Source organism: Actibacterium lipolyticum, assembly GCF_900184935.1.
Taxonomy (GTDB): Bacteria; Pseudomonadota; Alphaproteobacteria; order Rhodobacterales; family Rhodobacteraceae; genus Actibacterium_A; species Actibacterium_A lipolyticum.
On record NZ_FXYE01000001.1, the window covers coordinates 1584055 to 1697590 of the forward strand.

Sequence of the window (113536 nt, forward strand, 5' to 3'; positions counted from 1 at the left end):
CATGATTAAAATCAGCGATGTCACAAAGGAGCAGTAAATTGACGACCAATGAGACAGAGTTGATGCTAAAAGGGTACGGCCTGACCACCGCCGAATTCTTCTATCACATGCCGGATTTCAAGCATGTGCTGAACACCTTCATCTGGCAGGAATACGATCTGGCGCCCGATCACCCACGGCTTTTTAAGTTTATCGAATTCTGGCAGGACCAGATCGAAGGCCCACTTCATTCTGTGCGGTTCACTCATCGAAAGATGATGTCATCGGGCGAATGGCGAAACGTCGTTGGTGAATTTACGCTTCACTAGTCGCGCGAGGAAACAGCGGCGGCCAGCCAAATAAGCGCCAGAATTGCCGACAGAACGGCATTCCAGCTGGCCATGGATAGGTTTAGGACCGGATCAGCCCAAGCCACGACATCACACATCACAACGGTGGGTGCTGCGTCAAAGTTCAACAAATCCGCGCCTGAGAGGCCAGATAGGGCATTGCCGCTGCCTGAGCAGGAGGTGGGGCCTTCCCACCATTTACGCTCTACGCCGGTGTGGTAGATGCCGATGCCGCTGGTCGTTGCGGCGGCAAGAAGCCCCGCGATGGGGAACCAGATTGTACGGGTAAACCACGCCAGAGGGCCCAGCAATATTGCCGCCAAATGGGGCCACCGCTGCCAAAGGCACATTTTGCACGGGGCGACACCGCCGATAAACTGAAAGGCAAAGGCACCCAGCAAAAGGGCAAGCGACCCACCCGAAGCAAGAACCACCAGCTGTTTGCGTGTCATAGATATTTCACCATCACGAATCCTCCGACCAGCAACACCATGAAGACGGTGAAGAGCAAGCCAAGACGCTTGTCGATGAAATCACGAATTGGTGCGCCGAACTTCCAAAGCAATGCGGCGACAATGAAAAACCGTGCGGCCCGCGCGATGATCGAGGCGATGATAAACACCCCAAGGTTCAAGCCCGTGGACCCCGAAAGGATCGTGATCACCTTGAACGGGAAGGGCGTAATACCTGCGATCAGAACGGCCCACGCGCCCCATTCGTTGTAACGCGTGCGGAATTCTTCAAAATAGGCATCCTTGCCATAGAACTCCAAAACCGGGCGGCCAACGCTGTCGAACAGGCCGTAACCGATATAATAGCCCACCAACGCGCCCAATACAGAACCAAGCAACGCAACGCCCGCGATCAACCATGCGCGGCGTGGGCTGGCGATAATCATCGGGATCATCAGCACATCTGGCGGGATCGGAAAGACAGAGCTTTCGACGAAGGCCACAAAACCCAAAATCCACAGCGCATTTTTACTTTCGGCTTGGGAAAGCGTCCATTCATAAAGTCTTCTGATCATGGGCCGGCCTTTTACTAAACACCCGCCACATGCAACACGGGGTGGGCGCGGGGTCAAGTCATGCAAGCCATTGCGCGAAGCTGTTGAGGCGGTAAATTAGCCTCTGAACCGAAGGCAGGAGTTGTTATGAAGTGGCAAGGTAGGCGCGGTAGCCGGAATATTGAAGACAGACGATCACGCGGTGGCACGGGCGCGGGTGCTGTTGGCGGCGTGGGCCTTTTGGCGGTTTTGGCCATCGGCTATTTCTTGGGGATCGATGTGTCACCCTTGTTGGAACAAGGCGCGGTCAACCAAGGTGGTGAGGTGGAACTGACCGAAGCCGATGAACGCGCAGGTAAGTTCGTGTCTGTGACACTTGCCGACACCGAAGAAATTTGGGCGGATTTGTTCCGCCAACAAGTTGGCCAAGCTTATAACGCACCCACTCTTGTTCTGTTCAAAGGGTCCACCAGTTCGCCTTGCGGCGGCGCAAGTGGGGCGACTGGGCCGTTCTATTGCCCGGCCGACAAAAAGGCGTATCTGGACACTGGGTTCTTCACCACAATGGAACGTCAGCTTGGTGCCAAGGGCGATTTTGCTGCGGCCTATGTTGTGGCGCATGAAATCGCGCATCACGTTCAGAACGAACTTGGCGTCCTAGGCAAGGCAAACGCGCTGCGTCGGCAGGTTTCAGAGAAGCAATCTAATGAGATTTCGGTACGTATTGAACTTCAGGCCGACTGCCTTTCAGGCATTTGGGCGGTTCACGCGCAGCGGCAATTCGGAAGCCTTGAACGCGGCGATCTGGCCGAGGCGATGAATGCCGCCAAACAGATCGGCGATGACACATTGCAACGCAACGCGGGGCGGGTTCCGATGCCACACACGTTTACCCATGGCACATCCGAACAACGTCAACGATGGTTCGCGAAAGGTTACGAAAGTGGGCGCATCGCAGATTGTGATACGTTTGGCGCGAGTCGACTTTAGCGGGTGGTGGTTTCCATATGAGCAACAATGGCTAGTGCGAAGGCGCATTGTTTTCTGAACTGTGCCCGCATTGTGTCAAGTATATGATTTATCAACCAAAAGCGGAGAGAGTTCTTGCGATACTGGGCCGCAAATGTGATTGAATAGCATTGGGGGCCAACTGAAGGGCTTAATGGTGAAATTCGGTTCAATTTGTGTTGCCTTTTTATGTGCACTTAACTTTCCGACCGTTCTAAGCGCCGCAACCTTGGCGCAGCCCGGCTTCACGGAAGTTGAGGTCGTGAACGTGAACGATCGTCGCGGCAACTTCGGCAACATCACGTTTGATGATGCCGGAAATGCGTATGTCGTGGGTGCAAACCGTCGCGACAACGGACAGGTCTATCGTATCGAAGACGATGGTTCGCTGACCCTGATCGGGGATGCGACATCAGGCAACCAAACCGCGACCGGCATTACCTTCAAAGACGGAAGCCTCTTTGTTACGTCGTCCCATGGGCGGCTGTATGAAATGGACGCCGTCACGGGCCAAACCACGGTTCTGACCAAGCTTAAGACCAAGGACCCAACGGACGTTCAGATCATCGATGGTCTTTACGGCGCCGAATTCACAATTCTGGTTGTGGCTGAAGACGGCGGCGCGACGTGGGTGGATGGCACAACTGGCGAAGTCCAGCTGACGACATCGGGCCTGCCATCGATGAACGCGATTGAGGTGGGCGCAGACGGAACGTTGTTTGCGCTTAGTGATGAAAGCCCAAGCGGGCTCTTTTCGTTCGATGAAAACGGCCTGATCGAAACTGTCGTCGAAGCGCCGGGTGGCGTTAGCTTTGAAAATTTGGCGATTCATCAGGGAACCGGCGAAATCTTCGCAAGCACATCAGCTGGTGAGATTTACGTGTTCGACCCGCTTACGCTTAACGCGACTTTGTTTGCCTCTGATCTGGCACAAGGCGGCGCGTTGAGCTTTTCGGCTGATGGCACGCAGCTTTATTTCGGCGAACAAGAAGGACGGGGCGGGTACACGATCAGCTATTTCGATGGCTTTGATCAATATGAACTGTCCGCTGTCCCACTTCCTGCGACGCTTCCGTTACTGGGCGCGGCGGTAGGAATAATGGCATACGCACGGCGACGCAAAAAAACGAAAAGCTGAACGTCGAAAACCACTTGCACCGGCTGTCTGATCTGATACCACCCGTTGCGCAAGCCCGAGTGGCGGAATGGTAGACGCAGGGGATTCAAAATCCCCCGCCGCAAGGCGTGAGAGTTCGAATCTCTCCTCGGGCACCATCCCCAAGTTTAAAGACGATCACAGCACCTGTGCTGTGCTTTGATTCGTATGGTGTTACCGGCTGTGTGTCACAAACGGATGACAGCGTTGTGTGATGGCGTGACACAAACGTGAAAAACACTGTTTCTAATCGGGTGCGATAGCCGACTGGCGCAATTTCGGGTTCATAAACAATCAACGATCGAAACCTGTCTATTCAGCTAAGAAAAAGCCTGAATTTTGAAGTTGGCATTCAAACAGCACGCCTGATTGCTTTCCACAGGGAAACAATAGGTGGTGTATGGCGAAAGTTTTATTACAAGATTTGCACGCATGCGGTGAAAAGGTCGCCACATTCTCGCCATTTTTGCTTTGAGTTCCTGCAGAGTTATCGTTAAATGAAGTCGGTCCGTGGGGGACTTACTTTGAGTATATTACGATTATGCATCTGTTATGATGCGGGTGGACGGTGCGGATTGCTTAGCTTGGGCAAAAGACGCACAAATTCGACTTTGAAATGTGGGCCGTTCAGGATTGTTCGGCTTGATGGCTTGCAAGGCTGGGCACCGCCCAACTAATACCGTTTGCGCCGTGGCGTGAACGACACGAAATCTTACCCCTACGGAACTGTTAATAAACGCAAACCTGAGTTTTGGTTTGCCACTTCAGTTAGGGGTTTGGGTATGTCCGACGATCGCCGTGATTTGATTAACGCAGGTACGAACAGCGACAGCATTGATCTCAAATCAGCAGATAGTGAACGGGTGTCCGAAACCATCTCTGAACAACCTCGTCTGAAGCCCGGCTCGCAAGTTGTGCCTTGTTTCACGCCGGGGACAATGATCGCCACGATCAAAGGCGAACGACCAGCCGAAGATCTGCGTGAGGGCGATAAAGTCATCACGCGCGACAATGGTATTCAGGAAATTCGTTGGGCGGGTAAAAAGACGCTGAACGGGAAAGAACTGACCCTAGATCATCATCTAAAGCCGGTTCTGATCCGCGAAGGTGCGTTGGGCCAAGGCCTGCCAGAGCGTGATATGCTTGTTAGCCCAGATCACCGCCTGTTGGTGGCCAATGACAAAACCGCGCTTCATTTCGACGAGCGTGAGGTGTTGGTGGCGGCCAAGCATCTGGTGAACAACCGTGGAATTGAGGTGAAGAACGCCCATTCCGCAACCTATATCCACTTTCTGTTCGATCGCCATGAGGTCGTCTTGTCGAACGGCGCATGGAGCGAAAGCTTCCAGCCGGGCACGCAATCCCTTGCCGGAATGGGGAAAGAGCATCAGGACGAGATTCTGGACCTGTTCCCCGACTTGGACACAACCAAGGGGCGTGAACGGCATTCCGTCGTCCGAAAATCCCTTAAGAAGATCGAAGCGCTGCTTTTGAAGCAGTAGGTCGCCGGATTTAGCCGCGCATCCGTTTCCCATCGGCGTCGAACAGCGGGCTGGTGATTAGTCGGGCAGGGCGCTTGTTGCCAAGTATCTCGATCTCTACGGCCAGACCGTCCTTGGCAAGATCGCTTGGTACGAACCCTTGCGCGATGGATTTCTTCGCCCAATGTGAATGCCCACCCGACGTGCAAAAGCCCTGAACCGCGCCGTCAATCCAGATTGGTTCATAGGCGATGACATCTGCGTCAGCTGCGTCAACTTCGAACGCGCACAGTTTGCGCGCGGCGCCGTTTGCGCGTTCAGCCTCGGCTGGTTTACGGCCAATGAAATCGGTGCTTTTGTTGAATGCGATAAATCGATCCAAACCAGTTTCCGCCGCTGTGTAGTCGGGTGAAAACTCGCGAAGCCATGCGCCAAAGAACTTGTCCAATCGCAGGCTCATCATCGCGCGCATACCAAACGGGCGCAGGCCAAGATCCTGTCCTGCGGTCCAAAGGGCGTTCCAAAGGGCGCGCTGGCTTATCGGGTCGGTGTAAATCTCAAACCCAAGATCGCCGGTGTAGCTTAGCCGTTGAACGATACAGTCGGCCATGCCCACGGTCATCGGCCTCACATCCATAAAGCGCATCGTGCCGACATCTGACCGGGTACAGCGTTGCAGCAACTCTCCAGCGCGTGGCCCGGCAATCTGAAAGCCGTTCCGCGTGTCAGAGATGTTTTTGACCTGAACATCGCCCTCAAGGTTCTGAAGGAACCAGCGCAGGTGAAACTCCTGCGATCCGTAGGACGCAGTCAGCTGATACTCTTCTTCGTGCAGGCAAGAGACCGTGAAATCCCCGATCAGCTTACCCTTTGGTGATAGCATCGGGGTAAGAGAAACCCGGCCAACATTAGGAATGCGGCCCGCCATGATCCGATCAAGCCACGCGCGCGCATCGCTGCCAGTGACCAGAAACTTGCTAAAGTTGTGAACCTCGTTGATGCCAACAGCTTCGCGCACGGCTTTGACTTCGCGCGCTGTCGCATCCCATGCGTTTGAACGGCGGAAGCTTGGTGTTTCGTACCGCGGTTCTGCGCCTTCGGCGAAATAGTTCACGACCTCCAGCCCGAATTGCTGGCCCCAAACTGCGCCCATGCCATCAAAAATGTCGAACATTGGGGTCGTTTTGAAGGGGCGTGCAGCGGGGAGTTCTTCGTTCGGGTAGGTGACGGAGAACCGGTTTTGGTAATTCTCGATGACTTTCGGGCGCGTATAGCCGGGGGTGATCCAGTTGCCGAACCGTGCGCAATCCAGCGCGAAAGAGTTTTGCGCCGGTTCACCATCAATCATCCATTGCGCCAAGGTCAGCCCAACACCGCCCCCTTGGCTGAAACCAGCCATCACCGCGCAGGCCGACCAGTAATTGCGCACGCCCGGCACCGGACCAACCAGCGGATTTCCATCGGGCGCAAAGGTGAACGGCCCGTTGATCACGGTCTTGACGCCGGCGCGTTCCAGAACCGGGAAGCGGCGATAGGCGAATTCGATGCTGTCTTCGACTTTTTCAAGCTTGTCGTTCAGCAGCTCATGCCCGAAATCCCATGGCGTGCCGTCCACGGCCCAAGGTTCACATTTCTTTTCATAAAACCCGATGCACAGCCCGCGCCCTTCTTGACGCAGATAGCTTTCGCCGCCGGGATCAATAACGTGAGGGAACTCTGAATCACGCTCGTAAATTTCGGGGATGTCATCGGTGACAAGGTACTGATGCTCCATCGGGTGGAGCGGAAAATAAATGCCCGCCATCGCGCCCACTTCGCGCGCCCAAAGCCCGCCTGCGTTCACGATATGCTCGGCGATGATGGTGCCTTTTTCGGTAACGACCTGCCAGCTGCCATCGGGTTGTTGATTGGTTTCCAGCACTCGGTTGTGAAGAACGATTTCGGCGCCACCCATCCGCGCGGCCTTGGCATAGGCATGGGTCGTTCCGGATGGATCAAGATGCCCATCAAGCGGATCGTACAAACCACCAACAATCCCGTCGATATTCACCAGTTCGGCACGTTCCTTAATTTCGGACGGGCCAAGAATTTCAGTGTGCAGCCCCATATAGCGATGCTTGGCACGCTCTGCCTTTAGCATATCAAGCCGTTCGGGGGTGTCGGCCAATGTAATGCCGCCCACATGGTGCAGGCCGCAGGACATTCCGGTAATCTCCTCCAGCTCTTTATAGAGTCCGATGGTATAGCCCTGAAGGGCCGCCATGTTGGTATCGCCGTTCAAGGTGTGAAAACCACCGGCTGCATGCCACGTAGACCCCGACGTCAGTTCGGAGCGTTCAATCAGCATGACGTCCGACCAGCCAAGTTTGGTCAGGTGGTAAAGAACCGAACATCCGACAACGCCGCCGCCGATCACACAGACTTGGGTATGGGTTTTCATGGCTTCCTCATGTCTTGGACATAAGGTCAGCGTGGCCGCGTCAGCAGGCCTCAGCAATGCAAAAGGCGACACTTATTGTCGCTAATGGGATGTGAGGTTGCCCCTTCGGCGCAATTCAATACGCCGAAGGGGCAGGTTTTTTAACGTTCGGGGATAAGCCCACGTGGGCTGAACCGCAGAACAACAAGCAGGATGATACCCATGGTCAGCAGGCGCATATGCGCGACACTGTCCAACAGGTGGGCCTTAAGCGCAGAGCCGTCGGCCATCCAAAAGGTGAGGCCTTGCATCAGAAGCGCTCCAAGCGGTTCGACCTGAACCCAAAAGAACCAGATCACGAAGCCGCCCAAGACAGCACCCCAATTGTTGCCCGAACCGCCGACGATCACCATGACCCACACAAGGAAGGTAAAGCGCAGCGGCTGATAGGTACCCGGCGTCAGCTGGCCATCAAGCGTTGTCATCATAGCCCCGGCGATGCCGCAGACGGCAGAGCCAAGAATGAAGATTTGCAGATGGCGCGCCTTAACGTCTTTGCCCATCGCCTCGGCCGCGGTTTCGTTGTCACGAATGGCGCGCATCATCCGGCCCCAAGGCGAATTCAGCGCCTTTTCTGACAGCCAGATCAGGCAAAGCAGAACGATGGTAAACAGAACCGCATAGCAAAGCTTCACAAAGATGGAGGAGGCCGTCATCGGATCCGCACCAAAAGCAGCCGCGCGTTCAACAAAACTTGCGCTGTTTTGCAAGTCAATTTCGTATGGAACGGGGCGGGGCAGGCCGATCACGTTTTTCACGCCTCGGGCAAGCCAGTCCTCGTTCTTTAGAACCGCAATGACGATTTCTGCGATGCCAAGCGTAGCAATCGCAAGATAGTCAGAGCGCAGACCAAGCGCCGTTTTCCCGATAAGCCAAGCAGCACCTGCCGCCAACAACCCGCCAACCGGCCAGCTAAGCAATACAGGAAGGCCAAGCCCGCCAAGAAAACCAGTCGAAGCAGGGTTCACGGCTTCGATCGCCTGAACGGCAGGGTCAAAGACCGCGCGGAAGACGAAGAAACCAACGACCAGCGTCGCCAGCACTGACAGGTTGCGCACGCGGCCCTTGGGCAGGCGGTTCCAAAACCGCACAGCGCCGAAGATAACGCCTACGCCGATGGCCAGGCCCAGGATGACCCGCAAACCACCAGCAGCCCAAGCTTCGCCAACAGGCGGTGCTGATGTAACAACAACACCAAGGCCGCCAAGGGCAACAAAGCCCATGATCCCAACGTTAAACAGCCCGGCATAACCCCACTGCATATTCACGCCCAAAGCCATGATGGCCGAGATCAGACCCATGTTAATAATCGTCAGTGCCGTGTTCCAACTTTGGATGAAACCGGTTGCGACGATCATCGCAGCAACGATTGCGAACAGAATAGCATCACGTTTGGTCATACTGATTTCCCCCGGAACAGTCCGGTTGGCCGGAACAGAAGCACGATGATCAAGATTACGAAGGACACCGCGAACTTATAGTCAGTCGAAAGCAACTGAACGAGGCTGTTAGGTTCCAACCCCTCAGGAGCAAGATAGGTCAGCACCTTTTTCCAAGCGTAGGTTACCGTCACTTCGGAAAAGGCAATGACGAAGCCGCCGACGATTGCGCCCAACGGGTTCCCAAGCCCGCCAACGATTGCCGAAGCAAAGATTGGCAGCAGAAGCTGGAAATAGGTGAACGGCTTAAAGCTTTTGTCCAAGCCATAGAGAACGCCAGCGATCGTGGCCAAGGCCGCAACGATGATCCAAGTGATCGCCACAACGCGGTCTGGGTTGATGCCAGACAGCAGTGCCAGATCTTCGTTATCGGAAAAGGCGCGCATCGATTTGCCGGTCCGGCTGTGGTTCAGGAACCAAAACAAAAGCGCCACAACGACAACGGCAGTCACAATCGTGATCCCTTGGGTCGTCCGAAGGGCCAAGCCTTCGCTAAGGCCGGTCATTGTCTTGAATTCGCGCGCGGTGATGATGAAACGTTCGCCGTCGGCAAAGCGCTGATCGTCTGGCCCGATGATGAAACGGACAAGGCCGTTCATGATGAACATCACACCAATCGAAACGATCACAAGGATCACCGGCGCCGCTTTTTGTTTGCGATAGAACTGATAGACCAGCTTATCGGTTCCCAGGACCAACAGTGCAGTCGCAGCAATGCCAAAGGGCAGGGCAAGCAGTGCTGTGGGAAGAACGCCCAGCGAAATACCGGCGTTTTGGAAGGCCCAAGTCACCAAAACGGTGACCATGGTACCAAACGCCATCGTGTCGCCATGGGCGAAGTTGGAAAACCGCAGGATGCCATAGATCAACGTCACGCCCAACGCCCCAAGCGCAAGCTGCGCGCCGTAAGCGGTGGCCGGGATCAGAACGAAGTTGGAAAGCGCGACAAGCGCATTAAGGAATTCCATCAGTCTGCTCCCTCGCAGGTGCCATGATAGCTGACGTTAACGGGTTCCCCATACCAGCTGTTAGTGGCGTAAAAGGCACTGCCGTCTTCAAATACGCTTAGCAGATGAAGTGTGTCAGCGGTGACGGGGGAAACGAAGGCACGCAATGCAACACTGTCGCCTGCGACAGCGGACATCGATGTGTCGCCTGCCACGCTGCTCAGCGTCCAGCCTGCGCCGTCATCTGCCATTTCAAGATGGAAGGCCGTTTCTTGACAGGCGTCGGTGGCAAAACATTCGGATGTGAACGCGCAGTTCAGCGTTTCGGCAAAGCTGGGCAAGGCCGTGGCCGATAGCAGCACGCCGGTAAGACAAAGGATACGAGTCATGATCAGCCTCCCAAGAACGTGCGGCGGACTTCGGGGTTCGCCAAAAGCGCAGGCCCGGTATCGGTGTATGCGTTGGCCCCCTGAACAAGAACATAGCCAGTGTCCGCGATCTCCAGCGCTTGGCGGGCGTTTTGTTCCACCATCAGGATCGAAATCCCGGTGCGCGCTACTTCGATGATGCGGTCAAACAGTTCGTCCATCACGATGGGCGAAACGCCGGCTGTCGGTTCATCCAGCATCAAAAGCTTGGGCTGGGTCATCAGCGCGCGGCCAACGGCGACCTGCTGGCGTTGCCCGCCAGAAAGTTCGCCTGCGGGCTGACGGCGTTTGTCGCGCAGGATTGGGAACAGATCATAAATCTGTTCCATCGTGTCGCGGATGTCGTCGTTTCGCAGAAAGGCACCCATTTCAAGGTTTTCTTCGACGGTCATCGACGTGAAGATGTTGTTCACCTGCGGCACAAAACCCATACCCTTGGCCACGCGGGCCTGTGGGGACAGGGCGGTGATGTCTTCGCCATCCAACCGAACAGATCCGGTGTGAATGTTAAGCATCCCGAACACGGCCTTCATCGCAGTGGATTTACCTGCGCCGTTCGGGCCGACGATTACCGCGATCTTTCCGCGCTCCACGGCGATCGTACAGCCATGCAGAATATCTGCACCGCCATAGCCGCCGGTCATGTTTTCACCAATCAGGAAGGGTTCAGACATTGGTCTCCTCCTCCTTCTTCTTATTTTTCAAGCCAGTACCGAGGTAAGCTTCAATCACGGCTTCGTTTTCCATGATGTGATCGGCGGACCCTTTGGCCAGCACTTTACCTTCGGCCATAACGATGACTGGATCACAAAGCCGGGCGATGAAATCCATATCGTGTTCGATAAGACAGAACGTATAGCCACGCTCTTTGTTCAGGCGCACGATGGCATCGCCGATTGTGTTCAGCAGGGTGCGGTTCACACCTGCGCCGACCTCATCCAGAAACACGATCTTGGCGTCGACCATCATGGTGCGGCCCAGTTCCAGCAGCTTTTTCTGGCCGCCTGACATGTTCCCGGCTTTTTCATCCGCCAGATGATCGATTGTCAGAAACTCTAACACCTCATCGGCTTTTTTCGCCAGTTCACGCTCTTCTTGGGCGACAGCACCGCGATTGAACCAAGCGCTCATCAGGCCTTCGCCGGATTGATTGCCCGGAACCATCATCAGATTTTCGCGTACGGTCATCGAAGAAAATTCGTGCGCAATCTGGAACGTTCGCAGCAGGCCTTTGTGAAACAGCTCGTGTGGGGGAAGGCCAGTGATGTCCTCTCCCGCCATTGTAACGCGACCCGACGTTGGCTTAAGAACCCCAGCGATCACATTGAAAAGAGTTGATTTTCCGGCGCCGTTAGGGCCGATTAGTCCGGTGATGGACCCTTCGGCAATCTCTATCGAGGCGCCATCGACGGCCCGAAAGCCCCCGAAGTGTTTGTGTATATCCTGGGCGACGATCATACCCTGATACCCCTTTTTGGGTCTTTGAACCCTTGTTGTTTTACGAAACAGCCCGGACGTTTCGCCCGGGCTGCCTGTAGTGTCAAAATGTGAAACTTAGCGGTAACGCGCGGTTTCCATCTTACCGTCTTTGAACTCAATCTCACGATAGCTGCCAGCGGATTCGCCGGGGCCAATTAGTTCAACTGCGGTTGCGCCGACATAGTCGATGTCGCCACCTTCAGCCAAAATCTTGAGCGCTTTTTCAAGCTCACCAGGGAAGATTTCTTCGCCAGGTGCGTTGGCAACATCCATGACTTTGCTCTGATAGTCAGCAGGTTCTGCCGAACCAGCCGCTTGCATCGCCAGCATGATCAGTGCCGCAGCATCATAGCTTTCGCCAACATAGGGGGAGTCGCCTGTGAAGCCAGCCGCTGCAGCCATATCCAGCATCATCGTCGCGCCGTTGCTGTCGGTGCCGGGAACGGTACCGAAGGAGCCATCGATGTCAGAGCCAAAGTTTTCTTCCAGCGCCGCGCCGATCATCCCATCAGGGAAGACAAACGTGTCAAACGCACCGCTATCAAGCGACGCGCGCACAACGCCTGCACCGCCTTGGTCAACATAACCAGCAACAACAAGGGCTTCGCCACCGGCGGATGCCAATGCGCCAACTTCAGCAGAATAGTCAGCTTTGCCGTCTTCGTGCGCAGTGCTTAGGGTAACCGAACCACCAGCAGCTTCGAATGCAGACTGAAAGCTGTCTGCAAGGCCTTTGCCGTAGTCGTTGTTGGTATAGGTCAGAGCAACTTCTTTTACGCCGCGATCCATCAGAACCTGAGTCAGCACTGCACCCTGACGTGCGTCAGAAGGCGATGTGCGGAAGAACAGGCCGTTGTCTTCAGCTGCCGAAAGAGCAGGCGAAGTTGCGGATGGTGAAATCATAACGATGCCGTTTGGCACCGCGACGTTTGCAAGAACTGCACCGGTTACGCCCGAACAGTCAGAGCCCATGATGCCTTTAACGCCGTCAGATGTGATCAGACGCTCAGCGGCGGCGGTAGCCGCAGCAGCGTCAACACATGTGCCATCTGCACGAACTGGCATCACAGTTGAGCCACCCAGAAATGCGCCAGAATCGGACACTTCTTTCATTGCCAATTCGGCACCGCTTGCCATCGACGGCGTCAGCGATTCAATTGGGCCAGTGAAGCCCAACAGAATGCCCAGCTTCACCTCACCAGCGTGAGATGCGGCCATAGCGCCGGATGCAGCAACGGCCGACATTGCAGTGGCCATCAGAAACTTTTTCATTTTTTAACTCCCGTGTTGGAACGTTATTCCACGCTGAAGCGTAGATCGGTGTTTTGGAAAAGGGAAGACCACACAAGCGACCAATGTTGGCGCTTTTGCGACCTTAGTCGTATCAGATGGATAGCCGCGCAGATTGGTTTCCGCGTTCACGATAAGGGGTTGTATTGTAGTGGGCGCGGTAGCATTTCGAGAAATGCGACGGCGATGCGAAACCGCAAGCTAACGCAACGTTAATCACGCTCATATCCGTTTGCATCAGCAGGTTACGCGCTTTTTGAAGCCGCAGTTCCATATAGTATCGCTTGGGCGAACGGTTCAGATATCGCCGGAACAATCGCTCCAACTGGCGCGTGCTCATGCCCACATCACTGGCAAGAACCGACGGCGAAATCGGTTCTTCAAGATTCTGCTCCATCATCTGGATGACTTGGCTAAGTTTCGGATGACGCACACCGATTCTTGTGGGAATCGAAAGCCGCTGACTGTCCTGATCCGTACGGATCGAGGAATAGATCAACTGATCCGCGACGGCATTGGCCAGCTCTTCGCCGTGATCCTCGGCAATCATTTTCAGAATCAAGTCGATGGAAGAGGTCCCGCCAGCTGTCGAAAGTCGGTTTCCATCCATCACGAAGACCGACTTAGTCAGTTCCACATCGTCAAAGGCTTCGGTGAAGCTATCCTGATTCTCCCAGTGAATCGTCGCGCGCTTGCCATCCAGAAGCCCGGCTTTTGCCAGTGAATAAGACGCCGTGCACAGCCCGCCGATGATCAAACCGCGCCGTGCTTCGCGGCGAAGCCAGTTCAAAAGGCGTTTGGTCGTCGCCGCCTGAACGTCCACACCACCACAGACCAACATCACGTCGTCGCGTTTAAGCTCATCCAGATCGATGTCTAACTTGAAGGATGTTCCGTTGGAACTTTCGATGAATTCACCGCCTTCACCGGCAAGCGTCCACCGATAAAGCTCTTTGCCTGACATCCGGTTCGCAATCCGCAACGGCTCAATCGCGCATGCAAAACAGAGCATGGTGAACTGATCCAGCAACACGAAGACAAAGGTCCGGGTGCGGGCCTCTGGATTGTCTATTTCGACCAGGAATTCTGGATTAAGGTGTTCGTCCACGCTGCTCTCCTTGCGGTGTGACATGTTAGCGAAAGCAGGTTTATTCACCGCAATCAAGAGAGGCGGCGTAATTCATTCATAGTCAACAGGTCGCAATTGCCGATTTTACGGTAGCGCCAACAGCCAGCTTTCCCTATAACGACCAGCGCAAAACGCATATTTTTCTGGAGCAAAGACGATGACCAAGTGGCAAAAATCTGACTGGCGCAACAAGCCCCGGGTTCAGATGCCCGAGTATACGGACAAGGAAACGCTGGAGGCCGTGGAGGCTCAGCTCTCCAAGTATCCGCCGCTCGTCTTTGCTGGCGAAGCACGGAACCTGAAGAACAAGCTGGCCGCCGCGTCGCGTGGCGAAGCCTTCCTGTTGCAAGGTGGCGATTGCGCAGAAAGCTTTTCCGAGTTTTCGGCAGATACCATCCGCGACACGTTCAAGGTGTTGCTGCAGATGGCAATCGTGCTGACCTATGGCGCGAAAGTGCCCGTGGTGAAGGTTGGCCGGATGGCGGGGCAGTTCGCAAAACCGCGTTCCGCCGCCACCGAAACGATCAACGGCGTAGAGCTTCCTTCGTACCGTGGTGACATCATCAACGGGTTCGAATTCAACGAAGAATCGCGCGTGCCGGATGCAAACCGGATGCTGCAGGCTTACACCCAAGCGGCGGCTTCGCTGAACCTTCTTCGCGCGTTCTCTAAGGGTGGGTACGCCGATATTCACCACGTTCACAGCTGGACACTTGGCTTCACGGAACGCGAAGAGGCTGAAAAGTACCGCGAAATGGCCAGCCGCATCTCTGACACGCTTGATTTCATGTCGGCGGCAGGGGTGAATGCTGACACCAATTCCAAAATGGCGACGGTCGATTTTTTCACCTCGCACGAGGCGCTTCTTCTGGAATACGAAGAAGCACTGTGCCGGGTTGATAGTACATCGGGTCTGCCGGTGGCTGGCTCTGGCCACATGATCTGGATCGGCGATCGCACGCGTCAGCCTGACGGCGCGCATGTTGAATTTGCACGTGGCGTGCAAAACCCGGTTGGTCTGAAATGCGGCCCATCCATCAGCACGGACGACCTGAAAGTTCTGATCGAAAAGCTGAACCCGTCAAACGAAGCGGGTCGTCTGACCCTGATCGCGCGATTTGGTGCGGGGAATGTCGGTGATCATCTGCCGCGACTCGTTCGTGCGGTAGAAGAGATGGGCGCGAATGTGCTTTGGACGTGCGACCCGATGCACGGCAACACGATCAAATCGGCGACGGGTTACAAAACACGTCCGTTTGATAGCGTCCTGCGCGAAGTTCAGGAATTCTTCTCGGTTCACAAGGCTGAAGGTACTGTCCCGGGTGGCGTACATTTCGAAATGACCGGCAAGGATGTCACCGAATGCACCGGCGGCGTTCGTGCGGTTAGCGAGGAGGATCTTTCCTCGCGCTATCACACAGCTTGTGATCCACGTTTGAACGCCAGCCAAGCGCTGGAGCTTGCGTTCCTCGTTTCCGAGGAACTGAGCGGCATGCGTGCTGAAAAGCGGCGCGCAGTTCTTTAATCGTTTGAACTGACCAATCGAAGGGCCGGGCGTTTTGCGTCTGGCCCTTTTTCATTGCTGCCTTTGGCGTCGAACGAGGCCGCAGTTTCAGCAAACCCTGCGGCGGCCTGGACCGGGGCGCTGACACGGTGCACCTCAATGGGTTTGCTTTGAACGTTGTCGATGACGAACCGACGCGGTGCATTGCCAATCTGCCCCTCGCTGATCAGGCAGCCTAGGGCGCGGTTCACCTCTCCGACTTCGTTGTGTAGCGGCAAAAGAAGCATTCCAGCATCAAGCGCGGGTTTCCCAAGGCCACCTTCGCCAGACAGTGTCAGGCGAATGGTCTGAGGGGTATCGAAAAGGTTTTCGATCTGGTCGCCCAATAGCTCGCGCCCAGAAGGGGCGAACAAAGCCGACAATGGCATGCCGCGCACATCCATCCCCATCAATGCGGTCAGGTGCTGACCAGCAAGACGGAACCGCGCAACGTTGGGGGCGACGCGTTCCAAGACAAATGCAAATTCAAGCGCACGTTCAAGGCCGCGTGGATCAACATCCGACCGCGCTGGCATAGAGCGGCCCGAACGCAACCCTTCCCAGTATGCTTCGACTTCGTTGAGTATCGGAAAACGCATTTTGTCCTGATAGTTAGAAAGAGGCACAACTTTGGCCCCACCTGAAAACATACGCATCATGATAACCCCTTGCCGAACGCGTTGACCCCGGTGCCGTTGTCGCAACGCTTAACAGTATGCTAACGCTATGCAGACACGGTTACCTAAACGTTAATATGGCATGAATGCCGAAGGCTGAGGGGCAAAATAAGTTAAATGGTTAATTCAATGACCGGGTTTGCCGTGGCAACAGGCAGCCAGAAAGCATACCGCTGGACGTGGGAAATACGCAGTGTAAACGCCAAGGGGCTGGATCTTCGGCTTCGGGTTCCCGATTGGATCGGTGGGTTGGAACAGGCCATCCGTGGCGAGCTTCCGAAAACGATCAAGCGCGGCAATGTAAGTATGACACTTCGCGTGATGCGAGAGGCTGGCGCCGAACCGCTAAAGCTGGACCCGCATGTCTTGGACAACACGCTGGCGGCGTTGAAGCGGATCGAAACCGCCGCGTTGGAACACAACCTGCGCATCGCGCCGCCCACATCGGCAGATATTCTGGCGATGAAGGGGGTCCAGTTTGTGGGTTCTAACGACGAAGATACCTCACCGCTTTTGGCGGGGCTGATGGAAGACCTGCCCAATCTGATCGACGCGTTCAACGACATGCGCGCGGGCGAGGGGGCCTCGCTTGGCGCTGTATTGCACGATCAGTTGGGCACGATTGAAACCCTTATCGGTCAGGCGATGGACGAAGCCTTGCACCGGCAGGATCAGATGGCCGACACGCTGCGCTCTAACCTGGCGCGAGTGATGGACCATAGCGAAGGCGCCGATGATGCCCGCGTGGCCCAAGAATTGGCGTTGATCGCGGTAAAAGCCGACATTCGCGAAGAACTGGACCGGCTAGAAGCGCATGTATTGGCCGCGCGCCAGTTGCTTGCCGCAGATGAACCCGTGGGGCGAAAGCTTGATTTCCTGATGCAGGAATTTAACCGCGAGGCGAATACCTTATGCTCCAAATCTCAGTCCACCGCGTTGACCCGGATCGGCCTTGACCTAAAGGCCACGATCGATCAGATGCGCGAGCAAGTTCAAAACGTGGAGTAAAGAATGGCAGATCGGCGCGGGCTTCTTATCATCCTGTCTTCACCGTCTGGCGCAGGGAAGTCGACCTTGGCCAAACGGTTGCGTGAATGGGACCCGTCCATTCGGTTTTCGGTGTCGGCCACAACCCGGACGCCACGCCCCGGCGAGGTCGACGGAAAAGACTATTACTTCATCAGTGAAACCGAATTCAAACGGCAGGTGGCCGAAGGCGAGATGCTGGAACACGCGCATGTTTTCGGTAACTTCTACGGTTCTCCTAAGGGTGCGGTGCAAGAAGCGATTGATGCAGGGCAGGACGTTCTGTTCGACATTGACTGGCAGGGCGCACAGCAAATCCGAAACTCTTCGTTGGGGCAGCACACTCTTTCAATCTTTTTGCTTCCACCGTCGATCACCGAACTTCGCCGTCGCCTGGAAAGCCGGGGGCAAGACAACGAAGACGTCATAACGCGCCGGATGCAGAAAAGCTGGGATGAGATCAGCCACTGGGATGGTTACGACTTCGTTCTGGTGAACGATGATCTTGACCAGACAGAGGTTGATCTGAAAACTGTGATCACGGCGATCCGTCTGCGGCGCTCGCAACAGCCGGACCTTTTGGATCATGTTCGCAAATTGCATGCAGAGTTTGAGGAAAACCAATGACCCTTTACGCGCTGGATGGTATTTCGCCGACCTTGCCCACAGACGGGGATTACTGGATCGCCCCGGATGCGAACCTCATCGGGAAGATCGCCGTCGGAAGCGCGGTTTCGGTCTGGTTTGGATGCACCCTGCGCGGAGATAATGAGCTGATCAGCTTGGGTGACGGCACGAACGTTCAGGAAAACGTTGTGTGTCACACTGACATGGGGTTTCCATTAACCATTGGTAAGAATTGCACAATCGGGCACAAGGCGATGTTGCACGGCTGTACGATTGGCGACGAAACCCTCATTGGGATGGGCGCGACCGTTCTGAATGGTGCCAAAATCGGCAAGAACTGTCTGATTGGCGCTGGCGCATTGATAACCGAGGGCAAGGAAATTCCGGACGGTTCGCTGGTGATGGGCGCGCCGGGTAAGGTGGTTCGCCAGCTAGATCAAGCCGCGATTGCCGGTCTGCGCGCCTCGGCGCTGCACTACCAAGAAAACATGCGCCGTTTTCGACAAGGGTTGGTTCCCCACGCCTAGGCCGAACGATCCTTTATGGCACAACACGCTTGCGCCAATTGGGGGCAAATCTGAAAGTGTTAGATTGGTGTTCGCGTGGCGTCCACGCGGATCAAAGATCAGTGCGTGGCCGGGCTGGCAATGTGCACTTTTACATTCGGGCAGATAGACGCCAGTTCGCGCTTGATCATTTCAGGGCGCGGAAGGCGCGGTGTCACAATCATCAGACGCCCACGATAACCAGCGCGATCTAGTTCGTGTGCCAAGTCCAGCGCGTCAAACTGATCGCTGACCAAGGGGGCTACGATGGTTTCCACCATGGGAACGCGGGTAAGGGCCGCATGTATCAATGCATATGGAAGATATTCAAGCTTTGCGCCTTCGAGAGAGCCGCGATCGTGTGGCACGTCGTCCACCGGCATCCCAACGACCAGCGACAACCGGTCGGTGTTGGATGCAACGCGCAGATGGGGGCGGCACTGGATTTGTTCCATTCTGGACCTCTTCCGAATCAACTTGTTATTGATGGTGCCCTGAAATATTCGATCTTTCCAACCGCTAGATTACGCAACGTCACACCCCTGCGATCAAAAAATGGGCAAAAACACCTTAGAATTAAAGCCTATCTATCGATTGTACCTTTTATGGCAACAAACTGGTTCCTGGCCCACAACCCTTTGAAAGTGCTCAAATGTTACGCAAAATCGGCTCGATCAGGATGAAAAACTTATGAAATCTGAGTTGCTTACGTCCGTTCTGGCGGCGATTCCCCACCCGATGATTTTGATTTCCAAAGACGGTCGGGTCGATGCGATGAACGAAAAAGCGCAGGCCATGTTCGGCCCCGGAGGCATCGGAAGGCACTATGTAACAGTTTTGCGTCAACCTGTCCTTTTAGACTGTGTTGAGGAGACATTGCGCCTGAACCAGCAACGCCGCAGCCGGTTTCTGACGACAGAAATGACCCGCGAAGCGACCTATGACGTGACCACCAGCCCGGTACAGGGCGAAACGGGGCGGGGTCTTTTGGTTTTTTTCGAAGATGTCACGGATCGCGAACAGGCCGAACAAATCCGCCGAGACTTCGTCGCCAACGTCAGCCACGAATTGAAGACTCCGCTTACCGCGCTTCTTGGCTTTATTGAAACGCTGCGCGGCCCGGCACGTAATGACGCCAGCGCGCGTGAACGCTTTTTATCCATCATGGAGCGCGAGGCAGAGCGTATGAACAGGTTGGTCCGGGATCTACTGTCGCTTAGCCGTGTCGAAAGCGAAGAGCGGATGCGGCCAGAAGAACGTGTTGATATTGTTGCTTTGGTCAATTCCTGCGCTTTGACGCTGCGCCCGATGGCGCGTGACAACGGCGTTACAATTAATGTGACAGGCCATACCGCATCAGTTTTTGTTCAAGGCGACTCAGATCAATTGGTTCAGGTGTTTACCAACTTGATCGAAAACGCGGTCAAATACGGTGGGTCCGGTGGAGTTGTCACCGTTGATATCTCCGTCGCGGATCGTGAGCTGGCGTTTCGTGGGCCCGGCGTGAATGTTGCTGTGATCGATCAGGGGGAAGGGCTTGATCCTGTTCATATTCCGCGTCTGACAGAACGCTTTTATCGGGTCGATGGACATCGGTCGCGCGAAATGGGTGGGACGGGTTTGGGACTTGCGATTGTTAAGCACATCGTGAATCGCCATCGCGGTCGGTTTCGGATTGAAAGTGCACCGAGCGAGGGGAGCCGGTTTTCGGTCATGTTGCCTGTCGTCTGAAGTGGTCTTACGCACCGTCAATGACCGCTTGGCGGCATTTGTTTATTACAAATTCCACCACTGTCATAAAACTGTTACGAATGTGTCACAAAAGGATAGCGCGGTGTGACTACCACCCGGCGTGAGGTCGCTCATCCGCGGTGACCACATGCAAGACATCAGGAGCTTTTTATGTCCTTTGTAAAACTGACCGCCTCTACTCTGGCGATCGCCGCCGTATCTGCCACTGCTGCGGCTGCACGTGACAACGTCCAGGTTGCTGGCTCATCGACTGTGCTTCCTTACGCGTCGATCGTTGCCGAAGCCTTTGGCGAAAACTTCGATTTCCCAACACCAGTTGTTGAATCCGGCGGTTCGTCCGCAGGCCTTAAACGCTTCTGTGAAGGTGTCGGCGAAAACACAATCGACGTTGCAAACGCATCGCGCAAAATCAAAGACACCGAAATCGCTGCTTGTGCCGAAGCTGGTGTCACCGACATCGTTGAAGTTCGCATCGGTTATGACGGGATCGTATTTGCATCCGACATCAACGGTAACGGTTTCGAATTCACACCGACACATTGGTACAAAGCCCTGTCCGACAAGATTGTCGTAGATGGTGCCGTTGTTGAAAACACAGCAACCATGTGGAACGAGATTGACCCTGCGCTTCCTGCTCAGGAAATTCAGGCATTCGTACCTGGCACCAAGCACGGTACGCGCGAAGTGTTCGAAGACAAAGTTATCCTGGCTGGCTGTGAAGAAACCGGCGACTTCGAAGTCTTTAAAGCTTCGATGGGTGACGACAAGAAAGCCGCTGAAAAGGCATGTATCGCACTGCGCACAGATGGTCGTTCCGTTGACATCGACGGTGACTACACTGAAACGCTGGCACGTATCGAAGCCAACCGTGACGGCATCGGCGTGTTCGGTCTGGCTTTCTATGAAAACAACACAGACAAGCTGCAAGTTGCGACAATGTCGGGCGTCGTTCCATCGACCGAAAGCATCGCAACCGGTGAATATCCTGTGTCTCGTCCGCTGTACTTCTACATCAAGAAGGCACATATCGGCGTTATCCCGGGCCTGAAAGAATATGCTGAATTCTTCGTCGCTGACGAAATCGCCGGCCCAGACGGCCCGCTGGCAGCATACGGTCTGGTTTCCGATCCAGAACTGGCTGACACACAAGCTGCGGTTGCGGCTGAAAGCACAATGAACTAAGGCAGTATTTCGCCTGAGAGAGCGGCATCATCGCGTGCCGCTCTCACTACCTTTTAGGACCTTTTCACCCTAAAATAACGAGGGGCTAATGCCTGTCCTGTGGATAATCTTGACCATGATCGCCCTAGGGGTGGTTGGCTTCCTAGTTGGGCGCAAACGCGCCATGTCTTCCGTTGATGGCGACCCACGTCATCTTCACTCTTTGCCGAACTATTATGGCGTCAATGTTGCGATGATGACGATGGTCCCATCGCTTCTGCTGCTTCTGCTGTGGATGCTCGTGCAGCCCATGGTCATCGAACGGCAGATTTCGGGCATGATCTCGGACAGTGCGGTAGAGCAGGGGGCCAACCTTAGCCTTGTGATGACCGACGTGCGCCGTGTCGCCAACGGTCTGGACGAAGTTGTTGCGCAAGGTGTCATGACACGTCCAGAGGCGCGCGAAATCAACGCCGAAGCGACGAATGTCCGTGAATTGCTGGGGTCGGTCGGCGTCGCGCTTGGGTCGGATGTTCGTCCCGAAGTTCTGCAGGCCGCTCAGCGGTATCGCGGATTGAAGGGCAAGCTGTCGGTAATGATGGCCGTGGCTGTGATCGGCTTGGGTCTGGTTGGCTTCGCGTATGCGACATACCGCACGACGAAAGATTTCCGGGCACGGAACATCGTCGAAGCAGGCATGAAGGCGCTGCTGATCCTTGCCTCGACAATTGCGATCCTGACGACGCTTGGCATTGTCTTTTCGATGCTTTTCGAAACCCGGAACTTCTTTTCACAATACAGCTGGACAGAATTCTTTTTCGGATTTGTCTGGTCTCCGAACTTCCGCGGCGGGTCAGAGCTGGGCATTCTGCCCTTGCTTTGGGGCACGCTCTATATCTCGTTTATTGCGCTGTTGTTCGCGGTGCCAATCGGGTTGTTCGCGGCGATCTATATGTCCGAATACGCAGGGCCGAAAATGCGGGCGATCGCCAAGCCGTTGATCGAAATCTTGGCCGGCATCCCGACCATCGTTTATGGCCTGTTCGCGCTGATCACCGTCGGCCCGATGTTGCGGGACTATTTCGCGCAACCGCTTGGACTGGGCGAAAGTTCTGCCTCGGTTGCGACTGCAGGGATCGTTATGGGGATCATGCTGATCCCGTTCGTGTCGTCCCTGTCAGACGATATCATCAACGCCGTGCCGCAGACGATGCGCGACGGCTCGCTTGGTTTGGGCGCCACAAAATCGGAAACCATCCGTCAGGTTGTTATCCCCGCCGCTTTGCCGGGTATCGTGGGCGCGATCCTGTTGGCCGCATCGCGTGCCATTGGTGAAACGATGATTGTGGTTTTGGGGGCAGGGGCCGCCGCAAGGATGAGCCTGAACCCCTTTGAGGCCATGACCACCGTCACGGTTAAGATCGTGTCCCAGCTGACGGGCGATACCGATTTTGCCAGCCCTGAAACACTTGTTGCCTTCGCCCTTGGCCTGACCCTGTTCGTGATCACCTTGGGCTTGAACGTCTTCGCGCTTTTCATCGTGCGTAAATACCGGGAGCAGTATGAATGACAGACGCTACGGCTAACCCTACGCCCCCATCGGCGCACAGCGGGTCTTTACTTGTTCAAGACAAGCTAACCAAGAAACGCAACGCGGCAGAAGCCCGGTTTAAGCTATATGGCCTGACGGCTGTCAGCCTTGGCATCCTTGCCTTGGTTCTGTTGCTGGCATCGATCTTGTCAAACGGCCTAAGTTCGTTCCAGCAGACCTTCGTTTCACTGGACGTAGAGCTGGTGGAAGCCAAACTCGACAAAAACGGTAACCGGAACATCGATGACATCAAAAAGGTTTCGACCTTTGGCTATGCACCGTTGATTAAGGCCGCGGTTGAAAAAGCAATCGCCGATGGCGGCATCGAAATCGAAGGCCTGACCGCCAAAGACGCCGCCGGGATCGTTTCCAAAGATGCGCCCGCGCAGTTGCGGAATTACGTTATCGCCAATCCAGAAAAAATCGGGACCACGATCAACTTTAACCTGCTGGCAAACGGCCGGATCGATGGCTACCAAAAGGGCCGCGTTACGAAAGAATCCGCCGAACTGGACAGCAACGTTAGCCCGGAACAGTTGATGCTGGCCGATGCGCTGAAGGAAAATGGCACGCTGGTCAAACGCTTCAACTGGGGCTTTATTACGCGCCCGGATGCGTCTGAAAACAGACCCGAGGCTGCGGGTTTGGGCGTCGCCATTCTTGGGTCGCTTTACATGATGATGGTGGTGCTGGTTCTGGCGCTACCGATCGGCGTGGCCGCGTCTATCTATCTGGAAGAGTTCGCGCCCAAGAACCGCTGGACGGATTTGATTGAGGTTAACATCTCGAACCTCGCGGCGGTTCCGTCCATCGTGTTCGGTATTTTGGGCCTTGCGATCTTTATCAACTTTGCCGGTCTTCCACAGTCTGCGCCAATCGTTGGCGGGCTTGTGCTGACCCTGATGACGCTGCCAACGATCATCATCGCGACCCGCGCCTCGTTGAAATCGGTTCCGCCGTCCATTCGTGACGCAGCATTGGGGGTAGGGGCATCGAAAATGCAATCGGTGCTCCATCACGTGCTGCCACTGGCTGCACCGGGCATTCTGACCGGAACGATCATTGGTCTTGCTCAGGCTCTTGGAGAGACCGCGCCGCTGTTGTTGATCGGAATGGTGGCTTTCGTTCGCGAATACCCATCCGCGCCACCAGAAGGCTTTTTCGACCCTGCTTCGGCTTTGCCGGTACAGGTTTATAACTGGACACAGCGCGCAGACCCTGCCTTTGTGGAACGCGCGTCCGGGGCGATCATCGTCCTGCTAATCTTCCTCGTGTTTATGAACGCCGTCGCCATCATGCTGCGCCGCCGCTTTGAACGCCGCTGGTAAGGGAACGCACAAAAATGAACGACATGCGAATGGTGGAGAGAGAAGTGGACACCAAAGAGGTTAAAATCTCGGCACGGGACTGCCAAGTTTACTACGGCGATAACCACGCGATCAAAGACGTAAATGTCGACATCGAAGACAAGACCGTGACCGCCTTTATCGGCCCATCTGGTTGTGGCAAATCCACCTTCCTGCGGTGCCTGAACCGGATGAATGACACGATCGATATCTGCCGCGTCGAAGGTCAGATTAAGCTGGACGGCGAAGACATCTATGACCCCGCCGTTGACCCGGTGCAGCTGCGCGCGAAGGTCGGCATGGTTTTCCAAAAGCCAAACCCCTTCCCAAAGTCGATCTATGACAACATTGCCTATGGGCCTCGCATCCACGGCCTGGCCAAGAACAAGGCCGACCTAGACGTTATCGTCGAAAAATCGCTCCGTCGTGGTGCGATCTGGGACGAGGTGAAGGATCGTCTTGATAAGCCCGGCACAGGCCTGTCCGGCGGTCAGCAGCAGCGGCTGTGCATCGCGCGGGCGGTTGCGACCGAACCAGAAGTGTTGCTGATGGATGAGCCATGTTCCGCGCTTGACCCAATCGCCACGGCCCAGGTCGAAGAGCTGATCGACGAATTGCGCGGGCGCTATTCGGTCGTGATCGTGACCCATTCGATGCAGCAAGCGGCCCGGGTCAGCCAAAAGACCGCGTTCTTCCACCTTGGTAATTTGGTCGAATTTGGCGAAACCGGCCAAATCTTTACCAACCCCCAAGACCCGCGCACTGAAAGTTATATTACCGGCCGGATCGGCTGAGGAGGACGAGTTTCATGCCAGATCGTGAACATATTGTAACGTCATACGACCGTGACCTTGAAACCATTCAGGCCATGATCATGAAGATGGGTGGCTTGGTTGAAGCAGCCATCCTAGACTCCGCCAATTCACTGGAGCGTCGGGACGAAGAACTCGCCGAGCGTGTCCGCCTAGGCGACAAAGCGATCGACGAACTGGAAGAACGCGTGAACGAAGAATGCGCGAGGCTTTTGGCTCTGCGTCAACCAATTGCGTCTGACCTTCGTACGGTTCTGACTGTGATGAAGATCTCGGCCAACCTTGAACGGGTAGGGGACTATGCCAAGAACTTGGCAAAGCGGACCTCTGTTCTGGTTCAGATGAACCCGATTGAAGGTGCCTCTAGCGCGATCAGACGTATGGCGAAAACCGTCGAAGGTATGATGAAGGACGCACTGGACGCTTATATCCAACGTGACCCGGAATTGGCCCAAGACGTGCGTATGCGCGACCACGAAGTCGATCAGATGTACAACGCGTTGTTCCGTCAATTCCTGACATACATGATGGAAGATCCACGTAATATCACGGCGTGTATGCATCTGCATTTCATCGCAAAAAACATTGAACGCATGGGCGATCACGTAACGTCAATTGCCGAACAGGTCATCTATCTGTCGACCGGTGAAATGCCGGAAGATAACCGGCCCAAAGGCGATTCAACACCATATGAGACGGTTGAGTTAGACTGATGTCCAGTGTTGAGCAGCCGACTGTTCTTGTTGTCGAAGATGAGCCTGCGCAACGTGAAGTGCTGGCCTACAACTTAGAAGCCGAAGGCTTTGCGGTTGCCAAAGCCGAAAACGGCGAAGAAGCTTTGCTTCTGGTCGACGAAGACGCGCCAGACATCATCGTGCTGGATTGGATGTTGCCCAACGTTTCCGGGATCGAAGTTTGCCGGCGTCTGAAAACACGTGCGGAAACTCGGAACGTCCCAATCATCATGCTTTCCGCGCGGTCAGAGGAAGTTGATCGCGTTCGGGGGCTTGAGACTGGTGCCGACGACTATGTCGTAAAGCCGTACTCTGTGGTGGAGCTGATGGCGCGTGTTCGTGCTCAGCTCCGTCGGACACGTCCAGCGACAGTCGGCGAACAGCTGGAGTTTGAGGATATCTTACTGGACGCCGAAACTCACAAGGTGTTCCGCGCTGAAAAGCTTTTGAAGCTTGGCCCGACAGAGTTCCGTCTTCTTTCGACCTTCATGGAAAAGCCCGGACGCGTCTGGAGCCGTGAACAATTGCTGGACCGTGTCTGGGGGCGCGACATCTATGTCGATACGCGCACCGTGGATGTCCATATTGGACGATTGCGCAAAGCACTGTGTCAGTTCGGCGGGGATGACCCAGTACGTACGGTTCGCGGTGCCGGATACGCTCTGGGCTAATTCGCATAATCAGTATTATGTAAAATAAATGAGTTTGCAGACCGTTGAATAGTTCCGTCCCGGCGATTGTACGCTGTCTTTATTCCTTCCAGATCAAGCCTATCGGGCGGCGCTCACGTTCCTTTCGTTCGATTACTGTTAACCATCCGCTTGCCAATTAACGATTGGCGCTCGAAACTTTACGTTGGGGAAATTCAGGTTTCTTTTCCCCGTAAAGAGTTTGCGACCACTCTCGACATGGTAAGGTATTCCTGACTTAATAAGCATTTCTGGGGAATTGCAGCGATATTAAATAAATGGTTGATTCGGTTCGATCCGTGGCCGATTTGTTGAATTGGACGACGGCATGCCGGACGTCATTGGTTTGGTATCAAAGCAATTTAGATAACGAGAAAGCGCGCAGGCCATTTTGTTTCGCTGGCCTTTCGCGCTCATCAAGACGGGTATTGAGGGAATTTGTTGAGTTATGAATCCTAATGATCTGGAAAACCTGATCAATGCACAAACTGTAGAAGAAGTTTGGGCGCATCTGTGTTGCCATATGGAGAAGTTCGGTTTTGATCGGCTTTTGTATGGATTTACGCGTTTTCGGACAGCCAATTCATTTGGGGATCCTCAAGATCTTCTGATCCTGTGCAACCACGACGAAAAATACATCAATGGTTTCATTGAAAAAGGCCACTATTTCCATGCGCCGATGGTCCGCTGGGCCGCGGAAAACGTGGGCGCCTGTTCATGGAGCTGGATCGCAGATCATGCCAAAAACGGCAGCTTCACCGAAGCAGAACAACGTGTCGTAGATTTCAACAGGCTCCACGGTGTTAACGCCGGATATTCGGTAAGCTTCAAGGATTCATCGGTTCGTTCCAAAGGTGCGCTAGGGCTTATTGGTCGTGACGGGATGAGTCAGGGCGACGTGGACGAAATCTGGAGCAAACATGGCGATGAAATTCAGGTTGTCGCGAATGTAGCGCATCTAAAGATTATCTGCCTCCCCTACTCCGGCACGCGCCGCCCGCTGACGCCCCGTCAGCGCGAAGCGTTGGAATGGGTTGGTGATGGCAAGACGACGCAAGACATCGCGACGATCATGGGGCTAACGCCCGCGACCATCGAAAAACATCTTCGGTTGGCACGCGAAGCGTTGAACGTTGAAACGACGGCACAAGCAGTGCTTAAGGCCTCGTTTCAAAACCAAATTTTCCTGCTCGAAGCTTGATGGAAATTGCACGGTAGGGAATCCCCTACTTTGCTTACGCAGCGTAAATAGGCAATCTGACCTTGTTCCGTGAGTGGTGGCATTAGCCTAGGAACATTGGGAGGGAACGCCATGAGATTACGTGAAACGACCCTCCCTTTCCAGGAGACTGGAAAGTCTGGCTAAGGTGTATTTTCGCCAACTGGTCTGACGTTGATTTCGCGCTTCGTCCTTCATCCCCAATGTTGCGGCGCGAAACAAAAAAGGGCGGTGCAGTCATATGCTGCACCGCCTCTTCTTTTGGGTAAAAGCCCCGACAGAAGCCGGGGCTCTAATCCTTAGCCTTTAGCGACTTTTGCCACTTCAGCTGCGAAGTCTTCGACTTCTTTTTCGATGCCTTCGCCAACTTCGACGCGAGCAAAGCCAGTGATTTCAACACCAGCTTCTTCAGCAGCCTGCGCCACAGTCAGATCTGGGTTCACAACGAAAGCCTGACCCAGAAGCGTAACTTCGGACAGGTACTTTTTCATACGACCTTCGATCATCTTTTCGATGACCTGCTCGGGCTTACCGCTTTCACGGGCTTGCTCGGTCAGAACGGCTTTTTCGCGTGCAACCAGTTCTGGGTTCAGATCGTCAGCACCCAAGGAAGCAGGGTTAACAGCAGCAACGTGCATCGCAACCTGACGGCCGAATGCTTCGTTGTCGCCTTTCAGCGCAACCAGTACGCCGATTTTGCCCATGCCTTCGGCAGCAGCGTTATGGACGTAAGACACAACAGTGTCGCCTTCCAACGCAACCATACGACGCAGCGCCATGTTTTCGCCGATCGTAGCGATTTTCGACGTCAGCGTTTCTTCGACGGTTTTGCCGCCAAGGTCAGTCGCTTTCAGCGCGTCCAGGTCAGCTGCGTTAACAGCGGCACCGGCAAACTGGCGAACCATTTCTTGGAATTCGGCGTTTTTACCAACGAAGTCAGTTTCAGAGTTCACTTCAACTGCAACACCGCGGCCTTCGCCAAGGCTAACGGCAACAAGGCCCTCAGCGGCGGTACGGCCGGATTTCTTAGCAGCTTTTGCAAGACCCTTGGTGCGCAGCCAATCAACCGCGGCGTCCATGTCGCCGTCAGTTTCGGTCAGCGCTTTTTTCGCGTCCATCATGCCTGCGCCGGTTGTGTCGCGCAGCTCTTTCACCAATGCAGCGGTGATTGCCATGTCGGCTCTCCTAGATAGAATATCGGTGCCCGAACGCGGCATAACCCGCGTCCGGTATCAGTTCTGTGACAAGCTTAAAATTAAGCTTCTGCAGGTGTTTCAGCAGCAGCTTCTTCAGCCAGTGCTTCTTCAACTGGGTTTTCTTCCAGCGCACCAATGTCAACGCCAGCTGCGTCCATCTGAGCGGTCATGCCGTCCAGCGCCGCGCGGGATACCAGATCACAGTAAAGCGCGATCGCACGAGCCGCGTCATCGTTGCCAGGAACGATATAGTCGATGCCATCTGGCGAGCAGTTGGTGTCGACGATAGCAACAACAGGAATACCCAGCTTTTTCGCTTCTGCGATGGCCAGATCTTCTTTCTTAACGTCGATGACGAAAAGAAGGTCTGGAACGCCGCCCATTTCGCGGATGCCGCCGAGGGAAGCTTGCAGTTTTGTCTGCTCGCGTTCCATGCCCAGACGCTCTTTCTTGGTCAGGCCTTCGGTGCCGGTTTCCATCTGCTCGTCGATAGCTTTCAGACGCTGGATCGACTGGGAAACAGTTTTCCAGTTGGTCAGCGTGCCGCCCAACCAACGGTGGTTCATGTAGTACTGCGCACATTTTTCAGCGGCTTCAGCAACAGGGCGCTGTGCCTGACGCTTGGTGCCTACGAACAGAATGCGGCCGCCGCGTGCTGCGGTTTCACGAACGACGTTCAGCGCCGCGTCCAGCATTGGAACGGTCTGCGTCAGGTCGAGAATGTGGATGCCGTTACGGTCGCCATAGATGAACTCGCCCATGCGGGGGTTCCAGCGTTGTGTTTGGTGACCATAGTGAACGCCAGCTTCAAGAAGCTGACGCATAGAGAAATCGGGAAGCGCCATGTCCATTTCCTTTTCCGGTTTGCGCCTGAGCAGGGTCATAGGGCATTCGCCCAACCGGCGGACCTTTGCGGGATTTCTCCCCGCGTGGCCCAAACCCCGCCTGTGAAGTAAGCGCGCGTTTAAGGTAGCGCGTATATCTTGGCAAGGCCCCTACCCTGAAAAATGCGATTTTTCTGGGGGTAATGTGCTAGTTTTAGCCATTCAAAGGAGAGACCAATGAATTTTCCAGATTTCATGATGTCATTACCAGCATTGGACCTGCCTTTCGACACAGAAACGGTCGAAGCGCGCGTAATCCGTTCTGATCATGGTCTAGCGGCGTTTTTCATATTCTATAAAGACATGGACCTGCCCCCGCATTCGCATAAGGGCCAATGGGGCACCGTGCTTGAGGGGCAGATCGAATTGACCATTGGCGATGCCACGAAAACCTTTCGCCCCGGTGACAGCTATAACATCCCATCGGGTGTCGTGCATTCGGGCCGTGTTCCGGCGGGCACCAAGGTGATCGACGTTTTTGAAGAACCGGATCGATATCCCATCAAAGCCTGATCTTGCGCACGGCTGGGAAAGGTCGCACAAGACTGCATATGACAGCTACGCATAATATCATCTGCATCGGCTCCGTCCTGTGGGACGTGATTGGCCGTGCGCCGAACCATTTGTCTGTTGGCTCTGACGTGCCGGGGCGCATCACGCGGCTTCCGGGTGGCGTTGCGATGAATATCGCGATGACCCTGCGCCGGTTTGGCCTTGTGCCGGCCCTATTAAGTGCCATCGGCGAAGACGAAGAAGGCCGCGAACTTGTGGCGACCTGTACGCGTATGGGTATGGTGACCGATTACATCTATCGTTCGGCCGATCTGCCCACCGACCGCTATATGGCTGTTGAGGGCGGCAACGGCCTGATCGCCGCAATCGCCGATGCGCATTCCCTAGAGGCTGCTGGCGCCAAGATTTTGACAGCCCTAGAAGACGGGCGGCTGGGCAGCGCGAAGGCCCCCTATGCCGGGCCAATCGCGATTGATGGCAACTTGACCGAAGAGTTGCTTCAGGAAATCGCCAAAAGTCCGCTGTTCGCGAATGCGGATTTGCGGATCGCACCCGCCTCTCCTGGCAAAGCGGAACGTTTGCAGCCCCTGCTGGGCCATCAGAACGGCACGCTGTACGTCAATCTGGAAGAGGCCGGGTTGATGTGCCTGTCGACCTTCGAAACATCCCGTCAAGCCGCAGAAGCTCTGATGGCACGCGGTGCCCATCGTGTGCTTGTGACCAACGGCGGCGAAGATGCCACCATGGCGACACCCGGCACGATCTGCTGCCAAACGCCGCCCCCTGTAATGGTGACGCGCGTAACAGGCGCCGGTGATACCTTTATGGCCGCCCATATCGCCGCAGAACTTCGCGGCGATAGCCCCGATGATGCCCTAAGTGCGGCCCTGAAAGCCGCCGCCGTTTACGTTTCCGGAGAGACTCCTTTATGACCGCCCCGCTGACCTTTTCCGCCGAAGTTGCAAACGCAAAGGCCAACGGCCTGCCGATTGTTGCGTTGGAAAGCACGATTATCACCCACGGCATGCCCTTCCCGCAGAACCTTGAAACCGCGCGGTTGGTTGAAAAAAACGTGCGCGATGCGGGTGCGGTTCCGGCAACAATCGCGCTGATGGATGGGCAGATCCACATTGGGTTAGAGGGTGACGCGCTGGAACGTCTGGCCCAAACCAAAGACGCGAAAAAGATCAGCCGGGCCGATATTGCCGCCTGCCTTTCCATGGGCTGGACGGGCGCAACAACCGTGGCGGCGACTATGATATGCGCGCAGTTGGCGGGCATCCACGTGTTTGCCACCGGCGGCATTGGCGGCGTCCATCGCGGCGCAGAGCTTGATTTCGACATCTCCGCCGACCTTCAGGAATTGGCGCAAACGGCGGTTACTGTCGTCGGCGCTGGGGCCAAGGCCATTCTGGACCTGCCCAAAACGTTAGAGGTTCTTGAAACCCTTGGTGTGCCCGTCATTGGATACGGCACTGATGACCTGCCCGCGTTTTGGTCGCGCAGCGCGGGGCTTCCCGCACCTCTTCGGATGGATACGGCGGCGGAAATTGCCGCAGCGCACGTCATGCGTGGAAAATTGGGGCTGTCCGGCGGTCAGCTTGTTGCCAACCCCATCCCGGTCGCGGATGAAATTCCATCGGATCAGATTAACCCAATCATCGAAGCCGCGCTTGCTGATGCAAAAGGTATTTCCGCAAAAGAAGTTACGCCCTTCCTGTTACGCCGGATCTTTGACCTGACCGAGGGACGCTCGTTGACCGCAAACATCTCTCTTGTGCTTAACAATGCGCGGCTTGCTGCTGCAATCGCCCGCGAAATTGGCGCAAACTGAATGAATTACAGTCCGTATCAGCGCACCGTGTTGTAGTGCCGTCGCCAAGTACATAGATTGCGGCACAACAAGGAAGCGCGCATAGCATGTTTGAACAAGAAGAAAATAACGAGCAACAAAACCGCAAACGGCGCGCCCCCCTCGGTGGGGTACGCGGCTCGTTCCTGACGGGCTTGGTCGTGATTGCACCAATCGGCCTGACAGTGTGGCTGGTCTGGACAGTCATCGGCTGGGTCGACGGGTTCGTCCTACCGTTCGTGCCGGCAAAATATCATCCGCAAAACTTCATCGGGATCGATATTCACGGCGTCGGCGTGATCTTCTTCCTGCTTTTTACACTGGTCATTGGGTGGATCGCAAAAGGGCTGATTGGGCGGTCGTTTCTGTCATGGGCCGAAGGGCTTGTTGATCGGATGCCCGTTGTAAGGTCCGTCTATAACGGATTGAAACAACTTGCAGAAACTGTTTTGGCGCAATCGGAATCGTCCTTCGAACAAGCCTGCCTTATCGAATATCCGCGTAAAGGTATCTGGGCTGTGGCATTCGTTTCAACCACCACAAAGGGCGAAGTTGACCGGCGCATCCCCCGCGAAGAGCCATTGATCAGCGTTTTCCTTCCCACCACCCCAAACCCAACGTCGGGCTTTTTGCTTTTCGTTCCGCGCGAAGAGGTTATCCTGCTGGATATGAGCGTTGAGGATGCGGCCAAATTGGTGATCTCTGCCGGGTTGGTCTACCCGAACGACAAGGTTCAATCTGGCACGCCTCGGGTCGAGAAACAGCCAGAGCTTCTGGATCACTAACCCCAGATGTTCGCCGCTGCTATCACCGGATATCTGACCGCGTTTTCGCTTATCCTTGCGATTGGCGCACAGAATGCATTTGTGTTGCGTCAGGGCCTGTTGCGCGCGCACGTCTTTTGGCTGTGCCTGCTTTGCGCGCTATCCGACGCGATCTTGATCACGGCGGGCGTTGCAGGCTTTAGCGCGGTTGTTCACCTTTACCCGACGCTGCCAAAGCTAATGGCGCTAGCCGGTGCTGCCTTCCTGTTTGTCTATGGTGCCATGCGGTTTTACGCGGCGTGGAAAGGCAATTACGAATTGGTCCTTTCCGGACAATCCGCGCCTCTGTGGCCAACCCTTGCCACAGCCGCCGCTTTTACGTGGCTTAACCCCCACGTCTACCTTGATACGCTGGGGCTGATCGGCGCGGTATCCACGCAGTTTGAACCGACACCGCAAAAGATTGCCTTTGCTGTTGCTGCCACGGCTGCCTCTTTCAGCTTTTTCTTTGGCCTTGGATATGGCGCGCGCATGTTGGCACCGATCATGCAGAGCGTGCGTGCTTGGCGCATTTTCGACATCGGCGTGGGCGCCGTCATGTGGATGATCGCGCTGGCGCTGCTGACGGGCGAATTCTAGTTAAACATCGCCGCCAGATCGACGGTCGAGTCGTTGTTGATTGCGCCACGATGCGTTTCAAGGAACCCATCAGCCGCAGCGCGCCCAGCCTGAAACAGATCATCCAACAGCAACGGATTTGGCACCAGCTTGGTGACGACGTTAAGCTTTTGCATCAACGTATCGTCCGAAACCATGTGAATTAAAACGTTTTTCATGGTCCCCTCTTCGATCCGACCCTCTGCGATCAGGCGTTTCACAAACGCGATGGAGCGAAGCTCGCGCAGAAGCGATGAATTGAAGCTGACCTCGTTAATTCGGTTTTGGATGTCTTGCGGGGTCACCGGAACGCTGTCGCGGACCAATGGGTTGATGTTCACCACCACGATATCATCAGGCAGTTTCAGATCATAAAGTGGGAAAAGCGCAGGGTTGCCGGTATACCCGCCATCCCAATAGGCCTCTGTCTTGCCGGTTGTTGGGTCATCAATCTCGATCGCTTTAAACACGGTCGGCAAACACGCCGAGGCCAAGATCGCATCGGTTGAGATTTCATCCTTCGTGAAGATCCGCGCCTTCCCCGTTCGCACGTTCGTTGCGCAGACATAGAACCGCGGCCCTTCAGCCGTACACACCCGGCCAAAATCGAACTGATCAACCACGCGCTGCAACGGGTTTTGATAAAACGGCCCATAGAAATAAGGGCTCATCATACGCGATGCGGTATCGACCAACGAATTGGACAGGGACAGCTCGATGGTGCGTGACAGTGCGGCGGTGCCGGGTGCAAACCCCGCCATCCAGCTGTTCATGCGCATGTCACCGACAGCACCGATTTGCCCCCAAAGCCAGGCAAGGTTCTCGCGTGCGCCCTCGCGCCCACCTGACAATAGACCGGCCTTTAACGCGGCCCCATTCAGCGCCCCGGCCGACGTGCCCGAGATGGCGGCGATTTCGATGCCCTCATCCTCAAGGATACGGTCAAGCACGCCCCATGTGAACGCGCCGTGCGCGCCGCCGCCTTGAAGGGCCAAGTTTATCCGTTTGACGGCCAAACCGGCCCTCCAGTTCTGGTCAGGGCGTCAAAGGGCGGTCCAGCCGCCATCGACGCTGATTGTGGTGCCGGTGATCTGCGCCGCGGCATCAGAACATAGGAACACAGCGGTACCGCCGATTTGTTCAACCGTTGCGAAGGCCTTGGACGGCTGGCGCGCAAGCAGCACGTCGCGGACAACCGTATCACGGTCCATGTTGTATTCTTTCATCGTATCCGGAATCTGAGACTCCACCAGCGGCGTCAACACATAGCCGGGGCAGATTGCGTTCGCGGTGATCGGCTCTTCCGCGGTTTCCAAGGCGATCACTTTGGTCATGCCGACGACGCCGTGCTTGGCGGCGACATAAGCGGATTTGAATGGCGACGCGGTAAGCCCATGTGCCGAGGCGATGTTAACCACCCTGCCCCAACCAGCCTTACGCATCATCGGCAACGCCGCAGCGGCCGTATGAAACGAAGAATTCATGTTGATCGCGATGATCGCATCCCACTTTTCCGCCGGGAATTCATCAACCGGGGCGACGTGCTGAATACCGGCATTGTTCACCAAAATATCGCAGACACCCGCCTGTTCGATCAGCGCGCGGCACTCATCCCCTTTGGACATGTCGGCCTTGATATAGCGTGCGGTCACGCCATGCTCTTTTCCAAGGGCTTCGGCCAGTTTGTGATCTTCGTCACGGTCGGTAAAGGAGTTCAGAACCACATTGGCACCAGCCTTGGCCAGTTCATGGGCAACGCCCAGACCGATACCCGAGTTTGAGCCGGTGATAACGGCGGTCTTTCCCTTAAGCGACATTGCGGTTCCTCCTGCATTGGTTGGATGCAGCGCGAATTGCTGCATATGCGAAACATGGATCATCGCCACAGATATTGCGAGGGGGAAACCACGCAGATAACGCCCCGACCCTATTTCAACGCACGATTTGGTGGAAAAGTTTCTGCAGCGCAAAAAAAAACGCCCGCGCGAAGCGGGCGTTAAGTTATTGAGGCAGGTTTCATACAGGCAAGAAACCTATCGAGCAGTGCCCTCTTTATACGCAAACTCTGGCCACCGTCCAAGCTAAAAGTTTGAAATGGTTGGGAAGCGGGCTTAGGGTTGCAGTCAAAGAATACAGGGATCTTGAGGATTGTTGCAGAAATGAAACCATTATTTTATCGCCGAACACGACTCGTCGCCGCAGCATGCGCCGCGATTCTATCAGCGGGATTCGTGGCAGCCGAACCAAAGCATGGCATAGCTATGTATGGCGAACCGGCCTTGCCACCTGATTTTGTGTCGTTGCCCTTTGTGAACGCCGATGCCCCCAAGGGCGGGAAAATCGTCACGGGCGAAGTTGGCACGTTCGATTCCCTTAATCCGCACATCCTTAAGGGGCGCGTTCCTTGGCAGCTTAGGTTTCTGGCCTACGAAAGCCTGATGGGCCGCAGCTATGATGAGCCTTTCACCCTTTACGGCCTTCTGGCCGAATCGATAGAGACAGGCCCGAACCGCGAATGGGTTGAATTTACCCTGCGCCCAGAGGCGAAGTTTTCCGACGGCACCCCTGTTACGGTCGAAGATGTTTTGTGGTCATACGAAACGCTCGGCACTGTGGGGCACCCGCGCTATCACAGCAGCTGGAAGAAGGTCACCAGCGCCGAGATTACTGGCGAACGTAAGATCAAGTTCACCTTTGATACGGACGACCGTGAACTTGCGCTGATCTTCGGGATGCGCCCGATCTTGAAAAAGGCGCAGTGGGAAGGAAAAGACTTCTCGGAAAGCGGCTTGGACGAAGTCCCAATTTCCAGCGCGCCATACGTGATCGACGATTTCGCGCCGGGCCGGTTTGTGTCCTTGAAACGCAATCCCGATTACTGGGGGAACGACATCCCATTCCGTAAGGGGACGAACAATCTGGATGAAGTCCGGTTCGAATTCTTCGGCGACTTCAATGCCATGTTCGAAGCGTTCAAAGCGGGTGAAATCAACACCAACCGTGAAACCAGCGCCGCACGTTGGGAAACGAACTATGACTTCCCGGCGATCCGCGATGGGCAGATGGTAAAATCCGTCATTCCACATAAACGCCCCACGGGGATCAGGGGGTTGGTTTTCAATACTCGAAACCCGATCTTCGCCGACTGGCGCGTGCGCGAAGCACTTATCGATGCGTTCAACTTTGAATTCATCAACCAGACATTGAACGGCGGCAGCGAACAACGCATCACGTCGTATTTTTCCAACTCGGTCCTTGGCATGTCGCATGATGCGGCCCAAGGGAAAGTGAAAGAGTTTCTGGAACCGTTCGCCAGCGAACTGCCCCCCGGCACCATCGAAGGATACAGCCTGCCCGTTTCGGACGGCAAAGAATCCAACCGCAAAAACATCAGAAAAGCGATCAAGCTGCTTGAAGAAGCGGGTTGGAAGGTTGGTGATGACGGCGTCATGAAAAACGCTGCGGGCGAGCCTTTCACCTTTGAAATCGTGCTAGAGCAGGACGAAACGAATGCGCAGCAGATCGTCGACATCTATATCGAAGCCCTGAAACGTCTGGGTATCTTCCCACAGGTAACGATGATCGACGACGCGCAATATAAGGTGCGCACCACGGATTATGATTTCGACATGGCATATTATGCCCGTGGTATGTCCCTTAGCCCCGGCAACGAACAGACGCTTTACTGGGGCTCGGAAGGCGTAACCGAACCCGGCACGTGGAACTGGATGGGTATGAACTCTCCGGCCGCCGAAGCGATGATCGACAAGTTGCTCAATTCGGCATCCCACGACGATTTCCTTGCCGCAACCAAAGCGCTTGATCGGGTTCTGACGGCTGGACGTTATGTCATCCCTGTCTGGCATGCCCCCGTCGCGCGTATTGCCCACGCGAAAGAGCTGCGCTATCCCGAAACCATCCCGATGTATGGGGATTGGATCGGGTTTCAGCCCGATATCTGGTGGTATTCGGAGGACTGAATGAAACGAACTCTATTGATCGTCGGGCTGCTGCTTGCAGTGGCCGGATGCTCCACCGTCGAAGGTATGGGCGAAGACATCTCTTCCGGCGCACGCGCGGTTCGCAACGCGCTTTAACGGCGCACTTGGCAAGGTTGGCGATTGATGGGCAGTTTTGAGCGGTATTTATCCGTCTGGGTTGGTGCGAGCATTCTTGCGGGTGTGGTTCTGGGGAACCTGATCCCGCAGGTGTTTGTCGCCATTGCCGGTCTTGAAATTGCCCATGTAAACCTTGTCGTTGCGGTTCTGATCTGGGTCATGATCTATCCGATGATGGTCCAGATCGACTTTTCGTCTCTGAAAGACGTCGGAGAGTCGCCCCGCGGGCTGGTGATGACGGTCATCATCAATTGGTTGGTCAAGCCGTTCACCATGGCCGCGCTTGGCTGGCTGTTCTTCCGGGTTTTCTTTGCCGGGATCGTGGACCCAGAAACGGCCAATGAATACATCGCAGGCATGATCCTGCTTGGGGTCGCCCCCTGCACCGCAATGGTGTTCGTCTGGAGCCAAATGACCAAGGGCGATCCGAATTACACGCTTGTCCAAGTGTCGGTGAACGACATCATCATGATCTTTGCCTTTGCGCCGATTGCTGCGTTTTTGCTGGGTGTGTCAGATGTGTCCGTCCCTTGGGAAACACTGCTGATATCTGTGGTGCTTTACGTTGTGCTGCCGCTGGTCGCCGGGGCGCTGACACGGCGTGTGCTTGAGGCGCGCAATTCAGGTTCCATCGACAACTTTCTGACGACGCTGAAGCCCTGGTCTGCAATCGGGTTGCTGGGCACCGTTACCCTACTGTTCGGGTTTCAGGCGGAAACGATTATCGCAAAGCCGGGCACGATTGGGTTGATCGCTATTCCCCTGATCATCCAAAGCTATGGGATTTTCGCCATCGCCTATGGCGTCGCGCGCAGTCTAGCCCTGCCCCATAACATCGCGGCACCGGCATGCATGATCGGCACCTCAAACTTCTTTGAGCTGGCCGTTGCCGTGGCCATTTCGCTGTTCGGGCTGAATTCCGGTGCTGCGCTGGCCACCGTCGTGGGCGTCCTGGTCGAGGTGCCGGTGATGCTGTCGCTGGTTTGGTTTGCCAATCGCACGCGCCACTGGTTCCCGGAAAACGCCAAGCGCTAGCTTAAGGATGTCACCCACAGAATGGTGGCGTCTTCTTGGCTGACGGAAACCACATTGTGCCCCATGGCGGCATCGTAATAGGCACTATCACCACGGCGCATTTCCACGGGTTCGTAGAACTCTGTGAACAGGGTAATCACGCCTGTCAGCACGTACAGGAATTCTTCGCCGTCATGGCGCACCCAGCCATCGAATTCGTCGAATGACCGGGCACGCACCTGCGCGCGATACGGCAGCATTTGCTTTTTGGTAAGTGCACCGGCCAACAGTTCGTGTTCATAGGTCGTCGTGGCGTGCGCTGCCCCTTCGCCGGATTTGGTCACGGTCATACGCCCGTTGACCTGCCCTTTCTTTGGCGGTGTGAAAAGCTGCGGCACAGAAATGGTCAAACCTTCGGCAAGCTTCTTCAGCGCCTCATAGGTCGGGGACATCTGCCCGTTTTCGATTTTCGAAAGGGTCGATCGCGCCAAGCCCGCGTGGTTCGCCGCCTGCTCTAGGGTCCAACCCTTGGCATTGCGCAGTTCGCGCACACGTTCGCCCAGATTAAGCGGTTCAACGCGGCCCCGCTCACCAGAGGCGCGAGCCAGACGGATAAGACTGGGTTGTTCTTGATCGCTCATGACTTGTGCATTTAACCACATGGTCGTGCGCTTGCAACTGCACCGGCTGAGGGATAGCAGAGTCTTATGCAAGCGCTTTTCGATGATAACCCACCGTCGCCCTGCCCATCGCCGTTCAACCTTGCGGGATACGTTCTGGCGCAGGCCGCCCAGCAGCCTGAAAAGACTGCCCTTTCCATTGTCACGCCTGACCATGCCGACACGTGGACATATCAGCGGCTTGAACGCGCCGTGCGCGGCGTTGCCAGCGGTCTTGCAGCACACGGGCTTTCCCCCGGCGACAGGGTCTTGCTGCGCCTTGGGAACACAGTGGATTTCCCGATCGCGTTTTTGGGGGCGATTGCGGCAGGTTTCGTTCCTGTCCCGACCTCGGCCCAGCTGACCGCGCCTGAAATCACCAAGCTTGCGCATGAGATTGAACCGGCAATGGTTATCGCCGGCCCCGGTGTTCCGCTGCCCACAACCGACACGCCGGTGATTACCAGTGCCGGGCTGGAAGCGATGTTCTCCCTTGATCCGACTGACTACGCCATGGGTGACCCGAACCGGCCCGCCTATATGATCTATACTTCGGGCACTGGTGGCAGTCCGCGTGGCGTTGTCCACGCCCATCGCGCGGTCTGGGCTCGCCGTCTGATGTGGAGCGGGTGGTACGACCTTAACCTTGATGACCGGCTGCTTCACGCCGGTGCGTTTAACTGGACTTATACATTGGGCACCGGGCTGCTTGACCCATGGGCCGCTGGCGCGACGGCGCTTATCCCCGGCGAAGGGGTCAGCGCCGATCAGCTACCCCAATTGCTGGAACAATATGACGCCACCATCTTTGCCGCAGCGCCGGGTGTTTACCGCCAAATCCTAAAGACGCCCCTGACGATCGAAATGCCCAGCCTTCGGCATGGCTTGTCAGCGGGTGAGAAACTGCCCGAAGCCACCCGGCAAGCCTGGACCAACGCCACCGGCACGAACGTGTACGAGGCGCTGGGGATGTCGGAATGTTCCACTTTCATATCCGGCTCGCCTTTGCGTCCGGCGACCGCGCCCGCGTCGGGGTATCCGCAGCCGGGCCGCCGTATTGCGGTGTTGGACGAGGCATTCGACCCCGTCGAACGCGGCCATCCGGGGCAATTGGCCGTGTCGTCCCGCGATGCTGGCCTGATGCTTGGATATTGGAAAGCCGAAGAAGAAACCAAAGCCAAGTTTCACGGCGAATGGTTCCTGACCGGCGATATGGTCCAAATGGGCGAAGACGGCGCGATCGCCTATCTGGGCCGTACCGATGACATGATGAACGCCGGTGGCTTTCGCGTTTCCCCGGTTGAGGTTGAGGCCGCCCTTACCCAACACCCCGACATCACCGAAGTCGCCGCAACCGAGGTGCAGGTGAAAGCCGACACAACCGTGATTGCCGCCTTTTATACCGGGGCGAAAACGGCCGATGAAAATCTGCAAAGCTTTTCGGCCGAACGGTTGGCCCGCTATAAGCAACCTCGACTTTTCATTCACATGGATGCCTTGCCCAAAGGTGGCAACGGCAAACTCAACCGTCGCGCCCTGCGTGCCAGCTGGGAGGCTGCACATGATTAAACTTGATATCCTGTCCGATCCGATTTGCCCGTGGTGCTATATCGGCAAAAGCTATCTTGATCGGGCGTTGGCAAACCACCCTGATCATCCGTTCACAATTGAATGGCACCCGTTCCAACTGAACCCCGATATGCCGGCGGGCGGTATGGATCGCCGCGAATACCTAGAGACGAAATTCAACGGCAAGGAAAACGCGGTTAAGGTCTATTCCCAGATCGCCGAAGCCGCCGAAGCGGCGGGTTTGATGATCAACTTCGCCGGGATCGAACGCACACCCAACACGCTGAACGCCCATCGCCTGATCCATTGGGCCGGGATCGAAGGCCGCCAAACGCCGGTCGTTTCCTTCCTGTTCGAATCCTATTTCGAAAAGGGCCAAGATATCGGTTCAACGGATGTGCTGGTCGAGATCGCCGAACGCGCTGAGATGGACGGCGACATGATCCGCCGCCTTATTGCTGGTGACGCCGACGCCGACATGATCCGCCAGCGCGATGCCCACGCCCGCGAGCGTGGCGTTACAGGCGTTCCGACATTCATTTTGGCCAACCAACACGTGCTTGTCGGCGCGCAGCAACCCGAGGTTTGGGAACAAGTTGTGGCAGAGCTGGCCGAACAAAAACCAACCGAGGAGCCCCTGCACTAACGTAGGGACGGCTATGTGGCATTTGCACTGGTTAAGGGGCGGCATTGGCGCGAACCTCAACCTCCCATCATGACCAAGAAAGAGATATCGAATGTCTTCCCCGCAAAAACGCCTTGGTCAATTTGAATTCATTGCGATGACCGCAATGATGTTCGCAACGATTGCCTTTTCGATTGATGCGATGTTGCCCGCCCTGCCCCAAATCAGCGCGGAATTGACACCAGACGACGTAAACCGTGCGCAATTGATCATCACCAGCTTCGTGTTGGGAATGGGGATTGGCACCTTTGTTTCCGGCCCTCTGTCCGACACGTTCGGTCGTCGCCCCATCATCATGTTGGGTGGCGCATTCTATATCCTTGGCGCTGGCTTGGCTTGGGCCGCGAATTCATTAGAGCTTCTGCTGGCTGCGCGCGTCCTTCAGGGGCTTGGCGCGGCCGGTCCACGCGTTGTTGCGCTTGCTGTGGTGCGCGATCTTTACAGCGGTCGTGAAATGGCCCGGCTGGTGTCCTTCGTCATGATGATCTTCACCCTTTTGCCGGCTATTGCCCCGTCACTGGGCGCAGTCATCATCGCCTTTACCGGGTGGCGCGGCATCTTCGTTGCGTTCGTTCTGTTTTCGTTGATGTCCATCGGTTGGTTCATGGTGCGCCAACCTGAAACACTGCCACTTGAACGCCGTCGGAAACTGACCCTGCGAACCTTGTATGACGGCGCGCGCGAGGTGTTTAGCCATCGCTTGGTCGTTCTGGCGATCTTGGTTCAAACACTGATCTTCGGCACGTTGTTCATGGTCATCTCGTCTATCCAGCCGATCTTTGACATCTCGTTCGGAAAGACTGACTCTTTTCCGCTTTGGTTCGGCTTTATCGCCATCATTTCGGGCTCGGCCAGCTTTTTGAATGCCAAGCTTGTTGGGCGTCTTGGAATGCGCTTTTTGATCAAAACGACCCTGACAGTTGAGGTGATCGTTGCCGCAGCGATGCTTGTCTTGATCACAACCGGCTTGATGCCGACATGGGCTGCTTTTCCCGCGTTTATCCTGTGGGCGATCACGCTGTTTGGCATGATGGGCCTGACCGTCGGTAACCTGAACGCTTTGGCGATGGAACCTTTGGGTCACATCGCCGGTATGGCCGCGTCCGTCATTGGTGCGGTTGCGACCGTGCTGTCAGTCATCATCGCGGCACCAGTTGGTTTGGCGTTCAACGGCACCGCACTTCCGCTTGCGGTTGGCGTTTTCGTCGCCGTCGCATTGGCCCGTGGATTGATGGAGTTCATCCCAGAGAATTAACCGGCCTTCGTCTTGGCCCGCTTTTTCTCGGCCACAACCTTTTCGGCAAGATCTTTGGCAATCGCAAACGCGCCTTTGATCTTGTCGCTATCCTTGGCCCATTCACGGCGCAGCACGATCTTGTTGTCCTTCACCTTCGCCAGACCACGCTGGGCTTCGATGAATTCAACCAGCCCTCGGGGCGACGCAAACTTGTCATTATGGAACTGAATGGTCGCGCCCTTTGGCCCGCCATCAAGCTTGGCAATGCCTGCGCGTTTACACATCGCTTTGATCCGCACGATCAACATCAATGTGTTTACCTCTTTGGGCAGTTTGCCAAACCGGTCGATCAGTTCAGCGGCAAAACCCTCAAGTTCAACCTTCGTCGTCAGCATCGACAAGCGGCGATATAGGCCCAGCCGCACATCAAGGTCAGGAACATAGTCTTCTGGGATCAACACAGGCACACCAAGGTTGATTTGCGGTGCCCATTGATCGTCGGCTTCGGTCAGGCCTTCCATCTCGCCGGATTTGATCTTGGCAATCGCTTCTTCCAGCATGGATTGGTACAGCTCAAAACCCACCTCACGGACGTGGCCGGACTGTTCCTCCCCGACAAGGTTGCCTGCACCGCGGATGTCCAGATCTTGTGACGCAAGCGTAAAGCCCGCGCCAAGAGTATCAAGGCTGCCCAACACACGCAGGCGTTTTTCTGCATTTGGTGTCAAAGGCTTGCGCGGCTTCGTCGTAAGGTACGCATAGGCGCGCGTCTTAGATCGGCCCACACGGCCCCTGATCTGATAAAGCTGCGACAGCCCGAACATGTCGGCGCGGTGAACGACCATCGTGTTGGCGGTCGGAATATCCAGCCCGGATTCCACGATCGTGGTCGCAAGCAGCACATCATATTTGCCGTCGTAAAACGCGTTCATCCGATCATCCAGCTCGCCCGCGGCAAGCTGGCCATGCGCCGTGATGAATGAAACCTCTGGCACCTGCTCTCGTAGGAACTCTTCGATCTCAGGCAAATCGGTGATCCGGGGAACCACGTAAAAGCTTTGCCCGCCACGGTAATGTTCACGCAGCAGCGCCTCGCGGATGACCACCGCATCAAATTCAGAAACATAGGTCCGGATCGACAGCCGGTCGACCGGCGGCGTGCCAATGATCGAAAGATCGCGCACACCCGTCAGCGACATCTGCAATGTGCGCGGAATTGGCGTGGCCGTCAGCGTCAACACATGAATGTCCGAGCGCATTTGTTTCAGCCGCTCTTTATGGGTCACGCCGAAATGCTGTTCTTCGTCGATGATCAGCAGACCAAGGTTTTTGAACCGGATGTTTTTTGCCAAAAGCGCGTGCGTGCCAATACAGATATCAACCGTTCCGTCGGCCAGACCAGCGCGGGTATTTGCCGCCTCTTTCGTGCCAACAAATCGCGACAACTGTCTGACGTTAATGGGAAAACCACGGAAACGTTCTTTGAAACTTTTGGCGTGCTGGCGCGCCAAAAGCGTTGTCGGTGCGATCACCGCAACCTGAACTCCGGAAAGCGCGGCAACAAAGGCCGCGCGCATGGCAACTTCGGTCTTGCCGAAGCCAACGTCGCCGCAGACCAAACGGTCCATAGGCGATCCGGCTGCCAAATCCCCGATCACATCCTCAATCGCGCTTAGCTGATCATCGGTTTCCTGATACGGAAAACGGGCGCTGAAGGCCTCCCACATGTGGTGGCTGGGTTCTAGGATTGGGGCGCTGCGCAGGGCGCGTTCGGCGGCGATGCGGATCAATTTATCCGCGATCAGGCGTATGCGTTCCTTAAGCATCGCCTTCTTGGCCTGCCACGCGCCGCCACCAAGACGGTCCAGCATCCCTTCCTCATGCCCATACCGGCTGAGGAGTTCGATGTTTTCGACCGGCAGGAACAGCCGATCGCCGCCCGCATATTCCAGAGCGATACATTCATGCGGCGCGCCCATGGCCGTAATGGTTTCCAACCCGTTGTAGCGGCCCACGCCATGTTCCACATGGACGATCAGATCGCCGGGCGACAAGGATTGCGCCTCGGTCAGGAAATTGTCGGCGCGTTTGCGTTTCTTGGGCGCGCGGATCAGGCGATCCCCAAGAACGTCTTGTTCGGAAACGACGGTAAGGTCGGGCCCTTCGAACCCATGTTCCAAGGCCCAAACGACAAGGAACAGCCCGCGCCCCTGTGGAACATCGCGCATATCAGTGACAAGCGTGGCATCTTTTACGTCTTCGTCTTCCAACAGCCCGCGAAGACGTTCGCGCGCCCCTTCGGAATACGATGCGATGACCACTGGGCCTTCATTGCGCCGAACTTTAATATGGTCAGCTAAGGCGCTGAAAAGGCTTACCTGTTCAAGCTGCCGTTCGGGGGAAAAGTTCCGCCCGATCCGCCCGCCGGCATCAATGACACCGGGGCCAGAGGCCTGCGGCAGCGGGCTCATCTGAAGGACGCGGTGATCGCCAATCGCGGCTTCCCACGCGGCGTCGTTCAGATAAAGCAGCTCTGGCGGGCAAGGCTTGTAGACCGTGCCGATCCGGCTTTTCTGCGTCATCGCCTCGCGCCGGGTATCGTATTGATCTGCAATACTTTCCCAACGGCTTAGGCGCGAGGGCGTGGTTTGGTCATCCAGAAATAGCGACGCATCTGGAAGATAGTCGAACAGCGTTTCCAGCTTTTCGTGGAAGAACGGCAACCAATGTTCAACGCCCTGATGTTTGCGCCCGGCGCTGACAGCCTCATAAAGGGGGTCATCACTTCCGGCTGCGCCAAATTCGATGCGGTAATTCTGTCGAAAGCGCGTGATCGCGGCTTCGTCCATGATGATTTCTGACACCGGGGCCAGCTCTATCGCATCCAGCTTTTCTGTGGTGCGCTGCGTGGCCGGATCAAAGCGGCGCAGACCATCCAGAACGTCGCCGAACAGATCAAGCCGTACTGGGCCGTTATCGCCCGGCGGAAAGATATCGATAATACCGCCGCGAATGGCGAAATCACCGGGTTCCATAACCGTTGGCGATTGGGAAAAACCCATACGAACCAGAAAGCTACGCAGGGATGCTTCGTCGATACGTTGACCAACCCGCGCGCTGAACGAGGCTTCTTTCAGGATTTCCCGCGCGGGCACACGCTGCGTCGCCGACGATAGCGTCGTAAGGATGATAAACGGCCCCGGCACGCCATGCGCCAAGGCGGCAAGCGTCGCCATCCGCGCCGCCGAAACCTCAGCGTTGGGAGAGACACGATCGAACGGCAGGCAATCCCATCCCGGAAACGTCATCACAACAGCATTCGGCGCAAAGAACGCCAACGCGGCGCGCATTTCGGCCAAGCGTTTGTCATCCCGCGCGATATGAACGACCGGTTTCCCAGTCTTTTCAAGTTCGCGGGCCAAGATACGGGCGTCAAACCCTTCGGGGGCGCCCCCGACGGTGATGTGGTTCGGATGGGACATGGGGTCGTCAGTTAAACGCGTAGGCCGCGCTGTCAACCACCCAAAACGCCGATGGTCAGGTTCTGATACATTCCCCAGAACCCTGTGACGAAGATTGCCACGATCCCAATCAGCTGAACAAAAACGCGGTGAAGCCGCAGCTTACGGATCAAAGCTTCGCCCTGAAGGCCGTTTTTTCTGATACGGCGCGCGGTATCGAGGCTTAGAAGTCCGACAAAGCTAAGCGGTAACCCCAACAGAAACATCGCTTGGCAGAATTCGACTTTGAAATAAAAGCCAAGGATCGCGATGGATGTCAGCGCAAAGCAGGTGAACCCCAAGATCCACATGCCGGAAACGCCTGAAATATATAGGATTCTGTTGGTGTTGATCCGAACAATATCGTGCAAATCCTGTTCGGCCTGACCGCCATGACGCGATGCGCGCTGAACCAAATCGAACGGTACGCCTAAAATCCAATGAGATGTGGTGGACCAGACAACCGAAAGCGCAAGCCAGAACCACAGATTTGAGAAGGAGCGCATGTCGATTAGGTCGAAAACACTCTCATGCCATTCCAAATTCAAATCCTTTTTTTAAGTGACGGACTAAGATTAGCCGTGCGAAGAACAGATTCCCACCCTTGAGGTAGTCGCAAAACCATGTCACCCAAGGAAAAACAAGCCCAAGGATGCTGATCATGCGCCCGACTGTTGCCCCCTTTCCCGCTACGCGTCTGCGCCGGCCCCGGAAATCTGCCGCCATGCGTGGCTTGGTTCGGGAAAACACGTTGACCGTAAATGACCTGATCTGGCCAATTTTCGTACGCGAAGGCGAAAATGTAGAGGAGCCTATCGCCTCCATGCCTGGGGTGAACAGGTTAAGCATTGATCGCGCAGTCGTGGCCGCTGAACAGGCAGCCGCCTTGGGTATCCCGGCGATCTGCATCTTCCCCTACACAGACCCGTCGCTGAAAACAGAACTGTGCGAAGAAGCATGGAACCCTGACAACATTTCCAACCGCACGATCCGCGCGATCAAGGCCGCGGTGCCCGAAATCGCGGTGATGACGGATATTGCACTGGACCCTTATAACGCCAATGGCCACGACGGGATCGTGCGCGACGGCGTTATCGTGAACGACGAAACCGTTGCCGCCTTGGTGAAAATGGCCTTGGCGCAGGCCGATGCTGGCGCTGACATCCTTGGCCCCTCGGACATGATGGACGGACGCATCGGTGCCATGCGCGCTGCGTTGGAAAAGGCCGATCATACGGATGTGGCCATACTTAGCTATTCTGCGAAATACTCTTCGGCGTTCTATGGCCCGTTCCGGGATGCGGTTGGCGCAAGTGGCGCGTTAAAGGGTGACAAGAACACCTATCAGATGGACCCGGCCAATTCAGACGAGGCGATGCGCCTGATCGAACGTGACCTGATGGAAGGCGCGGATATGGTCATGGTCAAACCGGGCATGCCCTATTTGGACATTTGTCGCCGCGTGAAAGACGAATTTGGCGTGCCCACCTATGCCTATCAGGTGTCTGGCGAATACGCGATGTTGCAGGCCGCCGCGCAAAACGGTTGGTTGGACGGTGAAAAGGTCATGCTGGAAAGCCTGTTGGCCTTTAAACGTGCTGGCTGTGATGGAATTTTGACCTATTTCGCGCCAACCGTTGCGAAGCTGTTGAAATCTGCGTGAATTGGCCTGCGGGAAACCGCTTTGCGCCACAACCAGTGATGACAAGAACGCCAAAACACACTATAGATTGTGCATAACGGCCAGATAAGGCCGACGAGCAGAGGCATATTTGAGGGCAGTCACATGACCAAGATTTCACGCCGTTCTTTTCTGGCGGCAGCAGGTGCATCCACCGCGCTGACCGCTGGTTGTGGCAATGGCATCGGTTCAACAGGCGCAACCACAATCGATGCGCGCGTCGATACCACCCAGAACTACCTATTCAACCGCTACCCCGGTACGGCTGAACTTGCCGCCAAGGCGCATGGCATTTTGTGGATGCCGCTGATCACCAAAGCTGGCTTTATGGTTGGCGGCGGTTATGGCGAAGGCGCGCTTCGGATCAACGATGTCACCGTTGACTATTATTCAGCGACACAGGCGACGTTTGGGCTTCAGATCGGTGCTCAGCAATACGCCCACGCGCTGTTCTTCATGACGCAAGAGGCGCTGACGGAATTCCGAAGCTCCGCAGGTTGGTCGGCTGGCGCTGATCTGGAATATGCCCTGAACGACCAAGGTGGAAACGTCAGTGCGGAGACATTGACGGCACTTGACCCGATCATCGCGGTCATCTTCGGTCAAGCAGGGTTGGTCCTTGGCGCAACGCTTGAAGGCTCCAAATACACGCGCATCATTCCGTAAGGTGTGCGCCGATTTTAGAAGGGTTGGCTGATAGGCCAGCCCTTAGCTTTTCGTCGGTAGTTTTTTATTGTCTGAAGCAAACGCCACTTTCATTGAGTCCGCAACCGTGAACTTGGGAAGTATCGGTTTTTTGCGTACGAGGTTCATAAGCTCCCGGTACTTGGCGCGCGCTAATTCGTTCTTGATCTTTTCGGGCACATCGAATGTGTACCTTGGGATTTCGCCAACCGTGCCCGGAGAGCGTTGGTACGCGCGCTCAAATTCTGTTCGCAAATAGTCGTAGATCGCCCAACGCAACCTGTTAAGGAACTCGGAAATCTGACTCGCTTGGTAAAGAAAGGAATTTACATGAAACCAGTCTTGGAATTCTGGAAGCGCAATAAAACAATCGTCAATGTCTCGGTCCTGTCCATTCCTCTCAAATGCACGCTGAAGGGATTTAGCCCGCGCAGATAGCCGAGTGAAATTATGCTTGCAGATATCACCTGTCATTTTGAGGGCTTCGACGCGCTCAATCTTCATGTCGATCTTTAGATTCAGTGACCGGAACCATGCATCCTTGATTACCGTATCGCCGGATAGCCATCCCCCAAATTCATCGACCACGTGATCCAAGTCGATGTTGTGAGGTGCAAGCTGTGGATCCTCCAATATTTTCTTCAAAAGAAACAAGTAGGTTCTTTCGGATTTTGGAACATCTTGTTGGGGAAGGTCCAAATCAAAAGGAAACTCTTTGTAATGTTTTTGGGGGAGTGAAAGAAAATCAACTAACAGGACGTTAAATAGCCTTGCATGAGTAGAAGACTTAAACTGAATATTTGACCAACTGACCGACCAATCTTCGGCATACATATCGAAGTTAACCATTTCATCTATCAGACCCCAAATCGCATTAAGAACAATAACTTCTTGTTCAATTTTACTATATTCCGGCATCGGACTGCCCTCTTTTCTCGAAATCGACCAGTGGGACGTTATCTGTCTAAACTATCTGATCAATCCCATAATCCTGCTCGCCAACGTGCTTCGAACACAAAAAAACGCGGGCATTGCTGCACCGCGTTTCAGTCAAAGCCATTATCGCTGCGTCAACTGGCGTCCATCGCTCGCAACCGACGGATCAGGCTAGAGGTGTCCCAACGCGCGCCGCCAAGTTTTTGGACGTCTTTATAGAACTGATCGACCAACGCCGTGACCGGCAGGCTGGCGCCGTTCTCATCAGCGGTATCAAGGCAGATGCCCAAGTCTTTGCGCATTAGGTCAACCGCAAAGCCGAAATCGAAGTTATCGTCGATCATCGTTTCATAACGGTTTGCCATCTGCCAGCTTCCCGCCGCGCCTTGGCTGATCACCTCGACCACGGCGCGCCCGTCCAGACCCGCCTTTTCGGCAAAGTGCAGCCCTTCGGAAAGGCCCTGAACCAAACCGGCGATGCAGATCTGGTTGACCATTTTACAAAGCTGGCCCGCTCCACTGTCGCCAATGCGGCGGCAAATACGCGCATAGGCGTCCATCACCGGCTCTGCCCGATCATAGGCGCCCTGCTCTCCGCCGCACATGATTGAAAGAACGCCACCTTCGGCCCCAGCTTGACCACCCGACACCGGCGCATCGACGAACGAGATTTTTGCAGCGTCGGCTGCAGCGAACAATTCACGCGTGACCTTGGCCGAAACGGTGGTGTGATCCACGAACAACGTACCCGCCGCCATCGCCTGAAATGCGCCATCCGCGCCCGTACAAACGGCGCGCAGGTCGTCATCGTTGCCAACGCAGGCCATCACGAAATCTGCACCGGCCGCAGCTTCACGCGGGGTGAGGGCCATCGCGCCGCCATGTTCTTTGACCCAGGCCTCTGCCTTGCTGGCGGTTCGGTTATAGACGGTTACATCGTGCCCTTTGGCGACAAGATGCCCAGCCATCGGAAACCCCATGACCCCAAGACCCAGAAAACTTACTTTCGCCATGACTTCCCCCTGTGACATTGCATCTTTTGATATGCTTCTCTAACTAACGGTTGCATCCGAGCCGTCAACAACGGGAACTTCATGTCGAACCTTTTCCGCTGGCTCTTGCGCCTGTTTGCCGCCCTCCTCACGCTTGTGGGGATTGCGATGCTTGGTGTCTATTACCTCGCGTCTCGATCGCTTCCTGACTATGACGCCGATTACACAATTTCCGGCATTTCAGGACCTGTCGAAATCGTGCGTGACAACGCGAATATTCCACATATTTCGGGCGAAACCGACGAAGACATCTTTTTCGGCCTTGGCTTTGCACACGCCCAAGACCGGCTGTGGCAAATGACGATGTTGCGGCGCACGGCCCAAGGCCGCCTGTCAGAGCTGTTCGGCCAAAAGACCGTGAAAACCGATGAACTGCTACGCCGGTACGATCTTTACACACTCGCCGTGAAATCCGTCGCCGCGCAGGATGAAAAAACAACAGCCGCGCTTGATGCATATGCGCGCGGCGTGAACGCTTGGATCGGCGAGGTGAACCGGGGCGCGCGTGGTCGCGGCGCGCCAGAGTTCTTTATGTTCTCGAACGAGATCGCATTTTGGCAACCCGCCGATTCAATTGCGATCGGCAAATTGCTGAGCCTGCAGTTGTCGGGCGGTTTGGCGCAGGAAGTGTTGCGCGCGCGCGTTTCGCTTGCCTTGCCGGATGAGCGGGTGAAGGACATCTTGCCAGACGTACCGGGGCCGGGCATCGCCGCCCTGCCCGATTACGCGGCACTTGTGCCCGGCACTCAGCGCAGCTTGGCGGCCTTGGATTGGTCACAGCCAGCACTGTCGCCGTTCACCACGCCAGAGCTTGCCGGGGCTTCCAACATTTGGGCGGCCGCGCCATCGCGTTCTGCGGCTGGCGGCACGCTTCTGGCGAATGATCCCCATCTGGGCCTTGGTGCCCCTGTCATCTGGTTTCTGGCCAGCCTAGAGCTTTCGACTGGCGGCGTCATCGGTGCCACCCTGCCTGGCACCCCTGCGGTGTTGTTGGGCCGGTCTGGCAAGCTGGGTTGGGGGGTGACGTCATCCTATCTGGATGACCTTGACGTCTATATCGAAAAGCAAAACCCCGAAAACCCAGAACAATACCTGACCCCCGACGGCTACAAAGACTTTGAGACTCGTCGATCCATCATCCGGGTGAAAGACAGCGCGCCGATTACCATCACCCTGCGTTGGACAGATAACGGCCCGGTCCTTCCCGGCGGCCATTATGACCTACGGTCGATCACGCCGGTTGGGCATGTTGCCTCTGTTGCGTGGACCGCGCTTAGCGATGCGGACACCACGACAACGGCGGCGATGCGGCTGATGGCTTCGCAATCCGTGGACGAAGGGCTGGACGCCGGCGAGCTTTGGATTGCGCCATCTCAGAACCTTGCCTTGATTGATGACAGCAATATCGCGCTGCAAACCATTGGCGCGATGCCGCGTCGCGATATCAACCACCAGACCCAAGGCCGCATTCCAAGCCCCGGCTGGCGGGCCGAAAACCTGTGGAACGGTACGTTTGCCTATACTGCGAACCCGCGGTTCCTGAACCCCGAAGGCGGCATTCTGGGCAACACCAACAACAAGATCGTAGAGCGGCCTTTCCCATCGCACCTCAGCTTTGACTGGGGCGACACACAGCGTATCCAGCGGTGGCGCAAACTGATGGAAAGCCGCGAGGTACACACCCGCGAAAGCTTTATCGAAGCACAGCTTGATACGGTCAGCTTCACCGCTCGCGCCCTTCTGCCACTGATTGCGCGCGACCTTTGGTTCACCGGCGAAGCCGCACCCGAAGGCACACCAGAACGCCAACGCCAACACGCGCTGGAACTGCTTGCCGACTGGAATGGCGAAATGAACGAACATATGCCAGAGCCGCTGATCTACGCCACATGGCTGCGCCACCTGCAACAACGCCTGATCCGCGATGACCTTGGCCCGCTGGGCGATAGTATCACCCATGTGAACCCGCTGTTCATCGAACGGGTCTATCGCGACCTCGACGGGGCATCCGCGTGGTGCGATGTTGTGCAATCCACAGCCCAAGAAAGCTGTTCCGACCTGTCGCGTATCGCATTGGACGAGGCGCTGATCTGGATCGCGGAACACCACGGTTCAAACCTTGAAAGCCTGCGCTGGGGGGATGCACACGTTGCGCGCCACGATCATCAGGTTCTGGGCGAAGTGCCCTTGCTAAGATGGTTGGTGAATATTCACCAATCGACGTCGGGCGGTGACAACACGTTGCTGCGCGGCCGCACCAGCGGCAAAGACCCGCGCCCGTTCACCAATGTCCACGGCGCGGTGTTTCGCGGGGTTTACGACTTTGCGGATCCTGACAGCTCTGTCTTCATCACCTCAACCGGGCAATCAGGCCACCCCTTGTCGCGTCACTATGATGATCTGGGGGAACTGTGGCGCCGCGGTGAATATGTTCCTATGTCGCTGGACCCTGATCTGGCACGCGCCGGCGCTGTTGGTGTGACTGTGCTAACGCCTGAAAGCCCCTAGCGGCGCGTCAGGCGCAGCCATATCCCATCTTTTGCCCTGACGGTCAGATGGGCCACCGGGACGGGTTCGCGCCCTTCGACAACGTCGAACTTCCAGTCTTTCAGCAACAGTGCCAGCAACAGCGGCCCTTCGACCATGGCAAACCCGGCGCCGGTGCATACGCGCGGTCCAGCGGAAAACGGGATATACGCGTTGCGCGCGCAGGTCTTTCCGTTTTCGGTTGCGTATCGGTCTGGGTCAAAGTCATCGGGGCGATCCCACAGCAACTGGTGCCGATGCAGGTGCCATGGGCTTAGCACAATCTGGCTTCCGGGCTTCACGTCACGGTCGCGGAATTTTTCAGGCTTTGTCGCTTCGCGCACCATCATCGGCACAGGCGGATACAGGCGCAGCGTTTCGCGGAACACATCACGCGTGAACCGCAGCTTGGACATATCCGAGAACTCCGGACTGTTGCCAAAGGCCGCCGCCTCTTGCGCAACACGCGCCTGCGCCTCTGGATAAAGCGCCAAAAGATACAGCGCCCACGCCAAAGCAGAGGCAGAGGTTTCGTGCCCTGCCAAAAAGAAGATCGCGACCTGATCCACCATCTCTTCGGTGCTGAACCGCTCGTCGGTCTGGGGGTCGGTGGTGGTCATAATCTTGGTGGCAAGATCGTCGGGCGCAGTGCCGTCCTTGATCGCCGCCATACGTTGTTCTGTCAGCCCGGTGATCAATGCTCGGATGGACCGCGCGGTCCGTTTCGTGCGCCCTTTGTGGAACCGCGGCATCCAAGACGGGATCGGCAAAAACGCCGCAAGGTTCAGGATGGGCTGCGTGCGCTGATAATCACGAAACTGGGTGAAGACCTGCGATGCGATCTTATGTTCGATCGGAATGGAAAACAGCGTGCGAAAGATCACATCGGCGGCGGCGTGGCTGGTTTGGGTTTCAACCTCTTGCACACCTTCGCTCAACCGATCCGATGCCGCCTGCCCCGCCGCGACCATGCCGGGAAATGCGTCGCGCAACCGGCCCCCTTCGAACGCAGGGTCGATGATCCGGCGCTGGCGCTGCCAATCTGTTCCGTTGGTCAGAAAGACAGAGTTCCCCAACAAGGGGCGCAGCCCTTCGCCGATGCGATCAGATTTTGGAAAATCCATCGGGCGCTCTTTCAGCACCACGTCAATCAGATCGGGCTGGTTAAGCAGATACGACCGAAAGAAGGGCGTGCGAAACTCAGCCATCTTGGCGCGATAAAGCTTGGCTGGCTGCGCCGACAGAATGTCCTGCCGGAACAGCCTAACATAGCGCCACAGCGAAACGCGTTCGGCGCGCGGTTCTGGTTTGGGCGGGCGTGTCATGCAACCATCGACCTGTGGCCCGACAACGCAGTTTCAATCCTGCTTTTGGATGGTGCGCGCCCGTCGTAACGGTTGCCAAGGGTCACAGGCCCAGCCGTGATTTGAAAATAGTCATAGTCGCCGGGCCGATCGAACGCACAGAGATATTGAAAATGCAGCCGAAAGAACCGCCAGCGCAGTTGTTTCCAGCGTTCGGGGCTGAGGGTCTGTGTGAACGCCGCCGAGAAAACCAACGGCCAGCGTTTGTCCCTTGGCGCGACGCCTGTCACGGCAACCGGGTCGCACAGTGCAAAGGAACACCCATCGCCGGGTGCTGTTACATCCACCCAAGTCAGTTCATCCCGTGCGGAAAGATAATGAAGGTCTGCGCGCAAACGATCAGCTTTGGGCAGGAACGAAACCATCGGCACCACCTGCCCCAACGATAGGAACGACAGCGCGGGGCCGTCTTTGGGAACGCGCCCATCCTTGATCAAATCCGCCAAAATCGAAACAGCCAGATGCGCACCAGAGGAATGACCGACCACCAACACCTCATCCACATCATCTTGCAGGGCGTCCGCGATGTTGTCGCCGAAGATCGCCATCCGCTCTTCCAACGCAGGCGGGTTCGCACCTTTGGCGCGCGCGGAAAACGCGTAGTCGTGCATCAGGTAATAAGCAAACAACCGACCATCGAGGTTCTTGAACCACCAAAGCGTGAACCACGTGACCAACAGGCCAAGCCAGCTGATGTTAGGAATGCCGCTGAGTGATAGGATAGCACCCGCCAAACGCCCATTCAGCACGGCCAGCATCAACTGCCCCAGCAGCATCATAATCGGGTAAAGCGCGGCAATGATCGGCCCCTTGCGCATGCGCATCAATCGAAACAACGCGCCGCTTGAGATATAGATCCAAGCGGTGCGGATCAGTTGATAATAGGTCCCGACAATTCCCTGATCCATCGACCCGCGCACGATGTCTGACCAGACCAGCACATCAATATCGGTTTCAACATGCGTTTCGTCGATGTCCGCCTGCACGTGCCAGCCGTAAGGCCCGTCGTCCGCCTTGGGCTTAAGACCAATTTCATAGCCGGAAATCGCCCCCTGCGCGGCGCTTTCTTTGCGGTAAAGTTCACGGTAGCGGCGCGGCGGGATGGGGTCGTAGCCGGGAATATAAAACACGCGCCTGCGCGTTACTTTCTGGTTTCCCGAACTGCTCATCCCCGCCCCGATCTTTTGTTATTTCCTGCGAGACTAGCCTCGCTTGTTGGAAAAAGTAAGGCGATCAACCAAGGGTTGCAAGTGCTGGAAATGTCTCTAACAACCAGTATGAAAAGCTGGAAAAACCACCGGTAAGCATCAACAGCCCGATCGTCCAAAGCAACAGCCCCATGACACGCTCAATCTGTTCCATGTGGCGCTTCATCCAGCCCATCACGCCGGTAAGCCGTGGAAAGAACGCCGCCACCAGCAGGAACGGAATGCCCAGCCCGGCCGCGTATACGGCCAGCAACAGCGTTCCGCGCACCAAGTCAGCCTCGGACGCTGCCATCGACAGGATCGCGCCAAGCTGTGGACCGATACAAGGTGTCCAACCAAACGCAAACGCAAGCCCCAGAAGATAGGCACCAAAGGCCGACCCGCCTTTATCGCCGGCATCAATCCGCGCCTCGCGCTCCATGAACGGAATGCGAAACACGCCGACGAAATGAGCGCCGAAAATCATCACAATGACGCCCGCGAACACATTGAAATAAGACTGATTTTGCAAAAAGAAAGCACCGAAAGCGGACGCTGTGAATCCAAGGAATAGAAAGACCGTGGAAAGGCCAAGCACAAAGAAAAGCGCGGTTAGCAGTGCACGGCCGCGAGCGCCCTTATCTTCGGTCATTTCGCCCATGGTGATGCCGCTCATGTACGCAAGATAAGGCGGTACGATTGGCAGAACGCAGGGCGACAGAAAGCTAAGCAACCCCGCCACCAACGCCACGACCATCGCAGGTATCAGCCCTGCATCGATAATCTCTATTCCGAACATTCCATTCCCCTTTCACAAGTGCATAGCGAATGAAATGAACAAGGTCACCTAGCCGGATGCTCACAATGGCGTGGACATCCTGTCACATCTTGTAATCGGATGGAGTGGCACCGATCCTGCACACTGCTGTTCAGGCCAAACGGTCCCCCGTTCGCCGAGACGTTTAGGTCGGGCCGAAGATTTCCGCTATCACCGCTGCCAGCAGTTCGAATTGACCAATCATTGGCCATGAAAAGAAAACGCCGGGCGATTGGCCCGGCGTTTTTGTTTTAGCTTTTCAGCGACCACCAGCCGCGGCGCTTCGGCTTTTTCTCAGCCTCGGGCGCTTCGGCGGTAAGGGCCGGTTCCGGCTCTGCCACGACCTCTGGTTCAGGCTCTGGCGTCGGTTCCGGTTCAGCAGCCGTTTCCGGCTCTGCGATGGGTTCGGGTTCCGAAACCACCTCTGGTTCTGCCGCGACTTCTTCCTGAGCGGGTTCAGGCGTTGGTTCAGGCTGCTCGGCCGGAGCTTCGGCAGGTGCGTCTGTAGGCGCTGCTTCCTCAGCCTTGGGCGCCTCTGTCTCTGCCGCGTCCTCAGGCTTGGCCTTTGGCTTGCGCGAACGGCTGCGGCGGGTGCGCTTGGGCTTTTCTTCCTTCGGCGCGTCCTCAGCCTCTGCCGCTTCGGCAGGCTTTTCTTCAGCCACAGCGTCGCTGGCTTCGGTGTTTTGGCCAGCCTCTGCCTCTGGGTTGGCTTGCGCCTCTTCACCCTGCTGCTGGTCGCCATTGCCGTTCTTCTTACGACGACGACGACGACGGCGCTTTTTGGGCCGCTCTTCGGTGCCTTCGGGGTTTTCCGAAGTTACCTCTGCCTCTTGTTCTTCTTCTTCCACAAGCTCTGGCATGTCAGACGTATCGATCGAAATCACCGGAGCCATCACATCAGGCACCTGACGCGTGGCGGTCTTGAACCGTTCAATAGAGAAGTCCGGGCTGACCAAGAACGGATCGGCCTCTACCCGTACCGAAATGCCATAGCGGGATTCGATTTGGGCCACATGTTCGCGCTTTTGGTTCATCATGAAGTTCACGATGCCAACGGGCGCTTTCAGCAGAATTTCTTTCGAACGGCCGCGCACGCCCTCTTCTTCCAGCTGACGCAGGATGTTCAGAGCAAGGTTGTCGTCCGAACGGATCAGACCCGTGCCGTGACACGCCGGGCAAGGCTGCGTTGTTGCCTCAAGCATACCAGGGCGCAGGCGCTGGCGGCTCATCTCCAACAGGCCAAAGCCCGAGATGCGACCCACCTGAATACGCGCGCGGTCTGTTTTCAGCTTGTCCTTCAGGCGCTTTTCAACAGCGGTGTTGTTGCGGCGCTCTTCCATGTCGATGAAATCGATCACGATCAGACCCGCAAGGTCACGCAGACGCAGCTGACGCGCAGCTTCTTCCGCAGCCTCAAGGTTAGTCTTCAGCGCAGTTTCTTCGATCGAACCTTCTTTGGTCGCGCGGCCCGAGTTCACGTCGATCGCAACCAACGCTTCGGTCACGCCGATCACGATGTAACCGCCCGATTTCAACTGAACCGTCGGGTTGAACATCGACGAAAGATAGCTTTCGACCTGATAACGCGCGAACAGCGGCATTGGATCGCTGTAATGTTTCACGTTCTTTGCGTGGGACGGCATGATCATTTTCATGAAGTCCTTGGCCACGCGATAGCCGGCCTCGCCTTCAACCAGAACCTCGTCAATCTCACGATTGTAAAGGTCACGGATCGTCCGTTTGATCAGGTTGCCTTCTTCATAGATCGGCGCGGGCGCGATGGATTTCAGCGTCAGTTCGCGGATCTGTTCCCACAGGCGTTGCAGGTATTCATAGTCGCGTTTGATTTCGGACTTGGTGCGCTTGGCACCTGCGGTCCGAATGATAAGGCCAGCGCCTTCCGGCACTTCAATCTCGCCCGCGATTTCCTTCAGTTTCTTCCGGTCGGCTGCATTGGTGATCTTGCGCGAAATGCCACCGCCACGTGCGGTGTTCGGCATCAGAACGCAGTAACGGCCTGCAAGGCTAAGGTATGTGGTCAGCGCAGCGCCTTTGTTGCCACGCTCTTCCTTAACGACCTGCACCAGAAGGATCTGGCGCACTTTGATGACTTCTTGAATCTTGTACCGTTTGGGGCGCGGTTTGCGCGGCTGACGGATTTCTTCGCGAACATCTTCGTCAGCGACGGATTCGATTTCAGAGTCGCGCTCGGAGGCGTCGGTAACTGCTTCGTCGTCAGAATTTTCTTCTTCAGACGGATCAGCAGTTTCTTCGGTTTCCGCAGCAGGCGTTTCTTCAGCAGCTGTTGGGGCGGCGTCTTCGACCGCCTCGGCCGGTGCTTCTTCGGTCTTGGCCTCTTCAACCACAGCTTCGGCAGCAGGCTCTTGGCTTGCTTCCTCAACAACGGGTTGATCCTTGTCACCGTTTTCGATCAGGCCATCAGTTGCCTGTTCGTCTTCACCCAAATCAACCACATCCATGCTGGAAATGGTTTCAGTCACTTCGCGGGTTTCTACGGCATCTGTTGTCTTGGCCTCTTCAGCCTTGGCCTTACTGCGCGAACGTGAACGACTGCGCGAACGGGATTTAGGACGTTCGTTCTTTTCGTCATCCTCGGCCAATGATTTGGCATAGGCGCGTTCTTCAGCCAACAACGCTTCGCGGTCGGCCACAGGAATTTGGTAATAATCTGGGTGAATTTCCGAAAACGCCAAGAAACCATGCCGGTTCCCGCCGTAATCAACAAATGCCGCTTGAAGCGAAGGTTCAACGCGGGTGACTTTCGCCAGATATATGTTGCCAGCTAGCTGGCGCTTATTGACGCTTTCGAAGTCGAATTCGTCAACCTTAGTTCCGTCAACCACCACAACGCGGCATTCTTCCGCGTGGGTGGCGTCGATGAGCATTTTCTTAGCCATTGTGTCTCTTTGCACCGCGGCAAACACCCGTCGCCCGGTGGGCGCGGATGTTGCGGGTGGTGTCTTGTTTGGGCGTGGGGGTGTGCAGCGACGGCATCAGGGGCGGCGGAACGCCTGCCTCCTCTTTGCCTGTTCGTGCTCACGCGTTCCATCGCGGTTTGTCTCCGATGCCTGTGTGGCACCCGTTGGTTAAATCCCAACCCCTTGGGGTGGGAAATCTTGTGCCCAGTTGGGCAAATCGGTCTGCGGAGCGATCGGGCCGACGATCTTGCCGGGGCGATCCGAAACGCAGCGAAACTTAACGAACGGCGATCGAACGTTGTGCGACCAGCCGTCCTGTGACCTTAGCGGCAGTTGATGGACAATGACAATGGTGTTTTTCAAAACGCAGCCCCCTGATCCAACGCAACAGCCCGGATCAGAGGGAATTCAACGTGTGTTTGGGGATTTCACCCTAGGGTTACAAATAGTCCGAACGACTCAACCCATATTTCGCCATCTTCTCGTTCAGGGTCCGGCGTGGCAGGCACAGCTCTTCCATGACATTGACGATAGAGCCTTTGTGACGGCGCATGGTGTTATCGATCAGCATGCGTTCAAACGCTTCGACGTATTCTTTCAGCGGCTTGCCTTCGGTCGTCATCACCGGCTGGGCCTCTTCGTCATCTGACATCAAAAGCGAGGCGATGGTGCCCGACCCACGACGGTTTTGCAGGACCGCACGCTCTGCCACGTTGATCAGCTGACGCACGTTGCCCGGCCACGGTGCTTGCAGCAATTGCGCGGCTTCTTGTGCGCTGACCTCTGGCGTGTCGCATCCGTATTCTTCGGCGAATTGTTCGCTTAGGCGTGTGAACAGCGTCAGGATATCTTCGCCACGCGCCCGCAACGGCGGCAGCGTGATCTTCATGGCCGCAAGGCGATAGAAAAGATCAGGGCGCAGCATATCTTCGCAGGTTTTGCCCTGCTCTTGCAGGTTCGACACCGCGATGATGCGCGTTTCGGCCGGGTTGCCCTGTTCGTTGATAAAGGTCAGTAACCGCGCCTGAAGCGCCTGCGGCAGTGCCTCAATATCTTCAAGGCACAGGGTGCCGCCGCGGGCTTCTTCGACCAGCGGAAGGTCCCCGCCCTCGCCCATTGGACCGAAGAACTTCGTTGCAAGCTCCTCCTCGCCAAAGGCCGCACAGGAAACCTGAACGAACTTGCGCCCTGCCCGTGGACCAACCGCATGCAGCGCATGAGCCACCAGCGATTTGCCCGTCCCGGTTTCGCCGTCGATCAAGACGTGACCGTCAGCCTGACCCAGATCAAGAATGTCTTCGCGCAACCGCTCCATCACGGGGGAAGACCCGATAAGCTTTTTCATCAGCACCGTGCCATCCGACAACTCGCGCCGCAGCGCGCGGTTGTCCAGCGTCAGGCGGCGGGTTTGCGCCGCGCGCTTGGCCAGCTCTGTCATCCGGTCGGGGTTGAACGGTTTTTCCAGGAAGTCATAGGCCCCGATCCGCATCGCCTCGACAGCCATGGGAACGTCGCCGTGGCCGGTGATGATGATGACCGGCAGGTTGCTATCAAGGCTCATCAGGCGTTTTAGAAAGGCCATGCCATCCATTCCCGGCATGCGAATGTCAGAAACGATCACGCCGGGGTAATCTGCCCCGATGGATTTCAGCGCCTCTTCGGCGGAAGCGAACGTATCTGTGTCAAACCCCGACAGTGCCAACCACTGGCTAATGGATTGGCGCATGTCCTGTTCGTCGTCGACGATTGCAATCTTGATGCCGCGGCCCATGGGACCCCCTCATTATTGAATTTCTATTCCGCCGCCTCGACGTCTTCGCCAAGGATAGGAAGTTGTACCTCAAACACTGCGCCACCCGCGCGTCCGTTGCGTGCGGTCAGCCGCCCCCCAAGGTCGTTCACGATGCCCGAGGAAATGGCAAGCCCCAGCCCAACACCGTCTCCCGGGGCTTTGGTGGTGTAAAATGGTTCAAACAGCGCATCCAAATCGGTGATCCCCGACCCATTATCGCGTACCGTAAGCGTGGCGGTTTCGCCCGCCGACAGGATCAAATCCACCTGCGCGTCGTCTGTCATCTTCGTCGCGTCCAGCGCGTTGCGCAGCAGGTTGATGATGACCTGTTCCAGACGCACCTGATCGGCCATCACGATGACCGGTGCTGGCGGCAGCGTGCGGGTGATCGTCACCTTGCGCCGCTTCAACTGAGGTTCCATCATCGACAGGGCGGAAGACACCGAAGTCCTGAAATCCAAGGGTTCAAACGCATCGCCGCCCTTGCGCGCATAGCTTTTCAACTGACGTGTGATCGACCCCATCCGTTCGATCAGATCGTCGATCCGCAGGAAGGACGAAAGCGCCTCTTCGGGGCGTTTGCGTTGCAGCAACAATCTTGCCCCGGCCAGATAGGTTTTCATCGCCGCAAGCGGTTGATTAAGCTCGTGACTGACGGCCGCCGACATTTCCCCCAGCGCCGCCAGCTTGGAGCTTTGCGCAAGGGTTTGTTCGGCCACTTCAAGGTTCTTTTCGGCCTTCTCGCGCTCGGCAATTTCTCGCTGTAGCCTGATATTAAGTGCGCGAAGTTCTGCCGATTCCTGTTGGAAAAACACCGAACGCGACTGCGCCTTGCGCGACAGCACATAGAAGGCAAAAGACAGCAACAGCGCGAATGCCATGATCTCTAGCGCTAAGACGCCATTCACCCGTTCGCGCACTGATGTGTAGGATGTGAACGAAACCAACCGCCAACCTTGGAACGGAATGCGGGCTTCGTTGCGCATCACGGCCTCGCCCAGCAGATAGGCATCCGGGGGCAATGCCGCCCAGTCAGCCGTTGCCTGAATGGCCCGCTGGATAGAGGACGGCGCAGATTGAACCGCCAGCGCCTCGTCTATGGTCAGCCCGCGCCAGCGCGGCTCGGTCGATAGGATGATCCGCCCTTCGCTGTCCGTCACGATGACCGCATCGGATATGCCTGCCCAGCTTTCCTGATATTTGGCCAAATCTACGGCAACGATGATGACGCCGATGTTACGCCGTTCGCTTGTGATGCGACGGGAATATGTGAAGTCGATGCCGCCGTGTTCATTCTCGGCAGAGATGAAAACGGTGTCATTCGCGCGTTTTGCTTCCACGAAATATGGGGCCTGACGCATGTTCGAACCAATTGTCGAACGGTCCGTCGCCGCAACAACGCGACCCTCGTTATCCAACAGCATCAGCGAGGCAGCGCCGATCTCTTCAAGATAGGAAATCAGACGTTGAGAGCTTTGGCGAAAATCCGAAGAATTCAGTGCGCCAATCAGCGTGGGATCGCGGGACAACAGCAGCGGAACAACCGATGCCCGCTGCAATTCTGAAACGACGTTCCCGGAATACAGCGCCAGGCGCACCTCTGCCCGGTTGCGCGTCGCGTTGGTAAAACGCTCTGTCAAAAGGATGTTGGTGACCCAGACCACCCCGACCGCGATCACAAGGAACACGATCAAGATACCACGCACGCGCCAGCCGACGCTGCCCTGCGGATCGGTCACAATAGAGTCTGAGGCGCTTTTCGACATAGGCGGGAATTTAATCCCCGCCGCATCGCATCACAAGCGTCAGTCATCACGCCAGCGCCATTGCCTCGCTCAATGCGCGGAAAAGCACCGCCCCATCGGCATTTCCGTGCGCGTCTTCAGACGCCCGTTCAGGGTGTGGCATCATGCCAAGCACCCGGCGGTTTTCGCTTAGCACACCAGCGATGTCAGCCATCGAACCGTTCGGGTTGTCGGTATAGGTGAACGCGATGCGATCGTCGCCCTTCAGGCGGGCCAGCGTGTCAGCGTCGGTGTTATAGTTACCGTCGTGATGCGCCACTGGAAGCGTGATCGTCTGACCCTTGTCGTACCCGTTGGTAAAGGCTGTGTCCGTCGTTTCAACCTTAAGCCCGACCGGCTTGCAGATGTACTTTAGCCCAGCGTTGCGCATCAGCGCACCCGGCAAAAGCCCCGTTTCGGTCAGCACCTGAAACCCGTTGCAAACACCAAGGACATAGCCGCCCTTGTTGGCAAAGTCGACAATCGCCTTGGCAATCGGCGAACGGGCCGCGATGGCACCGCAGCGCAGGTAATCACCGAACGAAAAGCCACCGGGAATGGCAACCACATCCAACCCATCGGGAAGGCTGGTTTCCTTGTGCCACACGATCTGCGTAGCCTCGTTTCCGGCAACTTGGTTCAGGGCAACCGCCATGTCGCGGTCGCAGTTAGAACCAGGAAACTGAATGACAGCTGCGCGCATCAGGCGATCTCCACCGAGTAGCTTTCGATCACCGTGTTGGCGAGCAGCTTTTCACACATTTCGGTCACGGTTGCCTTGGCTTTGGCAGCGTCTGTTTCGGCCAGGTCCAGTTCGATGACTTTACCCTGACGAACACCGTCAACACCCTCAAAGCCCAAAGAGCCAAGAGCATGGCGAACCGCCTCCCCCTGCGGATCCAGAACACCGTTTTTCAGCATGACATGTACGCGGGCTTTCATCGGGTTCGTTCCTTAGTTGATCAGGGTCGGTTTAGTAGCGTGGGTCACATTGCTGGGCATAACGCCAAGCCGTTTGGCCACTTCGGTATAGGCATCCGTAAGGTTGCCCAAGTCGCGGCGGAATACGTCTTTGTCCAGCTTCTGGCCGGTTTTGACATCCCACAGGCGACAGCTATCGGGGCTGATTTCATCCGCAACGACAAGGCGCATAAAGTCGCCTTCGTAAACGCGGCCGATTTCGATTTTGAAATCGATCAGTTTAATGCCGACGCCATACATGACGCCCGCCAAGAAATCGTTCACACGAAGTGCCAGCGCGATCATGTCGTCCAGATCCTGCTGCGAGGCCCAGCCGAACGCGATGATATATTCCTCGGTCACCAGCGGATCACCAAGGCTGTCTTCTTTATACGAAAACTCGACGATCGGGCGCGGCAGTGCGGCACCCTCTTCCAGACCAAGGCGTTTGGCGATGGATCCGGCGGCGAAGTTGCGCACGATCACTTCCAGCGGAATGATTTCCACTTGGCGGATCAACTGTTCACGCATGTTCAGGCGCTTCAAGAAATGCGTCGGCACACCGATGGTGTTCAGACCCGTCATGAAGAATTCGCTTAGACGGTTGTTCAACACGCCCTTGCCTTCGATGACAGCTTTCTTTTCAGCGTTGAACGCTGTGGCATCATCTTTGAAATACTGCACATAGGTCCCCGGCTCGGGGCCTTCGTACAAAATCTTTGCCTTGCCTTCGTAGATCTTTTTGCGACGTGCCATGGAAACTCCGCTTCTAGGGCGATTATGGCTGCAATGCCCCGCCCAGTGTTGCGCATCTCTTATGCGAACGCAGTGACAAGGGCAAGCCGCAGCACCAATGCGACATTTCAGATCATAAATCCGCATATGATAGCGCGCACTGCCTCTAGGCATCGGCGCTTCAATCCCTTAAAACCACCACGACTAGATTCTGGAGGACAAAGTCCCATGACCACCTTCGACGACCGCGAAAGCGCATTTGAAAATAAATATGCCCACGATGAAGAGATGAAGTTCAAAGCGCAGGCGCGTGCGAACAAACTTCTGGGGCTTTGGGCCGCTGGCCTTCTTGGCAAATCCGGCGAAGACGCCGAGAACTATGCCAAAGAAGTCATCAAGTCTGACTTCGAAGAAGCAGGCCACGAAGACGTGTACCGCAAAGTTGCGGCCGATCTGGGCGACAAGGCTGACGAAACCACCATCCGCACCAAGATGGTAGAGGTTCTGGCCGAAGCCAAAGCACAGCTGATGGCTAACGACTAAGGGCTTACCCCTAATAAGTTAGGAAACGCGCCCGCGATGACCGGGCGCGTTTTTTGTTTTCCGCCATGTGAACGCCGTGAAGTTGCGCGATGTTCAACATGATTATGATTAATAAGAGTTTGCGTGATGATGCCTTACATGGCACCTGTCGCGCAAATTGGCGGCCTTGGCTGCCTATTGCTCGTTTCCGAAAGGACGCATGATATGACCGATGCCCTCTCTCGCTTGCTTGAAACCCGTGACTGGCTGCTTGCCGACGGCGCGACCGGCACGAACCTTTTCAACATGGGCCTCAGCTCGGGCGATGCGCCGGAACTTTGGAACGTGGACGAACCTGAAAAGATTCGCACACTATATCGCGGTGCTGTTGAGGCTGGGTCGGACATCTTCTTGACTAATACGTTCGGCGGCAACGCCTCGCGTCTGAAACTTCACGCCGCCGAAGGGCGCGTGCGAGAGTTGAACCGTGTCGCGGCAGAGCTTGGCCGCGAAGTCGCTGACAAGGCCGATCATCCGGTCGTGGTTGCAGGCTCCGTTGGCCCAACCGGTGAGATCATGGAGCCGATGGGTTCCCTTACCTACGCTGGCGCGGTTGAGATGTTTCACGAACAGGCCGAGGGTCTGAAAGAAGGCGGCGCTGACGTTCTGTGGGTTGAAACCATTTCTGCCCCTGAAGAATACAAAGCTGCCGGCGAAGCTGCGAAACTGGCTGGCATGCCATGGTGCGGCACGATGAGCTTTGACACAGCCGGGCGCACGATGATGGGTGTCACCTCTGCCAATATGGCCGAGATGGTTGAAAAGCTGCCCTACCCTCCGCTGGCGTTTGGGGCCAACTGTGGTGTCGGCGCATCCGATCTGCTGCGCACGGTTCTTGGCTTTTCGGCGGCTGGCGTCGAACGGCCAATCATCGCCAAAGGCAACGCCGGTATTCCTAAATACGTCGATGGCCACATCCACTATGACGGCACGCCCGAACTAATGGCCGATTATGCCGTTCTGGCCCGTGACTGCGGCGCGACGATTATCGGCGGCTGCTGCGGCACCACCCCCGAGCATCTGCGCGCCATGCGCGAAGCACTGGAAACGCGCCCACGCGGCCCGCGCCCATCACTGGATCAGATCACTGAAAGCCTTGGTGGATTTTCGTCAGCCTCGGACGGGACCGGCGATGAAGAGCCGCCCGCGCGCACCCGTCGCCGTCGTCGTGGCTAAGGCAACGCACATATCAAAACAGCGACAGCTGGTCGCCGGGGCGTGGAGGAACGCGGAACAGATCCGTCCGAAGGGGCGGCAGTTCCGCATCCAGCCCCAGCGATTTAGCGCAGCGGTTGAACCGCGCGCCAATCAGTTTGGCATAATGCCCATCACCGCGCATGCGCTTGCCCCATTCCGGGTCATAGTCGCGCCCGCCATGCATTTCGCGCAAACGCGTCATCACGCGGTTCGCGCGGTCAGGGAAATGTTCGCCCAACCATTCCTGAAACAAGGGCGACACCTCCAACGGCAAACGCAGCATGATCCAGCTGGCCGCAATCGCGCCCGCCTCTTTCGCGCGTGTCAAGATCGCCTCCAACTCGTGATCCGTCAGTGCCGGAACAATGGGCGAGGTCATGACGCGTACCTCAACGCCGGCCTCCGTCAGCTTGCGGATTGTCGCAAGGCGCCGTTCAGGCGTGGGCGCGCGCGGCTCCATCTTGCGCGACAGGTTCCGGTCAAGCGAGGTGATGGAAATACCAACCCGCACCAGCCGCTGTTCGGCAAGCTGCGCCAAGATATCAACGTCGCGTTCAATCAACGTACCTTTGGTCACGATGCCAACGGGGTGTTTGAAATCCAGCAACACCTGCATCAGCCGCCGCATGATGCGCTGATCTATTTCGATCGGTTGGTACGGGTCGGTGTTGGTGCCGATGGCAATGGTGCGCGGACGATATCGTTTGGCCGACAATTCCCGCGCCAAAACGTCGGGCGCACTGGGACGTGCAATAAGCCGCGTTTCGAAATCCAGCCCCGGCGACAGGCCCAAATAAGCATGTGTGGGTCGCGCGAAACAGTAGATACAGCCGTGTTCGCAACCGCGATACGGGTTGATGGAACGATCAAACGGCAGGTCTGGCGACTTGTTTCGGGTGATGACGGTGCGCGGCTCCTCGATGCTCAGTTCCGTGCGCAGGACGGGCGCGGCCTCTTCCATCGGCCAGCCGTCATCGACGCTGACCCGTGCATAGGGTTCGAACCGCCCCGTCTGGTTCGTGACGGCCGCGCGGGCCTTTCGCCGCTCTGCGGGAATGTCTTTGCGTTCATGCATCATGCAGGAACGAATATAGAACATCGATCAACGCGCAACCAGCCCTGCCCCGACACGGCGCAGGAAAAAACGGTGCGCAGCCTACGAATTGCACCGGCGCAGGTCGGTTGCGGAAGAGCCAATGTCGTAATCGGCCAAGTCTGACTGCGACAAAACGACAATAGAATTGTAAGACCGGGCCAACACCACAGCCCCCTCTGAGGATCAAACCGATGGCAGACGAAGAAGACGATATCATCCTCTCGGAACTTCCCGACGACGAACTGACGTTGCAGATGCACGATGATCTGTACGACGGTCTGAAGGAAGAAATCGAAGAAGCCGTCGGCATCCTTTTGGAACGCGGCTGGACACCTTATGACATCCTGACCAAAGCATTGGTCGCGGGCATGACCGTTGTCGGCAACGACTTCCGTGATGGTATCCTGTTCGTGCCAGAGGTTTTGCTGGCTGCCAACGCGATGAAAGGTGGCATGGCCATCCTGAAGCCGCTTTTGGTTGAAACCGGCGCCCCGCGGATGGGTAAGATGGTGATCGGCACCGTTAAGGGTGACATTCACGACATCGGCAAGAACCTTGTTTCCATGATGATGGAAGGCGCTGGTTTCGAAGTTCTGGACCTTGGGATCAACAACTCGGTCGATGCGTATCTGGAAGCGCTGGAAAGCGAACAGCCAGACATTCTTGGCATGTCCGCTCTGCTGACAACGACGATGCCCTATATGAAGGTCGTGATCGACACGTTGATCGAACAAGGCAAACGGGACGATTACATCGTTCTTGTTGGCGGTGCGCCCTTGAACGAAGAGTTCGGCAAGGCCATCGGTGCGGATGCCTATTGTCGCGATGCGGCGGTTGCTGTCGAAACGGCGAAAGAATTCGTTGCGCGCAAACACAACCAAATGGCGACCGGTTAAGTCTGGCATTCCCTTGAAGCTGGCAGTCCACGCAAGTACCCTTAACGTGTCCTTGCGTGGGACATGTATCACTTTAGGGTAACGAATGAGCCAGTCTACTGAACGACACGCGCAAAAAGCGCGAACGCGCGAGGCCATATTGCATGGTGCACGCGCCCTTATCGAACGCGGCGAGACCGTAACGGTCACCCGCGCTGCCGCGTTAAACGGAATCTCAAAAGCGACGGCTTATCGGTATTATTCCGATGCGCAGACCCTTTCGATTGAGGCCGCCCTTTCTGTCCAGACCCGCGCCTTTTCCGATGTCGTCGCGGGCGCGGAAACCACACGTGAAAAAGTATGCGCTGTCAGCGCGTATATCGTTGATCTGGCGTTGGAAAATGAACCAGCGCATCGTCAATATTTAGCGCGTGTGTTGGATGCATCTGTCGCCGACAAAGGCGCTGCGGTTTCGCTGCGCCGCGGGCAGCGGATCACAATGTTTGAAGAGGCGCTGAAAGACGCGCATGACACGCTGCTACCGGATGAGTTTATCGAGGTGGTCTATGCCCTTAGCGCCGCCACCGGCATCGAGGCGGTCATCGCCCTGCGTGATATCGTGGGCGTGAACACCGACACAACGCGCGAAACCGTGCTTATCATCGCCAACGCGATCCTCGATCGCTATCTAGGGCCGGAAAAACCGAATGGCAGAACGCGTTAAGCTGAACGACAGCACCCTGACCACTGACGGGCTGACCCTGCCCTCTGTTGATGCGCGCGTGCTGCTTTTGGCCTGCGGGGCGTTGGCGCATGAGATTTTGGCGCTGATCCGGGTCAACGGGTGGTCCCACCTAAGCCTGACCTGCCTTCCCGCCATCCTTCACAACCATCCCGACCGTATTCCCGACGCTGTAGAGGCTGCGGTCCTGAAACACCGTGCAGACTATGACGCGGTGTTTGTCGTTTACGCCGACTGTGGAACTGGCGGGCAGCTAAAAACAGTGTGTGATCGGCTGGGCGTTGGCATGGTTGAAGGGCCGCACTGTTATTCGTTTTTCGAAGGGAATGACGCCTTCGCAGAACGCGGCGAAGTTACGTCGTTCTTTCTAACTGATTTTCTGGTTAAACAGTTCGACGCGTTCGTGTGGAAACCCCTGGGGTTGGATCGCCACCCCGATCTGCGCGACATGTATTTCGGAAACTACGAAACGCTTGTGTATCAGGCGCAAACCGACGACCCGGCACTAACCGCAAAAGCGCAGGATTGCGCGGCGCGTCTGGGCCTGAAGTTCGAGCGGCGTTTTACGGGGTATGGTGATCTGGAAACCACGCTGCGCGCCGTCGCGAAAGACTAAATCTCGCGAAAGCGCTTTTCCTGACGGGCGGTCCAACGCACCTGAATCACATAGCCATCTTCGCCCTGCGTTTCGCCGGTAACGACACCCTGATCAAACAGCCACGCGCGTTTCTTGCCTTCGGAATATGGCAGCACGAGTTCCCGCTCTGTCCGTTCTTCGTCCAGCGCGTTTGTCACGGCGTCCAGCAACGCATCGACCCCGGCGCCGGTAACGGCTGACATGGTAAAGATGTTGGGCTCGCGATCTGCCTTCACCTGCAACGCTTCGCGCTGATCGTCGGTAAGAAGATCGGTTTTATTCCAAACCTCGATTTGCGGGGTGTCTTCAGACACACCAAGTTCGGCCATGATGGCGCGCACGTCGGTGGCCTGTTCCTGACTATCGGCATGGGCAATGTCGCGCACGTGCAGGATCAGGTTGGCCTCTAACACTTCTTCCAAGGTCGCGCGGAATGCGGCAACCAGTTGCGTGGGCAAGTCAGAGATGAAGCCAACCGTGTCAGACAGAATAACCTTGCGCCCCGATGGCAAGGTGATGCCGCGCATGGTCGGGTCAAGCGTGGCGAACAGCATGTCTTCGGCCATCACATCTGCACCGGTCAGGCGGTTAAACAGCGTTGACTTGCCAGCGTTGGTATAGCCCACCAAAGCGACAACCGGGAACGGCACCTTTTTACGCGCAGCGCGGTGCAGATCACGGGTTTTGGCAACCTTGGCCAGCTGACGGCGCAGACGTGTGATCGCTTCGTCAATGGCGCGACGGTCAGCCTCGATCTGGGTTTCACCGGGACCACCAACAAAGCCAAGCCCGCCCCGCTGACGTTCAAGGTGCGTCCACGCGCGGACAAGCCGTGTACGTTGGTAAGACAGGGCCGCCAGTTCGACCTGCAGCACCCCTTCGCGGGTCCGCGCACGATCGGCAAAAATTTCAAGGATCAACCCGGTCCGGTCAAGAAGCTTTACCTTCCATTCCTTTTCCAGGTTCCGCTGCTGTACCGGTGTGACTGGGCCGTCGACCAGAACCAGATCAACCTCAGCCTCTTTCAGGGCTTTGCCGATCTCTTCGATCTTGCCAGAGCCGAACAGATACCCGGCGCGCACCTTTGGCAACGGCACAACATTAGAACCGACCACCTCCAGCTCAGGAAGTGCGGCAGCTAGTGAAACAGCCTCTTCCAGCGCAGGGCCGGATTTCCGGCGCAGGCGGTCAGAGGTGATATCGGGGTGAAGCACCCATGCCCGGGTGGGCTTGGGGCTATGATCTTCAAAGCCGGAAATTATTCCTCACCGTCGTAAAGATTGATCGGTTGGGACGGCATGATGGTTGAAATTGCGTGTTTATAGACCAACTGCGACTGTCCGTCGCGGCGCAACAGCACGCAAAAATTATCAAACCAAGTGATCACACCTTGCAGCTTAACACCATTGATCAGGAAAATAGTTACGGGAACCTTTGTTTTGCGGACATGGTTCAAAAACGCGTCCTGCAGGTTCTGTTTATCGGCAGCCATTGTTTTTCTTGCCTTTTTCTTAATTGACCCCGTCGCGGGGGCGTCCTTTCGCGCTCACGAAATTCAGTATGTAGTGGCCTTTCAGGAGATTCCACCCCAAATAGCCACTCTGCGTGAATGTTTTCGCGCCTGCGGCATTAGTGCCGCCAAAATTCTGGGTTAAACAACGCGATAATTGCCAGAGTTTCAAGCCGCCCCAAAACCATCGCAGCCGAAAGAATGAGTTTTCCCGCTGCCCCCAATTCAGAATAGCTGATCGGGACTTCGCCGGCGACCTGTGCCAATGGTCCAGTCGTGGAAAGTGCAGAGACGGAAAGAATGGTGACCTCTTCGAAGGTCAAACCGGTCAGCGACAGCGCCGACATCACCACCGCGATGTTAAGCGCGAACAGCATGAAAAAGACCCACGCCACTGCCGCACCTTGGCGCCGAATATGACGGGCATAGGCCCCTGACCCGCCAACCGAATGCGGATGAACCAGCTTCTCCATCTCACGCACGCCATGTTTGTAAAGCGCATAGACCCGCAAAAGCTTAACCCCGCCCGCGGTTGTCGCAACACCGCCGCCGGTCAAGGCAAGGCCCAGCAAGATCAAACCGGGCGTCTGCAAACCAGACCATTCCCGCGCCTGCGCCCAATCGGATGAAATGAAGCCAGTCGTCGTTAAGAATGACAGAACCGAAAAGACACTTCCCCAAAGCGAGGCGAACGCGCGGCCTAGGTTCTGTTGATCGTCAACGTCATAGGCGCCCAGCCAATGCCGCAAGAACAGAAACAGCGGCACAACGATAACGCAAATCACGGCCATGGTCACCTCGGCATCCTGGCCGGGGCGCCACCATACTTTGCTTCCCAGATCGGGGTTAAAGCTTTGGCGGGTCACGGCGAAGATGAAAAACGCGAAGATGAACAGCTCGCCCGACATAAACGCGTTGGACCCATCCAGCCCCCCGACGGGTGAAATACCGCTGGTCGCCAGCGTCGACATCGCGTGGCACACAGCCACAAACGGGTCTTCGCCAGACAGGATAAGCATCAGCCAAAGGATGGATGTCAGCCCGGTATAGATCGGGGCAAGTTGCAAGCCGAAGCGCATCAAACGCTCTCGCGGGTCAGTTCTGCGAACACTGTCTTCTACGGGGCGCGCGCCACGCCCTGCCCGTTCGGGCGAAATAACCTCAAAACCGCCAAGGTTCATCGGCGATAGGATCGCGATGGCCGTCACCCAGATGAACAACCCACCCAGCCAACCAACCAGCACCCGCCACAGGTGCACGGACGGTGCCAAACGCTCGGGGTTGTCGAACAAGGTTGCGCCTGTTGTCGTAAGACTGGACACCATTTCGAAATAGGCGTTCAGGAACGTGGTGTTACGAACCGCCTCCTGAAAAGGCACAGCCAGCATCAGCGGAAGCGCAACAAACGTAACCGGCAGCGCCAAAAGGTGGCTGCGCGCGATGTTGCGGTCGCGCGTGTTGTAGGTCGCAAACCCGATAAGCGTCGTTAAGAAGCTAAACACCATGCCCGAATAGAAAAAGCTGCGGGCAGTCAGCCAATCCCGCACGATAAACGCATGGATGAACGGCAGAAACATCGCCAATGCGCCGATCCCCATCAGGATCACCAGAAACGGAAGGTTCAGCGCGCGGTTCATCGGATCAGAAGAAATCGATGGAGACCTGAAGCAACCGTTCCACCTCTGGCACGTCAGCGGTTAGGCAGAACAGCGCAATCACATCACCTTCATCAACGCGGGTCGTCCCCGTCGGGCGAATAACCTTATCGCCTTTTTGCAGCGCGCCAACCAACACGCCTTCGGGGAAGTCGATATCACGGATCAATCGGCCGGAAATCGGCGAGGTTGAAAGGACCTGCGCCTCGATCACTTCGGCCTCGGCATCACCGATCGAATAAACGCCGCGTACCCGACCATGCCGGATATGACGCAGGATCGAACTTACGGTCGTGGCACGGGGGTTGATATAGGCATCGATCCCAAGCGGGCTCATCAATGGAACAAGTGAGGGGTCGTTGACCAAACAAATTGCCATCGGGCAGCCCGCGGCCTTGGCACGCACCGCCGCCAGAAGGTTGGTTTTGTCATCGTCTGTTACGGCTAGAACCGCATCGGCACGGTCAATGTTGGCTTCTTGCAGCAACGTGATGTCCATCCCGTCGCCGTTCAACACGATGGTACGTTCCAGCGCGTCCGCGGCCCGTTCGGCCTGCGCACGGTTCTTTTCAATAACCTTGGCGCGGATCCGGTTCACCCGGCCTTCAAGTTCGCGCGCAACCGCAAGGCCAACGTTACCGCCGCCGATAATCACAACACGTTCTTGTTTCTTAACGGTTTTACCGAAAATTTCGAGCGTCCGATCAACGTCGTCATTATGCGAAAAGACATAGATCTGGTCGTTTGCGAACAGCTGATCGTTGGGTTCTGGGGCAAACAATGTGCCGGCCCGGCGTACGCCAACAACGATGGCACGAAGCGTGGAAAACAGGTCCGTCAGTTGGCGCAGAGGCGTGTTCACAACCGGGCAATCCGCACCCAGCTGAATACCTAAAAGCTGCGCCTGCCCTTCAAGGAAGCTTTCTGTATCAAACGCGGCTGGTGTCGAAAGACGCTGAAGCGCGGCTTCCGAAACTTCACGTTCCGGGCTGATGACCACGTCGATCGGCATGTGGTCGCGGCGATAAAGGTCGGAATAGATCGCCGTCAGATAACTTTGCGCGCGCAGCCGCGCGATTTTCCGCGGAATGGCAAAGACCGAATGCGCGACCTGACAGGTGACCATGTTCACCTCGTCCGAATAGGTCGCGGCGATGATCATATCTGCATCCCGCGCCCCTGCCCGATCAAGAATGTCCGGGTAAGACGCGAATCCAGCCACGCCCTGAACATCAAGCGTATCCGTGGCACGGCGCACCAAATCAGCGTTGTTATCAACAACGGTGACATCGTTTTTTTCATTGGCAAGATGGCGCGCGATTTGCCAGCCAACTTGGCCCGCACCACAAATGATAACCTTCATGTTCGCGTCCTGGCTGCGAGTGTGGCCTCATCCATTGCAGATGATCCGAAGGTGGTCAATCACACCTCGCCTTCGGCTTCAACATGCGCAACACGTGTGCCCGCCTTGTTAGAGGTGACCACGCCAAGCGATTTCAGCTTTCGGTGAAGGGCGGATCGCTCCATGCCAACGAACGTTGCTGTTCGGCTGATGTTGCCGCCAAACCGATTGATTTGCGTCAGCAGGTATTCACGTTCAAACAATTCCCGCGCTTCGCGCAGCGGTAGCGTCGCCAAGGCGCCGGACAACACGACGCGCCCATCGTCTTCGGGCTGATCGGTTGGCATTGGAAGTTCGCGCGCTTCGATCGCGCCCGCCCCGTCGCCCAAAATCAAAACACGTTCGATCACGTTTTTCAGCTGGCGCACGTTGCCCGGCCAGATCATCGTCTGCAGCAATGCCTGCGCTTCTTCGCCCATCTCGCGCAGAGGCAAGCCTTGGACGCGGTTGAATTCAGCGATGAAATGGCCCGAAAGCTCTGGGATATCTTCGCGGCGTTCATCCAGCGACGGAACCGAAATTGGCACCACGTTCAGGCGGTGGAACAGTTCTTCGCGGAAATTTCCGCCGTCAATCTCTTCCTGCAAGTCTCTGTTTGTGCTTGATATTACGCGCATATCAACCCGGACTTGTGCCGATCCGCCAACCCGCGAAAACTGCTGATCGACAAGCACACGCAAGATTTTCGATTGGGTCCCTGCGGGCATATCCGCAACTTCGTCAAAGAACAGGATGCCGCCGTGGGCTTGCTCTAACAGCCCCGGTTCGATCCCACGCTCTGAACTTTCGCGGCCGAACAGGACCTCTTCCATGCGTTCGGGTTCGATTGAGGCCGAATTCACCGAAACAAAGGGCCCCGACGCACGATTAGAGTTTGCGTGGATGTAACGCGCAGCGACTTCTTTGCCGGAACCCGCCGGGCCAGTCAGCATGACGCGACCGTTCGATTTCGTGACCTTATCAAGGTTTGATTTCAAGGCCTTAAAGGCAGCACTTGAACCAATCATCTCGGCCGAGGTCACATCGCGACGCTTCAGCTCTATGTTTTCGCGACGCAGGCGCGAGGTTTCCATCGCACGACGGATAACCACCATCAACTGGTCGATATTGAACGGCTTTTCGATAAAGTCATAGGCACCCTGCTTAATAGCAGCGACGGCGATCTCAATATTCCCGTGGCCCGAGATAATCACGATCGGAATATCTGGATTGTCACGCTTGACGTTGGTCAGGATATCGATGCCGTCCATCCGGCTGTCTTTCAGCCAGATATCCAGGATCATCAGTGCCGGCGGCTCTGCGTTGATTTCGGCCATACATTCGTCCGAGTTCGCGGCAAGCCGTGTGGTAAACCCTTCGTCGCGCAGAATATCCGAAACCAACTCTCGGATGTCGCGTTCGTCATCAATAATTAGAATATCGCCCATATTAATCCGTCCTCTTCTTATTCTACTCTGCCACAGCGACGTCGGCATTTTGCAAAGCAGCAGATGCCAACGGCAGGCAGATAACTGCTTCTGCGCCGTGATGATGGTTACCTTCAAAAACCGGGGCATCGTTCAACGTAAGTGTGCCTCCGTGTTCCTCGATTATCTTTTTCACGATGGGAAGACCCAGACCGGTCCCCTTGTCGCGGGTCGTTACGTAAGGCTCGAACAAGCGGCTGCGATCCTCTGGCAGGCCGATCCCATTGTCCGCAATCCGAATGAACGCCTGTTCGCCTTCGATATGCAAAGCAACGCGAACCTCGGGCACCAGTGTGTCGGGTGCGCCCTTTTCTTTGTAGCTTTCAATCGCTTCACCGGCGTTCTTGATCAGGTTGGTTAAAGCCTGAGAAATCATCGTGCCGTCAATCTCTGCCAAGATTGCATTAGACGGGATATCACTGACAAAGCGGACATCCGGCTGCCCGCTTTCCTGAAGAAGAACAGCGTCACGGGTCAACGCGCCCAGATCGCCCAAACGGCGATCAGGTTCTGGCATGCGCGCGAATTTAGAAAACTCATCCACGATGCGCCGCAAGTCATTGGTTTGGCGTACAATTACGTCTGTGTATTGATCCAGCGTTTCTTTCTGATCACCAACAATGGGGCCGAATTTCCGCTTCAACCGCTCGGCGGACAGTTGGATCGGGGTCAGTGGGTTTTTGATCTCATGCGCGATCCGTCGGGCGACATCGCCCCACGCTGCCATACGTTGGGCGGCCACCAGATCGGTGACATCATCGAAGACCACAACATACCCTTCCAAATTGCCGTCACTGTTGCGACGCGTCGCCATACGAACCAGCAGGTTTTCAAGCGCGCCCTTGCGTGAAAGCTTGATTTCCTCTTGTGCTGCTTCGCCACCTTTTTCGCGTAGTTTATTGAAAAGGTTTCCAAATTCAGGAACGGCGGCAGGAAGCGGCAGATCTCCGTCACGTTCTTCGTCAAAATCCAACAGGCGCAGCGCAGACCGGTTTATCAGTTCCAGTTTGCCGTTTTCATCCAGCCCGATGACCCCAGCGGTTACGGAAGACAGCACCGAGTCAAACAACAAGCGGCGGTGTTCAATCTGTCGGTTATTGTCCAGCAGCGTATCGCGCTGCCCCTTCAACTGACGGGTCATCTGGTTGAAGATACGGCCCAACATGGCGATTTCATCGTCGCCCTCTTCTTCAACGACGCGCACATCCAAGTCACCCGCGCCAACGCGTTGCGCGGCACCAGCCAACCGCCCAACCGGGCGCGACAGGCGTTCTGCAAACCACAGGCCCAACCATACCGCAGCCAGAATAAGGATCACCGCAAAGCCAAGATAGATCAAAGCGAACTCTGCCAGCAGCCGACCCCGCTCGTTCTCAAGCTGGTTATAGAACACGGCTGTTTCTTGGGTTTCATCCAGCAGGTTAAGGATATCACCATCGACGCTGCGCGAGATGAACAGGTAACGGTCAACATAGGCAGACAGCTTGATCAAGGCGCGGAATTCATCATTGTCCCAGTCGTCTATCGTCACGATCTGGCCAGCCTCGGCGCTGATAATCTGAGCATTGGTTGGGCGTTCGTAATCAAACAGGTAGGAACGTTCGCCACGGGACCGGATCGAGCCATCTGCGTCGATCACATAAGCCTCTTTCAGGCCCCGCTGAACCTGTCCTTGGGCTTGGGTCAGAAGCTGGCGCACATCACCGTCTGACAGGAAGAAGGTCGATTGGCGCGCGATGTTCAGGAATGCCGCCACAGCCTCTGCATCTTCGATCAGATCGCTGCGATGTTGTTCTTCATAGGCTTGCGCCGCAGACAACGACGACCCAACCACCTGACGTACCCTGTCTGAAAACCAGCCCTCTAGGCCCGTATTCACGGTCAGCCCCGCAAACACCGCCACCAAAACCGTTGGCAACAGCGCGACCAAGGCAAACACCCCGGTAAGTCGCAGGTGAAGCTGGGATCCGGCAGAGCGACGGCGCCGCGCCGCGACCATCTGAACGACGCGCTGCATGACAAGGGCCGCGACGACCAGAACATAGACCAGATCGCACAACAAGATTATGCGCAGGCCAACGGAGTTTACCCCGTGGTCCAACGGGCCGAGCATCAACAATGTAACGATCGCCAAGAGCGGGCCCAGAATAACCAGACCAAGTGTTGCCGCGTTTTGCACGCGACGTTGGCGGCGCAATCGCACCAGCCGCTCCCAGGTTGCGCTCCGCGCAGGGCTTCGCACCGCCAGCCTCTTCATGTTGCGCCGCTTATTGCGGCTTTCCGCTATATGTCGTGACCCCATCGCGGCCTGACACCGCCGGGTCACGCCCGTGTTGCGGTTTTACATCAACTTACGGCGACGTGTCACGCGTATATCAAGGTCAGTGATCTTCTTGCGCAAAGTATTTCGGTTAATACCCAGCAAGTCGGCACATTTTGCCTGATTCCCGCCCGTTGCATCCAGTGCAATCTCGATCAGGGGCATTTCAACTTCGCGAAGGATTCGCCCGTAAAGACCGGGTGGTGGCAGCACGCCGCCATGCAAATCGAAGTATCGTCGAAGATGTTTGGCAACACTTGCCGACAGCTTTTCGCCTTCGCCACCGCCGACCAGCGGTTCAATTTCGGGCTGAGAGCCAAGCACCATTTCGACTTCGGCGCGGGAAATGACTTCTTCAGATGACGTGACAATCAGACGACGAATGGTGTTTTCCAATTGCCGCACGTTGCCCGGCCAGCTGTACGCACGGATCAGTTCCATCGCGTCATCTGCAAAGCGACGCAGGGAAAGGCCGTCACGCTCTGCCCGTCCAAGGAAGTGTTCGGCCAACAGCGGAATGTCGTCCACCCGTTCGCGCAGGCTGGGCACGTTCACGGTTACACCGCCAAGCCGATAGAACAGGTCTTGCCGGAAATCGCCCGCTTCCATCCTGCTCATCAGATCACTTTGACTGGTCGCCATCACGCGGGGCGAGGTTTCGCTGAACCCGTCAAGCATCCGAACGATGCGCGCCTGAGCTTCGGCATCAAGATCCGAAACCTCGTCAAACAAGATCGACCCGCCCTTGGCCCGCGCCAACAGCGCCGATGGCCCATCCATCCCCGCAAGGTCCGAGGCAGAGGCCGTCACAAACGGAAGCGTCCGGCGATCGGAAAAGTCATGAATCGCCCGCGCGATCAGCGATTTCCCGGTGCCGCTTTCCCCGGTGATCAACACCGCAAGGTCTGTGTTCATCACACGCGCAACAAGCCGATACAAAGCCTGCATTTGCGGCGTACGACCAACCAGCGGCAGATCGTCCGACGGTTCGGCGCGCACTTCGCTTCGTGGTGCGGGGGCGCGGCGTTTGGTTTCCAACGCCCGCGCAGCGCGCTTCATCAAATCAGGAAGGTCGAACGGCTTGGGCAAATAGTCATATGCCTCGGCCTCGGCCGCTTGGATGGCCGTCATGATCGTATTTTGCGCAGAGATTACGATGACCGGCAAACCGGGGCGTTCTTCTGAAATGCGCGGCAGGGCGTCCAACCCGTTTCCGTCGGGCATAACCACGTCGGAAATAACCAGATCTCCTTTGCCCTCTTCGACCCAACGCATCAGCGTCATCAAAGAAGACGTCGCATGAACCTTACACCCGGCGCGCGTCAGCGCCTGTGTCAGAACCGTGCGGATCGTGCGGTCGTCATCCGCGACCAGAACCGTGCCATCCATCAGAAATTCTCCGGATTTTTAGGTGATTTAAGTGCTCGAACTAGTAAGTGTCGGGTCATTTCGGCGCTCCTTTTGGGGCAACCGGCAACGAAATTCTAAAAACAGTGCGCCCCGGTGCGCTATCCACGGCCAGCAGCCCGTCGTGATCAGAGATAATCTTGGACACCAAAGCCAGCCCAAGGCCCGTACCGTTTTCGCGCCCCGATACAAAGGGATCGAAAATATCTCCGGCAATCTCGGGCGGCAGGCCGGGGCCGTCGTCGATGACTTCTATCTGAAGCGGAACCCGCAAACCGGACCCATCATCACGGCGCCGCCGCAAGGATTGATCGTAGAAGGTGCGGATCCTAATCGTATCGCCAACCCCTGCCCCGCGCATCGCTTCCGAGGCGTTCTTCAACAGGTTCAGGAACACCTGCAACAGTTGATCACCGTCCGCCCATGTCGGGGGCAACGACGGGTCGTATTCTTCGATAATCCGCAAATCGGTGGCAAAACCAACCATTGCGGATTTGCGGGCGCGGTCCAATAGATCGTGGATGTTGACTTGCTTGCACTGCGGTGGGCGCAAGTTTCCGAATTGTTCGACCTGCTCCAAAAGCTTCACGATACGGCGGCTTTCTTCAACGATCAGGTCCGTCAGTTCCAAATCGCCGTCGCTTAGGTTCATCGAAAGCAATTGCGCCGCGCCGGTAATCCCCGCCAGCGGGTTCTTAATCTCATGCGCCAGCATTTCAGCCATACCGATGGCCGATTTCACCGCTGATTTGGACGTTTGCGCGCGGCCCAACCTGTCTGCAATCTCGCGTGGCGAGATAAGCAACAACAACGTCCCCTCATCCTCGCGCAGCGGAGCAATCTGAATGTTGCACTGTACCGGCGAGCGGCCCGGTGCGGTCACATCTACGTCGTTGATAACCAATTCCGAGTGATGTTCACGTACGCGCCCATATGCTTCGTCCAAAAACGCGGCGACGGTCAGCCGTTCCCACACCTGCGCGCCCTTAAGCGAGCGGATGGATTTGTTCATAAATTCTTCTGCTGCCGGGTTAATCTCGGCAATTCGGTTGTCACGGTCCAGAATAAACGCGGGCAGCGGCAGGGCCGACCAAATAATATCACGCTCGTTACTCATGCTGCCTTCCTTTCCCCACTGCACATCGCTTGGGGAAGAAGTTTCAAAACGGTTTCAGGGGATTTCTCGGTCAATACGGCGCGGCGCAATTCCGGGTCGGTTTGGGCCTCGTCCATGTACCAGCCAAGATGCTTTCGGGACACGCGGGCGCCAAGCGTGGTGCCATAAAACCCAAGCATCGCTTCGTAGTGGCCCGCGACCATATCGCTTAGCGCGCTGCCTTCCGGCACTTCGGGCATTGGCGTGCCGAACAAAGTCGCGGCTATTTGCGCCAATATCCACGGGCGCCCCTGGGCCCCGCGCCCAACCATCACCCCGTCGGCACCGGACTTTTCCAACGCTTCGGCAGCATCGTCAGCATCCAGAATGTCACCATTTGCGATAACGGGAATCGAAACAGCATCTTTCACCGCGCGAATAGCGGCCCAATCGGCGCGGCCCTTATAGAACTGGCATCGCGTGCGCCCGTGAATCGTCATCATCTGAATACCCGCGGCTTCGGCACGCGCCGCAAGTTCCGGGGCATTCAACAGATCATCATCCCACCCCAGACGTGTTTTCAGCGTCACAGGGATTGAGACCGCCTCGACCACCGCTTCGATCAGGCCAAGCGCGTGATCCAGATCGCGCAACAACGCGGAACCGGAATACCCGTTCACCACCTTTTTGGCAGGACAGCCCATGTTGATGTCGATGATCCGCGCGCCGTTGCCTTGAACCACACGCGCGGCTTCGGCCATCCAGTGTGCTTCGCGGCCCGCCAGCTGGACAGAGGTATTTTCAAGCCCGAAACCAAGTTCGGCCCGTTCGCGCACGCCGGGCTTGGCTTGGACCATTTCCTGACTGGCAACCATTTCACTTACAACCAGCCCAGCCCCGAAGGACGAGACTAAATCCCGAAACGGAAGGTCCGTTATCCCGGCCAACGGCGCTAGGAAAACAGGCGGTTCTAGGGTGATACCTGCCAAATGAATGGCCAAATGCTTAATCCTTGGGCAATTTCTACTTTTGGGTAATGCGCGTTGAGCCAAAAGGCAATCTCGTGCGGCTGCTAACGACCGCTGAAACAAGCTTTGCACAATTTTTAATCGCCTTGGCAGGTCAATCTGCACCATTGCCCCGCCTGAAAGCAGCGAATACACGAATAGAGGACATAGATGAGGACGATGATGCAAACCGCAGCCATCATAGTAGCCGCAGGTCGCGGCGTTCGCGCCGGGGGCGACATTCCGAAGCAATTTCAGTTGCTTATTGGCAAACCCGTGCTGGCGCATACGCTTGAAAAATTCGCGTCCCACCCCGGGGTTGGGCAGATAATTCTGGTCCTCAGTCCGCAGGATGACGCGGTTTTCAGCGCGACCATGGGGGACTGGGCCGACAAGCTGACGATCGTAGCGGGCGGCGAGACGCGGGTTTCATCGGTTCAGGCTGGCTTAGCTGCCGCAAACGAAGGGACAGACGCTGTCCTGATCCACGATGGCGCGCGCCCGCTTGTGCAGCACAACCTGATTGATCGGGTACTGGCGGAACTGGAAACCCACCCCGGTGCCGCCCCGGCGATGCCTGTGACAGATGCGCTGTGGCGCGGCGATGGCGGCAAGGTCAGCGCGATCCAATCCAGAACCGGACTGTTTCGGGCGCAAACCCCACAAGGTTTCCATCTGGATGCGATCCGCGAAGCAAACGCGACCGCTCCCCAAGATGCCAAAGACGACGTTGAAATCGCGATTGGCGCTGGCCTTGACGTTGCCATCGTCGAAGGCGATGAAACCAACATAAAGATCACCCATCCGGGCGATTTCCTCCGCGCTGCGCGGATATTGCAGGAGTCTGTTATGGATATTCGCACCGGCAACGGGTTTGACGTTCATCGCTTCGGAGACGGCGATGCCGTTACCCTTTGCGGCGTCACCATCCCTTACCCACGCGGGCTTCAGGGCCACTCGGACGCCGATGTTGGCATGCACGCTGTCACCGATGCGATCTATGGCGCATTGGCCATGGGCGACATCGGCCAGCATTTCCCGCCATCCGACCCCCAGTGGAAAGGTGCCGCAAGCCATATTTTCCTGACACATGCGGCTGAACTGGCCAAGGAAAACGGTTTCACCCTGACCCATGCCGATGTCACCCTGATTTGCGAACAACCAAAGATCGGCCCCCACGCCCAAGCGATGCGTGTTGAGATGGCGCGCATTATGGGCATCGATATCGACCGGGTCAGCGTCAAGGCCACCACATCCGAACGGCTTGGCTTTACCGGTCGTGAAGAAGGCATCGCCGCATCGGCAACCGCAACATTGGTGAAAGCATGACACGTATTATCGCGACCTTCTTTGGTTCGGGCCTGCTGAAACCTGCGCCCGGCACGTGGGGGTCTTTGGCCGCCCTGCCCGCCCTGTACCTACTTCACCAAATTGGAAGCTTTCCGCTGGTCGCCGTCGCGACCGTCGCGGTGTTTTTCGTCGGTTGGTGGGCAACCATCCGCGAGACCGCCGGGAAAGAGGATCAAGACCCTTCTGAAATCGTGATCGACGAAGTTGCGGGCATGTGGCTGGCGCTTTGGCCGGTGTCGTTCGGCGCATCGTATGTCGGGGCCGACATCCTGTCGCTTTACCCCGGTTGGATCGTTGCCTTCCTTGGGTTTCGTCTTTTTGACATCACCAAACCCGGCCCGGTTGGTTGGGCAGATCGCAAACACACCCCATTGGGCGTAATGTTGGACGACGTGATTGCCGGACTGCTGGCCGCAATTGTGGTGATCGTGTTCGGAGTAATCTTTCACGTCTTCCTAATGTGAGGATCACATGACCCTAGGCCCCGCCAAAACGCTAATCGAACGCGCCCGCACACAGGGTGCGGTGGTCGCAACGGCGGAATCTTGCACGGGCGGCATGATCGCAGCGGCGATTACGGATGTCGCCGGGTCCTCGGCCGTTTTTGATCGCGGATTCGTCACCTACTCCAACGAAGCGAAGTTTCAGATGCTGGGGGTCCTTGAAAGCACCCTAGACGGCCATGGCGCGGTGTCCGAAGAGGTGGCCCGCGAAATGGCCAACGGCGCCCTTGCCCGTTCTGACGCGACGATTGCGATTTCAGTCACCGGCATAGCAGGCCCCGGCGGCACCGCGACCAAACCCGAAGGGCGCGTGTGTTTCGGCCTTGCCCAAACCGGGAAAGAGACCTTTTCGGAAACTGTAGAATTCGGCGCAGTGGGCCGCGAAAACGTCAGACGCGCGACCGTCGAACATGCGTTGGGGCTTATTTTGGCGGCACTCAAAGCCGATTCATAAGGTGCATATTAATTAAGCATTAGGCGCAACTGTGCGCCCGCATATTGATCATTATTCAAAACGCACACTACTTAACCACCAAAACTAACGAATGCCTCTTTTCCCGCCGAAGTTTACCCGCTTTGTGCGCCCAAACTGAAAAAAATCGGGAAGGGAAAATCTATGAATGGCGCAGATACCGCCTGGATTATCGTCGCGACAGCACTTGTGCTGTTCATGACGTTACCAGGGCTGGCACTTTTTTATGGTGGCCTAGTCAAAGCTCGTAACGTGCTCAGCGTTTTCATGCACTGCTATGCGATCGCCTGTTTAATGAGCATTCTGTGGTTCCTCTTTGGCTACACCATCGCGTTTGGCGACGGGAATGCGTATTGGGGCGGCATGGGCAAAATGCTGCTGTCCGGCGTCACCGCAGACAGCCTGTCTGGCACGTTGCCAGAGGTGTTGTTCTTTGCCTTCCAAATGACTTTCGCCATCATCACCCCTGCGCTGATCGTTGGCGCCTATGTTGAACGTATCGGCTTTGGCTTTGTTCTTCTGTTTTCGGGTCTGTGGATGCTGCTGTGCTATGCGCCAGTTGTTCACTGGATCTGGGGCGGCGGTTTTCTGGCTGATGGCGGCATCTTTGGTGAAACCGGCGTACGGGATTTCGCTGGCGGGATCGTGGTTCACGAAACAGCCGGTATCGCTGCGCTGTTGATCGCTGTGTTCCTCGGCCCACGTCGCGACAGCTCCACTCCCCCGCATTCGCCCGGCTATGTCATGATCGGTGCTGCAATGCTTTGGGTCGGTTGGTTCGGCTTCAACGGCGGGTCGCAACTTGCCGCTGATGGCGGTGCTGCCATGGCGCTGACTGTCACGCATATCTCTGCCGCGACTGCGTCGCTGACTTGGGCGCTGTGGGAAAAGATCAAATACGGCAAAGCATCGCTTGTTGGTCTGGTGACCGGTACGATTGCTGGTCTTGCATCGATCACACCTGCCAGTGGTTTTGTTGGCCCGATCGAAGCGCTGATCATTGGCGCAATCGCCGGTATCCTGTGTCAGGAAGCTGTGAACCTGATCCGCAACACGCTTAAAATCGACGACACGCTTGATGTGTTCGCGGTCCACGGCGTTGGCGGCATCTTTGGTACGATCATGATTGCAGTGTTCGGTGCTGGCACATGGGCCGCGCAGCTGGGCGGTTTGGCAGTCGTTGGCGTCTACACAGTGGTCGTTACGATTGTGCTGATCAAACTCGTCGGCTTGGTTACGCCGCTGCGTGTTGATCAAGATACAGAGGTCTCTGGCCTTGACCTGACCGTACATGGTGAGCGCGCTTACGACATCAGATCGTAACGGCCCACCTTCGTATCCACGACCAAACGCGGGCCTTCGGGTCCGCGTTTTTTATTGGCCCTGAACCAGTGCGCAAAGCGCCGCCAGATCGGGCCCTGTGGTATTTGAAACCGCGCCCCACAATCTGCCTTCCCTATCCGCCCCCAGCAGACTTATCGCTTTGGCCCGCAACTTGCCGCGCCGGACGTCAAGTGCGATCGGCGTATCCAAATCAAAGCGCGCGCTTACGGATGTACCGTCGCCCCTTTCAACCACGACACGCGTGGCGGTTTCCGCAAGCGTTTCGTCTGTTAGAACCACAACCTTGTCGCGCAACGCTGTAAGCTTGGGATCCACGCACAACGCATCGCTAAAGGACGACAACGCGCCGGTGTCGTAACCCGACAAAGCCATTGCCGCCGTCAGCCGATAACTGAACTTCGCCTCTAGGCCGGTCTGCGGCGCAGAGAGGTTGCAAACGGTAAGCCATCTGGGATGCGTGGTGACCGTCACACGGGCGATATTGTCGGGGTCTGTCTGATCCAGCGCGCCAATCGCCTCTAGCATTGCGTGCGTGCCATGACAGCAGGCGTGGAATTTGTGGCTGATACCTTCGAACAACCATTCCGCCCCCAGCCCATCAAGCGCGGCTTCGACCGCTTCGCCGCAATGGGTTGGGCCGAAGCCCTGCGCACCTTCAAGCCCAACGGGGTTAGCGATGAACCCGCGTGCCGCCAACAGCGCCGCCTCGACACCGTTCGATGCTGCGATGCCGGCGTTATACGGCTTTCCCATCGTCCCGAATTGCGACTTCAACCCCGAAGCGCGCGTTGCCGTCAGACCCACAGCATGGGCCGTTTGGGCGGCGTCGCACCCAAGTAACCGACAGGCCGCAACGGTCGCGCCAAAGGCCCCTGCTGTCGCCGTCTGATGAAACCCGGCCTGATAATGCGCCCGGCCCAGCCAAGTGCCAACACGAACAGAGACTTCCACCCCAACCAGCACGGCATCAAGAAATGCATCGCCTTTTGCACCGGTTCCTTCGGCCACCGCCAGTGCCGCCGGGATCACCGCAACCGACGGGTGGCCGATATGGGCGAAATGCGTGTCGTCATAGTCAAGCGCGTGGGACGTCGCCCCGTTGATCAACGCAGCCGCGCGCGCCGGAAGCCGCGTGGCGGTGCCAAAAACGCTCGCCTCGCCGGTTCCGCCATCCTCCAGACCCAGCGCGCGGGTTAAACGGGCCACGGGCTCTTGCTGACCGGCGATGCCACAGGCGGCCCAATCCAAAAGGGAAAGACGCATCATTGCCCGCGCAGAGTCGGCAGGTGTTGCGTTAATGGCGAATGAGCTTATCGCCTCGGTAATTCCGTTTTGCCCCACCAGCGCCTCTCCTCTTTATGCTTTGTGAAAATAACCCCGCCGGAGGTACAAAAGTCATCCCCCATCGAAAACTATTTCACAGAGCAAAGAAGGCGCCTATGCGGATGGCTGACCGTAAAGATCTTCAGCCCGCTTTTCGAACGCACGCACGACGCGCTGCATCGCCTCGTTAAAGACGACGCCGATCACGCCCTGAAGCACGCGGTTCTTGAACTCAAAATCAACAAAGAAATCGACTTCGCACTTGCCCTCGGGCAAGTCACGAAACTCCCACGTGGATTTCATGTATTTGAACGGCCCGTCCAGGTATTCGGTGTCGATCTTCATAATCTCGGGAAACAGGGTCACGCTGCTGCCGAACCGTTCGCGGAACACTTTGAACGAGATGACCAAATCCGCTTCGACCACTTCGCCGCCTTCAATTGGCGTGCGCGAACGTATCCGTGCAGCCGCCGTCCAGGGCAGGAATTTCGGATAGGACGCGATATCGGCCACAAGGTGATACATCTGTGCGGCAGAATACGGCAGGGTTCTGGTCTCGGAATGGGTCGGCATTGGCGATCTTAGCTGTTATCAGTGGGACGTCATTTCGACCATGTAGGCGCGGAATTCAAGGGACTGCCATGACTCAAAGACCATATGTCATAGATGAAATGATCTCGGCCAAGACAATTGCGGCGCGGGTCGAGGCGCTGGCCGGCGAAATCACTGCGCATTTCAGGGGCACCGACAAACTGATCGTCGTGGGGCTGTTGCGCGGATCATTTGTGTTCATCGCCGATCTGGTGCGTGAACTGGATCTGCCGGTCGAGGTGGATTTTCTAGAAGCCTCTTCCTATGGCAACGAAATGGAAACTTCGCGCGAGGTTCGGATTTTCAAAGACCTGCGCAGCGAGATTTCAGGCCGGGATGTGCTTGTCGTCGAAGATATCGTCGATACGGGTTTCACGCTGTCCCATGTGATGCACATCCTAAAGGGGCGCGGCCCCGCGCGGATCGAAACGATTGCCTTGTTGGACAAACCGGCACGGCGCGAAGTGTCGGTAAAAGCCACCTGGACCGGGTTTGAAATTCCGGACGAATTCGTCGTTGGCTATGGCATTGACTATGCTCAGCGAAACCGAAACCTACCGTTTATTGGCAAAGTAAGGTTTACGGCATGAATTACCGCTGGCTTCTGCGTATGGCCAAATGGGGCCGCAACCCACCCGGCGAGAAGCAGGTAAAACTGGTGCTTGGGGCGATCCTTATCTGCTTGGTTTTATTCGCGATCGAACGCCTGTTTGGCTGGCCCGAATGGCTGACCCCGCAAAACACCCCGCGCGGTCGTTTCAACAATTAGTACACGCAGATGTGTGCTGAAGAGCCCCATATTACGGTTTTGAAGGATAGTTTTTCGCACCTTCCCCGCTAAACTTGGCCCACATTTGGTTCATTTTTAGAGGGAGACTCCCATGCGCATGCCAAACCGTATTTTAGCCGCTGCATTAGGTTTATCGCTGATTGCAGGTTCCGCGATTGGTGCCAGCCACGAAAATAAAGCCAACGAAGCCGCCATCAAAGCACGCAAAGCCCACATGCAGCTTTACGCCTTTAATCTTGGCGTGCTGGGCGCGATGGCCAAGGGTGAAATGGAATATAATGCCGAAGCTGCACAAGGCGCCGCTGGCAATATCTCTGCCCTGACCAAGATGAACCAAGGCGCGTTTTGGCCGCAAGACTCTGACAGCTTGTCTGCTGAAAACACCCGCGCCCTGCCCGATATTTGGGAAAACTTTCCTGACGTCATGGAAAAGAGCAACGCATTGGTACAAGCCGCAACCGCAATGGATGCAGCCGCCGGCACCGACCTTGCCAGCCTTCAGGGGGCGATTGGGCCACTTGGCCAAGCCTGTGGCGCATGCCATAAAAAATACCGCCAACCTGAATAACATTTCAAAGGGTGGCACGGTTTTGCCGCGCCACCCACTGACTAGAAAGACATTACATGCGTCGTGTTTTGCCGTCCCTCGCTTCGGCGGGCATTGTGGGCTTGGGGGTGTTTTGGTGGGTAACAGCGCCAGATCGCCTGCCTGACGATGCCGTCGCCGGATTGTCCGCGGATGTTGCCCATGGCGAGCAGGTCTTTTGGGCGTCGGGCTGTTCGTCCTGCCACGCGGCGCCCGATGCCACCGGCGATGAAAAGCTGCTGCTGGCTGGGGGGCAAAAATTCCCAAGCGATTTTGGAACATTTATCGCGCCCAACATCTCGCCCGATCCAGAAAATGGCATTGGCGGGTGGTCAACGCTTGATCTGGCGAATGCCATGACCCGCGGTGTGTCGCCTGAGGGTGCGCATTACTATCCGGCGTTTCCATACACGTCCTACGCCAATGCAGACCTGCAGGATATTGTCGATCTAAAGGCCTTCCTTGATACGCTGCCTGCCGTCCCGACCCCAAGCCAAGCGCACGAGGTGGGGTTCCCGTTTAACATTCGCCGCTCTCTCGGGGGGTGGAAATTCCTTTTTGCCGACAAAGGCTGGGTGATCACTGACGGGCTGACCCCAGAAACCGAACGCGGTCGTTATTTGGTCGAAGCGCTGGGCCATTGTGGAGAGTGCCACACGCCCCGTAACGGACTTGGCGGCATGGAACGCGCCGCGTGGCTTTCAGGCGCGCCAAATCCTGATGGCAAAGGCACCATTCCCAACATCACCCCCGGTGAGCTGGACTGGTCAGCGGCAGACATCGCCTATTACTTCGAAACTGGGTTCACGCCCGATTTCGACAGTGTGGGCGGCCATATGGCGTCAGTTGTCGATAACCTAAGCAAGCTGAGTGCCGAGGATCGCGCCGCAATTGCCGCCTATCTGAAAATTGTGCCTGCGGTGAAGTAAGGCGGGTTAAACCCGCCCCAACTTTTTCAAACGCGCGTCGCGCAGACGCGCGAAGTCATCCCCCGCGTGGTAGGAAGACCGCGTAAGCGGCGTGGCCGAAACCATCAGGAAACCTTTGCCATAGGCCGCAGTTTCATATGACTGAAACTCCTCGGGCGTCACGAAGCGGTCAACCCGGTGATGCTTGGGCGTGGGCTGCAGATACTGACCGATGGTAAGGAAATCGATGTCTGCCGCGCGCATGTCTTCCATCACCTGCAGAACACTTTGACGATCTTCGCCAAGGCCAACCATGATCCCCGACTTGGTGAACATGGATGGATCAATTTCTTTCACCCGCTGAAGCAACCGCAGCGAATGGAAATAGCGCGCGCCGGGGCGCACCTCTGGGTACAGGCCGGGGACGGTTTCAAGGTTGTGGTTGAACACGTCCGGCTTGGCAGCCACCACAACCTCCAGCGCCTCGGGGGCGCAACGAATGAAGTCGGGTGTCAGAATTTCAATGGTGGTGCCGGGGGATTGGCGGCGAATGGCGCGGATGGTTTGGGCAAAATGCTCTGCCCCGCCATCTTCGACATCGTCACGATCAACCGAGGTGACAACAACATGGTTCAGCCCCAGCTTTTTCACCGCATCGGCCACACGGCCGGGTTCAAACACATCCAGCGCCTCTGGCGGTTTACCGGTGGCGATGTTGCAGAACGTACAGGCGCGGGTGCACACCTCGCCCATGATCATCATGGTGGCGTGGCCTTGGCTCCAACATTCACCGACGTTCGGGCAACCCGCCTCTTCACAGACGGTGACAAGCTTATGCTCGCGCATAATGTCGCGCGTGTCGCGATACCCCTTAGAGGTCGGGGCCTTAACCCTGATCCAATCCGGCTTTCGCGGTTGTTCATTGTCTGGGCGCTTTGCCTTTTCAGGGTGGCGTTGAGCCGGGATTTTGAGGTCGCGCATTTATTATTCCCCTTATTACAGCGGAACATATGAGGTTTTATCGTCTAAACCAATGGCCTTTTCCATTTGCAACGCGGGTATGCGGTGCACGTCTGGCCGGGAGGGGATCCCGGCGCAGTCTGTATGTCGAATTGCGCTTTGGTTCAGAGGTTTTTCATACCGAAAAAACCTCGAGCAGAGAAGACACAGACGTGTGTCTTCTTGGTTGCTGCCCCGCAGCAACGAGCGTGGTTTGCCGGTGAGGCCACGCGAAGCCCACCACTCCGGAAACTGTTGAGGGCTGCCGAATTGGTGGCCCTCAACAACCTTGGGCACTGAATTATCAATGATTTCAAAACCTTTGATCCAAACGCAAGAAATCGCGTTGAACCCCCTTCGCAAATCGAAATAAACCGTCGCCAACCGCACGCTGCAATGCAGCATGCGATTCATCACACGACACAAGGATATACCGATGAAAGCTGGCTGCGCCCTGCCCCAAGTGACATTCCACACTCGCGTTCGCGACGACAGCATCGAAGGGTCCAACCCTTTCCGCTGGGAAGATAAAACAACGCAGGACTATTTCGCAGGCAAACGTGTTGTGCTGTTCGCATTGCCCGGCGCCTTTACGCCGACATGTTCCACATTCCAGCTGCCCGGCTTTGATGACGGCTTCGGCGACTTTGCGGCTGTGGGAATCGATGACATCTATTGCCTGTCGGTCAACGACAGCTTTGTGATGAACAAATGGGCCGAGATGCAGGGCATCAAAAACGTCAAAACCATCCCCGACGGCGCAGGTGAATTTACCCGTCGCATGGGCATGTTGGTCCGCAAAGACAACCTTGGTTTTGGACTGCGGTCTTGGCGTTATGCGGCTGTCGTGAACGACGGTCTCATCGAAGCTTGGTTCGAAGAGCCCGGTCTGGCAGACAACCACGGTGATGACCCATATGGCGTGTCGTCGCCCGAAAACGTCCTGTCTTGGCTGCAAGAAGCGACGCGCGAACAGGCCGCTTAAACCGAATACCCGTGTTGCCGGGTGATCGCGCCCGGCAACACAATGACCGAAAGGCCGCAGGCCTGAACACGCTTCTATGCTTGTTCGCCAACTCTCTTTCGTTATCGTGCTGCCACGACATCAGGAGAGCCCAATGACCAACGCAGCGTCCGAAAACCCGCTTGGCCGCACGCAGGAATTTCTGAAACAAATCGTCTATGGCGGCAATGACGGCATCGTCACCACCTTTGCGATTGTCGCAGGTTTTGCAGGTGCAAGCGCTGACGGTGTGGCGCAAATCGGCGGGCTTGCCGTTCTTGTTTTCGGCTTTGCCAACCTTTTCGCTGACGCCGTGTCGATGGGGCTTGGGGAATTCCTGTCCGCGCGTTCGGAAAGGCAGCTCTATCAAGGCAGGCTTAGTTGGCTGCTTGGTCGGTTGCGGGACGACCCGGAAACCGAAACCGCGACCTTGGCCAAGTTGCTGCAAGAACGAGGGTTGAAAGAACCCGATGCCAAGGCTGCAAGCGTCATCATCGCGCGCGAACCATCGCTGATGGCAGAACTGATCATGCGTTACGATTCAGGCCTAACAAACCCGGACGGCGACAATCCTGCATTGAATGGCTTCGTGACATTCCTTTCATTCGTGGTCTTTGGCGTCATTCCCTTGGTGCCGTATTTCTTGTTCGAAGCAACGGAAAGCACGCTGCAACTTTCGGTTATGGCCACCCTATCGGCATTGGTCGCGCTGGGCGTTTTGCGATGGAACGCAACGGGCGAAAAACCCGCGCGATCCATCGGTGAAACCGTCGTTGTAGGAAGCGTTTGTGCGGTCGTTGCATTCCTTGTCGGTATGATCGTAGGCGGATAGACCGCCTAGCCGATCATGTTGGCGCCCGGCCCGGATTGCTCTTCGTAGTGGCGGTGAAGGCGCTGTAACGCGATCCGCAACACAATCTTGCCCGAACGGGCCGACCAGCCCATTCGCTTTTCTGCGACTTCCATCCCCTCCAGATAGCAACAACAGCGCAGGACGACATCGCCCAGCCCCGGGCCAAGATCACGCAATGCTGCCCCCACACGATCCCGTGCAGCGCGCGGGCCATCACATTGACCACCGCCGCCAAAGCCGTTTCGATCGCCACCAGATAGAAACCGATCCCAGTTCTGAGTCACGCGCGGCCCCATTTGGGCCAGTTCGAAATCTTCGCGCAACCTTTCACCTGCGCCAACCAACTCGTTGGAAAGAAACGGTTTACCGTCTTTTCCCTTGCGACGAGCCAAAAGCGCCAGCGGGGATTCCGCCAAGTTATAACGAATGCGCTGCGGGGTATCTTCGCCGGGCTCTTTCACCTCTCGCTCTGCCCACTCGCAGTGTTGTTCAGTGAACGGTGTCATTGCTTCTGCAAAGCCGGTCGCGCCGCGCGCTTCTTCCGCCAGTATCCGTTTCAACGCCGCCCGACCTGCAGACGTGATTTGATACGACGCAACGCGGCCGGGTTTGTGACACACGATCCAATCTTTCAGCACAAAGGCTTCGACGATCGAACGGGACACCACACCGATACGCGTCGTTTCTGTGCCGTTCTCTTTAAGAACCGCTGCTTTTTCTAGGTCTGGCGCAATCGCCAAAAAGGCACCCGTTTCGCAAAGACGGCGCAGAATCCGCTTTGCCTCGCGTGTGATGGTTGCTTCGTCGGTGAATGAAATTCCCTGTCGAATTGGGGCTGTCATCAGGTCGCTATCCTCAGAATTGCTGTAGGAAAAAAGTACCCGCCCAAGCGTATGAAGGGCGGAATCGACCAGAGGATCGTCACGGCGCTGTTCAAAACGGCGAACCTGACGCGAAATCGTGGATGCATGGCACCCCGCTTCGCGCGCCAAGCCGCGGATTGAACATGCACCAACTGTGTGTGCGATATACCAATAGGCGGGATCAGGTATCCAAGCCGGACGAGGAAACCCCCCGTTTCCGTGTTGTTTGACGTCCCCAATCACACTCATCCCCTTGGTCGTGCTCAGCAGCTCCCGCCCGTCAAATATTTATGACTGATGAACACGTTAAGGTTGTCTTTCTTACCAAGACGTTAACGCAGGAGCCGTTGATTAGAATTGTCTTAAAAGGATAAATGTTATTGAAGCATCCGAACGGTGGATCGGCCCAAAACGCAACACCCGCTAGGGTTGTGTATCTCTTGTCAAATCAGACATTCAGGAGATTTCAGCATGACCGATCCAATCAGCATTCTGCACGCCATGCGCCGCCCCCGCCTTTTGATCCGGGCAGCGCGCTTTGGCATCGCAGATTACCGCCGAGAACGGGATCTTTCACGGCTGGTTAAACTCGCCCGCACACCAAGCCCAACCCATGCGCTGGGCGCGCTGTTAGAACAAGAGGAGCGGATGGAGGCAACGCGCCAAGCGGGCGATGCAAGCTATTCCATCGCCCGCCACGTTGAACTTCTTATCGCGATGATGGCCGAGGCCCGGCTTTTGCCGCGCCCCAAGCCAATGTCGCACTCTTAGATGAAAGAGTCCGCTGTCGAGGCCTTCTTTTCATCGATATAGGCGCGCAAAGCGCCAGCGATTTCGGGATCAAGGGCTGGCTGTTGGTAATCTGCCAACAGCTTGGCCACCCGCGCCGACGCAAGCGCCTGCGTGTCGCGCCCGCCGTCTTCGTCCCATGTTTCGAAGGGGCGATAATCAAACAAATTCGTCCGCCAGAACGCATCCTTAAAATGCGCCTGCGTGTGGGCGCATCCAAGGAAGTGCCCGCCGGGCCCAACTTCGCGGATTGCATCCATCGCCTGCGCCGGTTCGTCATATGCAACGCCAGCGGCAAGCTTATGCAGCGCGCCCAATTGATCGGCGTCCATCACGAATTTCTCGTAAGATGCGACAAGCCCACCTTCCAGCCAACCACAAGCGTGCAGCATGAAGTTAACGCCGCCCATCAAGGCTGCGTTCAAGGTGTTGGCAGATTCATACGCCGCCTGCGCATCCGGCAGCTTAGAGCCGCACAAGCCACCACCCGACCGGAACGGCAGGCCAAGACGGCGGGCAAGCTGCCCTGCCCCATACAGAATCTGGCTGGCTTCGGGGGTACCAAAGGTCGGCGCACCCGAGTTCATGTCGATGGAGGTTACAAACGCACCAAAGATCACCGGCGCACCGGGGTTCAACAGCTGTGAATAGGCAACCCCGGCCAGAACCTCTGCCAACACCTGTGTCAGGGTGCCCGCAACCGAAACCGGCGCCATCGCGCCACCCACGATGAACGGAGAGATAATGCAGGCCTGATTAGCTTCGGCATAAACCTTCAACGCGCCCATCATTGTCGCGTCGAACGTCAGTGGCGAGTTAATGTTGATCAGCGACGTCATCACCGTGCGGCCGTCAAGACCGCCAAACAGAATCTCGCACATTTCAACAGAATCTTGCGCGCGCGATGGTTCCGTGACCGACCCCATAAACGGCTTATCACTAAGCGTCATGTGGGCGTGCAGCATATCAAGGTGGCGCTTGTTCACGGGCACGTCGGTTGGTTCACACACGGTACCGCCCGAATGGTGCAGCCATTTGGACATATAGCCGAGTTTCACGAAATTACGGAAATCGTCCATCGTTGCATAACGACGACCACCATTGGCATCCCGCACGAATGGAGGGCCATAAACCGGGGCCAAAACCAACGATTTGCCACCGATTTCGACATTCCGTTCAGGGTTGCGCGCATGTTGGGTAAAACGGCTCGGGGCCGTTGCACAAAGTTTCCGCGCAAGGCCGCGTGGGATGTGAACGCGTTCACCGCGCACGTCGGCACCGGCGTCTTTCCACAGCTTCAACGCCTCGGGATTTTCAACGAAGGCGACGCCAATCTCTTCCAGAACGGTTTCGGCGTTGGCCTCGATCACCTCAATCGCTTCTGGGGTCAGAATTTCGAAATTAGGGATGTTCCGCTCGATGTACTTGGCGGCATCGATCTTTACCGCAGTCCTTTCGGCGCGACGGGCGGCACCGCCACCCCCTCTGCCCCGGCGACCCGTACGTGCAACTTCTACTTCGGCCATTCGAAACGCTCCTGAACTCTCAGTCGGGCGGCCCTTCGCAAACACCCGTTCTGCCAAGTTTCTATTCAGTTTCTCAAACGGGCAAAGGAATTTTTACGCCGCAATACCAGCCAAGTGCGACATCTATTAAGAAGGTTGACTCCACACATCCGAATATGTCGATCTGTAAGTGGGAGAAAAACACGCTGGCGAAAATCAGTCAGCCGGACGGGAGATGACAGAAAGCGGGCGCAAAAAGCAGCCCGCACAAGGGAGGAAAATCAATGACAAACGATAAATCGCGGGCGGCCGTAATGGTGCGCACCGCTGGGATAGCTGTTGCCTGGGCTTTGCTGGCCGCACCCGCCCAAGCGACAAACGGTTATATCGCAAACGGATACGGCGGTGGCTCCAAGGGGCTAGCTGGTGCAGGTGTCGCGGTTCCGACCGGGGTATTGGGATTGGCGCAAAACCCAGCGATGGGCCTGAAGGTTGGCAATCAGGCTGGGTTTTGCTTAACGACCTTTGCGCCCGAACGTGGGTTTGAAACATCGGGTGCCGGACCGCTGAGTAATGATGACTACAAAAGCGAAAATCCGATCTTTTTCATCCCATGTGGCGGTGCAAACTTTCAGCTTAACGAACGCAGTACACTTGGCTTATTCGTGTTCGGCAATGGCGGAATGAATACCGAATATAAGAGCAATGTCTTTTCCGCGTTTGGTGGAACCCCTCCCTTAGGCGTTAACCTTGAACAGCTCTTCATTTCTGCCAACTACAGCTATCAGGTCAATGACAGGCTGACCTTCGGAATTGCGCCCGTTGTTGCGATTCAAAGGTTCAGCGCGACTGGACTTGAACCCTTTGATAACGCGTTCTTTTCATCCGACCCCGGCAAGGTCACAAACAACGGCGATGATTGGTCAACCGGCGGCGGTTTTAACTTTGGCCTGCTTTATGAACCGACCTCGGAATGGGACATCGGACTCGCCTATCGCTCGCGTATGTATATGGAGCCATTCAACAAATACTCTGGCCTATTTGCAGAACAAGGTGACTTCGACATTCCCGCCGTTGCGACACTCGGCGCGGCCTATACCCCGGCAAAAGACGACCGGTTGACCATCACCGCAGAATACCAGCGCATCTTCTATAGCGATGTCGCGGCCATCGCCAATTCCAACGCAACCGCAGATGCCCTGTTCGCGGGGCTTGGCAATGATGACGGTGCCGGCTTTGGCTGGGGCGATATGGATGTCGTGCGCGTTGGGGCCATCTATCGGCCAGATGATAAATGGACCCTGCGTGGCGGCCTTAGCTATGCAAGCCAGTTCACCGACAAAGAAGAGGCGTTGTTAAACGTCTTAGCCCCGGCAACGCCCCAGTGGCACGCCTCTGTCGGGGCAAGCTATAAGGTGAATGATCGCTGGGGGATTACTGGGTCGTTCACCCACGCGTTCAGTAACACTGTTACGGGCACGAACGACGTTCTGGCACCAAATCAGGCGATCGACCTTAAGATGGTTCAGAACGAATTTGCCCTTGGGGCGACGTATCGCTGGTAAAGATTGCACCGCGCTGCCGTAAATGTGGCGCGGTGCCCCTTGCACGAATCCGGTCTCGGGCATATCAGCCGGTACATGACATCCACATCACACGACCGCCTTCTTATCATCGACTTCGGCAGCCAGGTTACGCAGCTTATCGCGCGCCGCCTGCGCGAGTTGAATGTCTATTGTGAAATTCACCCGTTTCAGAACGTCACCGACGCCTTCCTGAAAGAGTTCGCGCCCAAAGCCGTGATCTTTTCCGGTGGCCCGGCCAGCGTGATCGACGAAAACTCGCCCCGCCCGCCGGAAAGCGTGTTCGATCTAGGCGTTCCGATCCTTGGCATCTGCTATGGCCAACAGGTCATGATGCATATGCTGGGCGGCAAAGTTGAACGTGGCCATGGCACCGCCGAATTTGGTCGCGCCTATGTTACGCCCGCCGATGCACGGATTGACCTGCTGACCGGCTGGTTCCTTGAAGAAAAAGAACAGGTCTGGATGAGCCATGGCGACCACGTGTCCGCCATCGCACCGGGGTTTGAGGTTTACGGAACCTCCCCCAATGCGCCGTTCGCCATTACCGCCGATCTGAACCGCAACTTCTTTGCCGTTCAGTTCCACCCCGAGGTGCACCACACCCCGAACGGCAAGACGCTGTATGAAAACTTCGTCAAACTTGCCGGTTTCGAAGGTGACTGGACGATGGGTGCCTATCGCGAAGAAGCCATTCGCAAGATCCGCGAACAGGTTGGCGATAAGAAAGTCATCTGTGCGCTATCCGGTGGTGTCGATTCCTCGGTTGCGGCCGTATTGCTTCACGAAGCCATTGGCGACCAGCTGACCTGTGTGTTTGTCGATCACGGCCTTCTGCGCCAGAACGAGGCCGAAGAAGTCGTCGGCATGTTCCGCGAACACTATAACCTGCCGCTGATCCACGCTGATGAAAGCGAACTGTTCCTTGGCGAACTTGACGGCGTTTCTGACCCAGAAACCAAGCGTAAGATCATCGGCAAGCTGTTCATCGACGTCTTCCAGAAATACGCGAACACGATTGAGGGCGCTGAATTCCTGGCCCAAGGCACGCTGTACCCTGACGTGATCGAATCCGTCAGCTTTTCTGGCGGGCCATCGGTGACCATCAAATCGCACCACAACGTTGGCGGTTTGCCTGAAAAGATGGGCCTGAAGCTGGTCGAACCTCTGCGCGAGCTGTTCAAGGATGAAGTGCGCGCGCTGGGCCATGAACTGGGCCTTCCGGCCAGCTTTATCGGCCGCCACCCCTTCCCCGGCCCCGGCCTTGCCATCCGCTGCCCGGGTGAAATTACCCGCGAAAAACTAGAGATTTTGCGCAAAGCCGACGCTGTTTACATCGATCAGATCCGCAAGCACGGGCTGTATGATGAAATCTGGCAGGCCTTCGTTGCGATCCTTCCGGTTCGTACCGTTGGCGTGATGGGCGATGGGCGGACGTATGACTTTGCCTGCGCGCTGCGCGCGGTAACCTCGGTCGATGGGATGACGGCGGATTATTATCCGTTCAGCCACGAATTCCTTGGTGAAACCGCCACGCGGATCATCAACGAGGTGAAGGGGATCAACCGCGTCACTTATGACGTGACCTCCAAACCGCCCGGCACGATCGAGTGGGAATAAATCCCCCCCAAACATAGTGTGAGCAGGTTTTAGCCATTCATCCAAAACCTGCTCACATCGTTAACAAACCTTTAAAAATTGATGCCACAAAGGCCCCAAGCATATTGCTGCAGACGTCGGGGCGCTCTTCTCTGGTTCTTCTTTTGTGTTTCTGTTCCCGCTCACCGGCTTACCAACGGATACCTCAGGAGTCCCTGAATGTTGCGCATCTTCGGATGTCGAGATTGTGGTCATAAGATGCGACTGGCTGGCAGTCGCTGTGGCTATTGTCGTGCGCCCAAGGAAATCACCCAACGCGTCTTTCCTTATGCAGTCTCTTTAACCGTTTTTCTGTTGGGCGTGGCCCTGTTGTTGGCGGGTTAGCCCCTTCCCTTGTCCTCAGCATTTGCCTAGCCTCGGCACCAACGGCTGAAAGGGGCGCTGAATTGCAAAACACCGATACGGCGCCTTCGACTGCCCAGCCAATGCTGTTTCGCGCCGCGTTATGGATGGTCGGCGCGATCCTTGCCTTTTCATCCATGGCAATTGCGGGCCGGGTTGTTCGCACAGGGTTAGACACGTTTGAGCTGATGCTCTATCGATCCTTGATTGGCATTGTTCTGGTGCTGATCTTTGCAGGTTCCGCTGGCACGCTGCGCCAAATCAGCCACCGCCGCCTTGGGCTGCACCTTGTTCGCAACATCAGCCACTTCGCGGGCCAAAACCTTTGGTTCTTTGCGCTTCCGCTTATTCCGCTGGCTCAGCTATTTGCGTTGGAATTCACCGCGCCGCTGTGGGTGGCCCTACTTGCCCCGATCATCATCGCCGAGCGTCTGACGCGTACGCGCGCGCTTGCCGCGATCCTTGGGTTCGTGGGCATCCTGATCATCGTTCGCCCCGACACGGCCAGTTTGAATGCGGGCACGATCGCCGCCGCCAGTTGCGCCATATGTTTTGCGGGATCCGCGCTGTTTACGAAGCGTCTGACGCAGACCGAAACGATCACCTGCATTCTGTTTTGGCTAACCTTCATGCAGGCGATCTTGGGTCTGGGATGTTCCTTCATTGATGGCGAACTGACCCTTCCACAAATGGCGCATGTGCCGTGGCTGGCGCTTATCGGTGCTGCCGGCTTGGCTGCGCATTTTTGCCTGACGCGCGCCCTTTCAATTGCCCCGGCAAGTGTGGTCATGCCAATCGACTTTGCGCGCCTTCCGGTCATTGCTATCGTCGGAATGTTGTTTTACGACGAAGTCCTTCAACCAGAGGTATTCGTGGGGGCGGCCGTGATCTTCTATGCAAATTCACTGAATTTACGGCCCAAAGCGACGCCTCGAAGCAACTAACTGATAAAGATTCAACTGTTACCGTAGCGTTACGTTTCATCAGCGATTGACTGATAAATTTTTCGCGATGTAGCGTTGGAAACCACTCACACAACACTATGGGAAGAAGAAAATGCACAGACTACTGGGAGGAGCAGCGCTGTCCGCGCTGTGTGCAGGATCCGCTCTTGCTGGTGGCGTTGAACGCTCCAGCCAATCGACCGCGATCCTATTCGAGCAAGGAACACATGCAGAGCTGACGTTCGGCGTTGTAGCGCCAGACGTAAGCGGCAAACAGGTTGGCGACATCGGCTTTCTTGGCGTGCAAGACGGTTCGTCCACCGGCAACGTTGCTGGCAGCTATCTAAGCGCATCCGCAGGTTTCAAAACCTCGCTCAGCGACGAAATCGACGTTGCTCTGATCATCGACTCGCCCATCGGCGCTGACGTCGATTATTCCGAACCGCTTTACCTTTATGGCGTTGGCGCCGGTTCTCAAGCGTCGATCGACTCGACAGCTTTGACTGCGCTTGTACGTTACAAACTGCCTTCCAACTTCAGCGTATTCGGTGGTCTGCGTAACCAGACAACATCTGGCGAAGTGTCGCTTTTCACCGGCTACACGATGGAAACAACAACCGAGTCTGATCTTGGGTATGTTGTCGGTGCAGCTTGGGAAAAGCCCGAAATCGCTGCGCGCGTCGCACTGACCTACAACTCTTCGATCACGCATGAATTCACTGCGACCGAAGGTGCAAGTACCACCACGTTCTCGACCGAGAACCCGCAGTCGGTGAACCTTGAGTTCCAGACAGGCGTTGCGGCTGACACGTTGCTGTTCGGTTCCGTCCGTTGGGTTGACTGGACAAACTTCGACATCAGCCCAGATGGCTATGCAGCTTTGACAGGCGGCGACTCTCTCGTTTCCTACAGCGAAGATTCGATCACCTACAATTTGGGTCTGGGCCGTCGTTTCAACGAAACATGGTCTGGCGCGCTTACTCTGGGCTACGAAGAAGCACAGGGCGGGTTCGCAGCGAACCTTGGTCCAACTGATGGCTACACCAGCATTGGCATGGCCGTGTCCTACACAGAGGGCAACATGACCATCACTGGCGGCGCGCGCTATATCTGGATCGGCGATGCCGAAACAGAATCGCCGCTGATTCCGGGCGCAACACAGGGCGATTTCACCGACAACAACGGTGTCGCAGTTGGCGTCAAGATGGCCTACAAATTCTGATCTCTGATCAGAGCGACGACAAAGAAGGCCCCGCAGCATCGCGGGGCCTTTTTCATTGCGCAACTTTCGGGTCGCCTGCGCCCGTTTGGGTCAGTAGCATTTCCAGATGAATGGGCAAAAATCACTCTCTTCGCGCGCATGGGCCGAACTGCTTTTATTGTCCGTCATTTGGGGCGGATCTTTCCTGTCTATTCGGGTGGCGCTGAACGAACTTGGGGTCTTCACCTCGGTTGCGCATCGCGTCGGTTGGGCCGCACTGGTGCTGTGGGTCGTCGTTGTGGCAAGGCGCTTACCCCTGCCCCGATCACCGCGCGTCTGGTTGGCATTTCTTGTCATGGGGCTGCTTAACAACGTTATTCCCTTTACGCTGATGGCGTGGGGACAGCTTCATATTGAAACCGGCTTAACGTCGATCCTGAATGCCACAACCGCAATTTTCGGCGTCATCTTGGCCGCGATCGCATTCAGTGACGAACAACTGACACCACGCAAGGCCGTGGGCGTCGGGCTGGGCTTTCTTGGCGTCGCCACGGCCATTGGCTTGGGAAACCTGACGCGGCTTGACCCACGTTCCTTGGCCCAGCTTGCGGTGGTCGGCGGCACGTTTTCATACGCTTGTGCAAGTGTGTGGGCGCGAAAGACGCTTTCTGGCATGCCCCCTCAGATGGCTGCAGCGGGCATGTTGACCGCGTCGGCCTTGGTGATGCTTCCGCTGGCGTGGCACCTTGAGGGGCCCTTCACCATGTCGCTAAACTTGGCCACCTGGGTTGCCGTCGGGTATTACGCAATCATCGCCACAGCCTTTGCCTATCTTCTGTATTACCGCGTGCTTGCCATGGCGGGCAGCGGCAACCTGATGCTGTGCACCCTTATCATCCCACCTGTCGCGATCACCCTTGGCGCGATCGTCCTTGACGAAGCCCTTTCGGCCCGTGCCTACGCCGGTTTTGCGATTTTGGCGCTTGGCCTCGTCATCCTTGATGGGCGCATCATTCGCGCGCTTCGGCGCAATACCATTTGACCACCCCGGCACCGCTGGCTACCAAACACCGCAGGCTAAGGGGAACGGCGGATGATCTATCAATCGGCAAAAGACTGGATGGCGGCTGAAAAGAAGCGTGTGCTGCTGTTCGGCATGTCTGGGCTGGGCAAAACGCATTTGTCCAACATGCTTCGCGGCTCTGGCAAGTGGTTTCACTATTCCATCGATTACCGCATCGGCACGCGCTATATGGGCGAACATATCGCTGACAACTTCAAACGCGAGGCAATGCGCGTTCCGTTGCTGCGCGAACTGTTGATGACCGACAGCGTGTTCATCCAATCCAACATCACCTTCAACAACCTTGCGCCCCTGTCGACCTATCTGGGCAAACCGGGAAACCCACAGCTGGGCGGCCTGCCTTTCGCTGAATACCTGAAACGTCAGCAACAACACCGCGATGCCGAAATCTCGGCCCTGTTGGATACCCCTCATTTCGTGTCCCGCGCGAACGAGCTGTATGGCTATGACAACTTCGTCTGCGATTCAGGTGGGTCAATTTGCGAAGTCGTTTCACCCGAAGATCCCGATGACGCGGTCCTGAAAACCCTGTCTGATAACGTGCTGATGGTCTGGATTGAGGGCAGCGAGGCCCACACCGAAGAGCTTATCCGCCGCTTCGATAAAGCGCCTAAGCCGATGTATTATCAACCGGCGTTTCTGCAGGATGCGTGGGATGAATACCTTAGTAAAAACAAAGTGTCAGAAGACGACGTTAACCCTGACGACTTCGTTCGCTGGACATATTCACGGGCGCTGGCACATCGCCAGCCACGCTATGCGGCTATGGCGAAAAACTGGGGCGTAAAGGTCAGTGCACATGATGTGGCAAAGGTCACATCCCCGGCCCAGTTCGAAACCCTCATCGCCCAAGCCCTTGAGGAAAGATAGAAAACGAACTATCTGACGTCTCCCTCTAACAGGATAAATCCAATGCCGATCAAACTTCCCTCCGACCTACCCGCCTTTGACGTGCTGACGCGCGAGGGTGTGATGGTTATGGGCGAAGGGCGCGCGGCACTTCAGGATATCCGGCCTTTGCGCATCGGGTTGCTGAACCTGATGCCCAAAAAGATTCAGACGGAAACTCAATTCGCCCGGCTGGTCGGCGCGACGCCGTTGCAGATTGAATTCAGCCTTATCCGGATGAGCGAACATCAGACCAAGAACACCACTGCTGAACATATGGAGGCGTTCTATCGCACGTTTTCCGAGGTCCGCGCCTCTGGTGAAAAATTCGACGGTCTGATCATCACGGGCGCCCCCATCGAACATCTGCCATTCGAAGAGGTAACTTACTGGGATGAGCTGAAGGACGTCTTTGAATGGACCCAAAGCCACGTGCACTCCACATTTGCGGTGTGCTGGGGCGGCATGGCCATGATCAATTACTTCCACGGCGTGAAAAAGCACATGCTGGACCACAAGGCATTTGGCTGTTTCCGCCACCGCAACCTTGCGCCAGCGTCGCCATACCTGCGCGGGTTCTCTGACGATTGCGTCATTCCTGTCAGCCGCTGGACCGAAGTGCTTCAGGCTGAGATTGACGCCGTGCCTGGCCTGAACACCTTGCTGGGCAGCGACGAAGTCGGCCCCTGTCTGGTCGAAGATCCGGGCCACCGGGCGCTCTATATCTTCAACCACATTGAATACGACAGTGACACGCTGAAGCAGGAATATGATCGGGATGTCGACAACGGTACCGAAATCAATGTTCCACAAAACTATTACCCGGATGATGACCCGTCGATGCCGCCGCAAAACCGCTGGCGAAGCCACGCGCATCTGCTCTATGGCAACTGGATAAACGAGATTTACCAGACAACCAGCTATGACATGACCAAAATCGGCACTTAGCGGCCCTGCCTCATGCCGGATTGCGCTGGCCCTTGCAATCGCCATACTGGTCCGACGACGACAAGGAGACGACCATGAGCCTGCCATTCGACGGGGCGATCAGCGCATTTTTCAACGATGACGCGCCCAAAAACATTCGCACGACCATCAAAGATGCCGGGAAAAAGGATATCCTGTCATCGTCGTTTCCTTACGACGAACGGATGGATCGTGAGGATTACGAAGAACAGCTTGAGGCGCTGCAAATCGAACTGGTCAAGCTTCAGGCCCATGTGAAGGAAAGCGGTCAGCGGATCGCCATCGTTTTCGAAGGGCGCGACGCGGCCGGAAAAGGCGGCACTATCAAACGCTTCCGCGAAAACCTTAATCCGCGTGTCGCGCGGGTGGTTGCCCTGTCAAAGCCATCGGACAAAGAAGCAAGCCAATGGTATTTCCAGCGCTACATCGAAGAACTGCCATCGGGCGGTGAAATCGTACTGTTCGATCGCAGCTGGTACAACCGGGGCGTTGTTGAACATGTGTTTGAGTTCTGCACACCAGACCAGCGCCAACACTTTTTCCGCCAAGTCCCAGACTTTGAAAAGATGTTGGTGGATGAAGGGATTCACCTTGTCAAACTGTGGCTAAACGTTGGACGTGCAGAACAGCTTCGCCGGTTCTTGCAACGCGAACAAGACCCGCTAAAGCACTGGAAATTAAGCTGGATTGACGTTGAAGGCCTGAAGCGTTGGGATGCCTATTCCGATGCGATCAAAAAAACCTTTGCGCAAAGCAATACGGATCATGCGCCATGGACGATCGTCAGGTCCGACGACAAGCGCCGCGCCCGCCTTGCGGCGATCCGCCAAGTGCTGTCCGGCATCGACTATGCCGGGAAAGACAAAAAAGTCGTCGGCACGCCCGATCCCAAGATTTGCGGAGGCCCCGAGCTCTGGGATGCCTAAACGCGGTTATCATCACGGCAATCTGAAACAGGCATTGGTCGATGCAGCCCTAATCCTGATTGAAGAAAAAGGCCCGCAAGGTTTCACCCTGTCCGAAGCAGCCAAGGCCGCTGGCGTCACGCCTGCAGCCGTCTATCGCCATTTCGAAGGCCGCGAAAACCTGATCGCGGAAACCGCGCGTCAAGGCTATGAAATCTTCGCCGATCTGATGGAATACGCCTATGAAAAGGGCCAGCCATCCGCCCTCGCCTCGTTCGAGGCGACAGGCCGCGCGTATCTGGCCTTCGCGCGTAAACATCCCGGTCACTATATGGCGATGTTTGAAAGCGGAATTTCCGTGAATGCCAGCCCCGAACTTGCTCGTGTTGCCGCGCGTGCCAGCGGCATTCTTGAAAAAGCCGCCGCAGAGCTTTCACAGCACATTCCCGAAGACAAACGCCCGCCAGCGGCGATGTTTTCGGCCCATATCTGGGCATTAAGCCATGGCGTTGTCGAACTTTACGCCCGCGGCACACCCGGTGCGCGCACGCCATTCCCGCCTGACGAACTGCTTGAAAGCGGCATCGGGATATACCTACGCGGACTTGGCCTTATCCCGCCTGACGACTAGCCCCCGCTGACCTGAGAGGCCTAACGAAACAGCACCAGCGCGCCGGGGTTCCACGCAATACGCGCGCGTGTACCGATTTCCAGAACTGGCCGCCCAAACAAGTTGCGCATCGATATGCGCACCGGCGTTTCAGCCCCATCTAGCCTGACATCGTAATAGGTCATGTCGCCGTAATAGACGACCTCCTCAACGACGCCCTGCGCGATGTGATCATTGCTCGTCTGACCTTCGTACAGGATGGTAAGCGTTTCGGGGCGAAAGCCGACGCTCGTTCCCCCATTGGCCCCCGCCAACGGCGCCTGATCGGTGCCAATTTCAACCCGCCCAAGCCCGTTCACTTCGATTTCGATACGGTCGCCGCTTTCTGACAAGACGCTTGCGGGTAAGAAGTTCATCACACCGATGAAGTCCGCGACACGGCGCGAATTTGGCCGGCGATAAAGAACCTCGGGATCGTCCATCTGCGCGATCTCTCCATCAAACATGACGGCGATCCTGTCGGACATGACCAAGGCCTCTTCCTGATCATGGGTCACTAGGATGAAGGTGATGCCCACATGCCGCTGAAGCTTAATCAGCTCCACCTGCATCTGGTCGCGCATCTTTTTATCCAGCGCGGACAATGGCTCATCCAGCAACAGCACCTTGGGCTTCAGGATAAGCGCCCGTGCCAAGGCAACCCGTTGGCGCTGCCCACCAGACAGCGCATGGGCCGCGCGTTTGCCAAAACCATCAAGCCCGACCATTTCCAAAGCCTCGCCCACCAGAACCTCTTTGGCCTGACGGTTCAGATCGGTACGGCGGCGCAGCCCATAGCCGACATTTTCGGCGACGGTAAGATGCGGGAAGATCGCGTAGGACTGGAAGACCATGTTCGTCGGGCGCAGGTTGGCGGGAACACCGGCCATGTCTTTGCCATCGATCAGCACAGCGCCCGAGGTGACCCCCTCAAACCCGGCGATGGTGCGCAAAAGCGTGGTCTTGCCACAGCCCGATGGCCCAAGCAGCGAAAAGAACTCTCCCTGCCCGATGTCCGCCGTGATCCCACGCAGCGCATGGTATTCGCCATAGTGTTTCTGCACGTCGCGCAGTTCGATGATAGGTTGCGTCACAGAAAGCCCCCAGTGTCCTTCCCACCGGCCCGCGCGATTCCGCGCCGCCGGAAATATTCAGCCATCGTCAGCAGGATGATCGACAACAGCACAAGTATCGTTCCCAACGCCATCACAACCGGTATCTTCTGTGGGAATCTAAGTTGGCTCCACAGGTAAACCGGCAATGTTGGTTCTGCGCCCGTCAGGAAAAACGCGATGATGAATTCATCCAGCGAAATCGTGAACCCGATCAACAGCGAAGAGATGATCCCCGGCATAACCAGTGGCAGCGTGATCAGGCGGAACGTGCTCCATGGGGTTTCGCCCAGATCATAGGATGCCTCTTCCATGGACATATCCAGATTTTGGAACGCTGAATTCAGGATCGCGATGGAAAACGGCGTACAGATAAGCACATGACCCAAGATCACCGTCCAAGCGCCAAGGCTTAGGCCAAGCTGCAAAAGGACAACCAACAACGACACGGCCACGATGATCTCTGGCAAAACCAGCGGAAGCATGATCGCACCCATGATCCCCTTTTTTCCGGGAAACTGATACCGCGCCGCGGCGCGCGCCGCGCAGACACCCAGAACTGTGGAAACCACCGCCGTTGTGACCGCGATAAGCAGGCTGTTCAATACCGCGCTATGAAGCGCAGGAATGGTCGCAAGTTCGCTGAACCATTGGGTCGTGAACCCTTTCAACGGAAAGGCAATGATCGTGGCGTCGTTAAACGCGAAGATCGGCAACAAGATGATCGGGGCGTATAGGAACAGCAAATACCCGATTGCATAGATTTTCAGCCAACCGCCCTTCATTTCTGGCCTCGCAAGAATTTACGGTTAAGCCCGACAAACACCAAAGAGATCGCCGTGACGATCAGCATCGCCAGCACCGCAAGTGTGGCCCCCATCGGGGCATTGTTAAGCTTAAGGAATTGGGTCTGGATCATATTCGCGATCATCAGCCCGTTCGGGCCACCAACAAGCCGGGGCGTCACGTAATCCCCAATTGTCGGAATAAAGACGATCAAGACCGCGGCAATCACGCCCGGCATCGCCAATGGCAGCGTCACCCGGAAGAAAGTTGTCACTTTGCTTTCCCCCAGATCAAGCGAGGCTTCGAGCAGAGACCGGTCGATCTTTTCCAGCGCAACGAAGATCGGCAAGATGGCGAACGGCGCAAAGGCATGGGCCAGTGTGATGACAACCGCATTGGCATTGTACAAGATGAACGTCAGAGGTTCATCAATAATTCCAACACCTTGCAGTGTGGTGTTCAGAACACCGTTGTAGCCTAGGATGACTTTCCAAAGGAAAACCCGGATCAGGTATGACGTCCAGAACGGGATCGTGATCAGAAAGATCCAAAGCGATTTCCGCTCTTTCGGAACGTGGAACGACACGAAATAGGCGATGGGAAAGGCCAGCAAAACCGTCGCCAATGTCACCGCTGCCGAGATGCGGACAGAACGGAACATCAGCTCACGATACAACGGTTCGCTCAGCGCCTCGCGGTAGTTCTTAAGCGTCCATGTCTTGTCGATGGTCAGGTAATCTTGCGTCCAGAAGCTGAACGCAAAAATTGCGGCCAAGGGGACAGCCAGAAGCAGAAGCGCGTATAGGGCTGTTGGGCTGACCAGCAAATAGCCTCTCGCCGCATCGCTCCTAAGATATTGCCGCAGTTTCATGTGGCCTGTGTCTCTCCTCATTCGTTGATTCGATCATGGGAAGAATTTTGGCAAGGCTCAAGTGGTTGCGTGCATCGCACTGTCACATTTCATCGTTTCACGGCGTTTGCCACTGCAACTGGCCCTACGAAAAAGGCCCAGCACTTGGCCGGGCCTTTTCCAATTCTTTGACGAAGCGATTAACGCTTGGAGAACTGGAAGCTACGACGCGCTTTGCGGCGACCGAACTTCTTACGTTCAACAACGCGGCTATCGCGTGTCAGGAAGCCAGCAGCTTTCAACGATGCGCGCAGTGCGGGATCGTAAAGTTGCAGGGCTTTGGAAATGCCGTGCTTAACCGCACCAGCCTGACCGGAAAGGCCACCGCCCTTGACGGTTGCGTTCACGTCGAACTGGTCTTCAACACCAGCAACAGTGAACGGCTGACGCAGGATCATCTGCAGAACTGGACGCGCGAAATACGCGTTCATTTCTTTGCCGTTTACGACAACTTTGCCGGAACCTGGCTTGATCCAAACACGGGCAACAGCGTCTTTACGCTTACCAGTGGCATAAGAACGACCCAGTTCGTCACGAACAGGCTCACGGGGCGCGGCGATCTCAAGAACAGCAGCTTCACCAGAAACAACTTCGTTCAGATCGTCGAGGGATTTGATTTCTTCGGCCATCATGCGCTCCGGGTGTTCTTCGAGTTCATGGATTTTACATCCAGCACTTCGGGCGACTGTGCCTCGTGCGGGTGCTCGGCGCCTGCGTAAACGCGCAGATTTGTCATCTGCTGGCGGGACAGGCGGTTACCAGGAAGCATGCGCTGAACAGCTTTGGTAACAACACGCTCTGGATAGTCACCTTCCAGAATCTGACGCGCGGTGCGGTGCTTGATGCCGCCCGGGTGGCCAGTGTGCCAGTAATATTTCTTGTCGTCGCGTTTCTTGCCAGTCATCTGCACCTTGTCGGCGTTGATGATGATGACATTGTCGCCCATGTCCATGTTCGGCGTGAAAGACGCCTTGTGCTTGCCGCGCAAGCGCATAGCAACGATCGAAGCAAGACGGCCCAGAACAACGCCTTCAGCGTCGATCAGGATCCACTTCTTGTCGATATCTGCTGGTGTCGCAGAGAAGGTTTTCATGTGTCGTGCCCTATTGGCTAAGGTCATGGGGTGCCCTAAAGCCCCCCGGTATCTTGGATGGATGTGTTCTAAGGATTTCCCGCACGCAGTCAAGCGCCGCAATCCCGTATTAATCGTTTGTTTTCATGTGGTTAAAAAATAGGTATCATTATACCCCAATATTTAACCCCGAAAATCGGATATTTACCCACCAGAAACCCAGCACACACCGATCACCTAGAAGCACTGCGCCGACCGCACCCATCATCGGTTGCCCTTCATCAGCCTTCTTTTAACATGGGGTCAATGCCTATTCCACGCAAACGCTCGCTTCCAAACAAGATGACGAAGGGCTCTTTTGCAGTTCACATAGCGGCGCTTGCGCGCATGCTTTTTAGCTGCATCGACACGTTGCAGGATGATTTGCTTCTCAGACAAAGGGCATAATGAAAGTTCGCCATGGATACGAACGGCTGACTTGGGCAAAGCAAACAGAAAAATCACGCGCAGGCCTTTCATATTTGATAGACTCTTATGATGCTATGGCCACACAGACGGATTGATTAGATGACGTTTTCGCAACATCACTTTCAGTTATGAAACAAACGCCCTCACTCGACAGTTACGCGCTGTTCATTGCCGTGGCCGATTCCGGTGGTTTGGCGGGGGCCGCGCGCGCGACCGGTGTCAGCGTGCCAACGCTAAGCCGCAAAATGGCGGATCTAGAAAGCATTCTTGGACAGCACCTGTTCGCACGCGGGCCACGCGGCTATGCGCTGACCGCGGCCGGTCGCGCGTTGCTAGACGAAGCCGAGGGCCTTCGTGATATTGCATCCCGACTAACTGCGTTTTCACAATCCGATAAGCCCATGCAGGTTCGCGTAACCGCCGGGCAATGGACTTCGCAATTTCTGGCACGCCACATCACAAAAATATGGTCACCAGATGCCGAATGGGTTCCTGCCTTTATTGCCTCAAATGCACGGGTGGATATCGCAAGGCGCGAAGCCGATATTGGAATCCGCAACAAACGCCCCGATCAAAGCTGGCTGGCCGGGCGTAAGACCATGACGATCGACTATGCCGCCTTCGCGCTATCCCCGGATGCGACGGGTTACATCACTTTAACGGAAAGCACCGCAACAACCCCATCAGAACGCTGGCTAAGGCAGAATCATAGCGACGAAATCATCACCACCGCGAACAACGCCCGGCTTGCACTGGATCTGGCGCTTGCTGGTGTCGGTCGGGTCATTCTGCCAACGTTCGCGTCAAGCACATACCCGGCGTTGCAACAAGTTGGCCCACCCATCAAAGAGATCAGGCACGAAGAATGGCTGGTTTGTCATCACGACGCACGCCACGACCCGCCAATCCGACAAGCGCTTGATGCATTTCACACCCTGCTCAGTGATCGCAGCCTACGCCCCGAAGCGGCATTGTGAACAGATGAACGGCGCACATGATGAACGCAAAATTGGCACTTAACGCAGCCCGCGCACACTCAGCGTGCAGCTCAACCACTGGAACCGTTACATAGCCGCTGCTAAATAGGCCTCCTCGACTTTCGGCTGAAGGAGTGTCCCAATGCCGCCCATTATTTCCGTTTCGAACCTCAACAAGTCCTACGCCAGCGGCACAGTTGCCCTTGATGATGTATCGCTTGATATAGAACAGGGTGAAATCCTTGCTTTGCTTGGCCCGAATGGCGCCGGCAAGACGACCCTGATTTCGACCATCTGCGGATTGGTCACGCCCACGTCCGGTACAGTTACCGTCGGCGGGCACGACATCGCGACCGAGTTTCGCGCCGCGCGCAGTTTGATTGGCCTTGTCCCGCAGGAAATCACGATCGAACCATTCGAAACCGTCCTGAACACCGCAAAGTTTTCCCGCGGTTTATTCGGCAAAAAGCGCGACGATGCGTATCTTGAAAAGGTTCTGCGCTCTCTTTCCCTTTGGGATAAAAAAGACAGCCGCAACATGGAACTGTCAGGCGGCATGAAACGCCGCGTGCTGATTGCCAAGGCGCTAAGCCACAACCCGCGCGTTCTGTTTCTGGACGAACCGACAGCCGGCGTTGACGTCGGCCTGCGCCGCGAGATGTGGGAGCTGGTGAAAGAACTGCGCGCCGAAGGCGTGACCATCATCCTAACGACCCACTATATCGAAGAAGCCGAAATGATGGCCGACCGGATAGGTGTGATCAACAAGGGCCGCCTGTTGCTGGTCGAAGAAAAAGACAAGCTGATGAAGCAGCTAGGCCGCAAGCATCTGAAGATGGAGCTTCAATCCCCCATCACCACCCTTCCCGACAGCCTTGCAGATTATGCGCTGACCTTGGCCGACGATGGTGGCACGCTGATCTATGACTATGACACCCAAGCCGAACGCACGGGCATAACGCGGCTGATTGCGGACCTTGCCGCGGCGGGTATCTCTGTTCGGGATCTGGACAGTCAGCAAAGCTCTCTCGAAGAAGTATTTATGACCCTGCTAGAGGGAGAAGTCGCATGAATTGGCGTTCCATCTGGGCAATCTATCAATTCGAAATGGCCCGCACCTTCCGGACAATCGCGCAGTCCGTTCTATCGCCGGTGATTTCTACCGTCCTTTATTTCGTTGTCTTTGGATCTGCCATCGGAAGCCGTATCGATGCGGTTGACGGGATCAGCTATGGCGCCTTTATCGTGCCGGGCCTGATTATGCTGACACTGTTGCAGCAATCCGTGTCCAACGCATCGTTCGGTATCTATTTCCCGAAATTCATCGGCACGATGTACGAACTGCTTTCGGCCCCGATGTCTTTCATCGAAATCGTGATGGGTTATGTCGGCGCAGCGGCAACAAAGGCGGTGATGATCGCGCTGATCATCCTTGCGACCTCGGCGTTGTTTGTGGACCTGCGGATCGAACATCCGTTCTGGATGCTTGCATTTCTGTTACTGACGGCTCTGTCATTCTCGTTGCTGGGCTTCATCATTGGGATATGGGCCAAAAGCTTTGAACAGTTGCAATTGATCCCCTTGCTGGTCATCACCCCGCTCGTGTTTCTTGGGGGCGCGTTTTATTCCGCTTCGATGCTGCCGCCCTTCTGGGAGGTTGTGACCAAGTTCAACCCCGTCCTTTATCTTGTGTCGGGGTTCCGCTGGTCGTTCTTTGGCGTTGCGGATGTTCCTGTCGGGATCTCGCTTTTTGCGGTCACGGGGTTCTTGTTGCTGTGCCTTGGATTCATTTGGTGGATCTTCCGCACCGGCTGGCGCCTGCGCGAGTAACAAACAGTTCCGCTGATAGGCTTGTCGCGCTAGGCTTGGGGCATGTTTCGTGTCCTAAGCCACCCTGTTTACGCGCGGCTGTTCATGGCACAGGTCATTGCCCTGACCGGGACGGGCCTGTTGACCGTTGCCTTGGGCCTGCTGGCCTTTGATTTGGCCGGGGCGCAGGCGGGCGCGGTGCTGGGAACCGCCTATGCGATTAAGATGGTGGCCTATGTCGGGCTATCCCCTATTGCGGCGGCGTTGACCGAACACCTTCCTCGTAAGGCGGTTCTGATTGGCGCAGATGTC

General features: G+C 56.4%; 112 protein-coding genes and 1 tRNA gene (1 of these 113 cut by a window edge). 60 read left to right on the forward strand and 53 right to left on the reverse strand.

What is annotated here, in order from left to right; genetic code table 11:
• Positions 1-38: 38 nt before the first annotated feature.
• Positions 39-308 carry an usg protein gene (locus COL8621_RS07800; RefSeq protein ID WP_176438450.1) on the forward strand — a complete coding sequence of 90 codons (270 nt, stop codon included), beginning with the start codon at positions 39-41 and terminating at the stop codon, positions 306-308.
• Here the strand turns inward: COL8621_RS07800 and COL8621_RS07805 are convergent.
• Entirely contained in the window at positions 305-781 is a 477-nt protein-coding gene (locus COL8621_RS07805) for a disulfide bond formation protein B (RefSeq protein ID WP_093966683.1), read from the reverse strand. The two genes, COL8621_RS07800 and COL8621_RS07805, sit on opposite strands and share 4 nt — an antisense overlap.
• Positions 778-1356 (reverse strand): YqaA family protein, encoded by a 579-nt coding sequence (locus COL8621_RS07810; protein ID WP_093966684.1) that lies wholly within the window; start codon positions 1354-1356, stop codon positions 778-780. Before COL8621_RS07810 ends, COL8621_RS07805 begins: the two co-directional genes overlap by 4 nt.
• Positions 1357-1482: 126 nt before the next feature.
• Between COL8621_RS07810 and ypfJ the strand changes: the two genes are divergently transcribed.
• The 4 genes from ypfJ to COL8621_RS07830 all read left to right on the forward strand — a co-directional run bounded on the left by ypfJ (position 1483) and on the right by COL8621_RS07830 (position 5001).
• Entirely contained in the window at positions 1483-2325 is an 843-nt protein-coding gene (ypfJ, locus tag COL8621_RS07815; protein WP_093966685.1) for a KPN_02809 family neutral zinc metallopeptidase, read from the forward strand.
• A gap of 172 nt (positions 2326-2497) precedes the next feature.
• Positions 2498-3481, forward strand: coding sequence for an outer membrane protein assembly factor BamB family protein (locus tag COL8621_RS07820; RefSeq protein WP_093966686.1), 984 nt, complete (start codon positions 2498-2500; stop codon positions 3479-3481).
• Between the two features lie 53 nt (positions 3482-3534).
• Positions 3535-3618 (forward strand) — tRNA-Leu (locus tag COL8621_RS07825).
• A gap of 663 nt (positions 3619-4281) precedes the next feature.
• The gene (locus tag COL8621_RS07830) at positions 4282-5001 is read left to right on the forward strand and encodes a Hint domain-containing protein (protein WP_093966687.1); all 720 of its coding nucleotides are present in this window, start codon (positions 4282-4284) and stop codon (positions 4999-5001) included.
• A 10-nt stretch (positions 5002-5011) separates the two neighbouring features.
• On the opposite strand, the gene COL8621_RS07835 is transcribed toward COL8621_RS07830, so the two are convergent.
• The 8 genes from COL8621_RS07835 to COL8621_RS07870 all read right to left on the reverse strand — a co-directional run bounded on the left by COL8621_RS07835 (position 5012) and on the right by COL8621_RS07870 (position 14054).
• Positions 5012-7420 (reverse strand): GcvT family protein, encoded by a 2409-nt coding sequence (locus COL8621_RS07835; RefSeq protein ID WP_093966688.1) that lies wholly within the window; start codon positions 7418-7420, stop codon positions 5012-5014.
• Between the two features lie 140 nt (positions 7421-7560).
• Positions 7561-8859: a branched-chain amino acid ABC transporter permease gene (locus tag COL8621_RS07840; protein ID WP_093966689.1), complete on the reverse strand. Its 1299-nt coding sequence runs from the start codon at positions 8857-8859 to the stop codon at positions 7561-7563.
• Entirely contained in the window at positions 8856-9866 is a 1011-nt protein-coding gene (locus tag COL8621_RS07845) for a branched-chain amino acid ABC transporter permease (protein ID WP_093966690.1), read from the reverse strand. Before COL8621_RS07845 ends, COL8621_RS07840 begins: the two co-directional genes overlap by 4 nt.
• Complete coding sequence (locus COL8621_RS07850; protein ID WP_093966691.1) at positions 9866-10234, reverse strand: hypothetical protein; 369 nt, start codon at positions 10232-10234, stop codon at positions 9866-9868. The genes COL8621_RS07845 and COL8621_RS07850 overlap by 1 nt, the downstream gene beginning before the upstream one ends.
• Positions 10235-10236: 2 nt before the next feature.
• Entirely contained in the window at positions 10237-10947 is a 711-nt protein-coding gene (locus COL8621_RS07855; protein WP_093966692.1) for an ABC transporter ATP-binding protein, read from the reverse strand.
• The gene (locus COL8621_RS07860; RefSeq protein ID WP_093966693.1) at positions 10940-11731 is read right to left on the reverse strand and encodes an ABC transporter ATP-binding protein; all 792 of its coding nucleotides are present in this window, start codon (positions 11729-11731) and stop codon (positions 10940-10942) included. Before COL8621_RS07860 ends, COL8621_RS07855 begins: the two co-directional genes overlap by 8 nt.
• A gap of 96 nt (positions 11732-11827) precedes the next feature.
• Positions 11828-13024, reverse strand: coding sequence for an ABC transporter substrate-binding protein (locus COL8621_RS07865; protein ID WP_093966694.1), 1197 nt, complete (start codon positions 13022-13024; stop codon positions 11828-11830).
• 112 nt (positions 13025-13136) lie between these two features.
• Positions 13137-14054: a GlxA family transcriptional regulator gene (locus COL8621_RS07870; RefSeq protein ID WP_235823809.1), complete on the reverse strand. Its 918-nt coding sequence runs from the start codon at positions 14052-14054 to the stop codon at positions 13137-13139.
• A 274-nt stretch (positions 14055-14328) separates the two neighbouring features.
• On the opposite strand from COL8621_RS07870, the gene COL8621_RS07875 reads away from it, so the two are divergent.
• Entirely contained in the window at positions 14329-15696 is a 1368-nt protein-coding gene (locus tag COL8621_RS07875; RefSeq protein WP_093966696.1) for a class II 3-deoxy-7-phosphoheptulonate synthase, read from the forward strand.
• On the opposite strand, the gene COL8621_RS07880 is transcribed toward COL8621_RS07875, so the two are convergent.
• Entirely contained in the window at positions 15693-16373 is a 681-nt protein-coding gene (locus tag COL8621_RS07880; protein ID WP_093966697.1) for a PAS domain-containing protein, read from the reverse strand. The two genes, COL8621_RS07875 and COL8621_RS07880, sit on opposite strands and share 4 nt — an antisense overlap.
• Before the next feature lie 135 nt (positions 16374-16508).
• Between COL8621_RS07880 and COL8621_RS07885 the strand changes: the two genes are divergently transcribed.
• Genes COL8621_RS07885 through COL8621_RS07895 form a run of 3 tightly spaced genes read left to right on the forward strand, consistent with a single transcriptional unit; the run spans position 16509 to position 18571 of the window.
• Positions 16509-17399, forward strand: a complete 891-nt coding sequence (locus tag COL8621_RS07885; RefSeq protein ID WP_093966698.1) for a YicC/YloC family endoribonuclease — start codon at positions 16509-16511, stop codon at positions 17397-17399.
• 3 nt (positions 17400-17402) lie between these two features.
• Positions 17403-18044, forward strand: coding sequence for a guanylate kinase (gene gmk / locus COL8621_RS07890; RefSeq protein WP_093966699.1), 642 nt, complete (start codon positions 17403-17405; stop codon positions 18042-18044).
• The gene (locus tag COL8621_RS07895) at positions 18041-18571 is read left to right on the forward strand and encodes a gamma carbonic anhydrase family protein (RefSeq protein ID WP_093966700.1); all 531 of its coding nucleotides are present in this window, start codon (positions 18041-18043) and stop codon (positions 18569-18571) included. The genes gmk and COL8621_RS07895 overlap by 4 nt, the downstream gene beginning before the upstream one ends.
• Before the next feature lie 98 nt (positions 18572-18669).
• On the opposite strand, the gene COL8621_RS07900 is transcribed toward COL8621_RS07895, so the two are convergent.
• Entirely contained in the window at positions 18670-19044 is a 375-nt protein-coding gene (locus COL8621_RS07900) for a hypothetical protein (protein WP_093966701.1), read from the reverse strand.
• 235 nt (positions 19045-19279) lie between these two features.
• Between COL8621_RS07900 and COL8621_RS07905 the strand changes: the two genes are divergently transcribed.
• From COL8621_RS07905 to COL8621_RS07940, 8 genes are all read left to right on the forward strand, one after another.
• Positions 19280-20320: an ATP-binding protein gene (locus COL8621_RS07905; RefSeq protein ID WP_093966702.1), complete on the forward strand. Its 1041-nt coding sequence runs from the start codon at positions 19280-19282 to the stop codon at positions 20318-20320.
• A 171-nt stretch (positions 20321-20491) separates the two neighbouring features.
• A complete protein-coding gene (locus COL8621_RS07910; protein ID WP_093966703.1) occupies positions 20492-21523 on the forward strand; it encodes a substrate-binding domain-containing protein in 1032 nt (343 codons plus the stop codon).
• 88 nt (positions 21524-21611) lie between these two features.
• Positions 21612-23072, forward strand: coding sequence for a phosphate ABC transporter permease subunit PstC (gene pstC / locus COL8621_RS07915; RefSeq protein ID WP_093966704.1), 1461 nt, complete (start codon positions 21612-21614; stop codon positions 23070-23072).
• Positions 23069-24421: a phosphate ABC transporter permease PstA gene (gene pstA / locus COL8621_RS07920; protein ID WP_093966705.1), complete on the forward strand. Its 1353-nt coding sequence runs from the start codon at positions 23069-23071 to the stop codon at positions 24419-24421. The genes pstC and pstA overlap by 4 nt, the downstream gene beginning before the upstream one ends.
• Positions 24422-24435: 14 nt before the next feature.
• Positions 24436-25233, forward strand: coding sequence for a phosphate ABC transporter ATP-binding protein PstB (pstB, locus tag COL8621_RS07925; protein ID WP_093966706.1), 798 nt, complete (start codon positions 24436-24438; stop codon positions 25231-25233).
• A gap of 14 nt (positions 25234-25247) precedes the next feature.
• Positions 25248-25964: a phosphate signaling complex protein PhoU gene (gene phoU, locus COL8621_RS07930; protein WP_093966707.1), complete on the forward strand. Its 717-nt coding sequence runs from the start codon at positions 25248-25250 to the stop codon at positions 25962-25964.
• On the forward strand, positions 25964-26656 hold the full coding sequence (phoB, locus tag COL8621_RS07935; RefSeq protein WP_093966708.1) for a phosphate regulon transcriptional regulator PhoB: 693 nt from the start codon (positions 25964-25966) through the stop codon (positions 26654-26656). Before phoU ends, phoB begins: the two co-directional genes overlap by 1 nt.
• A 466-nt stretch (positions 26657-27122) precedes the next feature.
• Positions 27123-27875, forward strand: a complete 753-nt coding sequence (locus COL8621_RS07940; RefSeq protein WP_093966709.1) for a LuxR family transcriptional regulator — start codon at positions 27123-27125, stop codon at positions 27873-27875.
• Between the two features lie 317 nt (positions 27876-28192).
• On the opposite strand, the gene tsf is transcribed toward COL8621_RS07940, so the two are convergent.
• Entirely contained in the window at positions 28193-29068 is an 876-nt protein-coding gene (gene tsf / locus COL8621_RS07945; RefSeq protein ID WP_093966710.1) for a translation elongation factor Ts, read from the reverse strand.
• Positions 29069-29148: 80 nt separating this feature from the next.
• Positions 29149-29934, reverse strand: coding sequence for a 30S ribosomal protein S2 (gene rpsB / locus COL8621_RS07950; protein ID WP_093966979.1), 786 nt, complete (start codon positions 29932-29934; stop codon positions 29149-29151).
• Between the two features lie 216 nt (positions 29935-30150).
• On the opposite strand from rpsB, the gene COL8621_RS07955 reads away from it, so the two are divergent.
• The 5 genes from COL8621_RS07955 (at position 30151) to COL8621_RS07975 (ending at position 33741) form a co-directional block, all read left to right on the forward strand.
• A complete protein-coding gene (locus COL8621_RS07955) occupies positions 30151-30486 on the forward strand; it encodes a cupin domain-containing protein (RefSeq protein ID WP_093966711.1) in 336 nt (111 codons plus the stop codon).
• Between the two features lie 38 nt (positions 30487-30524).
• The gene (locus tag COL8621_RS07960; protein WP_093966712.1) at positions 30525-31418 is read left to right on the forward strand and encodes a PfkB family carbohydrate kinase; all 894 of its coding nucleotides are present in this window, start codon (positions 30525-30527) and stop codon (positions 31416-31418) included.
• Positions 31415-32320: a pseudouridine-5'-phosphate glycosidase gene (locus tag COL8621_RS07965; RefSeq protein ID WP_093966713.1), complete on the forward strand. Its 906-nt coding sequence runs from the start codon at positions 31415-31417 to the stop codon at positions 32318-32320. The genes COL8621_RS07960 and COL8621_RS07965 overlap by 4 nt, the downstream gene beginning before the upstream one ends.
• Before the next feature lie 86 nt (positions 32321-32406).
• Positions 32407-33123: a DUF502 domain-containing protein gene (locus tag COL8621_RS07970; protein WP_093966714.1), complete on the forward strand. Its 717-nt coding sequence runs from the start codon at positions 32407-32409 to the stop codon at positions 33121-33123.
• Between the two features lie 6 nt (positions 33124-33129).
• A complete protein-coding gene (locus COL8621_RS07975) occupies positions 33130-33741 on the forward strand; it encodes a LysE/ArgO family amino acid transporter (protein WP_093966715.1) in 612 nt (203 codons plus the stop codon).
• On the opposite strand, the gene COL8621_RS07980 is transcribed toward COL8621_RS07975, so the two are convergent.
• Positions 33738-34775: a patatin-like phospholipase family protein gene (locus COL8621_RS07980; protein WP_093966716.1), complete on the reverse strand. Its 1038-nt coding sequence runs from the start codon at positions 34773-34775 to the stop codon at positions 33738-33740. The two genes, COL8621_RS07975 and COL8621_RS07980, sit on opposite strands and share 4 nt — an antisense overlap.
• 27 nt (positions 34776-34802) lie before the next feature.
• Positions 34803-35576 (reverse strand): 3-hydroxybutyrate dehydrogenase, encoded by a 774-nt coding sequence (locus tag COL8621_RS07985; protein ID WP_093966980.1) that lies wholly within the window; start codon positions 35574-35576, stop codon positions 34803-34805.
• Positions 35577-35918: 342 nt separating this feature from the next.
• Here COL8621_RS07985 and COL8621_RS07990 point away from each other — a divergent pair, with 342 nt between their 5' ends.
• From COL8621_RS07990 to arsB, 3 genes are read left to right on the forward strand one after another with little or no spacing between them, the layout of a single operon-like run.
• Positions 35919-37739 (forward strand): extracellular solute-binding protein, encoded by a 1821-nt coding sequence (locus COL8621_RS07990; protein ID WP_093966717.1) that lies wholly within the window; start codon positions 35919-35921, stop codon positions 37737-37739.
• A complete protein-coding gene (locus COL8621_RS07995) occupies positions 37740-37856 on the forward strand; it encodes a lipoprotein (RefSeq protein WP_093966718.1) in 117 nt (38 codons plus the stop codon). It abuts the gene before it with no gap.
• Positions 37857-37883: 27 nt separating this feature from the next.
• A complete protein-coding gene (gene arsB / locus COL8621_RS08000) occupies positions 37884-38912 on the forward strand; it encodes an ACR3 family arsenite efflux transporter (RefSeq protein WP_093966719.1) in 1029 nt (342 codons plus the stop codon).
• Here arsB and COL8621_RS08005 read toward each other — a convergent pair.
• A complete protein-coding gene (locus COL8621_RS08005) occupies positions 38909-39532 on the reverse strand; it encodes a helix-turn-helix domain-containing protein (protein ID WP_093966981.1) in 624 nt (207 codons plus the stop codon). The two genes, arsB and COL8621_RS08005, sit on opposite strands and share 4 nt — an antisense overlap.
• 66 nt (positions 39533-39598) lie before the next feature.
• Here COL8621_RS08005 and COL8621_RS08010 point away from each other — a divergent pair, with 66 nt between their 5' ends.
• The 3 genes from COL8621_RS08010 (at position 39599) to COL8621_RS08020 (ending at position 43059) form a co-directional block, all read left to right on the forward strand.
• A complete protein-coding gene (locus COL8621_RS08010; protein ID WP_093966720.1) occupies positions 39599-41119 on the forward strand; it encodes a class I adenylate-forming enzyme family protein in 1521 nt (506 codons plus the stop codon).
• A complete protein-coding gene (locus COL8621_RS08015) occupies positions 41112-41765 on the forward strand; it encodes a DsbA family oxidoreductase (RefSeq protein WP_093966721.1) in 654 nt (217 codons plus the stop codon). Before COL8621_RS08010 ends, COL8621_RS08015 begins: the two co-directional genes overlap by 8 nt.
• A gap of 91 nt (positions 41766-41856) precedes the next feature.
• Positions 41857-43059: a multidrug effflux MFS transporter gene (locus COL8621_RS08020; protein ID WP_093966722.1), complete on the forward strand. Its 1203-nt coding sequence runs from the start codon at positions 41857-41859 to the stop codon at positions 43057-43059.
• On the opposite strand, the gene mfd is transcribed toward COL8621_RS08020, so the two are convergent.
• Both mfd and COL8621_RS08030 read right to left on the reverse strand, forming a co-directional pair.
• A complete protein-coding gene (mfd, locus tag COL8621_RS08025) occupies positions 43056-46523 on the reverse strand; it encodes a transcription-repair coupling factor (RefSeq protein WP_093966723.1) in 3468 nt (1155 codons plus the stop codon). The two genes, COL8621_RS08020 and mfd, sit on opposite strands and share 4 nt — an antisense overlap.
• 32 nt (positions 46524-46555) lie before the next feature.
• Positions 46556-47083, reverse strand: a complete 528-nt coding sequence (locus COL8621_RS08030; protein ID WP_093966724.1) for a component of SufBCD complex — start codon at positions 47081-47083, stop codon at positions 46556-46558.
• Between the two features lie 119 nt (positions 47084-47202).
• Here COL8621_RS08030 and hemB point away from each other — a divergent pair, with 119 nt between their 5' ends.
• Together hemB and COL8621_RS08040 are read left to right on the forward strand one after the other, a co-directional pair.
• On the forward strand, positions 47203-48204 hold the full coding sequence (hemB, locus tag COL8621_RS08035; protein ID WP_093966982.1) for a porphobilinogen synthase: 1002 nt from the start codon (positions 47203-47205) through the stop codon (positions 48202-48204).
• Positions 48205-48327: 123 nt separating this feature from the next.
• On the forward strand, positions 48328-48888 hold the full coding sequence (locus COL8621_RS08040) for a lipid-binding SYLF domain-containing protein (RefSeq protein ID WP_093966725.1): 561 nt from the start codon (positions 48328-48330) through the stop codon (positions 48886-48888).
• 42 nt (positions 48889-48930) lie between these two features.
• Here COL8621_RS08040 and COL8621_RS08045 read toward each other — a convergent pair whose 3' ends face one another.
• Positions 48931-49824 carry a hypothetical protein gene (locus COL8621_RS08045; RefSeq protein WP_093966726.1) on the reverse strand — a complete coding sequence of 298 codons (894 nt, stop codon included), beginning with the start codon at positions 49822-49824 and terminating at the stop codon, positions 48931-48933.
• A gap of 152 nt (positions 49825-49976) precedes the next feature.
• Positions 49977-50855 carry an NAD(P)-dependent oxidoreductase gene (locus tag COL8621_RS08050; RefSeq protein WP_093966727.1) on the reverse strand — a complete coding sequence of 293 codons (879 nt, stop codon included), beginning with the start codon at positions 50853-50855 and terminating at the stop codon, positions 49977-49979.
• Between the two features lie 81 nt (positions 50856-50936).
• Here COL8621_RS08050 and COL8621_RS08055 point away from each other — a divergent pair, with 81 nt between their 5' ends.
• Positions 50937-53402, forward strand: coding sequence for a penicillin acylase family protein (locus COL8621_RS08055; protein WP_093966728.1), 2466 nt, complete (start codon positions 50937-50939; stop codon positions 53400-53402).
• Here the strand turns inward: COL8621_RS08055 and COL8621_RS08060 are convergent.
• The 10 genes from COL8621_RS08060 to purC form a co-directional block, all read right to left on the reverse strand.
• Positions 53399-54745 (reverse strand): cytochrome P450, encoded by a 1347-nt coding sequence (locus COL8621_RS08060; protein WP_093966729.1) that lies wholly within the window; start codon positions 54743-54745, stop codon positions 53399-53401. The genes COL8621_RS08055 and COL8621_RS08060 overlap by 4 nt on opposite strands.
• A complete protein-coding gene (locus COL8621_RS08065; RefSeq protein WP_093966730.1) occupies positions 54742-55953 on the reverse strand; it encodes a hypothetical protein in 1212 nt (403 codons plus the stop codon). The genes COL8621_RS08060 and COL8621_RS08065 overlap by 4 nt, the downstream gene beginning before the upstream one ends.
• Before the next feature lie 64 nt (positions 55954-56017).
• Positions 56018-56770 carry a cytochrome c biogenesis CcdA family protein gene (locus COL8621_RS08070; RefSeq protein WP_093966731.1) on the reverse strand — a complete coding sequence of 251 codons (753 nt, stop codon included), beginning with the start codon at positions 56768-56770 and terminating at the stop codon, positions 56018-56020.
• Between the two features lie 269 nt (positions 56771-57039).
• The gene (locus COL8621_RS08075) at positions 57040-59706 is read right to left on the reverse strand and encodes an Rne/Rng family ribonuclease (RefSeq protein ID WP_093966732.1); all 2667 of its coding nucleotides are present in this window, start codon (positions 59704-59706) and stop codon (positions 57040-57042) included.
• A gap of 189 nt (positions 59707-59895) precedes the next feature.
• A complete protein-coding gene (locus COL8621_RS08080) occupies positions 59896-60090 on the reverse strand; it encodes a hypothetical protein (RefSeq protein ID WP_093966733.1) in 195 nt (64 codons plus the stop codon).
• Between the two features lie 76 nt (positions 60091-60166).
• Positions 60167-61498 (reverse strand): sigma-54-dependent transcriptional regulator, encoded by a 1332-nt coding sequence (locus COL8621_RS08085; protein WP_093966734.1) that lies wholly within the window; start codon positions 61496-61498, stop codon positions 60167-60169.
• Between the two features lie 23 nt (positions 61499-61521).
• Positions 61522-63285: a sensor histidine kinase gene (locus COL8621_RS08090; RefSeq protein ID WP_093966735.1), complete on the reverse strand. Its 1764-nt coding sequence runs from the start codon at positions 63283-63285 to the stop codon at positions 61522-61524.
• 46 nt (positions 63286-63331) lie between these two features.
• The gene (purQ, locus tag COL8621_RS08095) at positions 63332-64006 is read right to left on the reverse strand and encodes a phosphoribosylformylglycinamidine synthase subunit PurQ (RefSeq protein ID WP_093966736.1); all 675 of its coding nucleotides are present in this window, start codon (positions 64004-64006) and stop codon (positions 63332-63334) included.
• Positions 64006-64245, reverse strand: a complete 240-nt coding sequence (gene purS, locus COL8621_RS08100) for a phosphoribosylformylglycinamidine synthase subunit PurS (protein ID WP_093966737.1) — start codon at positions 64243-64245, stop codon at positions 64006-64008. The genes purQ and purS overlap by 1 nt, the downstream gene beginning before the upstream one ends.
• A gap of 12 nt (positions 64246-64257) precedes the next feature.
• Positions 64258-65019: a phosphoribosylaminoimidazolesuccinocarboxamide synthase gene (purC, locus tag COL8621_RS08105; RefSeq protein ID WP_093966738.1), complete on the reverse strand. Its 762-nt coding sequence runs from the start codon at positions 65017-65019 to the stop codon at positions 64258-64260.
• A gap of 207 nt (positions 65020-65226) precedes the next feature.
• On the opposite strand from purC, the gene COL8621_RS08110 reads away from it, so the two are divergent.
• Together COL8621_RS08110 and bmt are read left to right on the forward strand one after the other, a co-directional pair.
• Positions 65227-65541, forward strand: coding sequence for a DUF1476 domain-containing protein (locus tag COL8621_RS08110; RefSeq protein WP_093966739.1), 315 nt, complete (start codon positions 65227-65229; stop codon positions 65539-65541).
• 204 nt (positions 65542-65745) lie between these two features.
• On the forward strand, positions 65746-66756 hold the full coding sequence (bmt, locus tag COL8621_RS08115; RefSeq protein WP_093966983.1) for a betaine--homocysteine S-methyltransferase: 1011 nt from the start codon (positions 65746-65748) through the stop codon (positions 66754-66756).
• Positions 66757-66769: 13 nt separating this feature from the next.
• Here the strand turns inward: bmt and COL8621_RS08120 are convergent, their stop codons facing one another.
• Positions 66770-67876: a PA0069 family radical SAM protein gene (locus tag COL8621_RS08120; protein ID WP_235823767.1), complete on the reverse strand. Its 1107-nt coding sequence runs from the start codon at positions 67874-67876 to the stop codon at positions 66770-66772.
• Positions 67877-68064: 188 nt separating this feature from the next.
• On the opposite strand from COL8621_RS08120, the gene COL8621_RS08125 reads away from it, so the two are divergent.
• From COL8621_RS08125 to COL8621_RS08135, 3 genes are all read left to right on the forward strand, one after another.
• Positions 68065-68769 (forward strand): cobalamin B12-binding domain-containing protein, encoded by a 705-nt coding sequence (locus COL8621_RS08125; protein ID WP_093966740.1) that lies wholly within the window; start codon positions 68065-68067, stop codon positions 68767-68769.
• An 85-nt stretch (positions 68770-68854) separates the two neighbouring features.
• Positions 68855-69472 carry a TetR/AcrR family transcriptional regulator gene (locus COL8621_RS08130; RefSeq protein ID WP_093966741.1) on the forward strand — a complete coding sequence of 206 codons (618 nt, stop codon included), beginning with the start codon at positions 68855-68857 and terminating at the stop codon, positions 69470-69472.
• Positions 69456-70106: a DUF1638 domain-containing protein gene (locus tag COL8621_RS08135; protein ID WP_093966742.1), complete on the forward strand. Its 651-nt coding sequence runs from the start codon at positions 69456-69458 to the stop codon at positions 70104-70106. Before COL8621_RS08130 ends, COL8621_RS08135 begins: the two co-directional genes overlap by 17 nt.
• Here the strand turns inward: COL8621_RS08135 and hflX are convergent.
• From hflX to dusB, 9 genes are all read right to left on the reverse strand, one after another.
• Positions 70103-71386, reverse strand: coding sequence for a GTPase HflX (gene hflX / locus COL8621_RS08140; RefSeq protein WP_093966743.1), 1284 nt, complete (start codon positions 71384-71386; stop codon positions 70103-70105). The two genes, COL8621_RS08135 and hflX, sit on opposite strands and share 4 nt — an antisense overlap.
• A complete protein-coding gene (gene hfq, locus COL8621_RS08145; RefSeq protein ID WP_093966744.1) occupies positions 71386-71619 on the reverse strand; it encodes an RNA chaperone Hfq in 234 nt (77 codons plus the stop codon). The genes hflX and hfq overlap by 1 nt, the downstream gene beginning before the upstream one ends.
• A 137-nt stretch (positions 71620-71756) precedes the next feature.
• Positions 71757-73274 carry a TrkH family potassium uptake protein gene (locus COL8621_RS08150; RefSeq protein WP_093966745.1) on the reverse strand — a complete coding sequence of 506 codons (1518 nt, stop codon included), beginning with the start codon at positions 73272-73274 and terminating at the stop codon, positions 71757-71759.
• A gap of 4 nt (positions 73275-73278) precedes the next feature.
• On the reverse strand, positions 73279-74655 hold the full coding sequence (gene trkA / locus COL8621_RS08155) for a Trk system potassium transporter TrkA (protein WP_093966746.1): 1377 nt from the start codon (positions 74653-74655) through the stop codon (positions 73279-73281).
• Positions 74656-74714: 59 nt separating this feature from the next.
• Positions 74715-76121 (reverse strand): nitrogen assimilation response regulator NtrX, encoded by a 1407-nt coding sequence (ntrX, locus tag COL8621_RS08160; RefSeq protein ID WP_093966747.1) that lies wholly within the window; start codon positions 76119-76121, stop codon positions 74715-74717.
• A 22-nt stretch (positions 76122-76143) separates the two neighbouring features.
• Complete coding sequence (locus COL8621_RS08165) at positions 76144-78417, reverse strand: sensor histidine kinase NtrY-like (RefSeq protein ID WP_093966748.1); 2274 nt, start codon at positions 78415-78417, stop codon at positions 76144-76146.
• 84 nt (positions 78418-78501) lie between these two features.
• Complete coding sequence (locus COL8621_RS08170) at positions 78502-79869, reverse strand: response regulator (protein ID WP_093966749.1); 1368 nt, start codon at positions 79867-79869, stop codon at positions 78502-78504.
• Between the two features lie 55 nt (positions 79870-79924).
• Positions 79925-81004: a two-component system sensor histidine kinase NtrB gene (locus COL8621_RS08175; RefSeq protein ID WP_093966750.1), complete on the reverse strand. Its 1080-nt coding sequence runs from the start codon at positions 81002-81004 to the stop codon at positions 79925-79927.
• Complete coding sequence (dusB, locus tag COL8621_RS08180) at positions 81001-81984, reverse strand: tRNA dihydrouridine synthase DusB (RefSeq protein ID WP_235823768.1); 984 nt, start codon at positions 81982-81984, stop codon at positions 81001-81003. Before dusB ends, COL8621_RS08175 begins: the two co-directional genes overlap by 4 nt.
• Positions 81985-82173: 189 nt before the next feature.
• On the opposite strand from dusB, the gene COL8621_RS08185 reads away from it, so the two are divergent.
• From COL8621_RS08185 to COL8621_RS08200, 4 genes are all read left to right on the forward strand, one after another.
• Positions 82174-83319, forward strand: a complete 1146-nt coding sequence (locus COL8621_RS08185; protein ID WP_093966985.1) for a bifunctional 2-C-methyl-D-erythritol 4-phosphate cytidylyltransferase/2-C-methyl-D-erythritol 2,4-cyclodiphosphate synthase — start codon at positions 82174-82176, stop codon at positions 83317-83319.
• The gene (locus COL8621_RS08190) at positions 83316-83804 is read left to right on the forward strand and encodes a phosphatidylglycerophosphatase A family protein (protein ID WP_093966752.1); all 489 of its coding nucleotides are present in this window, start codon (positions 83316-83318) and stop codon (positions 83802-83804) included. The genes COL8621_RS08185 and COL8621_RS08190 overlap by 4 nt, the downstream gene beginning before the upstream one ends.
• A 7-nt stretch (positions 83805-83811) precedes the next feature.
• Positions 83812-84297 carry a CinA family protein gene (locus COL8621_RS08195; protein WP_093966753.1) on the forward strand — a complete coding sequence of 162 codons (486 nt, stop codon included), beginning with the start codon at positions 83812-83814 and terminating at the stop codon, positions 84295-84297.
• Between the two features lie 162 nt (positions 84298-84459).
• Positions 84460-85638, forward strand: coding sequence for an ammonium transporter (locus COL8621_RS08200; RefSeq protein ID WP_093966754.1), 1179 nt, complete (start codon positions 84460-84462; stop codon positions 85636-85638).
• Positions 85639-85689: 51 nt separating this feature from the next.
• On the opposite strand, the gene COL8621_RS08205 is transcribed toward COL8621_RS08200, so the two are convergent.
• Positions 85690-87000 (reverse strand): MmgE/PrpD family protein, encoded by a 1311-nt coding sequence (locus COL8621_RS08205; RefSeq protein WP_235823769.1) that lies wholly within the window; start codon positions 86998-87000, stop codon positions 85690-85692.
• A 96-nt stretch (positions 87001-87096) separates the two neighbouring features.
• Positions 87097-87555, reverse strand: a complete 459-nt coding sequence (locus tag COL8621_RS08210; protein WP_093966755.1) for a type II toxin-antitoxin system RatA family toxin — start codon at positions 87553-87555, stop codon at positions 87097-87099.
• Positions 87556-87623: 68 nt separating this feature from the next.
• Here COL8621_RS08210 and hpt point away from each other — a divergent pair, with 68 nt between their 5' ends.
• The 4 genes from hpt (at position 87624) to COL8621_RS08230 (ending at position 89878) form a co-directional block, all read left to right on the forward strand.
• Positions 87624-88163 (forward strand): hypoxanthine phosphoribosyltransferase, encoded by a 540-nt coding sequence (gene hpt / locus COL8621_RS08215; protein ID WP_093966756.1) that lies wholly within the window; start codon positions 87624-87626, stop codon positions 88161-88163.
• The gene (locus tag COL8621_RS08220; RefSeq protein WP_093966757.1) at positions 88160-88342 is read left to right on the forward strand and encodes a hypothetical protein; all 183 of its coding nucleotides are present in this window, start codon (positions 88160-88162) and stop codon (positions 88340-88342) included. Before hpt ends, COL8621_RS08220 begins: the two co-directional genes overlap by 4 nt.
• 112 nt (positions 88343-88454) lie before the next feature.
• A complete protein-coding gene (locus COL8621_RS08225; RefSeq protein WP_235823773.1) occupies positions 88455-88931 on the forward strand; it encodes a c-type cytochrome in 477 nt (158 codons plus the stop codon).
• Positions 88932-88987: 56 nt separating this feature from the next.
• Complete coding sequence (locus tag COL8621_RS08230; RefSeq protein ID WP_093966758.1) at positions 88988-89878, forward strand: c-type cytochrome; 891 nt, start codon at positions 88988-88990, stop codon at positions 89876-89878.
• 6 nt (positions 89879-89884) lie between these two features.
• On the opposite strand, the gene lipA is transcribed toward COL8621_RS08230, so the two are convergent.
• Positions 89885-90838, reverse strand: coding sequence for a lipoyl synthase (lipA, locus tag COL8621_RS08235; RefSeq protein ID WP_093966759.1), 954 nt, complete (start codon positions 90836-90838; stop codon positions 89885-89887).
• Positions 90839-90853: 15 nt separating this feature from the next.
• Positions 90854-91270 carry a hypothetical protein gene (locus COL8621_RS08240; protein ID WP_093966760.1) on the reverse strand — a complete coding sequence of 139 codons (417 nt, stop codon included), beginning with the start codon at positions 91268-91270 and terminating at the stop codon, positions 90854-90856.
• Between the two features lie 22 nt (positions 91271-91292).
• Here COL8621_RS08240 and COL8621_RS08245 point away from each other — a divergent pair, with 22 nt between their 5' ends.
• Together COL8621_RS08245 and COL8621_RS08250 are read left to right on the forward strand one after the other, a co-directional pair.
• Positions 91293-91841 carry a peroxiredoxin gene (locus tag COL8621_RS08245; protein ID WP_093966761.1) on the forward strand — a complete coding sequence of 183 codons (549 nt, stop codon included), beginning with the start codon at positions 91293-91295 and terminating at the stop codon, positions 91839-91841.
• 133 nt (positions 91842-91974) lie between these two features.
• Entirely contained in the window at positions 91975-92691 is a 717-nt protein-coding gene (locus tag COL8621_RS08250) for a VIT1/CCC1 transporter family protein (protein ID WP_093966762.1), read from the forward strand.
• Between the two features lie 5 nt (positions 92692-92696).
• On the opposite strand, the gene COL8621_RS08255 is transcribed toward COL8621_RS08250, so the two are convergent.
• Positions 92697-93824: a DUF6456 domain-containing protein gene (locus tag COL8621_RS08255; RefSeq protein ID WP_093966763.1), complete on the reverse strand. Its 1128-nt coding sequence runs from the start codon at positions 93822-93824 to the stop codon at positions 92697-92699.
• Between the two features lie 222 nt (positions 93825-94046).
• Here COL8621_RS08255 and COL8621_RS08260 point away from each other — a divergent pair, with 222 nt between their 5' ends.
• Positions 94047-94346, forward strand: coding sequence for a DUF6477 family protein (locus COL8621_RS08260; RefSeq protein WP_093966764.1), 300 nt, complete (start codon positions 94047-94049; stop codon positions 94344-94346).
• On the opposite strand, the gene COL8621_RS08265 is transcribed toward COL8621_RS08260, so the two are convergent.
• Positions 94343-95890, reverse strand: coding sequence for a trimethylamine methyltransferase family protein (locus tag COL8621_RS08265; RefSeq protein WP_093966765.1), 1548 nt, complete (start codon positions 95888-95890; stop codon positions 94343-94345). The two genes, COL8621_RS08260 and COL8621_RS08265, sit on opposite strands and share 4 nt — an antisense overlap.
• Positions 95891-96153: 263 nt before the next feature.
• Between COL8621_RS08265 and COL8621_RS08270 the strand changes: the two genes are divergently transcribed.
• The 9 genes from COL8621_RS08270 to COL8621_RS08310 all read left to right on the forward strand — a co-directional run bounded on the left by COL8621_RS08270 (position 96154) and on the right by COL8621_RS08310 (position 106072).
• Positions 96154-97434 (forward strand): OmpP1/FadL family transporter, encoded by a 1281-nt coding sequence (locus tag COL8621_RS08270; RefSeq protein WP_093966766.1) that lies wholly within the window; start codon positions 96154-96156, stop codon positions 97432-97434.
• A gap of 75 nt (positions 97435-97509) precedes the next feature.
• Positions 97510-99072 carry a glutamine-hydrolyzing GMP synthase gene (gene guaA, locus COL8621_RS08275; protein WP_093966767.1) on the forward strand — a complete coding sequence of 521 codons (1563 nt, stop codon included), beginning with the start codon at positions 97510-97512 and terminating at the stop codon, positions 99070-99072.
• Positions 99073-99536: 464 nt separating this feature from the next.
• Entirely contained in the window at positions 99537-100397 is an 861-nt protein-coding gene (locus COL8621_RS08280) for a DMT family transporter (RefSeq protein ID WP_093966768.1), read from the forward strand.
• Between the two features lie 112 nt (positions 100398-100509).
• Positions 100510-101619 (forward strand): hypothetical protein, encoded by a 1110-nt coding sequence (locus tag COL8621_RS08285; RefSeq protein WP_093966769.1) that lies wholly within the window; start codon positions 100510-100512, stop codon positions 101617-101619.
• Between the two features lie 106 nt (positions 101620-101725).
• Positions 101726-102640 carry a DMT family transporter gene (locus COL8621_RS08290; protein WP_093966770.1) on the forward strand — a complete coding sequence of 305 codons (915 nt, stop codon included), beginning with the start codon at positions 101726-101728 and terminating at the stop codon, positions 102638-102640.
• A 51-nt stretch (positions 102641-102691) separates the two neighbouring features.
• Positions 102692-103552, forward strand: a complete 861-nt coding sequence (locus COL8621_RS08295; RefSeq protein WP_093966771.1) for an ATPase — start codon at positions 102692-102694, stop codon at positions 103550-103552.
• Positions 103553-103594: 42 nt separating this feature from the next.
• The gene (gene metA, locus COL8621_RS08300) at positions 103595-104518 is read left to right on the forward strand and encodes a homoserine O-acetyltransferase MetA (protein ID WP_093966772.1); all 924 of its coding nucleotides are present in this window, start codon (positions 103595-103597) and stop codon (positions 104516-104518) included.
• A 74-nt stretch (positions 104519-104592) separates the two neighbouring features.
• Entirely contained in the window at positions 104593-105462 is an 870-nt protein-coding gene (ppk2, locus tag COL8621_RS08305) for a polyphosphate kinase 2 (RefSeq protein WP_093966773.1), read from the forward strand.
• Positions 105455-106072 carry a TetR/AcrR family transcriptional regulator gene (locus COL8621_RS08310; RefSeq protein WP_093966774.1) on the forward strand — a complete coding sequence of 206 codons (618 nt, stop codon included), beginning with the start codon at positions 105455-105457 and terminating at the stop codon, positions 106070-106072. Before ppk2 ends, COL8621_RS08310 begins: the two co-directional genes overlap by 8 nt.
• Positions 106073-106092: 20 nt before the next feature.
• Here COL8621_RS08310 and COL8621_RS08315 read toward each other — a convergent pair whose 3' ends face one another.
• The 6 genes from COL8621_RS08315 to COL8621_RS19010 form a co-directional block, all read right to left on the reverse strand.
• A complete protein-coding gene (locus COL8621_RS08315; protein ID WP_093966775.1) occupies positions 106093-107184 on the reverse strand; it encodes an ABC transporter ATP-binding protein in 1092 nt (363 codons plus the stop codon).
• Positions 107181-107987, reverse strand: coding sequence for an ABC transporter permease (locus COL8621_RS08320; RefSeq protein WP_093966776.1), 807 nt, complete (start codon positions 107985-107987; stop codon positions 107181-107183). The genes COL8621_RS08315 and COL8621_RS08320 overlap by 4 nt, the downstream gene beginning before the upstream one ends.
• Complete coding sequence (locus COL8621_RS08325) at positions 107984-108859, reverse strand: ABC transporter permease (protein WP_235823777.1); 876 nt, start codon at positions 108857-108859, stop codon at positions 107984-107986. Before COL8621_RS08325 ends, COL8621_RS08320 begins: the two co-directional genes overlap by 4 nt.
• 179 nt (positions 108860-109038) lie before the next feature.
• Positions 109039-109527, reverse strand: coding sequence for a 30S ribosomal protein S9 (gene rpsI, locus COL8621_RS08330; RefSeq protein ID WP_093966988.1), 489 nt, complete (start codon positions 109525-109527; stop codon positions 109039-109041).
• On the reverse strand, positions 109527-109991 hold the full coding sequence (rplM, locus tag COL8621_RS08335) for a 50S ribosomal protein L13 (RefSeq protein ID WP_093966778.1): 465 nt from the start codon (positions 109989-109991) through the stop codon (positions 109527-109529). The genes rpsI and rplM overlap by 1 nt, the downstream gene beginning before the upstream one ends.
• Positions 109992-110273: 282 nt before the next feature.
• Positions 110274-110489, reverse strand: coding sequence for a hypothetical protein (locus COL8621_RS19010; RefSeq protein WP_141137859.1), 216 nt, complete (start codon positions 110487-110489; stop codon positions 110274-110276).
• Positions 110490-110566: 77 nt separating this feature from the next.
• Here COL8621_RS19010 and COL8621_RS08340 point away from each other — a divergent pair, with 77 nt between their 5' ends.
• The 4 genes from COL8621_RS08340 to COL8621_RS08355 form a co-directional block, all read left to right on the forward strand.
• Positions 110567-111415 carry a LysR family transcriptional regulator gene (locus tag COL8621_RS08340; protein WP_093966779.1) on the forward strand — a complete coding sequence of 283 codons (849 nt, stop codon included), beginning with the start codon at positions 110567-110569 and terminating at the stop codon, positions 111413-111415.
• Positions 111416-111557: 142 nt separating this feature from the next.
• A complete protein-coding gene (locus tag COL8621_RS08345; RefSeq protein ID WP_093966780.1) occupies positions 111558-112487 on the forward strand; it encodes an ABC transporter ATP-binding protein in 930 nt (309 codons plus the stop codon).
• Positions 112484-113245, forward strand: a complete 762-nt coding sequence (locus COL8621_RS08350) for an ABC transporter permease (RefSeq protein WP_093966781.1) — start codon at positions 112484-112486, stop codon at positions 113243-113245. Before COL8621_RS08345 ends, COL8621_RS08350 begins: the two co-directional genes overlap by 4 nt.
• A gap of 42 nt (positions 113246-113287) precedes the next feature.
• Positions 113288-113536, forward strand: the 5' portion of a protein-coding gene (locus COL8621_RS08355) for an MFS transporter (RefSeq protein ID WP_093966782.1). The gene runs 1089 nt beyond the window's last position; the window shows 249 of its 1338 coding nt (coding positions 1-249); it begins with the start codon at positions 113288-113290; its stop codon lies beyond the right edge, outside the window.

Coding starts and splice junctions, on each gene's coding strand:
- rpsB (WP_093966979.1), bottom strand. CDS start 29,934: ATGGCGCTTCCCGATTTCTCTATGCGTCAGCTTCTTGAAGCTGGCGTT.
- COL8621_RS07965 (WP_093966713.1), top strand. CDS start 31,415: ATGACCGCCCCGCTGACCTTTTCCGCCGAAGTTGCAAACGCAAAGGCC.
- COL8621_RS07900 (WP_093966701.1), bottom strand. CDS start 19,044: ATGGAACAAATCCAGTGCCGCCCCCATCTGCGCGTTGCATCCAACACC.
- COL8621_RS08200 (WP_093966754.1), top strand. CDS start 84,460: ATGAATGGCGCAGATACCGCCTGGATTATCGTCGCGACAGCACTTGTG.
- COL8621_RS08220 (WP_093966757.1), top strand. CDS start 88,160: ATGAATTACCGCTGGCTTCTGCGTATGGCCAAATGGGGCCGCAACCCA.
- COL8621_RS08055 (WP_093966728.1), top strand. CDS start 50,937: ATGTCGAACCTTTTCCGCTGGCTCTTGCGCCTGTTTGCCGCCCTCCTC.
- COL8621_RS07820 (WP_093966686.1), top strand. CDS start 2,498: ATGGTGAAATTCGGTTCAATTTGTGTTGCCTTTTTATGTGCACTTAAC.
- COL8621_RS08185 (WP_093966985.1), top strand. CDS start 82,174: ATGCAAACCGCAGCCATCATAGTAGCCGCAGGTCGCGGCGTTCGCGCC.
- purQ (WP_093966736.1), bottom strand. CDS start 64,006: ATGCGCGCAGCTGTCATTCAGTTTCCTGGTTCTAACTGCGACCGCGAC.
- COL8621_RS08075 (WP_093966732.1), bottom strand. CDS start 59,706: ATGGCTAAGAAAATGCTCATCGACGCCACCCACGCGGAAGAATGCCGC.
- COL8621_RS07830 (WP_093966687.1), top strand. CDS start 4,282: ATGTCCGACGATCGCCGTGATTTGATTAACGCAGGTACGAACAGCGAC.
- COL8621_RS08135 (WP_093966742.1), top strand. CDS start 69,456: ATGGCAGAACGCGTTAAGCTGAACGACAGCACCCTGACCACTGACGGG.
- COL8621_RS07995 (WP_093966718.1), top strand. CDS start 37,740: ATGAAACGAACTCTATTGATCGTCGGGCTGCTGCTTGCAGTGGCCGGA.
- gmk (WP_093966699.1), top strand. CDS start 17,403: ATGGCAGATCGGCGCGGGCTTCTTATCATCCTGTCTTCACCGTCTGGC.
- COL8621_RS08050 (WP_093966727.1), bottom strand. CDS start 50,855: ATGGCGAAAGTAAGTTTTCTGGGTCTTGGGGTCATGGGGTTTCCGATG.
- guaA (WP_093966767.1), top strand. CDS start 97,510: ATGACATCCACATCACACGACCGCCTTCTTATCATCGACTTCGGCAGC.
- rplM (WP_093966778.1), bottom strand. CDS start 109,991: ATGAAAACCTTCTCTGCGACACCAGCAGATATCGACAAGAAGTGGATC.
- COL8621_RS08230 (WP_093966758.1), top strand. CDS start 88,988: ATGCGTCGTGTTTTGCCGTCCCTCGCTTCGGCGGGCATTGTGGGCTTG.
- COL8621_RS08045 (WP_093966726.1), bottom strand. CDS start 49,824: ATGCCGGAATATAGTAAAATTGAACAAGAAGTTATTGTTCTTAATGCG.
- COL8621_RS08280 (WP_093966768.1), top strand. CDS start 99,537: ATGCTGTTTCGCGCCGCGTTATGGATGGTCGGCGCGATCCTTGCCTTT.
- COL8621_RS07870 (WP_235823809.1), bottom strand. CDS start 14,054: ATGCTCTGTTTTGCATGCGCGATTGAGCCGTTGCGGATTGCGAACCGG.
- COL8621_RS08070 (WP_093966731.1), bottom strand. CDS start 56,770: ATGTTCGGAATAGAGATTATCGATGCAGGGCTGATACCTGCGATGGTC.
- COL8621_RS08195 (WP_093966753.1), top strand. CDS start 83,812: ATGACCCTAGGCCCCGCCAAAACGCTAATCGAACGCGCCCGCACACAG.
- trkA (WP_093966746.1), bottom strand. CDS start 74,655: ATGAAGGTTATCATTTGTGGTGCGGGCCAAGTTGGCTGGCAAATCGCG.
- COL8621_RS08020 (WP_093966722.1), top strand. CDS start 41,857: ATGTCTTCCCCGCAAAAACGCCTTGGTCAATTTGAATTCATTGCGATG.
- COL8621_RS07960 (WP_093966712.1), top strand. CDS start 30,525: ATGACAGCTACGCATAATATCATCTGCATCGGCTCCGTCCTGTGGGAC.
- COL8621_RS08325 (WP_235823777.1), bottom strand. CDS start 108,859: ATGAAACTGCGGCAATATCTTAGGAGCGATGCGGCGAGAGGCTATTTG.
- COL8621_RS08060 (WP_093966729.1), bottom strand. CDS start 54,745: ATGACACGCCCGCCCAAACCAGAACCGCGCGCCGAACGCGTTTCGCTG.
- pstB (WP_093966706.1), top strand. CDS start 24,436: ATGAACGACATGCGAATGGTGGAGAGAGAAGTGGACACCAAAGAGGTT.
- COL8621_RS07940 (WP_093966709.1), top strand. CDS start 27,123: ATGAATCCTAATGATCTGGAAAACCTGATCAATGCACAAACTGTAGAA.
- COL8621_RS07835 (WP_093966688.1), bottom strand. CDS start 7,420: ATGAAAACCCATACCCAAGTCTGTGTGATCGGCGGCGGCGTTGTCGGA.
- COL8621_RS08170 (WP_093966749.1), bottom strand. CDS start 79,869: ATGGATGGCACGGTTCTGGTCGCGGATGACGACCGCACGATCCGCACG.
- COL8621_RS08130 (WP_093966741.1), top strand. CDS start 68,855: ATGAGCCAGTCTACTGAACGACACGCGCAAAAAGCGCGAACGCGCGAG.
- COL8621_RS07855 (WP_093966692.1), bottom strand. CDS start 10,947: ATGTCTGAACCCTTCCTGATTGGTGAAAACATGACCGGCGGCTATGGC.
- COL8621_RS08265 (WP_093966765.1), bottom strand. CDS start 95,890: ATGGCCGAAGTAGAAGTTGCACGTACGGGTCGCCGGGGCAGAGGGGGT.
- COL8621_RS08125 (WP_093966740.1), top strand. CDS start 68,065: ATGGCAGACGAAGAAGACGATATCATCCTCTCGGAACTTCCCGACGAC.
- COL8621_RS08260 (WP_093966764.1), top strand. CDS start 94,047: ATGACCGATCCAATCAGCATTCTGCACGCCATGCGCCGCCCCCGCCTT.
- tsf (WP_093966710.1), bottom strand. CDS start 29,068: ATGGCAATCACCGCTGCATTGGTGAAAGAGCTGCGCGACACAACCGGC.
- hemB (WP_093966982.1), top strand. CDS start 47,203: ATGCGCCCGACTGTTGCCCCCTTTCCCGCTACGCGTCTGCGCCGGCCC.
- hpt (WP_093966756.1), top strand. CDS start 87,624: ATGACTCAAAGACCATATGTCATAGATGAAATGATCTCGGCCAAGACA.
- bmt (WP_093966983.1), top strand. CDS start 65,746: ATGACCGATGCCCTCTCTCGCTTGCTTGAAACCCGTGACTGGCTGCTT.
- COL8621_RS07955 (WP_093966711.1), top strand. CDS start 30,151: ATGAATTTTCCAGATTTCATGATGTCATTACCAGCATTGGACCTGCCT.
- COL8621_RS07880 (WP_093966697.1), bottom strand. CDS start 16,373: ATGATGCGTATGTTTTCAGGTGGGGCCAAAGTTGTGCCTCTTTCTAAC.
- ypfJ (WP_093966685.1), top strand. CDS start 1,483: ATGAAGTGGCAAGGTAGGCGCGGTAGCCGGAATATTGAAGACAGACGA.
- lipA (WP_093966759.1), bottom strand. CDS start 90,838: ATGCGCGACCTCAAAATCCCGGCTCAACGCCACCCTGAAAAGGCAAAG.
- COL8621_RS07875 (WP_093966696.1), top strand. CDS start 14,329: ATGACCAAGTGGCAAAAATCTGACTGGCGCAACAAGCCCCGGGTTCAG.
- pstC (WP_093966704.1), top strand. CDS start 21,612: ATGCCTGTCCTGTGGATAATCTTGACCATGATCGCCCTAGGGGTGGTT.
- COL8621_RS07810 (WP_093966684.1), bottom strand. CDS start 1,356: ATGATCAGAAGACTTTATGAATGGACGCTTTCCCAAGCCGAAAGTAAA.
- COL8621_RS08065 (WP_093966730.1), bottom strand. CDS start 55,953: ATGAGCAGTTCGGGAAACCAGAAAGTAACGCGCAGGCGCGTGTTTTAT.
- COL8621_RS07985 (WP_093966980.1), bottom strand. CDS start 35,576: ATGTCGCTTAAGGGAAAGACCGCCGTTATCACCGGCTCAAACTCGGGT.
- COL8621_RS08090 (WP_093966735.1), bottom strand. CDS start 63,285: ATGTCGAAAAGCGCCTCAGACTCTATTGTGACCGATCCGCAGGGCAGC.
- COL8621_RS08340 (WP_093966779.1), top strand. CDS start 110,567: ATGAAACAAACGCCCTCACTCGACAGTTACGCGCTGTTCATTGCCGTG.
- COL8621_RS08005 (WP_093966981.1), bottom strand. CDS start 39,532: ATGAGCGATCAAGAACAACCCAGTCTTATCCGTCTGGCTCGCGCCTCT.
- COL8621_RS08270 (WP_093966766.1), top strand. CDS start 96,154: ATGACAAACGATAAATCGCGGGCGGCCGTAATGGTGCGCACCGCTGGG.
- pstA (WP_093966705.1), top strand. CDS start 23,069: ATGACAGACGCTACGGCTAACCCTACGCCCCCATCGGCGCACAGCGGG.
- COL8621_RS08015 (WP_093966721.1), top strand. CDS start 41,112: ATGATTAAACTTGATATCCTGTCCGATCCGATTTGCCCGTGGTGCTAT.
- COL8621_RS08240 (WP_093966760.1), bottom strand. CDS start 91,270: ATGAATCGCATGCTGCATTGCAGCGTGCGGTTGGCGACGGTTTATTTC.
- phoB (WP_093966708.1), top strand. CDS start 25,964: ATGTCCAGTGTTGAGCAGCCGACTGTTCTTGTTGTCGAAGATGAGCCT.
- COL8621_RS07990 (WP_093966717.1), top strand. CDS start 35,919: ATGAAACCATTATTTTATCGCCGAACACGACTCGTCGCCGCAGCATGC.
- COL8621_RS08110 (WP_093966739.1), top strand. CDS start 65,227: ATGACCACCTTCGACGACCGCGAAAGCGCATTTGAAAATAAATATGCC.
- COL8621_RS08085 (WP_093966734.1), bottom strand. CDS start 61,498: ATGGGCCGCGGCATCAAGATTGCAATCGTCGACGACGAACAGGACATG.
- ntrX (WP_093966747.1), bottom strand. CDS start 76,121: ATGGGCGATATTCTAATTATTGATGACGAACGCGACATCCGAGAGTTG.
- COL8621_RS07905 (WP_093966702.1), top strand. CDS start 19,280: ATGAAATCTGAGTTGCTTACGTCCGTTCTGGCGGCGATTCCCCACCCG.
- COL8621_RS08190 (WP_093966752.1), top strand. CDS start 83,316: ATGACACGTATTATCGCGACCTTCTTTGGTTCGGGCCTGCTGAAACCT.
- COL8621_RS08010 (WP_093966720.1), top strand. CDS start 39,599: ATGCAAGCGCTTTTCGATGATAACCCACCGTCGCCCTGCCCATCGCCG.
- COL8621_RS08350 (WP_093966781.1), top strand. CDS start 112,484: ATGAATTGGCGTTCCATCTGGGCAATCTATCAATTCGAAATGGCCCGC.
- COL8621_RS08210 (WP_093966755.1), bottom strand. CDS start 87,555: ATGCCGACCCATTCCGAGACCAGAACCCTGCCGTATTCTGCCGCACAG.
- mfd (WP_093966723.1), bottom strand. CDS start 46,523: ATGTCCCATCCGAACCACATCACCGTCGGGGGCGCCCCCGAAGGGTTT.
- COL8621_RS08290 (WP_093966770.1), top strand. CDS start 101,726: ATGAATGGGCAAAAATCACTCTCTTCGCGCGCATGGGCCGAACTGCTT.
- COL8621_RS07865 (WP_093966694.1), bottom strand. CDS start 13,024: ATGAAAAAGTTTCTGATGGCCACTGCAATGTCGGCCGTTGCTGCATCC.
- COL8621_RS08250 (WP_093966762.1), top strand. CDS start 91,975: ATGACCAACGCAGCGTCCGAAAACCCGCTTGGCCGCACGCAGGAATTT.
- purC (WP_093966738.1), bottom strand. CDS start 65,019: ATGGCACGTCGCAAAAAGATCTACGAAGGCAAGGCAAAGATTTTGTAC.
- COL8621_RS08345 (WP_093966780.1), top strand. CDS start 111,558: ATGCCGCCCATTATTTCCGTTTCGAACCTCAACAAGTCCTACGCCAGC.
- phoU (WP_093966707.1), top strand. CDS start 25,248: ATGCCAGATCGTGAACATATTGTAACGTCATACGACCGTGACCTTGAA.
- COL8621_RS07895 (WP_093966700.1), top strand. CDS start 18,041: ATGACCCTTTACGCGCTGGATGGTATTTCGCCGACCTTGCCCACAGAC.
- COL8621_RS07975 (WP_093966715.1), top strand. CDS start 33,130: ATGTTCGCCGCTGCTATCACCGGATATCTGACCGCGTTTTCGCTTATC.
- COL8621_RS07885 (WP_093966698.1), top strand. CDS start 16,509: ATGGTTAATTCAATGACCGGGTTTGCCGTGGCAACAGGCAGCCAGAAA.
- ppk2 (WP_093966773.1), top strand. CDS start 104,593: ATGAGCCTGCCATTCGACGGGGCGATCAGCGCATTTTTCAACGATGAC.
- COL8621_RS07840 (WP_093966689.1), bottom strand. CDS start 8,859: ATGACCAAACGTGATGCTATTCTGTTCGCAATCGTTGCTGCGATGATC.
- COL8621_RS08285 (WP_093966769.1), top strand. CDS start 100,510: ATGCACAGACTACTGGGAGGAGCAGCGCTGTCCGCGCTGTGTGCAGGA.
- rpsI (WP_093966988.1), bottom strand. CDS start 109,527: ATGGCCGAAGAAATCAAATCCCTCGACGATCTGAACGAAGTTGTTTCT.
- COL8621_RS08310 (WP_093966774.1), top strand. CDS start 105,455: ATGCCTAAACGCGGTTATCATCACGGCAATCTGAAACAGGCATTGGTC.
- COL8621_RS07850 (WP_093966691.1), bottom strand. CDS start 10,234: ATGACTCGTATCCTTTGTCTTACCGGCGTGCTGCTATCGGCCACGGCC.
- hfq (WP_093966744.1), bottom strand. CDS start 71,619: ATGGCTGCCGATAAACAGAACCTGCAGGACGCGTTTTTGAACCATGTC.
- arsB (WP_093966719.1), top strand. CDS start 37,884: ATGGGCAGTTTTGAGCGGTATTTATCCGTCTGGGTTGGTGCGAGCATT.
- COL8621_RS19010 (WP_141137859.1), bottom strand. CDS start 110,489: ATGAAAGGCCTGCGCGTGATTTTTCTGTTTGCTTTGCCCAAGTCAGCC.
- COL8621_RS08120 (WP_235823767.1), bottom strand. CDS start 67,876: ATGTTCTATATTCGTTCCTGCATGATGCATGAACGCAAAGACATTCCC.
- metA (WP_093966772.1), top strand. CDS start 103,595: ATGCCGATCAAACTTCCCTCCGACCTACCCGCCTTTGACGTGCTGACG.
- COL8621_RS08320 (WP_093966776.1), bottom strand. CDS start 107,987: ATGAAGGGCGGTTGGCTGAAAATCTATGCAATCGGGTATTTGCTGTTC.
- COL8621_RS07970 (WP_093966714.1), top strand. CDS start 32,407: ATGTTTGAACAAGAAGAAAATAACGAGCAACAAAACCGCAAACGGCGC.
- COL8621_RS08255 (WP_093966763.1), bottom strand. CDS start 93,824: ATGAGTGTGATTGGGGACGTCAAACAACACGGAAACGGGGGGTTTCCT.
- COL8621_RS08165 (WP_093966748.1), bottom strand. CDS start 78,417: ATGAAGAGGCTGGCGGTGCGAAGCCCTGCGCGGAGCGCAACCTGGGAG.
- COL8621_RS07805 (WP_093966683.1), bottom strand. CDS start 781: ATGACACGCAAACAGCTGGTGGTTCTTGCTTCGGGTGGGTCGCTTGCC.
- COL8621_RS08295 (WP_093966771.1), top strand. CDS start 102,692: ATGATCTATCAATCGGCAAAAGACTGGATGGCGGCTGAAAAGAAGCGT.
- COL8621_RS08150 (WP_093966745.1), bottom strand. CDS start 73,274: ATGAACCGCGCGCTGAACCTTCCGTTTCTGGTGATCCTGATGGGGATC.
- COL8621_RS08225 (WP_235823773.1), top strand. CDS start 88,455: ATGCGCATGCCAAACCGTATTTTAGCCGCTGCATTAGGTTTATCGCTG.
- COL8621_RS07860 (WP_093966693.1), bottom strand. CDS start 11,731: ATGATCGTCGCCCAGGATATACACAAACACTTCGGGGGCTTTCGGGCC.
- COL8621_RS07910 (WP_093966703.1), top strand. CDS start 20,492: ATGTCCTTTGTAAAACTGACCGCCTCTACTCTGGCGATCGCCGCCGTA.
- COL8621_RS08175 (WP_093966750.1), bottom strand. CDS start 81,004: ATGAGTAACGAGCGTGATATTATTTGGTCGGCCCTGCCGCTGCCCGCG.
- purS (WP_093966737.1), bottom strand. CDS start 64,245: ATGAAAGCCCGCGTACATGTCATGCTGAAAAACGGTGTTCTGGATCCG.
- COL8621_RS08040 (WP_093966725.1), top strand. CDS start 48,328: ATGACCAAGATTTCACGCCGTTCTTTTCTGGCGGCAGCAGGTGCATCC.
- COL8621_RS08245 (WP_093966761.1), top strand. CDS start 91,293: ATGAAAGCTGGCTGCGCCCTGCCCCAAGTGACATTCCACACTCGCGTT.
- COL8621_RS07845 (WP_093966690.1), bottom strand. CDS start 9,866: ATGGAATTCCTTAATGCGCTTGTCGCGCTTTCCAACTTCGTTCTGATC.